The sequence below is a fragment of the Enterobacter sp. SENG-6 genome, from assembly GCF_001605945.1.
Classification (GTDB): Bacteria; Pseudomonadota; Gammaproteobacteria; order Enterobacterales; family Enterobacteriaceae; genus Enterobacter; species Enterobacter cloacae.
In genome coordinates this window covers 57070-149402 of the sequence record NZ_LOMM01000002.1, presented here as the reverse complement: position 1 = coordinate 149402, position 92333 = coordinate 57070, and the positions used below count along the sequence as shown (strand labels likewise).

The following is a 92333-nucleotide window of genomic DNA, read 5'->3' as shown; positions in this document are numbered from 1 at the left end:
CACTCTCCGAGAGAATACCGGCGGCAGCGGGCATCGTTAACTTAAGATACAAAAGCTGTCCGGAAATGGCGGGTCAAGATCACACCAGCTTATCTTGAGTTGATTGTAAATGATATTTTTCTATCACTAAATAATGAATGTAATGAAACTATCGAGTGTAAGTGTGGATATGATATCTACACATTAATGGGATGTAATAAAATTGGAACAAAAATATTCCCTAAATTCATTATTAAAAACAAACCTGCCGATTTAACGACTTTCGATGAAATAGAAATAAGCATCAACCAATTAAATATAATTCTTCACGATGGTCATTTTAGTAACAAATTTGAAGAAGATACTTTCATTAGTCCAATAAATCAATCTAACTTCGAGGTGGATGTAGCCGATAACGATTCAATAAAATCAGTATCGGATGATTGGGTCTGCTGGTCAAGCATTTCCCACGAGAAAGATGTTATAACAAGACTTACTCAGAGACATATTATAAGCATAAAGGCTAAACACAGTTTAAATTATGAGGAAGTGATAAAAGAGTCTCGCCACATATGCTTGTTATTTACACTTTTAACTTTGATACAGCTTCACATAAATTTCGCGTGGATTGTCCATAAGAACAAACGTTATTGTATCTACTTTCCATCGATAAAACAATGCTCAATCAAAAAAATTGAATGGCATCATTCAATGATTAACTTGAAACAGATCAATTCGGATACTTGGTTTAATATCATTAACAACTCATATAAAAACATAAACTTTGATAAGATATGGGCGAGATTTTATGGGATGTTATCCTATAATAGTTACTGGGAATATGATTTCCTAGGGTTTATAAGTATATTTGATTATTACCTTAGCTTGAAATTTAATAAAAAACATTTAAATAGCTTTAAAAAAAGATATATCGCGCAAATGAATGATGTATCACATAATATTAATAGATTTATATCATTATCTTTAGCCCAGTTTGAACGGTTACTAACTATACGTAATGGTGTTGCGCACAGCGATCCAGATAAGCTAGATGTCCTTGATGATATTTCGGTTTTGATAATACTAAAAAAAAGATTAATAATACTATTAAATTATCTTGCGTTAAAAGATTTAGGCATCAGTGATAACACTTATGCTGATTCAGCATTGCGTTCGTTCAATCCTATTTTATTAAATTCAGTGCCAAGCAAAAAGTGGCTTCATAAAATAATAGGTGATACACAAACACTGATATTATCCGAAGAGAATTTTGAACAACTAAAAAACACTTCAAAAAAATCAAACGATTTAATAATAATTAGTAAAAAAAACAGGTGAGTTTATTTATGATGAAAGATTAACAAACGAACTTAATAAACAAATACATACCTCATACGAGAAATATGATAACACTTGTGATTATATCGATAATGAAATTACAAAATACGTTGATGGGGAATACATGTCAAAATATGCTGGTAGATTACATATACATACTATTGAGCAAGATGATTTTATAGAAGCTACTTCTGTTTATATTTTGCATGAAATTAATTAATATACTAACAAGGCAATAAAATAAATTTATTGCCTTGTAATTATCTATTTTTTTCTAACTCTTTTCGTCCTAATGATTTAAGCCAATTCCCCAAACTCATACCCTCTTCTTTCGCCGCCTCTTCAAACTGTGCTTTCAACTCCGGTGTAATACGAATCTGAAAAGTTGGTGCTTTTCCTGATTTAGATTTGTTAGGGTCGCGTTTAGCTGTTGACATGTACGTACCTATAAGAGCAAGATATCTTCAATGAGGTACGTACCTTAACATACGACAACCTCAAATTAAAACGCCCTCGCCAGGTACTCGCAATACCGGACGAGAGCTAACCTCACCAACTATCAAGAAGTTGATTATGGCTGATTCGCATTCTACCCCAGACACCGACCAATCCGGAACCGAGCGTTCGTTAATTGTGGGATACCGCTCGAATGTTTTCGACAAATCCACGCCCAATATCATTTTGTCTGGCAAATGGCCACGCGCGGCAGGGTTTGAAACCGGACATCAGGTGACCGTCAAAGTGATGAAAGGGTGCATTGTTCTGGTGGCATATAACGAGCAGGAGCAGAGGTTGCAGAATGATTACAAACGTACAAAAGCAAAGTTATCCCAGATCGAGAATACGCTAGCGAGTCTGCAATTATCATAACGTTTCCCCTATAACCCATCTGGCTGCGTCAAGGCAGCCAGCATAACAAAATTTATGTAATGCCAGTTATTGCCCACAATATTTAAAAAGGATCTTACCCAACTTGTAACACGGGCTTACAAGTTCTTTATTAAAGGGATTTATACAAAATATTAATACTTAGGAACAATAAGTTCCTCCTACATTATCAATAGTTTATTCATATCTCTTTTTCCGATGAAAATCACATTTTAAGGAAACAATGCAGAGTATTTTGGCTCAATCTATCGAAGGAGATTGAGATGGCTATACCTGTTTACTTATGGCTTGAGGATGATACAGGCCGAAAAATTAAAGGGTCTGTCGACGTAAAAAATCGCGAAGGTTCAATAGAAGTGATTGAGTTTATGCATTCTGTCGAACAACCTATTGATAAATTTTCCGGAAAAATAACAGCAAAACGTATTTGTAGTACCTATGCATTCATGAAAGAAATTGATTCCTCATCCTCTTATCTATACAAAGCCTTGAGCACAGGACAAACGCTAAAAAAGGCAGAATTTATATTTTACAGGATCAACTATAATGGGCTAGAGGAGGCTTACTTTAAGACTATTTTAGAAAATGCAAGAGTGGTACAAATTGAACCTATTATGTTTGATATTAAACACCCACGTAATGAACGCTATACACACCATGAATATGTAGATTTAACATATGAAAAAATAACATGGCACTACATTGATGGAAACATTATACATACTGACACATGGAAAGAGCGCGCTTAGGGAGAAAGTATGTCCTGGGAATATGATGTAAAAGAGCACAAATTTTGCCTAAATGGTGTATATCAGTTTGATGCGGATTATGCAGGAGCAAGTGGTTACAAAAACGATCCTTCGCAAGAATGTGTCAAAAACAGCGGACCTCTTCCCAGAGGAACCTACACAATTGGTTCACCCCATAATTCAGCGCATACTGGAAAATATACTCTCAGCCTTACGCCATACTCGACAAATGATATGTGCGGTAGGGATGCATTTAAAATTCATGGTAAAAGCAGTTTGCACCCGGATGATTCTTCAGAAGGTTGCATCATTGCTCCTCTGAGTGCCCGGAGGAGTATCTGGAAAAGCAACGATACGGTACTGATTGTCAAATGAAGCGTTTATTTTGTTTATTACCATTACTGGTTGCAGTCAGTCCGCATGTCTTAGCAACTGAAATGACTGGCTTCGCAACCCAGTATGACGACGAAGACGGAACGCTGACGGAAATTTCAACAACAATGCCCCTATCTCCCACTATCACTATCGGTATGAAAATCGTTCAGATGGAGGTAACTCACCTATCAGATATAGCCAAAACTCCTGTTAAGAAAGGCAGTTCCGCACGCTGGGTCTGCCTTCATGACGATGATGGTACGAATTACTGGTTCATTTCAGATAACGAAATGGGTGCAGGATTGCTGACTGCACTAGCTATTGCCCGGGATGGCGTCCATAAAGAGTGTGCAAAAACAACGGAGCATGTCAGCGTATCAGTCGCTAATGTTCCATTGTTAAATGCGACTCATGAGAATTTGGTCAAAGTGTTCGGCAAGAAAGAGATCGCCAAAAACAACGCGATGCTATTTTATCAGGAGACGCCAGTACAGAATGGATTCACCCAGAGCAATACAGTCTCTTATTACTTCAATGGCGAAAAAATGCATGGCGTAATCATCGGGCAAATTACCAGTAACTAGCTTGCAGGCTCCCTCTTCTCAGGAAGAGGGAGTCAAGGCTACTCAGCCAACCGCATATGCAGCAACGGAAACGGATTCCCCTGCCCATCAACCTCTGAGCGGCCGACCTGCACAAACCCCATATGGCGATAAAACGCGACGCCCTGCGGGTTTTGCTCATTCACATCCACTTCGTTTACGCCAAACTCTGCGATGGCATAGTGCAGCAGTAATTTCCCCACGCCCTTTCCCCGGCTCGCATCATCAACAAACAGCATTTCAATGCGGTTTTCATTCACGCCTAAAAAGCCGTGGATAATACCTGCATCATCGCGGGCCATCACGACGGTGAGGTTTGGCAGATACGCGTTGAGCAATAGCGGGCGCAGAGCCGCGATATCGCTTTCCTGTAAAAAGTGATGGGTAGCGCGAACGGAAGATTCCCAGATTGCGACCAGGCGTTCGAAGTGTGGGGGATGTGCGGTTTCTATTTTCATGAGGGGATCATGTTTGGAAAACCGAACTAATTCAAGTCACTCTGTGCGTGCTGCTCCCCCTCACCCTAGCCCTTTCCCACGGGGAGAGAGAACCGATCGCGCTAAACCTTCACCTCCATCACCGCGTACACCCCATCCTTTGGCACCACCACGGTGACATTCTCCACCGGCACGCCCGCCGCGAGGTGGATATCCTGCAATTGCTGCAACGACCTGGGATGGATGTCCTCCCAGCCAATACCGCGCAGCACAAAGTCGATCTGCGGGCTGCTGGTCAGCATATTCGACACAATCACCGCCCCGCCGGGCTTCACCAGCCGCAGCGCGCGCTGCAGGAAAGTCACCGCATCGGTATCGCTGAAGTACTCAAATATGCCCAGCGCGTCGACCAGTTCGGCCTGATGCTCGCCCAGCTCCAGCAGTAAATCGTCGTTACGCACCAGCGTATGCAGCAGGTTGCGCCTGAGCAGCGTCAGCTGTTCGCCCACAACCAGCCCCTCCTGCGCGGCCATGGTCTCGGCCCAGCTCAGCGCGACGGGGTCTTTATCTACCAGCGTCAGGTACACCTGTTGGCCGTCGAGCTTTGCGTTGCGCAGCGCCTCAAGCACGGGAATGGCCGCCCCGCTGGCCAGGCTCACCCAGTTGTTCTCGCTCTCGTTATGGATGTACTTCTCTACCAGCGCAGCCAGCACTTTTGCGCGGGAGCGCACGCCGATGGCGTCGTTAGCGTGAATAAACCACTGGCGGCTGTCGCTGTCCATTTTCGTGCCTTCGGGGAGGCGGTCCTCCAGCGGATTTTGCACCACAAACAGCGCCAGCGCAGTGGGAACCAGCCGGGCGCGCCACGCGAGAAGCGCAGGCCGGTTGCGAAAAGCCTGTTCGGAGTAACGGTTCTGCGGGACAAGCACCGCCTGCCCGCCCTCTTCGTATTCAATCAGCGGAGGGCGAAGCGCCGGGTCGGCTTTCAGCGCCTGGTTAAGCGCGTTGATCTCCCGGGCAGTCTCGTCTTTCATCGGCCACTGGTCGCTGACATCAGGAAATGAGGCGCTGAAAATGGTCATATTTCCCGGTGCGCTGCCGCGAAAAGGCTGCCAGTTCATGTCATCGTCCCCCCGTTGGGCTTTTAACGGAAGTGTATCCAGGCAAACCAGTAATACCCTACGAAGAAAGCACGAAATCGGGGCATTAGCTCTGCGACGTGCGCCACACCCCAGGCGTACAGCCGTACTCAAGCTGGAAATGACGAATAAAATGGGCGCAGTCGCTAAAGCCCATCCGCCGCGCAATGTCCGTGACGCTTTGCTGCGAGTTCTTCAACAGCCAGCAGGCATAGCGCAGTCTGGCGCTGCGGATAAATTCACGTGCCGTTTTACCAAACTCGGCGTGAAACAGGCGATTAAGCTGACGCTCGCTCAGCTTGACGTCCTGGGCCAGCCCGGCGGCGCTAAGCGGGCGTGTCAGGTACTGTTCGATGATCATGACCGCTCTGCGCAGCCGCGAGTCCGGGATCAGCGCAATATTGGCAGGCCGCGGGGTAGTAACAGCGTGCGGTGAGAGCGATAAACGCCGTGACGTGGTGGCGGCAATATCGTCGCCCGCATGGGCGCGAATCAGCGCCGTGGTTAGCGTCAGCGTCGAGATCCCGCCCGGGCAGGTCAGCACATCGCCTTCATCGATAAAATCCAGCCCCTGCTCGGCATAAACCTGCGGAAACCGTTGCGTGAAGACGTCATGATGATAAGGATGGATCGAGGCGCGCCGTTCATTGAGGATCCCCTCTTCCGCCAGGATAAAGCTCCCGGTGCCAATACCGATCAGCGGAATGGCATTGTGATGCGCCTCTGCAAGAAATGCCCGGTCGTCCGGGAGTCCCTTATCCAGATCCTCCAGGCTTCCGCCAATCACGGCAATATAGTCGTATTCCCCCGGAGTAAGATGCGCGGCTTCAGGCTGCACGCTAATGCCGGCGCTGCTGGTGATGGGCAATTCCGCCCGGGTGCTTATCAGACTGAGTTTGAACGCGATTTTCTGTCTGGATTTTTGTACACAGGACGCCGTACGTAACGCCTCCATTAACCCCGATAGGGCTAATAACGAAAAATGGGGCCACAGAAATAAACCGATATGCAGGGGTTTATTTCGTGCAGAACCACGCCTGCATGAGTCATCAGTTAAAGTTTTCATTACCTTGCCAAAAAATATTAATTACATTATCGCAACATATTGTGTTGCTCTTATATTACTCTAAGATATTTCTTAGCGGTTCAATAAAGTATAAATGATGACCACAAAACAGCAACGCTTTTCCCGTTCAGCCCTCCGTTTTTGAGGGATGGCACACATAGGTCGGTAACGTCCCCAGAATGAATAAATAATTATCATTCTGCTGTTTCTTAATTCGCATATAAATACTCTCGTTGGGGTAGATGAAAAATAACGGTTCGTACTTCTCCAGCCAGCTGTCGCTCACGTCATCATCGGGGAATTTGATATTGCGGACAGATCGCATGTAATAGACATTATCTTTGCGCTCTACCTGAAAGAATATTTTACGATTAAAGGTCTTACCCGGATCGCTCTTCACCCGACCGTTCATGCTGAGCGTGCCGTTGTTACCGTCCACCGTATAATTTAGCCACAGGGTCAGTGTCTCTTCAGGATGGTGCTGAATAAAGTTCACCTGACAGGCAAAAGGGTGAATGTAATAACGCTGCCACAGATAATAGCCAGCGGCTAACGCCCCCACCAGCAGGCACAGACAGAGCGTTAACAGCGTTTGACGGTAACGAGCCATATTAATGATCCTGAATAAAGTAATCTGACATACAACGGTTTGGTTCCGTCATTGCCCGGTCGCAGCGGATCACCGAAGCACGCGGCAACAGGCTATATCCACTGATATAGATCCAGGGATAACTGCTGCATTCATCTTTAAATGGCGCAGCATAGGCCAGCGCTTTTTCCCTGTCCTGCGGCGTCTCGATATCGCGGGCAAAATAGAGCCGACACTCTCCCATCATTGTCGTGAAGCGGTAACCGTCCACAAAATAGTTGTCATGCGGCCGGCTATAGCTGATGACGCTCACGCTAATGATTAACAGCAGCGCCAGCAGTGCGCCCACCAGCCAGAAGCGACGTTTCGCAACCGGAGCAACGGGAGTGACAGGAGCCACGGGCTGCGGTACGCCAGCCTCTTCCTGAACGGTCTGGACCGGCACTTCTGGCTCTGCCGAGGGCAACTGCGCCTCTTTAATCGTAATTTGCGTATCGCTTGCCAGCGTCAGGCCAATACGGGGGATCGTGACGATTGGATCGGTTTCAAACCCGGCTTTTTTCAGCCCCTTACGCAGAATAGAGATATTCTGGTAATAGGTATTCGGCGACACCATCATTCCCCGACGCTGCCAGACAATGTCCATACACTCCTGTTGAGTGACAATACTCCCGGCTCTTTCAATCAATAACAGCAAACAACGTCCGGCAGGCGAGTTTAATACCACCACCTGTTCAGGATTATTGAGGTCGCGTAATGTGCTGGCCGCAGGATGAAACTCGACGATGCCATTAATGATATAATACTTATGCATAAGACTCGTTAAATACCTCCTGTAAACGCCGGTTTAAGGATTAATGTGACCGATAAACCCGCGTCTGTATATCCTGGCGCCTGGCGAAAAATCTTATTTTTATTTTTTCTTAACCGCTTATCTGAAGTTCTCTTAACTGCCTTTTTGGCCATATGAGATCTGGCAAAGCACCTGAAAATGCCTCATGCTACCTTTCCCCACGCGGACTTGACACTGACAAAACTCGACAAAACGGCGAATTGAACGCTTCGGCCATCCGTGTCTGAATTATTCAGAGACCTTTATTCACTTTTTCCGATGAAACCAGACAAGACGCGGCCTGTAGGTAATTTCAGTCATCTCAAACTCGTCTAAAAGACCCGTCATAATTAACAGTTTCACCCTGAAATTGTTATCAGAAGTAAGTAACAAGGCGGAATAACTGACATCACCAGACAATTTCCTTACAAAACATTTAGTAAAGCCAACTTTTCATTAAAAAGTGTCGGTATGATTAATTACAGGCAAATATGAGGCAGCCGGTACGGCAGGGAGATAATGAAGAAATCCGTTTAGCTCAACTTAATACAAATTAAGATTAATTCAGATTACCTGTTTCGCACTATCCGTATAGTGACTCCATACCGTGCAATGCTTAATTGCTTCGAAAATACAGGCATCGTTCTGCCAGACGGGCGAGCCTCATTACAATTATAAATCGAGGGAATAACATGGCGAATAAAACCGGAAATAAACGTCATTTAACAACCGCACTGTTGGGAGGCGATCACTTTTCACGTCAGGGGATCGCCGCGGTATTAAAAAACATGGTTCCTGAAATACAGATAATAGCATCAAGCGATGATTATTCATTAATGGAAACCGTGTGTTTAACCACCCCCGTTGATGTCATTTTTTTATCCGGCACGGAAAAGTATCACGCGGGATTTGATTGCCTGAAATATATAAAAAACATCAAATCCCGCCAGCCTGACGTCCTTATTTGTATGTATTCCGCGCCAGCCAATTCCTGGCTGTGGATACGCGGCGATATAGATGCCTATATCTCGCTGCAGGAGCCACTTTATCACTGGCGAGCCAGCTTATTAAAAATGGTCGATAGCCGATATCGCCCAAAAAAGAAACCCACGGCGTTATCGCTGACGCCGGGCGAATGGCGAGTATTGAAGGATCTGCGAAAAGGTCTGGATATGCGTTATATCGCCGAAACAGAGCAGCTTTCTTACCGCCGCGTCAGCGCGTTAAAAAGCTCAGCGATAAGAAAACTTGGGCTCAGAAATAAGACAGATTTGCTGGTCTTTTTAACCAGTTAGATCTGTCGACCAAGAGCACAACCCGACATAACGACAACATGGAATCAGGACAATGAAAGCTCAATTTAAAACGAAAACACTGCTTGCCGTCGCCGTTGCGGCAGTACTGCCAGCAGGGTCGGCGTTCGCTGCAACCACCAGCGGCGGCACGGTGAACTTCAGCGGCAAGGTGGTGACCTCGGCCTGCGCCATCAGTGCTGGCAGCGCCAACATTGATGTCGACATGGGCGAAGTGCGTACCGCCACGCTGGCCGCAGCAGGCAGCGAAGCCAGCACCGCGAAAGCCTTCTCCATCACCCTGGAAGATTGCGAAATCGCCGATACCTCCGCCTCAACGGAAGACAACCCGATTGCCGCCACCACCGTGGCCGTGACCTTTACCGGTACGCCGGATGCGGCCGATGCCAACAGCCTGGCCGTTGGCGCAAACGGCGGCGCTAACTCGGCGCAGCATGTTGCGATTCGCCTGTACGACGAGCAGGGCAAAGTGGTGAAGCTGGGTGAACCTGCCGCCGCCATTCCTCTGCGTGCGGGAGCCAACACCCTGAACTTCAGCGCGAAATATTACTCACCGCAGGGCAACGCCACGGCGGGTGATGCCAGCGCGGTTGCAACCTACACCGTTACCTACTCGTAATTTTCAGGCCCGGTTCGCTGGCCGGGCCTGACTCAGCTTTAAGGAGACGCACCATGCGCGCAAAAGCAGGGATCTGTCTGGCTATTTCATTATGTTCATCCGCCGCATATGCAGGCGGCGTAGGGCTGGGCGCCACGCGAATGGTTTACTCCAGCACTACCAACCAGTCCATGCTGCAGGTCAGGAACACGCATCCCGACGCCACGTTCCTGATCCAGTCATGGATGGAAAACGAAAAAGGGCAAAAAACCAACGACTTCGTTATTACGCCGCCACTGTTCGTCATGAAACCGGCCAGCGAAAGCGCGGTGAAAATCATGTTTAACGGTAAAGCCCTGCCAGAGGATCGCGAAACGCTCTACTGGATGACGGTGAAAGCCATCCCGCAGCAGACCAAAAGCGGTTCCGGCAATTCGCTGCAGTTTGCTTCGGCAAACCGCATCAAGGTGTTTTATCGCCCGGAGAGCCTTGGGCAAGGCGCAGGGGACGCCTGGAAAAGCCTGACCGGAGCCTATCGCGGCGGAAAGGTCACGCTCAGCAACCCAACGCCGTACTACCTCACCACCATCAACCTGAAAATCGATGGCATGCCGGTACAGCCGGTGATGGTGCCGCCGAAATCCAGCGTAACGCTGGGCGAAACCTTCAGCCACGCCAGCAGCGTGAGCTACCAGACCATTAACGATTACGGCGCATGGACGCCCGCGACACGCGCGGCATTGTCCCAATAATCCCGACTGTGAGGCGTGACCACGTGAAAAGAAAAATCCTGTGTGCCACGGTGATCTCCCTGGTAATTCGGCAGGCCATGGCGGCTGAAAGCGCGTTGCAATTTAACCCTGCGTTCCTCAACGGTGAGAGCGCCAACAGCGCCGATCTCGCCTGGGTCAACGCCGGGAGCGCATTGCCGCCGGGCGATCACAACCTCAACGTGTATATCAATAACAACTATGCGTTCACCGGCAATGTCATGTTCCGCACCGCTGAAAATACAGGGGAAGCCCTGCCATGCCTCACGCCTGAACAGATCGCGGCGCTGGGCATCGACAGCCAGCAGGCGAAAGGCGGCGCACTGCCGCTCGCGCAGCGCTGCATTTTTCTGACGGAGGCGTTTGCCGATACCCGGTTTGATTTTGACCAGCAGACGCTCTCCCTCAGCTTCACCGTACCGCAGAGCGCAATGCGCAATTTGCCGCGCGGGTATGTCAGCCCGGAAAGCTGGGAAGCGGGCATTCCTGCCGCGTGGCTGAACTATGTGGTAAACGGCTCGAACAATGACTATCAGGGCGAGACGCGCACGCGCGACCAGCAGCTGTTTGCGAGCCTGAACAGCGGCATCAATCTCGGCGCGTGGCGGCTGCGTGATTTCACCACGTGGACCAAAGATACTAACGAACTCACCCACGTGCAGACCTGGCTGCAGCGGGATATTCCCGCCCTGAACGCGCAGGTTTACGCCGGGGAAACGTATACCTCCGCCCAGGTGTTCGACGCCGTGGGCCTGCGCGGCATTGCCCTGAAAACCGATGACAATATGCTGCCTGCCAGCCTGAGCGGCTATGCGCCGGAAGTGCGCGGCATCGCCCGCAGCAACGCCACGGTGACGGTTCGCCAGAACGGCAACATCATTTATCAAACCTCAGTGCCGCCGGGGGCGTTTGTGCTGAAAGATCTCTACCCGACCTCTTCCGGGGGCGATCTCGCGGTCACAATCCAGGAGAACGACGGCAGCCAGGCGCAGTACACGCTTCCGTATGCCAGCGTGCCAAACCTGGTGCGTAACGGACAGCTGAAATATGCCCTGGGAGCAGGGAAATATCGTCCGATGGGCCATCAGGATGCGCCCTCTTTCGCGCAGGGCGAGCTGTTCTACGGCTGGCGTTATGGCCTGACGTTTTTCGGTGGGGCGCAGTTTGCCGATCGCTATAACGGTCTGGCCTTCGGGATTGGGCAGAACCTGGGGCGCTTTGGCGCGTATTCCATCGACCTGACCCACGCCCGCAGCCAGCTGGCGGACGACCAGCACTACACCGGCGATTCCGTGCGCCTGCGTTACAGCAAGCTGCTGAATGATATCGGCACGCGGGTTAATTTTTTCTCGCTGCGCTACTCAACGAAAGGGTTTTATACCCTGAGCGATACCACGTACAAGGGCATGGCGGGCGGATCCCCAAAGCAGATTGTGGAAGACGATGGCACCGTCACCACCCACTACGACACGGTATATAACCTGCGCATGTCGCGTAAGGCCAAAAACCAGCTGCTGCTGTCACAGCCGATGGGGCAATACGGTTCGCTGTCGCTGTCGTGGGATCAGCAAACCTACTGGAACACGTCGAAAACCACGCAAAGTTTGCAGTTCGCGTGGAATGCCACGTTTCGTAACGTGTCGCTTGGCGTCAGCGTTCAGCGCAGCTCTAGCCTGTATGACGACAAAAAAGATAACGTGCTGGCGATGTCACTTTCGGTGCCGCTGGGCAACCCGGCGCTGTCGACCCGCGCCCGCTTTACCACCACCCATGCGGATTCAACCGGCACTACGGCCAGTACCGGCGTGAGCGGTTATCTGCCGGGCCAGGAGAACCTGTTTTACAGCGTCAACCAGCGCTATAGCGCGCAGCAGCACTACGGCGGCGACGCCACGCTGCAATACGAAGGCGCAAAAGGAGACTACAACCTGGGCTACAGCTATACCCGCGATTCCCGCAACCTCAGCTACGGGATGAGCGGCGGCGCGGTGCTGCATGAAGATGGTCTGACGCTGAGCCAGCCGCTCGGCAACACCAACATTCTGGTGAAAGCCCCGGGCGCCAGTGACGTTGCCGTGCTTAACCACAAGGGTATCAAAACCGACAGCCGGGGCTACGCGGTGATCCCCTACGCCACGCCGTACCGCGTGAACCAGGTCGCGCTGGATGTCACAACCGCAGGTAATGACGTGGAGCTGGAGAATGCCATCGTCAACAAAACGCCGACCGACGGCGCGCTGGTTCGCGCCACCCTTGTCACACGCCAGGGGAAAAAAGCGATGTTTGTCGTGCGCCGCGGCAACGACGTGCTGCCCTTCGGCACGCTGGTCTCACTGAACGATGACAAAACCAGCGGCATCGTCGGCGACGGCGGCAGCCTGTATTTGTCGGGGTTAACCGAGCAGGGCACGTTGAGTGCCGTATGGGGGCGCAACAGCGACCAGCGCTGCACCATCAACTACGCGTTGAACAAGCAGAGCTATAACGCCCGCACCGGGCTCTATTCACAGGAGGTGGTATGTCAGTAACGCTTCGGACGTTCAGCATCGCTTTGCTGATCTTCACGTTCCCGGTTCGCGGCTATGACGTGCTGGTTTCCGTCACCGGGAATTTGATCGGCAACACCTGCGTTGTGGCGGCGGACTCTAAAGAGCAGGACGTTCCGCTGGGCACCATCGGGATTAAACAATTCCCCCGTGCAGGCGCGGTCAGCAATATCAAAACGCCCTTCACGATCAGGCTTGAAGCGTGCGGGCCAACCTTTGCCGGGGTCAAAATCCGCTTCAGCGGCACGCCGGATAACGACAACCCGCAGCTGGTGAAAATTGCCGACGGCGGCGCCACCGGCGTGGCGGTGCAGATACTCGATAAAGACGGCGGGCTGATCCCCCTCGACACGCAAACCACCGCCCGGGGCACGCCGGGCGATGACAGCGTAGAGATGACCTTCTACGCTCGGCTGGCCGCCACGGGCGCGCCGGTGAATGCCGGAGACGTCTCCGCTTTTGCCACCTGGACCACGGAGTATCAATGATGCGTTTATTCTTGTTTATTAGCGGATTACTGCTCTGCGCCAGCGCACAGGCGATGGAATGGAAATCAGATATCACCCTCTCCCCGCAGCCGATGACCTACAGCGGCCCGGCAGATTCGGTGGTGCCGGGGAGCATTATCGGCTCCACCTGGAGCGCCTCCGTCAGCGTACAGGAAGTGTTCTGGTGCGGCTGGGTCTTTACCTGCTCCAAAGGCACGCTGGAGCCGAGCAGCAGCGCGATCTCCAGCGGCACAACGGTCACCGTCGACGGGGTGAACTACACCATTTTTGAAACCGGCGTGCCGGGGGTGGGGTATATCATCGGACTAAAAGATTTTAACGGCTCGGCCTGGATACCCCTGCAAAGCGGTATTACCCAAAGCTATCCTGCAGAGGGCACCAATGGTTATGCGACCAGTTTAGGCTGGTCTGCCAAGGTGACCTTTATTAAGACCGCGACAGCACTGAAGTCAGGGGTTTACCAGATCCCTACCCTCGACGCTGCGGTGGTGACCGCCTATAACAACGAGGTCAAAACGGCAAAGGTCATCATTAACCCCACCACCATCACCGTGACGGCGAGCGGCTGTACGGTGGGCACCAAAAGCGCGAACGTCGATCTGGGTACGATCGATATCCGCACGCTGGCCACCGTGGGCAGTACATCGCCTTCGGGTGCGTTTAACGTCAGCCTGACCTGTGACGCGAACGTCGCGGTGAGCGCGGTGATGACCGATCAGACCACGCCGTCAAACACCTCGTCGGTGGTGACGCTGACCGGCGACTCCACCGCGTCCGGCGTAGGGGTGCAGTTTTTCTATAACGGCATCGGCCCGCTGATGATGGGGCCGGACAGCTCGGCGGCGGGCACAACTAATCAGTTCTTTATCCAGAGCACCACTGCGGCACAAACCCTGTCGCTGCCGTTCCAGGCGCAATACATCCGAACCGGCGAACTGGTCCCCGGCTCGGCGAACGCGCTGGCAAGCATTACGTTCTCGTACCAGTAGGGATTAATGTTTTACCCACACCAGCTGATCGACCCGGAAGCCCAGACTGCGCGCGGTGTTCAGGTAATCCTGCTTCACCGCGTCCGGCACGGTTGGCGTGCGCGACAAAATCCACAGGTAGTCGCGGTTCGGGCCGCTGACCAGCGCGTACTGGTACTTATCGTCCAGCTTGATGACGTTATAGCCGCCGTAGAACGGGCCGAAGAACGAAACCTTCAGCGCGGCGGTGGTTGGCGCGCCGGTAAAGTACGCTTTGCCTTCACTCTCGTTCCATTTGTTCTTCACCGGGTCGTAACCCCGGTTAAGCACGCTGATTCCGCCATCGCTCCGTTGGCCGTAGGTGGCCGTCACCTGCTCCAGCCCGCGTTCAAAGCGGTTCTCCAGGCGGGCGACTTCATACCACTTGCCGAGATAGCGGCTGGCATCAAAACCGGAAACAGGCTGCACGCCTTTCGGCGGCGTGGGGGATTTACAGGCTACAAGGGTCAGCGCAATGGCAACCCCGGTGACAACAGGCCATAGCTTCATGAGAATTCCTTTCATTTGCACGGTTGGATGTTAAGTGTAGTGCACCCTTTCGGCGCTTCATCCCGTTCTGAAAAATTCGTAGTATATTGAGAGTATTCCTCCACTCTGGACATGGACATGGCTTACTCCATCGGCGAATTCGCCAGACTTAGCGGCATCACCGCCACCACGCTGCGGGCGTGGCAGCGTCGTTATGGTTTACTCAAGCCACAGCGCACGGAGGGCGGCCACCGCCAGTACAGCGATGAAGACGTTCAGCAGGCGCTGAAAATCCTCGACTGGGTGAAAAAAGGCGTGCCCATTGGCCAGGTAAAACCCCTGCTTGAGCGCCCTGTACCCCGCCGGACCAACAACTGGCAAACGCTACAGCAGAACATGCTGGAACGCCTGCAGGGGGGCAAAATCGAGTCCCTGCGCCAGATGATTTACGACGCGGGCCGCGAATACCCCAGACCTGAGCTGGTGACCAACGTGCTACGTCCGCTGCGCAGCCAGGTGTCCGCCAACGTCGCCGCCGCCATGACCCTGCGCGCGATCCTTGACGGCATCCTCATCGCCTACACCTCGTTTTGCCTCGAAGGCGATAAAAAAGCGCCGGGCGATAACATTCTGCTCAGCGGCTGGTACCTGAACGACCCGTGTGAAATCTGGCTCGAAGCCTTGTCGCGGACCGGTCAGGGTCACCGCATCGACGTGTTACCCACGCCCCCTGCCACGCTGGCACCGGAGATATTTCCCGATCGCAAATGGCTGCTGGTCACCAGCGGTAAACTGACCGCCGCGCGGAAAAAACAGGTGGCGCAGTGGCAGCAGCAGCTTTCCCTTGAGGTCATTATCCTCTAATGATTTTCTCCTGCGGGAATCTTCACGAAAAGTTGAATATTTTTCCGCGCCGCAGATGCTAACGTTTTCCTGTGACTGACTACTTCACAGGAAAACAACATGAAAAAAACTGCCCCTCTGCTGATCCTGGCCTCCATGGCTTTTGCCCCTGCCGCCTTCAGTGCCCCTGCCGGCACGCTGAGCGTACACGTTCTCGACCAGCAAACCGGCATGCCGCCATCGGATGTCACCGTTACCCTGGAAAAGCAGCAGCAGGACAAATGGATCCCGGTTGCCAGCGGCAAAACCGACCATGACGGACGTATCAAATCGCTCTATCCCCAGGAACAGGACATGCAGCCTGGCGTGTATAAAGTGACCTTCAAAACCGCAGACTATTTCCACGCTAAAAAGCTGGAGACATTCTTCCCGGAAGTGCCGGTGCTGTTTACCGTCACCCGGACCAACGAGAAACTGCACATTCCACTTCTGCTGAGCCAGTACGGTTATTCAACCTACAAGGGTAGTTAAAACCTGTTGATTTTAAACGGCAATAAAAAATACCTCCGCCAATACTTGGACAAATAAGCAAGATTGTGTAAGTTTTAAGTATTGGCTCTGGAGGAACATACCATGACAACGAAACCTGTGCTGGGTATTAGCGGCTGCTTGACCGGGTCCGCCGTTCGCTTTGACGGCGGGCATAAGCGTATGGATTTCGTCATGGATGAGCTGGCCCAGTGGGTGAATTTCCGACCCGTTTGCCCCGAAATGGCCATCGGCTTGCCCACGCCACGCCCTGCGCTGCGTTTGATCATGACGACCGGCGGCGACACGCAGATGCGTTTTAGCCATCTGCCGCATGATGACGTCACGCAGAAAATGGCCGACTTTACGGCCAGCTATCTGCCTAAGATCGGCGATCTCGCCGGGTTTATCGTCTGTGCAAAATCCCCCAGCTGTGGCATGGAACGTGTGCGCGTGTACGATGAAAACGGCAACCGGGGCCGCAAGGAGGGCGTCGGGCTGTTCACCGCCGCGCTCCTTGAAACCTGGCCGTGGCTGCCCGTAGAAGAGGATGGCCGTCTGCACGACCCGGTGCTGCGAGAAAACTTCGTCGAGCGCGTTTTTGCGCTGCACGAATTGAACACGCTGCGTAAAAACGGCCTGACGCGCCGCGCGCTGCTGGATTTTCACAGCCGCTACAAACTGCAGCTGCTGGCACACCATCAGGCGGGTTACCGTGAGATTGGCCCATTTGTCGCCTCGCTGCATGAATGGGACGATCTGGACGCGTTCTTCGAGGCGTACCGCGAAAAACTGATGACCATCCTGAAAAAGCCCGCCTCGCGGAAAAATCACACCAACGTGCTGATGCATATTCAGGGCTATTTCCGTAACCAGCTTAACAGCCGCCAGCGGGGTGAGCTTCGTGACGTGATCCTGCATTACCGAGAAGGGCTTCTGCCCATTCTTGCGCCGATCACGCTGCTAAAACATTACCTGGCCGAATACCCGGATCAGTATCTGATGACGCAAAACTACTTTGATCCCTATCCTGATGATTTGGGTCTGCGTCTGGCCGTTAAATAATCAATAAGGCGAAGGCCCCCATTGACCCTCAGGGGCCCGAAGCAGTAGCCCGTTTAGACGACATCCTCACTGTCGTCTCTTTTTTGCATTTCGCCTGAAAGGCTGTAAATATATACAGTTTATAACGCAAAAAAGGGATCGGCCTGTGATTAACACCCTGCACATTCAAAACTACCGCTCAATTCGCGATATGTCGCTGGAGCTGGAACAGCTCAACATTGTCTTCGGCCCGAATGGCACCGGAAAATCAAATATTTACAAGGCGATCCACCTGATGCACAGCGCCGCGCAGGGGCAGTTTTCTCAGGCTCTGGCGAATGAAGGCGGGATTTTGAAAGTGTTCTGGGCGGGTAAAACCCGCAGCGACCAGCTGCGACGGATGAACCTGGCGGTAGAAACCGAAACCTACGAATACGAGCTGCAGGTAGGCTTTGTTGAGAAGCTGCCCTATCCCTCGCAGTTTCAGCTCGATCCGGTGATCAAGGAAGAGTCGCTCTGGCTGAGCGGCCAGCACCGCCGCCCGTCGGCACAGCTGATGAAGCGCAGAAATCAGGCGGTTTTCCTGAATAACGTCCACCACGAGAAAGTGACCCACAGCGGCACGCTGTACGAGAACGAATCGGTATTCGGACAGCTCGGCGAACCGCACCTTTACCCGGAAGTGTCGCAGATGCGCGAGTCCCTGCGTAACTGGCGATTTTATCATGAGTTTTCCGTTGCAAGCGGCTCCATGATGCGTGCCCCGCAGGTGGGTTTCCGCTCTCCGGTGCTGGCGAGCGACGGCGCCAACCTCGCGGCGGCATTCCAGACCATTGTCGAGATTGGCGATGAACTGCTGCTGATGCGCATTCTTGACCAGGCTTTCCCCGGCTGCGTGTTTTACAGCGACAACACCGGCGGACGTTTTCGCATGATGATGCAGCGCGAGGGCTTAAGCCGCCCGCTGGAACCGGCGGAGTTTTCTGACGGCACGCTGCGCTTTTTATGCCTGGCGGTGGCACTGTTAAGCCCGCGCCCACCGGCGTTTATCGCCCTCAACGAACCGGAAAACAGCCTGCATCCGCAGATGCTGCCCGCGCTGGCAAGCCTGATTGCCGAGGCCAGCCGCTACTCGCAGATCTGGCTCACCAGCCACTCGCCGGAGCTGGCGACGTTGATTGAGAAGCACCGATCGTTTTCGCTGTATCAGCTGTCAATGACGGAAGGAGAGACGAAGATGGAGAAGCTGGGGTAAGAAGGGGCTTTCATTTTCTTTAACGCAAATAACCACAATATAAGACGGGTCTTTTGGAAAAGAGTACAATGCCATCAGTATATTAACGCGCATTTCTTATTCTGAGAGACACAACATGAAACACATTCTGGCTGCATCCTTATTCGCCTTATCTGCCTCTGTCTTTGCGGGGTCTGCCCCACACTGGACGTATGAAGGCAAGAGTGGTCCGGAAAACTGGGGCGAGCTCAGCGACGAGTTTGCCACCTGCAAGACCGGGAAATTCCAGTCGCCCATCGATATCCGTAACGCCTATAACGCCACGCTGCCGCCGCTGGAGATGAATTTCCATACCGCCGCCGAAAAGCTGGTGAACAACGGCCACACCCTGCAGGTGACCGCCAGCGACGAAGATGAATTCCGTCTGGACGATCAGATCTTTACCCTGCGCCAGTACCATTTCCATACCCCGAGCGAAAACCGGATCAACGGCAAATCCTTCCCGCTGGAAGCGCACTTTGTTCATGCCAGCAAAGAGGGCGACGTCGCGGTGCTTGCCGTTATGTTTGAGGTCGGCCCGGAAAACAGCGCACTCAACCCGCTGCTGGCGCGCCTTCCGAAGGAAAAGGACCACGAAATCTCGATTGATAAACACCTCGATCTTCGTCCGCTGTTCCCGGCTGACCTGCACTATTATCGCTTCAGCGGCTCGCTGACCACCCCACCGTGCACCGAAGGGCTGCGCTGGCTGGTGATGAAAAACACCGTCACCCTGTCAGAAAAGCAGCTGGAGATGTTTAAGCAAGCGCTTGAGCACAGCAATAACCGTCCGCTTCAGCCGCTGAACGGCCGCGTGATTGTTCAGTAAGGTGTTGTGAGTTAAAAGCATCCGCAGGCCGGGTCTCCCGGCCTAAAAGACGGTGTTACTTCATGTCGCATCATGCCTGGCTACAGACGGCTGAATACGAAACGTCTTGCGCCACTCCGTCGGGCTGACGCCAAAACGCGCCTTAAACTGTTGTCGCCAGGTCACCGCAGAGTTAAACCCCACCAGCTCGGCCACGCGTTCAACCGGCATATTGCCGGCTTCCAGTAAGATCTGGCTGCGCCGCAGGCGCTCGGCGGTGAGCCAGTCGGCCACGGTCATGCCGGTGGCGTTGACAAAATGGCGGGTCAGCGTGCGGCGGCTCATCGAGACCACCTTCGCCAGCGAGTCGAGATTATGCGGCTCGGTAATGTGTTGCTGCAGGTAGTCGATCAGGCAGTTAATCCGCGCGTCGCGGGTGTCCTTCGGCACCGGCTGGGCAATGAACTGCGCCTGACCGCCTTCGCGGTGCGGCGGCACAATCATCCGACGGGCGATCTGGTTGGCAACCACGCTGCCAAAGCGCTGACGGATGATATACAGGCAGCAGTCCAGCGCGGCGGCGGTCCCGGCGGAGGTAATAATATTGTCGTCATCCACATAGAGGGCGTTGATATCAAGCTGGACGCGCGGAAAAAGCGACTGGAAGTGATGTTCAAACTCCCAGTGGGTGGCCGCGCGCTTGCCGTCGAGAATGCCCGCATACGCCAGCACAAACGACCCCAGACACAGCCCGACGATTTCCGCGCCGTTGTTTCTTGCCTGCACCAGGCTGTCGAGCAGCACCTGAGGCGGGCGATCCAGCACGTGCTGCCAGTAGGGCACCACCACAATATCCGCCTGCGCGATGGCTGAAAAATCCTGCGTCGCGTTAAGGACAAAACCCTCTTTTGAGGTGAGAACGCCGGGTTTTTCGGCGCAGATCGTCACGTTAAAGCGCTTTTCGCCGGAAACCGCGTCGCCAAACAGAATACAGGGAACGGAGTAGTGGAACGGGCTAAACCCGTCCACCGCGACAATCGCGACGTTGATAAGTGGCATCTGTCTCTCCTTCCCTTTTTGGTGCTCAGAATATAACGGTTTCGCCGTCCTGGGGAATGCTCACCGCATCACCGATCTGGTTCGCTTCCACGTATTCCCGCAGCGCGCGGCGGCTCAGCAGGCAGTGGTTAATGGCTTCCATATGGACCGCCACAATTTTTGCCTGCGGCAGCAGGAAGTGAACGTTGAGCAGATCCTGTTCCCCCATAATGATGGGCCCGAAACCGATCACATGCGCGTATCCGGCATTAAGCACCACCACATCCGGCTGGTGTTTTTGCAGATCGGCCGCCACCGCATCACGCCAGACGGTATCGCCCGCGATGTAGAGCGTTTTCTCGTCCGGGTGGCGCAGAACCACACCGCAGGCTTCGCCCAGACGCTCTGCCAGCTCCGGCACCGCGTACGCGCGATCGGTACCGTGCTGGCCGCCGTGGGTTTTCGCGATGCGGATATCACCGAAGGTGGACTCGTCGGTCATGACCGTCAGGTTATGAAAACCCTGGCTTCGCAGCAGCGCGGCATCACGATCGTTTTGCACATAGATCGGTTTGTCTTTGGCGATCAGTTCCACCGCCGCGCGATCCCAGTGATCGTCATGGGTGTGGGTGACGATCACCGCATCAGCGTCCAGCAGCGTGCTGACGTCAACGGGCAGTTCAACCATTGGGTTACGGATCTCGGCCCGCACCGTGCCGGGGAAACCGGGGTAAGCGTCTTTTGCGGCCAGCATCGGGTCGATCAAAAAGCGTTTACCGGCATACGTGATCAGTTGGGTGGCATTGCGAATATGAGTGATGTTCATGGGCTATTCTCCTGTGCGTGTGATAAGGAGAATAGCCCGCGACCCGGCGTTAGCCTGTGGGCTAACGGGCGATGAACGATGAAATCGGGTCAATCGATAAACCGTTTACGCACCCGCTCCAGCGGCGCAATCAGCAGATTGATAAGCGGTTTGCGATCGATAACGATATCGGCGTTAACCGTCATCCCGCCCATCAGCAGACGCTTTTTGTTGTCCGGATCGGTAAACCAGGAAGGCACCCGCACCTTGGCAAGATAGTAGTTCTGCCCCTCCTGCAGCGGGATAAGCGCCGAATGCGCATCAATATTCACCTCGTAAAAATCAGACAGGGTGGCCTCCACCGAGCCATATTTATCCACCGGCCAGGAGTCAAAGCGCAGCTTCACCTTATCCCCTTTCGCCACCCGGCCCACGCCCGTAGCTGGCACATAGAGGTACCCCTCCATCGACGCGGCGGTGTTTTTACGGATCACCACCACCACCTCGCTGTTTTGCGTAATGGCCCGGCCCGGCGGGAAGTTGATCGCCACCACGTAGCCATCGGCAGGCGCCAGCATGGCCATCGTAGAGCTACCCCGGCTGGAAAGGTTGCGGTCAATTTCGCTGATCCGGTTTTTCACGTACAGCAGCTCTTGGCTCAGGGAGTCGATTTGCGACTGAGTGCTGTCGGTCAGGCTGGTTTTGCGCGCCTCCAGATCGAGGATACTGCTCTCCTCCAGCGTCAGGTTAAGCTGCGCGTTGAGCACGTCGTTGTGGCTTTTATCCAGATCGACCTTCGACACATAGCCTTTCCCGGATATCGCTTTCCACGCCTCATAGGTATCGGTGCTGTTTTTGAGCAACGCACGCAGCTTTTTCACTTTGTCGCGGGATACCACAATCTGCCGGTCGGCAATATCCAGCTGCTGCGCCAGGTTTTTCCGGTACGTAGCGATAGAATCTTCAATGGTCTGCACGCGCTGCTCGCTGCGCTTTTTCTCCGCCTCCATCTGCTGGCGATCGAACTGCACCACCGAGCCCTGCTTGCCGCCGTAGTCCTGCGACACGGTAAAAAGCGGGTCATTCTCTTTCACGTACTGGCCTGGACGTACGGCAAAATCCACGATGGTGCCGGACTCTCTGGCACGCACTTCCACATCCCCCTGGGCCGGGATCAGCACCCCGCGCGCCAGCGTGGTTTCCGAAAAGTTAAAGACGATCGAAAAGACCAGCAGACAGAGAAAAAAGGAGATAAACAGCGTTAACACGCCTTTCAGCCGCGGGGCGTTGATCTCGTAGCTCTTTGAAAAATGGTGCGGGATCAGCGCCCGACGTTGTCGGTTTCGGTTTCTTAATTTCACGACATGTCATCCATGATAAATCACTGAAAGATCGTCCCATGCACTCCAGAGCGTGGGGGTTTTACGCAACGCGTTCAGCGTGGCGGTGGCGGCCTGACGGTACTCCGCAGGGGCATAGGTCTGGCTCTCCAGCGCAAATTCCGCCGAGTGCAGCGAACAGCCGGGCAGCAGCGTACGAATCACGTATCCGTAGCGCGTTAAAAAGCGCGTCGACACGTCCGTTAACCACGCTTTCTGGTCGCCCGCCTGGGTCATGAACAGCGGCGCATCCGGGAGGCGCTCATCCACCAGCAGCACGGTCACCAGCCGGTGCGGGGAGAAAAACGCCCCTGCCCGCCGCTCCTCGTGTGCCGCCATCAGCTTGTGCAGCGCGGGAAGGCGGGTAACAAACTGAAAGCGCACGTCGTCTGGCGCGGTGGCGAGCAGCGCATCCGCGATCAGGCCAAATCCGGCCCAGCGCATGCCCAGCAGCAGGGTGCGGGGCTGAGAATAGAAATCCTGCTCGCGGGTAAATGCCGCCACCCGGGCGTGGAGATCGAAACGCACGTTGCGCCGCCACAGCGCGGGCGGGAAGATCTGCTCGACAAAATGAAAGCCGCTCATCTCCAGGGCGTTCTGGCGCAGAAAATCGGGCGGGACGTCAGTCTCCGGGCAGCGCATAAACTGGCTGTAGTTTTGCGTGATCCGGCTTGCGAGCAGCGTGCGTCCGGCCTGCCGGGCGCAAAGTCGGGCGTAGAGACGGGGCAGAAACATCATTGCTCACTCTCCCGCAGCGTGCCGTTTTCCATGGTGTAGAGCCGTCCGTGACAGCCCACCACCTCCGGCGAGTGGGTGACAAACACCAGACCAATCCCCAGACCACGCAGGTTCGCCAGCACCTTCTGCGCCGTGGTTTTATCGAGGTTTGCCGTCACTTCATCGCACAGCAGCAGCTTCGGCTGGCTGTACAGGGCGCGCGCCAGCACCAGACGCTGCATCTCGCCGGCGGAGAAAAAGGTATTTCCCGGCAGCAGCTCCGTTTCGTATCCGTGCGGCAGACGCGCGACCACATGGTCAATCTCCGCCAGGCGGCAGGCAGCAATCACCCGCTCTTTGTCCGGCGCGCTATCAAAGCAGGAGAGGTTATCCAGAATGGAGCCGGTAAAGAGAATATCGTCCGCATGCACAATGCGAATATGCTGGCGCAAAGAGGAGAGATCGCACTCGGTGATCGGGATCGCATTGATCCGCAAACTGCCCGATGTGGAGAGCAACATCCCGGAGATCAGACGCAGCAGCGTGGTTTTCCCGGAGCCGCTCTGGCCGACAATCACCGCCTCTTCGCCCTGCTTCAGCGTCATGTTGATGTGCTGCAGGGTCGCCTCACGTCCTGGATAAGCAAAAGAGACATCCTCAAAGGCCAGACTGACGGGTGAGGTCACAATCTTCCGGCCAAACTGGCTGGCTTCAGAGGGGGCAAACAGCAGGTCGCCCACGCGATCCAGCGGCCCTTTCAGCGCATTTTTGTCCAGCAGCTTTTGCGCCACCTGTACCATCGCGTCGGAGAAATAGCGTTTGTAGCTGATGTAGGCGTAGAGCATCCCGATACTCATCTGCCCTTCCAGGATAAGCCACGCGCCGAAGCAGACCACCAGCAGCTGCTCGGCGTTGATCACCAGCAGCGAGGCAACATCAAAGCGGGCCAGCAGGCGCTCTTTGCGCATCAGCCCGGCGATGTGCTCACGCTGGGATTTATCCATCACCGCGTCCCGGGCCTGCTCCATGTTGTTAGCCTTCAGGGTGATGATCCCCTTCTGCGTCTCCACCAGCAGCGATTCATACTTTGCGGTGCGCTCGATGGAGTCGTCCACCGCGCGCTGGTAAGGGCCGATCAGCGAAAAGCGGATCAGGAAGAACACCCCCATCAGCAGCATCGTCAGCACGGCGATTTTCACGTTATACAGCAGCATAAACAGCAGGCTGGTGAAGGCGATCAGGCTGGAAAAGAGGATCTGCACATAGCCATTGCTGATGAACTCCGCACAGGCATGCAGCGATTTTTCAATCGCCAGCACAATGCCCGGCGGACGGCTGCGGAACCAGCCGGTCTGGGTACGCAGCATATAGCGGCGAACCGACTGGCTGAGGTCGTCATAGGCGATGTTACGCATCAGGATCTCAAGCAGTTGCTTGAGGAACTTACCTATGACTTCAAAAATAAAGACGATAGCGAAAATGGCGGTGAGTAAGATCACCAGATCGTTGTCGTTGCGCGAGATGGCCTCATCCATGATCAGCTGCACGTAAGTGGGGCTGGCCAGCATGGTGATGAGGGTAAAAATCGAGAGCACAAACAGCAGCACCTGCCGCTGAAATAAGCTCGGGGATTTATTGGCCAGCCGCCCCAGCGTGAGCGTCTCGTCAGGGGATTTTTTGTCGAAGCGCGGCGTCGGCTTCAGCTCCAGCACGTAGCCGGAAAAGAGTTTTTGCGCCTCCTTGAGGCTGTAGCGACGCACGCCGCTGGCCGGGTCGTGGACCGTTACGCTGCGCCCGTCAACCTTCACGATCACCACGAAATGATTGCCGCGCCAGAAGGCGATGAGCGGCAGTTCGGCACTTTCAATTTCAGTGATTTCGCCCTTGAGCACCCGGCCCGTCATATTTTTATCGCTGGCGAGGGTCATGAGTTCCGCCATCGAAGTGCCCGCGTCGGCAGAGACGGTAAGCTCCCTGCGCAGCTGGCTGACGGAGACGTGGTGTTCATAGTGCCCCAGCACCATCGCCAGGCAGGCCAGCCCACATTCGGTATATTCATGCTGGCGAATAACGGGTGTCTTACCCTTTTTTTTATACTGAAAAAGCGAAAACATAATTATCCGTGGCTGAAATAAAAAAATGGCCCGGCAAAGCGGGCCATAAGCATAGGTCGATAACTTATGCGCTGAAGAAGCCGCCGATGAAGCCGCCCACCAGGCCAAACACACCACCGATGGTGCCGCCCAGCGCGCCTAACATCTGGCTGCCTGCGTTATAGCCTGCGCTCGCGCCCTGAAGGGCAGCAGCAAACGGATCCCAGCCACCGATGATGGCCTGTGCTTTTTTGAAATCGATAACTTGCATGATTGTCTTCCTGTTCGTTGAATTAGTTGTAGCTGCCAACCAGCGCACCCAGGAAGCCCATTGCGCCACCCAGAATTCCGCCAACCACGCCGCCTACCATGCCCATGATGCTTGCACCGGTGTCATAACCCAGCTGTGCACCTTTAACGAGGCCAGCGAATGGGTTTAATGCACCACCGATAATATCTTTCGCTTCTACGAATGAAATCGCTTTCATTTTATTCTCCTGTAGTTGTAAATCTTCAGCTTGCGCCAAAGGATAATTTCCTTTTATGAAGGAAAGCGGTTGTTACGGGCAGCGCGTAAGCGGGATGATTTTATTTCCATAAATAATCATCCGCCTTGCGGGCTGCGCGTAATTATCTATTTCCAGCCGTTGACCCGGTGGAAGATATTTTGAGTCATTATATTGTGAGCTACATCCCTGAGAAGAGACATATTTAAACCAGGTATTCCCGGTATTACTCACCACCCCGTTACTAAACGTATAATCAAAATGCCTTGTCCATGGTCGGACAATTAAAATAGCCTCAAGCGAAACCACCACATCCGACTGAATGCGTTGGCCTTTGCTCATCACAACCCGCGCCTGAAGCGGCGTCTCGGTGAATTTAACGCGATAATAGCGTTCTTTGCTGTCGTGCGGGCCGGTATAATAAAACTTAAACCCGGCCCGCTCGCCGCTCTCCAGAGTTAACTGTTTTGGCGAGAACATCACCTCGCCATCTTTTATTTCAGTCTCTTTCCCGTGTTCTTTTGGGACATCAACCTGAATAAGCGAAACAGTATAATTCTGTCGTACGCCGGTATCGTTTTTTATTGGCTGAAAAACAACTTCTTTTTCAGGTAGAAAATCAATATTTAGATTTTCAATAATTAAAGCATTTGCGCTTGCGGAAATGAAGCAATTTATTGCGAAAATAGCCAGGAATTTTCCAGTCATACACGTTTAATTCCAGGATGCACTGACATCAATTCGACCCTGAGCCGTCACTTCACCAAACCACGTATTACCGTCATAGGTGGTTTTCGATACCGGGTTATTCATCACAAACTGCAATACCAGCGGGGTTTTCCACAGCCACATGTCCGTCACGCCTGAGCTTATCTTGTCCCACTCTTCCGCATGGGTGGCGGGTGCGGGAATGGACAGCGCCTCGCCTTTGCAGTTATGCGCCTTCAGCGTTTGGCTTTTGCCCAGCAGCACGTTACCGGGAACAGGCACCGTGAAGCCGTTACCGCTAAAGGCACAGTAGTCCACGCCGTTCAGACTCTGCGTCGGCCCGGTGACCTTCACCGTGACCGCAATCGCGGCATCTTTTTGCGCGCCGCTGTAGGTAATGGTGTAGGGGATCTCTATCGGCCCCTCGCCAATCGTGCCTTTCCCGGAACCGCCCAGGCCGTTAGGGTCGAGCGTGTAATCCGGGTTATCCGGCACGATCGCAAGGCCTGGCTGGATAGGGTCAATCACCAGCCCGCCCCCCGGCTGGAAGCAGAAATCTGCCGCCAGCGAGCTGTTACCCGGCGTCAGGCACAGGCTGACGATATTGCCTATATTGTTGCCATCCCCCGCCTGCGCCACGCTCAAAATCAGCGCCTTCGGGAGGAAGATTTTCAGGTACGCCTTGCCGCCGTTTTTTTGCGGCGCCGCGAGGAAGGTATTCGCCAGCACGCGCGTGTCGCTCAGGATGCCGCCGGAGATGCTGTACCAGTTGCTCTCATCGAAGGTGATTTCCGCCGCCAGCCCCGTCCCCCCGTTCATGTGCGATTGCAGCACGCCGTTCACGCGGGACGAGGTCAGCGCCAGCCCCGGGTTGTAGCCGGTGATATCTTCCCCGACAAAGGTGTATTCCAGCAGTTCGCAAAGCACACCCGACACCGTATTGCGGGTGTATTTAGTACACGTCGCCCCGGTTGAACCATCCACAATGGTCACCTCGCCGCTGATCGGGTCAATGCCCAGATCCAGCGCCCGCGAGTTGGTCATGGTCAATGTGCCGACCTTATGCAGCGTGTTGGTGGTGGTGACCTTGCCGATAGAGGAGATCTGCGGCGTGGAAGTAATCGTCACCTCGTTGCCAGGTGCAGCATTAAGCAGATAATCAAAGAACGGATCCCCCAGCACCCAGCGGCCATAAGCGGTGCCCGGCTCAATGACCGGCGGTTTCACCACCATGGACGTGTCGGTATAGCTGGTCGTCGCGGTATAGCCCGTGGTACCACAGCTTGACGAACACGCGGTGCCCTTAAAGAACGGCGAGGCGCTGGAGCCAGTGACGCTGAAGTTGATGGTCAGCGGGCTGCCTGCCGGGCCGTTAAAACTGTTGTCCGGAATATAGGTGGCAATCCCGTTGTTGGTTTTGGCACTCAGGGTGGGCCACTCCCGCGAGCCGTGTAAAAACGCGGTGGAGGTGCTGTTCAGACTGAACAGCGCCGCCGTGTTGCCCGTCCCGTTGTTGTCCGGGTTGTTGATCGCGAAATAGGGCATCTGCTGCGCCTGCGCCGCCGCGCTTATCAGCAGCAGATTAAGAGCGAATATCTTTTTCATCGTCACGTTCCCGTGTTCCTTTTGCTTCCTGCCAGACGAAATCGCCTTTATCGCAGGAGATGTCCCCAAGCCACAGCGCGCCACGGTTGGACGCAATATCCAGACGCACCTCGCAGACGCTGTCGTCCGGCGTGGCAATGCTGAGCACCGGATTGTTCTTGTCCACGTCAATCACGAAGCGACCGTCGTTTTCGGTGCGGGTCAGACCCACGTGGTTTTTGATTTGCGTGGCGCTCACCGGATTACCGTTGGCATCAACAAGGCGGCCAAACAGGGTGACGATTTTTTTCACCTGCGGCTTCATCACCACCGTGTTCCCCGGGTAAACCGTGATATGACGACGAGCGTTTGCGCCAATGTCATAGCTTTCGGTGCCGGTTTCACTGTTCATGACCTCCAGGTCATAGGCCTGATAGGCCGGTAACGACAGCCAGGTTTTATCGCCCTTGATGCGCTCCGTGCGGCCGTTGAGCTTCAGCGTGAGCGACTCGTCGGACTTAAGCCCGGTACTGACGATCACCCCTGCGCTGTGGGTGCCTTTACCGGCTGCAACCGCCTCTTTCGACCAGCCCACGCTGCCGTCGCTGGTCAGCGTGGAGTTCCAGCCTTTGCTGGTGCCGCTCTGCACGCTCAGAATGTTGCTGTTCCACGGCGTGTCGAAGCTCACGCTGCCCCCGCCGCTCACGGTGCGATCCTGGTTGCTGCTGAAGGCACGTGAAACGTTGGCGGTAACCGACTTCAGGTAATCCCCTTCGAACTGGCGGCTGGCGCTGACGTTAAGCGCCGTGCCGGTATCGCGGTTATGGGAAACGCCCACCGAGACGGTGTTACCCAGCGGGATCGAGAAATCGAGCATCACGTAGCGGTCTTTCTCTTCGTAATAGCCTTCGTATTTATTGCGCGACATCCCCACCCGCAGGCGCGCCGTACCATAACGACCGGCATACAGCCCCTGGGAGTAGTCAACCTGATAGCGTTTATAGCGGTATACGTCGTCTTCCTGTCGCATCAGGCTCAGGTTGCCGGCGGACGGCAGGCCAAACGACGGCAGGCTGAACGATGCCCCCCACGTGTTGCCTTTGTTTTCATAGATATCAAGGAACTTGCCGCTGGAGAGCTGCTCATGCGAGTACCAGACCGAACCGATATTCCACGGCAGGCTGACGTTAGCCCCGTAGTTGGCGCGGTACGTTCCGTCAGAGGCGGCCATCGTCTGGGTATTCACCGAGAAGTACCCGGTCAGGTTCAGGGAGGCCCACAGTTCACTGACCACGTGTTCGCGCATCATATAGCCGGAGGCGTTCCAGTCGACCATCCCGCTGCGCTTGCTGAAGGAGGCGCCGACCAGCGACATGGTGTCTTTATGTTTGGTGTCGTAATCGTAGTAGTAGCTGTTGTCCTGCTCGTTTTTCCGTTTGGCGTACTTCTTATAGTTAACGACGGATTTGTCGCGGCTATAAATCCCGCCCCACGTCTGCCAGCGCAGCGATTCCGACACGTTGTTAGTGAAAGGTTTGTTCACCGTGTACATGCTCCGTGACACGGTGCGGCTGCCGCTGACCACCTCGACTTCCACGCTGTAAATCCCGTAGGGCAGCGCGCTGGTGTCGATTTCGTGGTTACCCACGTCAAAGCGCTGAATACCAATAAGCTGGCCGTCAAGACGAATGCGGGCTTCTCCGGCGGTCGGGAAATAGACCACGATCGGCGTCAGGGAGAGGGTATTGTCCCGCTTACGCGAGTTGGCCTGGTTCCCTACGGAGACGCCGTACACCTCTCCGCCGGAGATCCCGCTGACGCTGGCGAGAGACTGCATCGCCCAGCCGTTCAACATCCCAGCGGCGTAGCGCATGCCCTGATAGTCACGTTCCCACATCACCGCGTTCATCTGGGTGTCGCTGCTGTTCTCGTTAACGTAGCCCGAGCCATCGACCAGCAGGTGATCGACCCCCATCGAGACCCAGCTTTTGGCGTTGAGATAGCCGGATGACCAGCTGTCGCCGTAGCCGCTCTCGGTGTGATACGCCCCCAGGTTATAGGAGAGCGTGCCGCTCAGATCGTCTGATTCAGGGGCATCGATATCCACCTCACGCGGACGAATATTGACCCCGTAGTCACGTTGGGAGAGGTTCAGCAGCAGGCGCATTTTTTTCTGATCCAACTCGAACGCCGACCCGGCGCTCACCGGAATACGCATATGGTCGTCAAACTGCTTGCCGTTGATGCTTTGCAGCAGCGTCCGCATCTCTTTTGACAGGCGAATACCGTTGTCTGACTCCTGGACCTGGACATCGCGCAGCCCGAGCTGTCGGTCTTCTGCGTAGATCGTTACGTCGCCAATACGGACATACTCGCTCACGTCACCGGTGCTGCCCGCCTGTTGCGCTGCACCCGGGCGGGTATTGACCAGATAAACGGGGATTTTGATCCCCTGCTCCAGCAGGGCATAGAGCGAGTCGGGAAAACGGTAATTAGCGATAACCACGGAGCTGGAGGCCGCATGCGCATACGCGGGCAAGAGGCCGGATGTGCACGCCATCATCACCGGCAACACTAATTTATTTTTCACCATGCATCCTTACTTAACAGGAATGAACTGTTTCAGGTCCCAAATTCCGAGATGAAAATGGCTGTCCGTTACGTTGATATCGTCGATCGCGCGGGAGGTGCCCGGCATCAGGTAAAAGTTTTTGACGCACGGCGTGGTCGGCGATTCCGGGTTGGGTTTCAGGCAAGTTCCGCTCGCGTTCACACGAAACGCGGTATTGCCCTTATTGGTGATCTTCCCGGCCACGTAGACGAAATCGACGTTCTTCTTCCGGGGCTGGACCACCAGAATGGTACTCACCACGGCACGGGTCATCCCTTTGCCATTCTTTTGCGTGCCGTTGTCGAGATCCTCGCTGACCCCTTCATCAATGAAGGTAATGCGGTAATAGCGCTCCCGATCGTCGGCCTTACCGTGATAGTAAAATTTGACGATATTGCTGGTTCCGGCGGGCATGACCATGCGCGTGGGCGTCAGCAGCAACTCGTCGGTTTGCTCTGGATTAATCACCACGCCTTCATCCATCGGGCTGCTGATACGCTGGGCGCTGATGGAAATAATGCGCACGCTGTCCGCTTCGTTTTTTAATTCCTTGGCGGTGGAATCCGCATCGGCAGGAATAATGGTGGTGACTTTGCCAACATTAATCGCCAGCGCGGAGGAGGAAATAAATAATAAAGAGAAGAAGATGGGTTTGAGGCTAAACATGATATTTCCCTAAACAGGGGCTTACGCCCCTGTAACTGTCAGCTCTTAGCCCCAGGTTGCGCGGAACGCAACGGAGACAGTACCTTCCCACAGGCTGTTGGTCAGGTCTTTGAACTCTTTCGCCGCACCGGTGCTGTCCTGTGCAGAATCGACGTAGAACACAAACTTGTCCTGGCCGGTCACTTCGGTGTTTGCCGTCGCGCCTGCGCTGGTGGTCAGGTTCCACAGGCCAGAAGAGACGCCGGTGTTGTTTGAAGAGTCAACCAGGGTAGTCCATGCCGTTGACTTCGTACCCACTGTGCCACCGATGGAGCCCAGATCGGTCCCGCCAAAGCGCGCGCCCACTTTCAGTTTGGTTGCTTCGCCGCCAACGCTGAACAGGGTGTTGTCAGAGTCATCAACGATAGCTTCCAGTTTGAAGCTGGTTGCAGAAGAGTGATCGCCACGAATAGCCACATCAAACAGACCGGTGTCGGTGTTAAAGGCTTTCGTGTTTGCGCTATAAACGAAGTTCAGTGCGCGTGTTGGGGTGACAACCAGATCGGAATCGCTGTCTTTCGTTGCAGAAGCTTGCCAGGTTGCAGAAGCGGTAGTTTCCGCTGCATGAGCAACGCTCAGGGCAGAAAGAGACAGAAGTGAGCCCAGAACGATAGCGTTCAGTTTATTCATTTATTTAGTCCTTCAAAAAAGAATCCAGATGTTTAAAAAAGGGGAGCCCCTTTTTCGGGGCGAAGTATAGTCACCCGAAAAATAACGAGGCAATACAGAAAATTTCATTCCCTTTAAAGCAAAAGATGAAAAATATCCGCCTGCTTTTGCATCTTGTTGTTACATAATGAATAAAATTGAGACTTTTTGATGAATAGATAAACATCTATTCTGGTCATTCTGCAGAATATCAGGATGTGGGTACAGCCACGCACATCATTATTGGTAATACCAGCCCTTTAATTAGCCAGGCATGACCTTTAACCCGGGTAACATAAAAGAAGTCGATACTGTCCATTAGCAGCTCATTGACAATTCCATCAGGGGCAATGTCATCATCAGATTTCTGCAGTTTTTTTCCTTTAATATAGTAAATATCACTGCCAGCAACTTTCTCAACGTTAAGGACATAGTTTCGGTCAATCAAATAACGTTTGTCGCCGCGGGTGAATACCCCTTTATGGATCACCGTGACAATATCGCTGCCATTAAAAAGAAACAGCGTGGTTAACGACAGGGCGGTCGACTCTCCCGTGGAATAGTTTTTCCTGGAAACCGTATCAGACTGACAGCCAAATCCCACTTCCTGAGTTCTTTTCGGGTAAAGCACGGCAATGACGATAACGGAAAGCAGCAGTACCACGCCCAATAATATACCCATCTGTCTCTTCGACATGATCTTAACTCCCTGTCAGGCTTCTGTAAGAGATGCAATTTTTATAGCTATCGGCGCCATCCTGCAGATAACAGACGGCCAAAAAATCATTTTCCAGCTGTGATTTTTTAAATTTTGAATAATAGGCATCAGCAGCCTGATGTTCGCAGTCGATATGTTGACGGACGATCGCCTCTTTAGCGCGGTTAAGATAGACCTGCTGAGGCTGATACATGTTCTTATCGATAAGATAAACCGTACAGCGGTCAATTTTGCCCAGCCGATAGATATCGGACTCCTTCGGACGATCGGCGACGCGCATATTTTGGTAGAACAGCAGCGCGGCAATACCCATTATTGCCACCAGCGCCATCACGAACAGGGTGGTAAAGCCGCTGTCCCGACGACGCAAACCTTCAGGCGGGTCTCGCTGCTGCGTCACAATATCGACGGTTTCCGCCACCATTTTTTCCGGAGCGGCCACGGGCGGCCTGACAGTGTGATGTTCAATATGCGCGGCCAGACTAAAACCTTTTCCACGAATGGTCTTAATCAGTAGCGGGTCACGTCCTAAACTCCGAAAAGCTTTTCTAATTTCACTTATGGCAACATTAAGACTGACCGAGGAGCCGGAAAAACCCCGGTCTTCCCAGACTTTCTTAATCAGGTCGTCCCTGTCGAGGGTTTTACCATTATTAATGATGAGTTCATATAACAAACGTGCCGCCTGATTTGATAACTTAATGGAAGATTCCTCTTCTCCATTTATCATGATCACACCGGAGTCCACTTCATAAAGCATTGCGAGATCAATAAGATACTTCATATGATTGTTACACCACTGTTATAAACGACTGTATTTCCCTCGCAATAATAGGTCTAAAGAGGGTGTGGTCAAGTCATCAAATATTATTTGAGCACGCCACATAGAAAACTTCATAAATTAACAATTATTAATTCATTAATTAAGACCTTCGAATGAAGGCATTTAGGTTATGATCCTTAAAAGAACGTTATAGCAAGATTATAATCTCATTATCTTAATCTTAACGGAATAATGTTTTGTTATGTATCTTTTTGATGCAACATAATATCGTCAAGGCTCGTACTCAGGTCGCGATGCGCGTAAGCCTGTCACAGTGTGTTGCGCAGCCGGGAAACATTCTTTCTTAGATAAAACAAAATATTATGGAGTTTATCATGTTCAAAACGATCATGACCGTATCTGTGCTTGGCGCAGCCATTGCCTCTACTCACGCCATTGCCGCAGATAACTCAGCGGGTGGCGTAATTAACTTTACCGGTGCTATTACCGATACCACCTGTACGATTAATGGCGGGAAAAGCGCGGATATGACCGTCGCCCTCTCCCCCATTTCGGTTAAGGATGCCGGAACAACGGTTGGCCTGATTACAAAAAATAAAAAATCCATTTCGTTAACCTTCTCTGGCTGTACGCCAGCAGCAGGTACGACCGGTACGCCGCTGAAAGTGTATTTCTCCAGCGCCGATAATATTTCTACCGACGGCAAATACCTGCTGAATAACAGCGTTAATGAAAACGACGCCAGCGTGGCGCGTAATGTCGGTTTCGCCTTAGTTGAACCAGGTAAATCTACACCGGTTACGCTGAACCAGGCTTACACCACCAGCATTATGGGTACCTCAGCGGCGCCAGATTCAGAAACGCTGACGCTGGACGTTTATTACTATAAAACCAACGCCGCTGCTGCAACGGTCGGTGCGTTGAGCTCTAACGTGACCTACACCATTTCCTACCTGTAATTTCAGTTAATCAGGCTTCGTCCCGGCGAAGCCTGTATTTAAGGTTACCAATATGCGTAAGATTATTATGCTGGCATCTCTGCTGCTCAGCGCGGGCAACGCATGGGCCAATATTGTGATTAATGGCACGCGTGTTCTTTATCCTGAGAATAACAAAGAGGTCATTGTTCAGTTAATCAATACGGGTGATGCCCCTGCGCTGGTGCAATCCTGGATTGATGACGGCGATATTAACTCCACCCCGGAAACGGCAAACGTTCCTTTTCTGTTATCGCCACCGGTGGTGAAGGTCAGCGAACATAATGGTCAGCAATTGCGGATAAAAAAGTTGCCTGCGAATTTACCGGGCGATCGCGAATCGGTCTTTTTCCTGAACGTGCTCGACATTCCGCCAAAGCCGGAAAATATACAAAACCAGAATACCGTTCAGCTGGCGATTAAATCACGCATCAAAATGTTTTATCGCCCGGCCTCGTTAACCGGCACGCTGGATAACGCAACGGGGAAACTGACGCTGATTGCCAGCGGTAAACAGTTCCGCATCGTTAATGACAGCCCTTTCCATATTACGGTTGCCAATATTTCCCAGGGCAAAACCAAATTACTGCAGGAATCACCGATGGTCGCGCCATTTGGTCAACTCACCGTCGCAACAAAAAACGCGGTGAAACACGGCCAAACCTACCAGCTGATGTATGTGGATGATTTGGGTGCGTATAAAACCCGCACGCTCACCAGCCAGTGATCGGAAAGACTCACCATGAAAATGAAACAAAACAGGCTCTGCATGCTGGCTGTCTGCTCGCTTCTGCTTTCGCATAAATCAGGTGCGGTAACGTTTGATACCTCCCTGCTTGCTGGCGCATCCGGTGAGTCCGATCTGTCACGCTTTTACGAAAACAACGCCATGCCAGCCGGTCCCCAGGAGATGGATATTTACGTCAACGGAGACTGGAAGGGGCGCTATACGGTGACCTACGGCGAGCAACAGGATGACGTTCGCCTTGCCTGGAAAGACGCGCTTATGCTGGGGATCAACACCAAAGCGATTCCGGCCCCCGCCATTATTGACGGCCAGGTGCAGCTGCACGATCTGGTTCAGGGCGGCGAGGTAAAAACGGACACCAGCACGCTGAGTCTGGCACTCACCGTGCCACAGGCGGCCGTCTTACGTACCGAAGAGGGCTATGTTGCCCCTCAGTTCTGGGACGAAGGGATCCCGGCGCTGATGCTCTCCTGGAACACCACCTGGTACAACACGCGAACAAAAGGCTCCGCCAAAGAGACCAACGATGATTTTTACGCCGGGCTGGATTCCGGTGCCAACCTGCTCGGCTGGCAGTTTCGCGACAGCAGTACCTGGCGCAAATCCGCCAGCGGTGACAGCAGCTGGCAGAATAACACCCGCTACCTGCGCCGCCCGCTGGCAGCGCTGAAATCCAACCTGACGCTGGGCGACTTTTATATTCCCGGCGATCTGTTTGATTCCCTTCGTGTGCGCGGCGTGTCGCTGGCCTCCGATATGAAAATGCGCCCTAACTCGCAGCAGGGCTTTTCACCGGTGGTACATGGCGTGGCGCGCACTAACGCCCTGGTGAAGGTAATGCAGAACGGTAACGTCATCTATCAGGAGAACGTTCCGCCGGGCCAGTTCACCCTCGACAGCATTCAGCCGACCGGTTCAGCGGGCGACCTGCTGGTGGTCGTGCGCGAAGCGGACGGTTCCCAGCAATCATTCACGGTGCCTTTCTCTGCCGTGCCCGGCATGCTCAAAGAGGGTGTGAGCGAGTACAGCGTGGTGGCGGGAAAGGTTCATCAAAACACCCTTGAGGCGGACCCGGCGTTCCTGCAGGCCACGCTGCGCTATGGCTTTAATAACCTGATGACCGGCTATACGGGCACGATCGTGAGCGATAATTATCAGGCGGGGCTTATCGGCACCGGCTGGAATTTGCCCTTTGGCGCGGTATCCGTGGATGTCACCCACGCCAAAACCACGCTGCAGGACAGAACCGACAGCGGCCAAAGCTTTCGCGTGTCGTACAGTAAATTTATCGATACCACAGCCACCAACTTCACGCTGGCGGCCTACCGCTACTCCACGAAAGGGTATTACAGCTTTAGCGACGCGCTTTACTCCCGGGAAGGGTATCAACGCCTGAAAGCGCAGTATGACGAGTATGAAGATCGCTTCGGGGTCGCCCCGGAGATGACGATGAGCACCTGGGATGCCCTGCGCGCCGCACAGCCTAAAAACACCTTCACGCTTAACCTGAACCAGCGTCTGCCCGACAACTGGGGCACGGTGTTTATCTCGGGTACACAGCGCGACTACTGGAATTCCCGCCAAACCTCGCGCGAATATCAGGCCGGCTACTCCAACGCCATCGGCCGGGCCAGCTATACCGTCTCCGCCAGCCGGGTGCGCAACAGCGAGCGTGAAGAAGAGACGCGTTTTTACCTCTCCCTCAGCCTGCCCTTCTCGCTGTTTGAAAACAACGCGTGGGTCACCTCCAGCCTGACGGCCAGCGACTCGCATTATGAACAGAGCAATATCAGCATGAGCGGCAACGCGCTGGCGTCGAACCGCCTGAGCTATACGTTCTCCGGCAGCAATGCGCGGGGCGGGAACAACACCGCCAGCGTGAACACCGCATACCGGGCAAACTTCGCAACGCTTGGCGGCTCCTACAGTGAATCCTCCGACTACCGCCAGATGGGGCTGAACGGGCGCGGCAGCCTGGTGGCCGTGCCGTGGCATCTGCTTGCCTCCAACGAAACCGGCTCCACCATGACCATTGTCGATGCGCCGCAGGCGGAAGGGCTGATGGTTAACGGCGACGAAAGTATCGTGACCAACCGTGATGGCGTGGCGCTGGTGCCTTACGCCACGCCGTACCGTAAAAATGCCATCACCCTGTCCGAAACGGCGAACAGCCGCGGGGCAGAAGTGCTGGGCAACATCGCTAACGTCGCCCCTTACGATGGCGCGGTGAACTATATCCGCTTCGATACCGACCAGCGCCAGTCCTGGATGCTGCGCGCCACCCGCCCGGACGGGGCACCGTTGCCGTTTGGTACCGAAGTGCTGAACGAGCGCGGCGAGTCGGTGGGTTATGTCGGCCAGGCCAGCGTGCTCTACATTCGCGCGGAACAACCACCACGTGAGCTTAGCGTTCATTTGCGTGGCGGAAATTGCACTATCGCCGCACCGGCGTGGGGACTGGAAAGCCCGTCCTCTGTTTGCCATTACTAACGGAACATCAACATGATACGGTTACTGACCTTTCTGTTTCTCGCCTGCGTCAGCGGGGCAAGCTATGCCACCTGTTCCGGGGGCAGTATTTCCTATGGCCCGCCGATCAGCGTCGATCTGTCGGATAAGCTGACGCCCGCCACGCCGACCTGGACCGGGAGCTTCAGCACCCAGTACAGCGGCTCGTTTAACTGCTCAACCGGCAACAGCGAGTTTTCTTACACGCCGATCCTCTCGACCGACAGTAAGTACGCCACCATTCTGGGCTTCAGCAATGACAAATACAGGGTGCGGGCGGAGATCACCAGCACGCATCCCAACATGACGCTGAGCGCGAGCGGTAACCATACGGCTTCTGAACTGAACACGCCGTTTACCGTGCGCTTTACGCTGGTTGATCAGAGTGGTACGACCCTCTCGGGGGACACGGCGACCATGAGCGATGTCTTGTTCGTCAGCGATATGAGCGGCATGTCGTTCTGGGAGATCATTACCTGGCCGATCAATCAGTTGGTGAAAATCGTGCAGTGGCTGTTTAACGGCTTTAAGTGGCCATACGATAACCGGGATATGTTTGGCCAGCCGATGACCATCAAATATGCACCGAAGCTGACCACCTGCTCTTTCGACAACGCGGGGCTGACGGTTCATTTACCTACGCTGGGTATCCCACAGTTGAGTGCCTCTGCCCAGCCAGGGCTGACGCCCTTTACGCTCAATATGAGCTGTCAGAATCTGGGGACAAACGGGACGTCTGACCGGGCGATTGAGATGTTCCTCTCCAGCACGCAACTGCTGTCGACCGACAGTTCCGTACTGGTTGATACAAGCAGCGGTGCCGCACAGGGCGTGGGGCTGCGGCTGATTCAGCGGAATAACCCGCAACAGCCGGTCATCTTCTCGACCTCTACCACCAGCCGCGGAAATGCCACGCTGCTGTTCAACGTGGCGGCGGGCGGGGCACTGAGCAAGACGTTCACCCTGCCCATGGCGGCGTCCTATTATGTCTGGGCACCGGCGAAGGTCAGTCAGGGCAAACTCAATACGACGGCGACGCTGAATATTATCTACCCCTAATGCGCATCTGCCGGGACGCTGTCGTTCCGGCGAATCGACGCTTAACTCCCGATCCGGCCCGCCATCTGCAGGTATTTGATGAGTTCGCTGTGGTTGGTGAGGTTGAGTTTTTTCATCGCATTGTGCTTTTGGGTGGCGATGGTACTGGCCGAGCGGCTTCGCAGCTGGGCAATTTCGGTCACGGTGTAGCCTTCCACCAGAAGATGCAGCACCTCCCACTCCCGGGCGGAAAGCACCGAACGCGAGCGCGCGCCAGCGCGCATCATTCCCTTCAGATACGATGAGACACGCGGCCTGGCCTCTTCTGCTCTGAGCAGCGCCTGTAATTCTCTTTTCAGCTCGCCGGGCTCGTCCTGCAGGGAAAGGGTCAGCTCGTATTTCATCTCCAGCACCCTTTTTAATAATCCGTACTGTAATTCAGGCACAAAAAGTACACGCTTAACGTGGTGCGTATGACATAACATATTAAGCCGGTTACTGGTCTGTACGCTCCACGATTTATGGTTAAACAGATAACTGAACTCGGCCATAACAATATCGACCTGACCGTCGCTAATGGCATCAAAGAGCTGTTCTGTTGATTCCACTATTGATATTTGCAGAGAATATTCAGGCAGTAATTTACGCAGTGCATCGCTTATCATCTCCTGCAGAATATTGACCCGATAAAACACAATAATCCTGAGAGTGAATTCAGAAAAAATCATATTATTTCATTATTAACACGATAAAAGGAGACTGATAGTAGTGTAATAAGCCCATGCTCACAACTTATTCCCACCAGGATTTTAACGCCCGGGTGGCTAAAATTCCTGGCGACGCAATACAAGTGGCGAATCAACACCCAAAACGTGCTAAAACCCCGCCTAAAAACCCCATAAAAATAGCGTGTTATCCATATCAAACCTTAACAAACGCCATTTCTCAGGATAAAAATCTATCTCTAATATTATAAGAAGATTAAAAATATTAGATCTCACCTTAAAATATTTTTTGAATTTTATCTTTCGATAATAAAAGGGATTGGCTTTACGCAATACATTCTCCTGGCATACATTTTATGCCATGTCTCGCGACAAAGGCATGGGTACTGTTTCTCTTACACGGACCGGGTGCCCAACTAAAGGAGAATGACCATGAAAGAAACAATACATGTGGCCGTTATTGATAGTTGTGAGTTCACAATGATTGGCCTGCAATATCTTGGCAACCGTGAACCTGACGCGCATCGGGATGTTATTTTCCATGGGTTCAGCAATATTGAAGATTTTCTCCTCAGCGAACGAACCTGGGACATCGTCATTTATGATCCACTGAATATCGGCAGTTTTATGATTACGCCCAATGAAGATATTCTGCGCATTAAAGAAAAACAGCCAGCGGCGAGGATCTATATCTATTCGTTATCCGTCGGTTTTCTGAAATTTAAGCATGTGGATGGGGTCATCAATAAGCGCGTGTCGCTGGGGGATATCAAGGCGATGTGGCAAATCCTGATGAGCCAGACGCCAAAAGCGTTAAACCATTACAACGTGAGCATTACGACGCGGCAGCGCCCTGCAAGGCTCTCCAACGAGGAAGCGAGCGTGCTGCGAGGTTACTCATGTAACCTGAAAACCAAGCAAATTGCCCGTCAGCTCGGCTGCAACGTCAGGCTGGTTTATTTCTACAAAAACAATGCCATGAATAAGCTGAAGGCCGTGCGGGGCCCCTCGTTCTATCAGAGCATTCGCTGGATCCTGAATTAACTTCCCGACCGTGTGTCGTTTGCCTTTGTTCCCGTGTCCGCGGGAACCTTTTTTTCTGCAGGTCTTGTCATGTACACCGTGCTTCCCTCTCCCCTGCTGCATGCCATCACCGGATTGCGGTTTCAGCCTTTAGTCGATTTGCATTCCGGCCAGGCGGTGGCGCATGAGGTTCTGGTGGAGATCCACAACGTGAATCTTGACGCACTCTTCGCTTCACTGCCCACCCGTAGCGCGCTGCAAATTTTTTTCTGGCAGGCCAATACGCTGCTGCAGATGCCGGACAAAGGCCAGTACTGGCTTAATCTCCCGGCAGACCAGCTGCTTGATGCCAAAGCCATCGACCTGTTGCTTGCGCTACGTCACCAGCAGCGCTTAACGATAGAAATTCAGGATCCGTTAACCGTGACCCGCATGAGTGCCGCAGAGCAACGCGGCATCCATCACGCCCTGCTTCAGCTTAAGGCGGCGGGCTGGAAAATCTGGCTGGATGATCTGACTCAGGAACTGGCAGACGACTATGCGCGTCTTGCTCTGCCGGTAGATGGCATCAAACTGGACCGCTCAGAGCTGAGCTCTCCCGCCCGCTTTGACGCACTGGTTCACTTCGTCAGAGAGAAGATTGCCCGGGCTGTTGTCGTCGAAGGCATTGAAACCGCGCAGGACTTACAGCGAGCCTGCGCCTCAGGAGCACGGTTTGGCCAGGGTTTCCTCTGGCCGGAAAGCCGGATAGACGCCAGCGTGACGGTGTAAATTCCGTGGGCATTACCAGCCCGGCACCGCTCCGCCGTTAAAAATGGTCTCCGCCGCCTTCGCTACCTCCGGTGACTGATAGGACTGGATAAATTCCTTTACGTTCTCTGCGTCTTTATTGTCTTCGCGCGTCACCACGATGTTCACGTACGGCGAGTTTTTATCTTCGATAAAGACGCTGTCATGCACCGGGGAAAGCCCGGTTTGCTGGATATAGGTGGTGCTGATGATGGCAACATCCACTTTCGGGTCATCCAGCACGCGCGGCAGTTGCGCCCCTTCCAGCTCCATAATGTTCAGTTTTTTCGGGTTAGCGGTGATATCCAGCGCGGTTGGCAGCAGGCCCACGTCCGGTTTCAGGGTAATCAGTTTCTCTTTTTGCAGCAGGAGCAGCGCGCGACCGAGGTTGGTGGGGTCATTAGGGATGGCAACGGTCGCCCCGTCTTTCAGGTCAGACACGGATTTGATTTTGCGGGAATAACCGGCCATCGGGAAGACGAAGGTATTCGCTACGGCAACCAGTTTGTAGTTATGCGCCTTGTTATCTTCTGCAAGGAACGGACGATGCTGGAAGACGTTAGCATCCAGTTCTCCCTGGTTGGTGGCATCGTTGGGCAGCAGCGAACCGCTAAACCCGACCAGCTCCACATCCAGACCGTATTTCTCTTTTGCCACTTTTTTAGCGACTTCAGCCACATCCTGCTCCGCGCCGTTGATTACGCCGACTTTAATGTGTTTGGCATCGCTGCCACTTTGATCGCATCCTGCCAGCAGCAGACCCGCGAGAACCAGAGCACCCAATCGAAGTTTCACAAGACCTATCCTTTTGATGAACGTTTCAGTGACTATATCGGCAACGAGGCGGTGAAATAAAAACCGAAAAGGAATCAATAAGAAGGATAGGTTATATGCGGTCTATTGCCGGGTGACGCTGCGCCACCAAGCATCGGCGATCACGACGCTGTTGTCCAGTCCTCAACGGCAAGCGCCTGCACCATTCTGAATGCATGATCGTTGGTCACTATTGTTGTACCCCGACTAAGAGCATGCGCAGCGATCAGTTGATCGAGATCGCCCATCACTCTCCCTCTCTTCTCCATTTCTGCGCGGAGTTCACCGTACGTTGCTGCGGCTTCACTGTCCCAGTCGCAAATAGTGATGGTTTTAAGGAACTCAAGTATTGTTTTTTGTAATCTGTCACTTTGCTTTTTGGCTATTCCATAAAGCAGTTCAGCCTCCGTCACGCTTGAAATACACATTTTTTCTATTGGGGTGCGAGAATAGTGCTTTATCACCCCGGGATGTTGCCTGACGAGGTGGCTTACTATGTTTGTATCCAACATATGCAGCATTTTCTAGAACCCTTCAAATGGATCTCTTGTTGTATAGCTCTGATTGCGTTCCTCTTTACTCAGGAAAGAATCAGGAACATCAGTCTGCTTCAGTAAACGTAAAAAATTATCTCTGTGACGCTCCTTTTCCGATCTCGCAGTCAAGATGACGTTCCCTTCCTCATCTCGTCGGATGTAAACACTCTCCGTATCAAACATGAAGTCAGCAGGCAACATCACTGCCTGACGTCGCCCCTTTTTGAAGAGTTTTGCTGTACGTTTCATTGCTATCTCCCTGGTTGAATGACCAGGCCGAAGCATGTGCCATCGCCCTCAAGGGAGGCAAGCGAGACGCGTCAATTTCAGAAAGCGACTCGCAATAAATAGCGGAATGACTAATGCAGAACCGGGCCTAAAGCGCTTTCGTCAGATAATGACGCTGCATGCCTGGGTACGGGTAATCCTGCAAAGACATCTGCAGCTGGTACCCCTGTTTTTCATAAAACGGACGCGCCTGGAAGCTGACCGTGTCGACCAGGGCATGTGTACAGCCTTTACGTCTGGCTTCTTCTTCCGCCGTTTTGATAAGCTGGCTGCCCACGCCGGTTCCCCGCACGGTATCGCTCACCCAGAGATAATCAATATTCAGCCATTCACCTTTTCGCACGCCGATTAATCCACCCAGCATGACGCCCTTTTCGTCTCGCATGTAAACGCCAATATCACCACTAAAGTTCGTCATATCTAAAAACTGGGCGTTGTAAGCTCTTAATCCCACAAATAACTCTTCTTTTTCTTCGGGTGTGACTTTTTCTGTTATGCTCAGGTGCATATTTTTCTCCTTATTTTCCACGCAATCTGAATATCTCACAGGTTAACCTTCATAAAAACTCCTTATTTCCTCCATTTTTTAAATCCTGAAATATTCATTCAATATGTAAATAAAAAAAGCCTTTCCAATACGCACCCAAAACGTATAATGAGAACGATCATTCTCACTTTTTACCCGGTAATCGACGATGAGCACAAAACTGGAAGAACGGCAGAAACAACGTCAGGACGAGATCATCACCGCCGCGCGCCGCTGCTTTCGCGCCAGTGGATTTCATGCGGCCAGTATGTCGCAAATCGCCAGCGAGGCGAAACTCAGCGTCGGGCAAATTTACCGTTATTTCAGTAACAAAGATGCGATTATTGAAGAGATGATCCGCCGTATTATCGATTCCCGTATCGAGGGAATGCAGGACAAAACGGTGGTGGAAGGCATGCCGCAGGCGCTCGCCTGGCGTCAGACGATTAACGAAGACGACGATGCGCTGATGCTCGAAATGTCCGCCGAGGCGACGCGTAATCCGCAGGTGGCCGCCATGTTAACCGCAGCCGAGGCCCGTATGTTTAGCAACGCCTGTGCGCACCTGAAAAAGCAGTTTCCTCATTTAAGTGATGAACATATTCGCTGCTGCGTGGAGATTACCGCCGTGATGATCGAAGGCACAATTTACCGTCGGCTTACGCCTTTAAACGTGCCGTCAGAACAATTAGAGCCGATTTATCAGAATATTTTAAATATGCTTTTCACTGCGAAGTAATCGCATGTGAATAATTAACGGGAACAGGTAATTTCCCGGTTTACCATTTCTGGTTCTGCCAGAGATACGGTATCGCTGTGCCTTTAAAACGCCCTCCTCCTTGTTAAGCCATTAACAGGGCGGGCATCGTTCACCCTGGAAAAAGATGATGAAAAAGATAACAACCTCCATCGCCGCATTACTCCTCCTGACAGGGTGTGATAATGCGCAAACATCTGCTCCCCAACGTCCTCTTCCGGAAGTGGGGATTGTCACACTCATGAGCCAGCCGGTGTCCGTCGTCAGTGAACTGACCGGGCGTACCACCGCCGCAATGAGCGCCGAAGTTCGCCCACAGGTGGGCGGCATTATTCAGAAGCGGCTGTTCACCGAAGGCGATACCGTGAAAGCCGGACAAGCGCTGTATCAGATCGATCCCTCCAGCTACCGCGCCGCGTTTGATGAAGCCGCCGCGGCGCTGAAACAGGCGCAAGCGCTGGTGCAGGCCGACTGCCAGAAAGCCCGGCGCTATGCGCAGCTGGTGAAAGACGACGGCGTGTCGCGCCAGGATGCGGAAGACGCGAAATCCACCTGCGCGCAGGACAAGGCCAGCGTCGAGTCAAAGAAAGCCGCGCAGGAGAGCGCGCGCATTAACCTCAACTGGACTACCGTCACCGCGCCGATTGCCGGACGCATCGGCATCTCCTCCGTCACGCCCGGCGCGCTGGTGACCGCTCAGCAGGACACCGCGCTGGCCACCATTCGCGGGCTGGACACCATGTATGTCGATTTAACGCGTTCGAGTGCCGATCTGCTGCGATTACGCAAACAAACCCTCGCCTCGAACAGCGATACGCTCAGCGTCACGTTGCAGCTAGAAGACGGCAGCACCTACAGCGAAAAGGGTCGTCTGGCGCTGACCGAAGTGGCGGTGGATGAATCGACCGGATCGGTCACCCTGCGCGCCGTCTTCCCGAACCCACAGCATCAGCTTTTGCCGGGGATGTTTGTCCGCGCCAGAGTGGACGAGGGCATCATGAATGACGCGATCCTGGCCCCTCAGCAGGGCATTACCCGCGATGCCAAAGGCAAAGCCACCGCGCTGGTGGTGAACGCCAGCAACAAGGTGGAGCAACGTCAGCTGGAAACGGGTGACACCTACGGCGATAAATGGCTGGTGCTGAGCGGTCTGAAGGCGGGCGACAGGCTGATTGTGGAAGGCACCGACAAAGTCACCGCCGGCCAACAGGTGAAGGCCGAAGAGATGAAATCCAACGGAGGAAATGCCTGATGTTTTCCCGTTTCTTCGTGCGTCGCCCGGTCTTTGCCTGGGTGATCGCCATCCTCATCATGCTCGCCGGGATACTGGCGATCCGCACGCTGCCGGTTGCGCAGTACCCGGACGTCGCCCCGCCGTCGATCAAGATCTCCGCCACCTACACCGGTGCCTCCGCGCAGACGCTGGAAAACAGCGTGACGCAGGTGATCGAGCAGCAGCTCACCGGGCTGGATAACCTGCTCTACTTCACCTCCACCAGCAGTTCGGACGGCTCGGTGAGCATTACCGTCACCTTTGAACAGGGGACCGACCCGGACACCGCGCAGGTCCAGGTGCAGAACAAAGTCCAGCAGGCGGAATCACGCCTGCCGACTGAAGTACAGCAGTCCGGGATCACCGTCGAGAAATCGCAGAGCAACTTCCTGCTGATCATGGGGGTGTACGACAAAACCGACACCGCCAGCAGCTCGGATATCGCCGACTGGCTGGTCAGTAATATGCAGGATCCGCTGGCGCGTGTGGATGGCGTCGGGAGTCTGCAGGTGTTTGGTGCGGAATACGCGATGCGTATCTGGCTCGACCCGGCGAAGCTGGCGTCCTACTCGCTGATGCCTTCAGATGTGCAAAGTGCGATTGAAGCGCAGAACGTGCAGGTTTCCGCCGGTAAAATCGGCGCGCTGCCCTCGTCGAACGCCCAGCAGCTGACCGCGACCGTGCGCGCCCAGTCGCGTCTGCAGACGGTGGATCAGTTTAAAAATATCATCGTCAAGAGCCAGTCTAACGGCGCGGTGGTACACATCAGCGACGTTGCGCGCGTGGAGATGGGTAGCGAAGATTACACCTCCACCGCGAAGCTGAACGGCCACCCGGCCGCGGGGATGGCGGTGATGCTTTCACCGGGCGCTAACGCGCTCAATACCGCCACGGCGGTGAAAGAGAAAATCGCCGAGTTCAAAAAGTCGATGCCGGAAGGCTACGACGTGGCCTACCCGAAAGACAGCACCGAGTTCATCAAAATCTCCGTTGAGGATGTCATTCAGACTCTGTTCGAAGCCATTATCCTCGTGGTTGTGGTGATGTACCTGTTCCTGCAAAACATCCGCGCCACGCTGATCCCGGCGCTGGCCGTTCCGGTGGTTCTGCTGGGCACCTTTGGCGTACTGGCGCTGTTCGGCTACTCCATCAACACCCTGACCCTGTTTGCGATGGTACTGGCGATAGGGCTGCTGGTGGATGATGCCATCGTGGTGGTGGAAAACGTCGAACGTATTATGCGCGACGAAGGGCTGCCCGCCCGGGAAGCCACGGAAAAATCGATGGGCGAAATTTCCGGTGCGCTGGTAGCGATTGCGCTGGTGCTCTCTGCGGTGTTCCTGCCGATGGCCTTCTTTGGCGGCTCCACCGGGGTGATTTACCGTCAGTTCTCGGTCACCATTATCTCGGCGATGCTCCTTTCCGTGGTGGTGGCATTAACCCTGACGCCTGCGCTGTGCGGCTCGATTCTGAGCCACACCGCCCCACATAAGAAGGGCTTTTTCGGCGCGTTTAACCGCTTCTACAGCAAGACCGAGCATGGCTATCAGAACAAGGTGCTGCGCGCCCTGCGCCGTTCCGGCGGCATGCTGGTCATCTACGCCCTGCTCTGCGGCGCGATGGGGTTCGCGATGCTGAAACTGCCGGGCAGCTTCCTGCCGACGGAAGACCAGGGCGAAATCATGGTGCAGTACACCCTGCCAGCCGGCGCAACATCGACACGCACCGCCGAAGTCAGCCGCCAGGTGCGCGAGTGGTTCCTCACCAAAGAGAAAGCCAACACCAACGTTATCTTCACCATTGAGGGCTTCAGCTTTAGCGGCAGCGGCCAGAACGCCGGGATGGCGTTTGTCTCCCTGAAAAACTGGTCCGAACGTAAGGGGGATGAAAACACCGCTCAGGCCATTGCCCTGCGCGCCACGCAGGAGCTGAGCACCATCCGCGATGCGACCATCTTTGCCATGACGCCACCGGCGGTGGACGGCCTGGGCCAGAGCAACGGCTTTACCTTTGAGCTGATGGCGAGCGGCGGCACCGACCGCGACACGCTGCTCAAGCTGCGTAACCAGCTGATTGGCGAGGCGAATCAGGATGCCTCCCTGCACGCGGTGCGCGCCAACGATCTGCCGCAGATGCCGCAGCTTCAGGTGGATATCGACAACAATAAAGCCGTGTCGCTGGGGCTCTCCCTGAGCGACGTCACCGACACCCTCTCCAGCGCATGGGGCGGCACCTACGTGAATGATTTTATCGATCGCGGCCGCGTGAAGAAGGTCTATATCCAGGGCGACAGCGACTATCGCGCCGTGCCGTCCGATCTCAACAAATGGTATGTACGCGGTAGCGACAGCACCATGACCCCGTTCTCCGCCTTTGCCACCACCCGCTGGGAGTATGGCCCGGAAAGCCTGGTGCGCTACAACGGATCGGCGGCGTATGAAATTCAGGGCGAGAACGCCAGTGGCGCCAGTTCCGGTACGGCGATGAGCAAAATGGAGCAGCTGGCGAATAATTTGCCGTCCGGCAGCACCTGGGCGTGGAGCGGGTTGTCCTTACAGGAAAAACTGGCGAGCGGCCAGGCCATGAGCCTGTATGCCCTCTCGATCCTGGTGGTGTTCCTGTGTCTGGCGGCGCTGTATGAGAGCTGGTCGGTACCGATTTCCGTCATCCTGGTGATCCCGCTTGGGGTGCTGGGCGCGGCGATTGCCGCCTCCCTGCGCGGCCTGAACAATGATGTCTACTTCCAGGTGGCACTGCTGACCACCATCGGCCTGTCGTCGAAGAACGCCATTCTGATTGTTGAATTTGCCGAGGCGAAAGTCGCCGAAGGCTACTCCCTGACACGTGCGGCGCTGCGTGCTGCCCAGACGCGTCTGCGCCCCATCATCATGACCTCGCTGGCGTTTATTGCAGGCGTGACGCCGCTGGCGATTGCTACCGGTGCAGGGGCCAACAGCCGGGTGGCGATCGGTACCGGCATTATTGGTGGGACGCTGGCCGCCACGCTGCTGGCGATCTTCTTCGTTCCGTTATTCTTTGTACTGGTGAAACGTCTGTTCTCCGGTAAACACAGCAACCGGAGGTCATAATGTTTCGTTTATCTGTTTTCGTGTTAGCGCTGATGAGCGCGGGCTGCGTCTCTTTAGATCCCACGTATCAGCGCCCGGCTGCGCCCGTCCCGGCGACGTTGCCGGGTGCGCACGGCGAAGCCACCGCCGTGGTGAGTCAGTGGCAACAGGTGATGAACGATGCGCGCCTGAAAGGCGTAGTGACGATGGCGCTCAACAGCAACCGCGACCTGCAAAAAGCGATTGCCGATATTGACGCCGCGCGCGCCCAGTACGGCGAAACGCGATCGTCCCTGTTCCCGACGGTGGACGCGGAGCTGAGCCACACCCGCAGCCGCACGCTGGCAAGCGGTGTCGCGACCAGCGATGAGGCCAACGGCACGGTCTCCAGCTTCGAGCTGGATCTGTTTGGCCGCAACCAGAGCCTGTCGCGTGCAGCACGTGAAACCTGGCTTGCCAGTGAATTTACCGCGCAGAACACGCGCCTGACGATGGTCAGCGAACTGACCACCGCCTGGGTGACCCTGGCGGCCGATAACAGCAACCTGGCGCTGGCAAAATCGACGATGGAGAGCGCCGCCAGCTCGCTCAGGATAGTGAAGCGTCAGCAGCAGGTCGGCGTGGCGGCGGCTACGGACGTCAGCGAGGCGATGGCGGTTTACCAGCAGGCGCGAGCCAGCGTGGCGAGCTATCAAACGCAGGTAATGCAGGACAAAAACGCCCTTAATCTGCTGGCGGGTGACACGGTGCCGGACACTCTGCTGCCGGGTACGCTGGAGAGCCTGAGCGATAACGCCATCACGCTGATCCCGGCGGGTGTCAGTTCCAGCGCGCTGTTGCGTCGCCCGGATATTAAGGAGGCGGAGCACAACCTGCTGAGTGCCAACGCCAATATCGGTGCCGCGCGCGCCAACTTCTTCCCCACTATTTCACTGACCGCCAGTGCGGGCGTCGGCAGCGATTCGCTTTCGTCCCTCTTCAGCCACGGGATGAAGGTGTGGTCATTCGCACCGTCCATCACCCTGCCGCTGTTCAGCGGCGGCAACAATCTGGCCCAGCTGCGCTACGCGGAAGCGGAGAAGAAGGGATTGATCGCCACCTACGAGAAAACCATCCAGAGCGCGTTTAAAGACGTGGCCGATGCGCTGGCACGCCGTGAAACGCTCAGCGAGCAGCTTGATGCCCAGCGTGAATACGTTGCGGCCGAGCAAAAAACGCTGGATGTGGCGACCCGCAGCTATCAGGCAGGTGCCGGGGATTATCTGACGGTACTGACCGCGCAGCGGTCGCTGTGGTCGGCGCAGGAATCACTGATATCGCTGCAGCAAACCGACCTGGAAAACCGCATCACCCTGTGGCAGTCGCTGGGGGGTGGGATTGAATAAAGCGGATATGCGGCGAGTGGATTGTATGGAGGATTATTGAGGGCTGGAAACGTGCTTCTCGCCGGGTGGCGGCTGCGCCTTACCCGGCCTGCACAACATTTTTAACGCTTACGCACATCCGGAATGATCAAATCCCCGCGCAGCACGTACGACCCGAGCATCTGTGTTTTTTCCGTCAACCAGCTCACGATGCGTGCCGCCATGGCATCCATGGAATACTCAATGGCCGGGATCACCGGAATGCCTGGCAGATGCAGCGATCCGGCAAGGCTGAAGACCATGATGTCCTCCGGCACCGATTTATTAAACGCCTGCAACTGCGGGATCACCCGCTGCGCTTCCTGCTCGTCCGCAACCAGTAATGCGTTGAAATTCAGCGTGCTGGCGTTATTCAGCAGCTCCTGCAGCGCCACGGACGAGGAGGTCGCATCCATAAACACGAGGTTGCGGTTGAAGGGCAGGAAATTTTTTTCCAGCGCATGTTTGTAGCCCAGCAGCACCTGATCGGCAAAGCCGCTACCGTGCGGATGGATCAGGGCAATCTGGCGGCGTCCCTGGCTGGTAAGGTAGTTACAGGCGGTTTCGGCGGCGAAGGCGTGATCGAACTGGATGCTGTTGGGATTTTCTGAGCCCATACAGTCAACCAGGATGACGTTATCCATGTCGATATCCAGTGGAAAACGCGCGCCAATCACCAGAATGTCATCGCAAAGCCCACAGGAGAGCTCTTCCAGGGCGTGCAGCACGTCCGCTTTACTATGGGCGAAGCGCAGCAGCAGGTGTTTTTGATGCTGGCTGAGCTGTTTTTCCAGCGCGTACAGATAACCGGTCGTCTGGTTAATATTCTCCTGCGCGCAAATCACCCCGATACACCCCGTCGACTGGCTCAGCAGCGACTGCGCAATCACATTGGGCCGGTAGTTCAGTTCATCTACCGCTTTCAGAACGGCCTGACGGCTGGCTTCCTTTACGCCACGCGACCCACTCAACACTCGCGATACCGTGGCTTTCGACACCCCGGCAAGACGTGATACATCATTGATTGTCGACATCTTTTTCCCCTGACAGGCTTACCTCGCGCCTGCAAATTCCATTACCGCTACGGCTCACATTATAGCCAGTAAGGAGTATATCCGTTTCCGTTTTCCATGGAAACCGATTTTCCGTTTCCACTCAAAATGATGTCAAAACAGCCAAATTCTGTGACGCACATCGGGTTAATTAGCCTCATATATAAGGGATCTTGATGGTTGTCACACTTCTGTCTTTTATAAATGGAAACCGGTTTCCATCTGATATCCAATCATTACCGCAATATCTATTTACATTTTGAGGATGGTTGTCGATGTTCAAGATTATGCTCTGCTGCTCTGCCGGGATGTCCACCAGCCTGCTGGTCAGCAAAATGGTCGATGTGGCGAAAGAACGCGGTTTGGCGGTAAAAATTGATGCGTACGGCGTTTCCGAATTTGATACGCAGTTTCCGCAATATCAGGTGGTGCTTCTCGGACCGCAAGTGAAATACATGTTACAGACACTCTCAGACAAGGCGGCCACAAAAGGCATTCCGGTCCAGCCCATCGATATGATGGACTACGGCATGCAGCGTGGCGATAAAGTACTGGACTATGCTCTGTCGCTCATCGAAGCGGCACACTAAAAGGTGTTCACATGAGTTCGTTATATCAATCCATGGTCGCGGTGATTGAGCAGTCAATTACCCCGCTGGCCGCGAAGCTCGGCCAGCAAAAGTATGTGATTGCCATCCGCGACGGCTTTACTGCCGCGCTGCCGTTTATGATCATCGGCTCGTTTATGCTGGTGTTCATCTTCCCGCCGTTCTCGGCGGATACCACCAACAGCTTTGCCCGCGGCTGGCTGGATTTCTCCCAGACTTATCGCGAACAGCTGATGCTGCCATTTAACCTCAGCATGGGCGTGATGACCTTCTTCATCTCGGTGGGGATCGGGGCGAGCCTGGGGCGTCAGTTTAATCTCGACCCGGTGATGTCCGGCCTGCTGGCCTTTATGGCCTTCCTGCTGGTCGCCGCGCCGTATGCGGACGGTAAGATCTCCACCCAGTACCTGTCTGGTCAGGGGATTTTCACTGCGCTGATCACCGCCATCTACGCCACCCGCGTCTATGCGTGGCTGAAGCAGAACAACGTGACCATTCGTCTGCCGAAGGAAGTCCCGACCGGCGTGGCGCGTTCGTTTGAGATCCTGATCCCGGTGATGGTGGTGATTGGCACCCTGCATCCGCTGAACCTGTTTATCGAGGCGCAGACCGGCATGATCATCCCGCAGGCGATTATGCACCTGCTGGAACCGCTGGTCTCTGCGTCTGACTCGCTGCCTGCCATTCTGCTTTCCGTGCTGCTGTGCCAGATCTTCTGGTTCGCCGGTATCCACGGCTCGCTGATTGTCACCGGCATCATGAACCCGTTCTGGATGGCGAACCTGTCGGCAAACCAGGCGGCTCTGGCGGCCGGTGCGGCGCTGCCGCACGTCTACCTGCAGGGCTTCTGGGATCACTACCTGCTGATTGGCGGCGTAGGCTCCACACTGCCGCTGGCCTTCCTGCTGCTGCGAAGCCGGGTAACGCACTTACGCACCATCGGCAAAATGGGCGTTGTGCCAAGCTTCTTTAACATCAACGAACCGATCCTGTTCGGCGCCCCCATTATCATGAACCCGATGCTGTTTATCCCGTTCGTGTGTGTTCCGCTGGTGAATGCGTGCCTGGCGTACGCGGCAACCAAACTGGGCTGGCTGGCACAGGTGGTATCGTTAACGCCGTGGACCACGCCCGCACCAATTGGCGCCTCATGGGCCGCCAACTGGGCGCTGAGCCCGGTGGTGATGTGTCTCATCTGTATGGTGATGTCAGCGCTGATGTACCTGCCGTTCCTGCGTGCTTACGAGCGTACGTTGATGAAAAACGAAGAGCAGAAAGCTCAGGCAACCGTCGGTACCGCTGAGACCGCAAGCAATTAAGTCAAAGAGGAAGCGTCATGAAATATACATTTCCCGATAATTTCTGGTGGGGCAGCGCAAGCTCTGCTCTCCAGACCGAAGGGACACGAGAGGGTGAAACCACATGGGATTACTGGTTTGCCCGCGAGCCGAACCGTTTTCATAACGGCGTGGGGCCGCAGCATACCTCCACGTTTTATCAGCACTGGAAAACGGACATTCAGCTGTTAAAGCAGCTGAACCACAACAGCTTTCGCACTTCTATAAGCTGGGCGCGCCTGATCCCCGACGGTATCGGTGAAGTGAATCCAAAGGCGGTCGAATTTTATAACCAGGTCATTGATGAGCTGATCGCGCAGGGCATTACGCCGTTTATCACCCTGTTCCATTTCGACATGCCGATGGCGATGCAGGAGATTGGCGGCTGGGAAAACCGGGAGGTGGTGGACGCTTACGCCCGCTATGCGCAGATTTGCTTCGACCTGTTTGGCGACCGCGTGCTGCACTGGTTTACCTTCAACGAGCCGATTGTCCCGGTTGAAGGCGGTTATCTGTACGATTTCCACTACCCCAACGTGGTGGATTTCCGTCGGGCGGCCACCGTGGCGTATCACACCGTGCTGGCCCACGCGAAGGCTGTCCAGGCCTACCGCGCCGGACATTACGCAGGTGAGATCGGCATCGTGCTCAACCTGACGCCGTCCTACCCGCGCTCGCAAAACCCGGCGGACGTGAAGGCGGCGCACATTGCGGATCTGATGTTCAACCGCAGCTTTCTGGACCCGGTTCTGCGCGGCGAATACCCGGCCGATCTGGTGGCGCTGCTGAAATCTTACGACCAGCTGCCTGCCTGTAAACCGGAGGACAGTTTCCTGATCGCAGAAGGGAAAATCGACCTGCTCGGCATTAACTATTACCAGCCGCGTCGCGTGAAGTGTCGCGACAGCGCGGTGAACCCGCAGGCGCCGTTTATGCCGGAGTGGTTCTTTGATAACTACGAGATGCCGGGCCGCAAGATGAACCCGTACCGTGGCTGGGAAATTTACGAGCCGGGTATTTACGATATTCTGGTTAATCTGCGCGACAATTACGGCAACCCACGCTGTTTTATTTCTGAAAACGGAATGGGTGTCGAAAATGAACAGCGTTTTATTGAAAATGGCCAAATCAACGATCAATACCGCATCGATTTTATTTCCGGACATTTAGCCTGGCTGCATAAAGGTATTAGCGAAGGGTGTCACTGTCTTGGTTACCATATGTGGACGTTTATTGATAACTGGTCGTGGTGTAATGCGTATAAAAACCGCTATGGCTTTATTCAGCTCGATTTAACTACGCAACAGCGCACCATTAAAAAGAGCGGAGAGTGGTTTGCTGCCACCTCTTTACATAATAGTTTCGAGAAATAGAGAGAAAGACGATGATTGCCTTGGAAGAAGCCGTGATGGAAATCATCGTCAATGCGGGTCAGTCGCGCAGCCTGTGCTTTGAAGCACTGCACGCTGCGCGGCAGGGCAACATTGACGAAGCCAAAAGCCTGCTGCGCGAAGCCGATGGCTACGCGCGCCAGGCGCACAAGATGCAGACCAAACTCATTGAGCAGGATGCGGGTGAAGCCCGTCAGCCGATGACGTTAATTATGGTGCACGCGCAGGATCATTTAATGAATTCATTACTGGCGCGTGAATTATCCGAAGAAATTATTCATTTATATCAGAGATAATCTATGGCGAAATAACGAGTAATACCTCTGTACCTTAAATAGAAATCCACTTGTTCTGATGATAGCGACATACTCTGTCAGATCGGAGCGGGATGGTTATTGTCTGAATAAAATTAAACTATATTGAGATAACCATGACTACCCTAAAAAAACTTCCATTAACCATGGCGGTTATCGCCGCGCTTTGCCCAATTTCTGTACTCGCACAGGAATTTACCCAGGAACAAATCGACGCCATTGTGGCAAAAGCGGTGGATAAAGCCCTCGCGGAGCGTCAGGCCAAAATGGATGCCGCGGTCGCGAAAAAAGCCGACGTGGTGACGGAGCCGCAAAGCGCGGCGCAATCCCCGGATATGGCTATTCCGTTCGGCATTAAATTTACCGGTTATGCCCGTTACGGCGCGCACTTCCAGGCCGCTGACCAGAAATACGTGGCGGTGGACGGTTCCTATAACGGGGCATCAGCCATCGGTCGTCTGGGTAACGAAGGCAACGGCGGTGAATTCCAGCTCTCCAAGGCTTTCAAGGGTGACAACGGCGCCATCTGGGACATCAACGTGATGATCGACCACTGGGGCGATGAAGTTAACCTGAAAAAAGCCTACGCGGGGGTGACCAACATTATGGCCTCCAACCCGAACGCCTACTTCTGGGCTGGTCGTGACTTCCACCAGCGTCCGCAGCAGGGCATCAACGATTACTTCTGGATGAACCACGACGGCCAGGGCGCCGGGGTGAAGAACTTCGACATCGGCGGCGTGCAGTTTGACGTGGCCGCCGTGGCGGCGGTGGAATCCTGTAGCCCGGAAGTCATGGAAGATGAAGCCAACCCGTCACGCATCACCTGTACCGGCGGGTCCGGCACGGGCGACAAAGGTAACTACGCGGCCACCTCGAAAATCCACGGCATGAAAGTCGGTCCGCTGGATCTGGAGCTGTACGCCAACTACGGCTTTGATTCAAAAGCGGTGGAGAGCGATGAGCGTCTGAATGCCTGGCAGGGCGGCGTGGTGCTGAGCCACACCAACGACAGCGGCGTGAACAAGGTGATTGCCCGTTACTCTGATAACGCGGACAACAGCGTGTTCAATAAAACCGAGGATCTGACCACGGTCTATGCCAGCTTCGAAGGGCTGTACAAATTCACCCAGGCCACGCAGGTGGAGTACATCCTCGCCTTCCACGACTACGACAACAGCCGTGATAAGACCGATAACCGTAAGAACTACAACGTCATTGTACGTCCGATGCACTGGTGGAACGACGTTCACTCCACCTGGCTGGAAGCAGGCTGGCAGCATGTGGATTACGACAACGGCGGCGACAACAAGGGCTGGAAGCTGACCCTGTCGCAGAACATGTCTATCGCCATGGGGCCGGAGTTCCGTCCGATGCTGCGCTTCTACGTCACCGGCGGCAAAGTGGATAACGAACGTACCGCCCGCGTGAACAATACCAAAGACGAAACGCTGGACGACTTCAACGTCGGCGCAATGTGGGAGGCGTGGTTCTAAGGTAAAAGCAAAACGGTGTATCCCCCTCTCCCCGTGGGAGAGGGTCGGGGTGAGGGCGTCAGGCCGCACACAACCATGCTATGCTGTTGACCGAATTAACGACAACATCGCAGGGGAGAACATGGGTTCCACACGTAAAGGGATGCTGAACGTCCTGATCGCCGCCGTTTTATGGGGCAGCTCAGGGGTTTGCGCGCAGTACATCATGGAGAAAAGCCAGATCTCGTCACCGTATCTGACCATGGTTCGCCTGCTGTTTACCGGCCTGATCCTGCTGACGCTTTCCTTCGTTCACGGCGACAAAATTTTCTCGGTCATCAAACATCGCAAAGACGCCCTCAGCCTGCTGTTTTTCTCCCTGGCTGGCGCGCTCACGGTGCAGCTCACCTTCCTGGTGACAATCGAGAAATCCAACGCGGCTACGGCCACCGTGCTGCAGTTTCTGTCACCGACGATTATCGTGGCGTGGTTTGCGCTGGCGCGGAAAAAGCGGCCGGGTCTGTTTGTGCTTTCCGCGATCCTGACCTCACTGGTGGGGACATTTTTGCTGGTCACCCACGGCGACCCCACTTCACTCTCCATCTCGCCTGCGGCTTTGTTCTTCGGCATTGCCTCGGCCTTTGCCGCGGCGTTTTACACGACGTATCCGTCAACCCTGATCGCCCGTTACGGCACCTTGCCGATTGTCGGCTGGAGTATGTTGATCGCCGGCTTAACGCTGACGCCGTTCTACGCTGGGCGCGGCACCGCGTTTGTCATTGACGGCAGCCTGCTGCTGGCGTTTTTCTACCTGGTGGTGATCGGCACGGCGCTGACGTTCAGCCTGTACCTGAAAGGCGCGCAGATGATCGGCGGGCCGAAGGCGAGCATTCTGAGCTGCGCCGAGCCGCTGAGCAGCGCGTTACTGTCGGTGATTTTACTGGGCGTGGCGTTTACGCTGCCGGACTGGCTGGGCACGCTGCTGATCGTGTCGTCGGTGGTGTTGATTTCGATGGATTCGAGAAAACGGGTGAAAGCCCCGGCGTGATTTATGAATAATAGTGATAGCGACACATCAGAATGGTGAGAGCGCTATCCGTCACCCCGTAAACCAGACGGTCAGTGTCGTTAATCCGGCGGGACCAGTACCCGGAAAGGTTGCCCTTAAGCGGTTCCGGCTTACCCAGGCCGTCAAAGGGTTGGCGCTTCGCATCTTCAATTAGCTTGTTGATTCTGCGAAGCGTCTTCTTGTCCTGCTCCTGCCACCACAGGTAATCGTCCCAGCCGTTATCAGTCCAAATCAGTAGCCTGGTCATCTATCAGATCCCTCTGCGTGGTTTTTCCCGTGTTTGCCTGTGCGATTGACTCCATCAGTCGGCTGGCGTTGGCAGGCGAACTCATCAGATGGATGGTTTCCATCATTGAGTTGTAGTGCTGCAGAGACATCACTACCGCATCACCACCATTGCGACGGCTGATAATGGTTGTCTCCACGTTGTCATTCACGTCGTCCAACACATCTTTGAGTCGGCTTCGCGCTTCGGTAAACGTCACAACCTGCATACTTCCTCCTGTACAAGTTACGGTACAAGTATAAAGAGTTGGTGGTCACTTATCAACCAGCACACAGTCTTTACGCCGCTTACTGCGCCTTTACTTTCCCCGCCGTCAGCAGCATCAGGGGGCCGGAAATCACGACGGGCTACAGTGCTTCTCAGATTTGCCGTATTCAGGCTCTCTACAGGAATGTAGCTTCTGATTAAATAGCAGCCCTGAGATAGAGTAATCAGTCAGTACTACTCCATTAGACATTTTCTACTCCATACATTCTCATCTTTCGCCACAGCGTGGTCGGACTGATCCCCAGAATCAACGCTGCTCTGGCGCGATCGTTGTCGGTCTGTTTCATCACGGAAGCAATCAGTTTCTGTTCCTGTTTTTTTAGTAAATCAACCTCATCCGTCAGTGGGATTACAGTTTCTTCGCTAGCTGAGGAAGAAGTCGAAAGGTGACACAGGGACTTCAATACATCCACATCCACCACGCTCTTATTATGCAGAACTATCAGGCGGAAAAGAGCAGCCTGAAGCTCCCGGATATTCCCAGGCCACGGATAGCTATTAAGGTAATTCACAGCCTCATCGGTGAAAGTTAATAACTTCCCTTGCCTTGCCAGCAGAGAGGCAATAATCAACATTACATCCCCTGTACGTTCTCTGAGTGTGGGCAACCGTAGCTCAAGAATATTGACACGGTACCACAGGTCCTGACGGAACTTACCCGCCGCCACCTGCACGCTAAGATCTTTGTTGCTGGCGGTAATCAGGCGAAAATTAGCGCTAATCAGCGTTTCGCCTCCCACCCGGCAGAACTGCTTCTCTTGTAAAATACGCAGCAATTTAATCTGCACCGCAGGCGGTGCTTCACTGATTTCATCGATAAACACGGTGCCGTTCATCGCCATCTCAAAAATGCCAGGTTTGCCGCCCCGACGCGCGTTAGTGAAGGCACCATCGGCATAGCCGAAAAGCTCACTCTCTAGTAGGGTTTCTGGAATAGCGGCACAGTTGATGGCGATAAAGGGCCCGGCGCTGCGTGGGCTGGCGTGATGGATGCTCTGGGCAAACAGCTCTTTGCCGGTGCCGGTATCGCCCAAAATATGTACTGGCAGGTCATGAGCAGCATAGATTTTGGCCTGTGAAATTACCGACGCCATAACCGGAGAATCGCCAATGATATCGGCGAAGGAATAAGTGGTGATAAAACCTTTGTTATCGCTCTTCCTGACACTACGAGAAGCAGACCAGCCTGTTTGCTCTGGTCTGATGCCGGTAATGATGGTGTAAAAACTGTTCTTATTGGAAAAGTGCTTCACCGACAGATACACCGTCTCACCGTTAATCTCAAGCGCATGCTCTTTGACGTCCTGTTCATTGATGATGCTGCCGAAAATCTCCTTATAGGCCTCTTTTTTGAAGATCTTCTCGCCAATACTGCACTGGAACAGTGAGAAGCCTCGGGCGTTAATGTTGATGATTTCTCCGGACTGGTCGAGGCACATCACCCCCTCGCGCGATTGGTTGAGTGCTGACCAGGACATAGCCAGCTTCACGCTCTCGCTGTTGATGTATTTCAACATGCTTGTAGCGACATCAAGCGCCTGTTCGATGGAGATGTTGTCCGTATCGCCCATGATAACGTTCAGATCGTACTTTTTCGCCATCTCGGCCACCGTCAGGCCGCCGATAACCAATTGATAGTCATTGTCCGCAAGATTTTTCACCACATTTTCGATGTCGTTATGGTTATAGACCTGGCAGATTTTAAACGCATCGTCGGTCATGTTCTGATAGTGGCGTAGTACGTTGCAGAACTGGGGAAACCCTACCGCCGCAATTTTCTGTGACTTCTTACGGGCTTCCTGCAGGATGCGATAGATCCCGTGCAGGTCATGGGCAATTTCAACGACCGGAATGTTCAGGTTGTTACGCAGCAGTGCCGCTGTCCCACCCCGGCTAATAAAAATTTTTGTGCCGCCCTGAATGAGCTGTTGGGCTTTTTCCACCACGTCAGAGAAGTGATATTCGTAAACGGGGATGTCGATTTTTCTTTCGATAAGCACATTGGATATGCGTTGCGTGATGGTTTTTGACACCGAGAAAATAGCTATTCCATTGTTTTTCATAGTCAATCCAGGATTATCGGTTTATGCAGCACATCATATAGTCAGGCCTTTCACGCCAAAATGCGTCATCCGGCAAAACGAAAAAAAAGCCTGCGCATTGAGGGCGCAGGCAAAGGCTCTTAAACAGACTTCTCACTTAAAAACGTTGGCGACGATAGACAATTTGCCCGTTGATGATGGTGGCGCAGTTATCGATATAACGGTCCCCCTCAAGCACCGCTCCTTTGGTGTCTTCAAACACTATCTTGTCTTTACGCAATTTCACGATGGCAATATCCGCAAGTGCACCGGGCGCCAGAGTGCCAATCTGCCCCTGCATTTTCATCAGTCGTGCTGGCGTGCGGGTGACAGCACGAACCACCTCGAAGAAGGACATGCCCATGTTGAGGTACTTCGACATGATAAACAGCAGGCTGAACACTTTGTCGGTGCGCAGACTGTTACGCAGCGTCAGGTCGGTGCTGATGATATCCGGGTTAAAGCCCTGTTCCATGGCGTTGCGGGCTACATTGAAATCAAAGTGCGCCACACCGTTAGAACAGTCGAATATTACCCCGCGACCTTTCGCATCGCGGATTGCCGGAAACAGTTCGCCACTCTCCCTCAGAATGGCGTTGCCAGTACCGTGGAAACAGTGGGCGTAGATGTCATCCGCCTGAAAGTGACCAATCAGTTCATCAGCAGGCAGACGTGAATCGGTTACATGTACGCACAGTGTGGTTTTCAGCGCTCGGGCCAGTTCCACGGTGGCGTAGAACGGATCACCACTGAAGTTGCGCCCGGTGGCAATATCCTGGCTATAGCGCAGCTTCAGCCCAAGGATGTTGTCGCGGTTTTCGTCCAGCGTCTGGCTGATTTTCTCCACGTTAAAGTTAGCCGGGTTGGTGTTTTCCAGATACCCCGTCGGCCCGCCACCCAGCGTGGATAACCCCACGTTGACCACATTAAGATAACTTTTAATGCGCGTCTGGGCTGTATTCATCACGCTATTACGGAACAGTTTGTAGTTCACCCAACCGCTGCTCCCGGCATCCACTACGCTTGTGACCCCGTTAGGCAGACAGAGCACATCGGGGTTTACGCTGATGGCGGTGCCGCCGTGAAAAACGTGAGCATGAAAATCAATTAGCCCCGGCAGGACAATGCAGCCTGCCGCGTCGATAATGGTTTCCGCTTGCGCGTTTTCAACGTCCTGCAAATCCACAATGCGGTTGCCGACAATACCGATGTTCTGGTTTACATAGTCTGCGTTGTCGAGATCGGCCACCAGACCATTTTTAATGAGTATGTCGAGTTTCATTTCGCCCTCTTTATCAAATACCGATCATTTTCCAGTAGGGAATGCCGATCAGGAAGTAGACCAGCACGTTGACCAGCACCATGATGGTGCCAAGCAGCCAGAAGGTTTTTTGCGGCACATAACCGCTGGAGAAGGTGAATACCCCGGCGCCATTCCCGTAGTGGGTGAGCAATGCGCCGTAACCGGCTGAGAAGGCCAGCGACAGGGCGATGTACATCGGGTGCGCCTGCGTGGTCATCCCAAGGGTAAAGAGCACCGGGTAGAACGAAACCACAAACGCACTGTTCGATACGAAGAAATAACGCACCGCGAGGCTGATAAACACCAACACGCCGAGGGCACTGATTTCACTCAGTTGTGACAGGTCGAGGTAGTTTTTGATCACATCCACCAGGTAGACATAGAAGCCTCCTTTGGAGAGCGCGACCGCACATCCGTAAAATGCACCATACCAGACGAAGGTCTGCCAGGCTGATTTTTCGCTGACCACATCGTTCCAGCTCAATACGCCGAACAGCAACAAGCAGGCAAGGAACGCGAGGCCGACCGGAATAAACTCAATACCGGTGATAGAACCCGTCATCCAGCCGATAATTCCCAACACAAAGAAGACAATCAGCAGCTTCTCTTCACGCTTCACTGGGCCCAGTTCCTGCAACCCTTTAGTGGCGATTTCGTTAACGTTGGTAATGGTTTTCAGCTCAGGCGCGTAGAGCTTGTAGAGGATCCACGGCGCAGCCAGCAGCACAATGCCAGCGGGCACAACGGCGGCTTTTAACCACACCATCCATTCGAGATTTACGTTCATGATCTCGTTGGCGAGCGAGACGGTAATAGAGTTGGTCGCCATCCCTGTCAGGAACAGGCTGGAAGTGCCCATCGACACCACGTACATCAGGATCGTGAGATACGCGCCGATTTTGCGGCTGCCTTCATCCGGCTTTGAACCCAACGCTTCGGCAATATTACGGAAAATCGGGTAAGTAATGCCGCCAGAGCGTGACATGTTTGAGCCAGTTGCCGGTGCCAGAACAGTATCCGTGATCATCATCAAATAGCCCAACGTCAGGGTATTTTTGCCGTAACGTTGCAGCAGCAGATAGGCGATACGTTTGCCCAGACCGGTGATAACAAAAGCTTTGCAGATAATAAAGGCGCTGATGATAAACCACACCATCGGGCTACCGAATCCAGCAAACAGCGGACCCGGTTCAACTACCAGCGAGGCGAAACCGAGGATGATGAGCATAATTATGGCGTCGGTAAACGGGCGCAGGACTAACCCGCACAGCATCGCCAGATAGATACCGACCATTTCCCAGGTCTGGGCAGAAACGCCTTCAGGGTGAGGGATGACCCAAAAAAGAACGGGGAAAAAGATAATGGGTAAGAGTTTTAGATAAAGCATATTTACATTACCTGTACCTGGAAGCCACACGCCGTGATGCTGGCGTGCAGCCTTTCATTATTGGTATGAATTAGCGATAGATATCGTCGATGAACTCAACGCCTTTTTCGTCTAATGATTTTCTTACCCATGCACGGTTGGCCGTACCGTTCTTTGCGGCTTCCACTTTGCCCGCATCAAATTTGGCGTAGTCTGTGGCTTTGTCGAGCAGGGCGGCGGCATCGTTCAGCGGTACCACGATCACGCCATCTGCATCACCCACAATCAGGTCGCCCGGACACACCGCTACGCCGCCAACGGCAATCGGCGTGTTCACTTCACCCGGGCCTTCTTTAAACGGGCCTGCCGGGTTTGAACCCGTGGCGAAGAGAGGGAAATCCAGCACCGACAGTGCATCAATGTCGCGGATCGGGCCATCCAGCACGATACCGGCGATTTTTTTGGTGCTGTGGGCGTAAGCCACCATGATTTCACCCATCAGCGCCCGGGAACGGTCGCCTTCGTTAGAGACCACGATGACATCATTTTCCGTTGCCATATCCAGTGCGGCATGCAGCATCAGGTTGTCACCTGCGCGTGCTTTCACCGTAATGGCGTAACCCGCCATAATCGGTTTCTTCGGTGAAGAGATGCGCTTGATGCCGTTACCCAGCACAGCAATGCGGTTCATGGTGTCGGCGATGTTTGCTGCGGGAAGCTGTTCATAATGTTTTAACAACTCAACGTCGAATGCCGGGCGTTTCGTGTAGATACGGTTTCCAATAGACATAATTTTCTCCTTAAAAACCCGGCACCGGCCAGGACGGTTTTTTACCTGATAACACTTCATCGATACCGATAGCGGAGTGCAGCGAGGCGCGGTCAGTAGCTTCTTTGGTGGCAGCACCAATGTGCGGGGCAATCACAACATTGCTCAGAGCAAAAATCGGATCTGCCGGATCGAAAGGCTCTTTTTTCAGCACGTCGACACCGGCACCGGCAATGGCGTGAGTAGAAAGCGCATGGTAGAGGGCTTTTTCATCGACCAGCTTGCCGCGTGCGGTATTGATGAAGTAGGCGCTGGGTTTCATCAGGGCGAACTGTTTTTCGCCGACGAAATCGGTAGTTTCCGCAGTGGTTGGGCAGTGCAGGGAGACGAAATCGCTCTCTTTGAAGATGCGATCGAAGTCGTTGGTTAACTCCACACCTTCCGGTATCTGGTCCTGAGTTTTGTACGGGTCGTAGGCGATGACTTTCATGTTGAAGCCATGCAGCGCTTTGATGGCAACACGCGATCCGATGTTCCCCACGCCCACAAGACCTAAGGTTTTTCCATCCAGCTCGACTTTTGGGGTGCGCAGTTTTGCCCAGTAATAATCCTCAAGCATTTTCTGCTCAACCAGCTTGAAGTTACGTGAGCAGTGCAGCATGTAAAAAATGGTCAGTTCGGCAACAGACATGCTATTAGCAATCGGCGCATTTAATACGGTTACACCGTGGCGTTTCGCGGAATCTAAATCAACGGTGTCATAACCTGCGCCATGGCGGGCCACTACTTTTAATTTTTTCGCCGCTTCGAATACACGATCGGACATTTTTGAGAGGCGAACAATAATACCGTCGCAATCCGGGATATCACGGATGATATCTTCTTCCATTCCTGAACCGGTAATCAGTTCATAACCACGGCTCTCAAGATACTCTCTCCCTTCCTTCATGATTTCTTGTGGAAGTAAAATTTTGTAGGCCATTAACGTTCTCCAGTGTTGTTTTCTACAACACGTGATAAGCATACAATGTGCCAAAATTTATCCCGGAAAACAATTAACTATAACTTATTGAAATTTAATTATTTTATTATTTATCGAGAGATTTTAAATTGTGATGTGGTTAACAATAATATTTCTTCATTTCAAAATAAAAACAAGTTTATTTCATATTGAAACAAGCAATGATGACCGTGTCACATTATTTCATTGTGAGGCTTAAAGGTTATTCCCGCTGACATTAATTGATTGTTGTTTTTTTAAAATAAGATATTTTCATTAGCAAGAAAAATGACTTAACCAGTATTTATATCTGGAAAAAATCGAACGTCATCTCCTGATAAATTGCGCCAGCTCAGACCTGGTAAAATAGAAAGGTCAAAAAAACTTAACGTACAATAATTTTCGATATCCAAACTGACCCCACAGAAAAAACCGCCAACCAGTTGGGGTGTGCAATCTCTCCGGCATGGAGCGAAGGGGCAGAGTGGATCTGTTCTGTCACGGCATCTTATGAGGAGAAAAAGGGTGAAAGCCCCGGCGTAGCCTGTTGCCCTCACCCCAGCCCTCTCCCACGGGAGAGGGAGAAAAGCATTACTTCGCCTTCACTTTCCCTGCCACCAGCAGCGCGGTCAGCAACATCAGCGTGCCGGAGATGACCAGCGGCGACGTCAGCCCCAGGTGGTCGAGCGCCACGCCGCCCACCGCCGCGCCGCAGGTGTTCGCCAGCTGGATCACCGCCACCTGAATCGACCCGGCTTTTTCAGCCTGATCGGCAAGCGAGCGGGTGATCCACGTCGACCAGCCCACTGGCACCAGCGCAAAGGCAAAGCCCCAGATAATCGCAATCGCCGAGGCAACCCATTTGTCGCTGCCCCACAGGATCAGCACGACGGCACTGACAGCCAGTACCAGCGGGGCACCAGCAAGCGCCACTTTCAGGGAACGCTTCAGGAACTGAGACGACAGCGAGGTGCCGACAAAGCTGGCGATACCGAAGCTGAGCAGCACCAGCGTCAGGCCATCCACGTCAAAGCCCGCCATGGTCATAAAGACCGGGCGGATATAGGTAAAGAAGGCAAACTGCCCGGCAAAGGCCATGAAGATGGCGGTCATCCCCGCCAGCACGCCGGGGCGCTTAAGCAGACTGAACATGTTCTGTTTGTGGTGCGCCGCTTCTCCCGGCAGGGACGGCAGCGCTTTCCACACCCACAGAATGCAGAGAAAACCCATCACCGCTGCGGCGTTAAAGACGTTACGCCAGCCGATGATTCCGCCAAGGAAACTCCCCAGCGGCGCGGCAATCACCAACGCGATGGAGACCGCGCCAAAGATAACGGAGAGGGCTTTCGGCACGGTGCGTGCCGGCACCAGACGCATGGTGAGCGAGGCGGACATTGCCCAGAAACCGCCCAACCCCAGACCCAGACAGGCGCGGCCGAGCAGCAGCAGGGTGAAGCTCTCCGCGAAAGAGACCAGCAGACAGGAGAGCGTCAGGAGCACGCTGAAGAGAATGACCACTTTGCGGCGATCAATCGCGCCAATAACCTGCGTGATAAACAGGCTGGCAAACATCGCCACAAACGCGGTCACGGTAACGGACTGCCCTGCTACGCCCTCGGAAATGCCCAGATCCTGCGCCATCGGCGTCAGCAGGCTGACCGGTAAAAACTCGACGGTAATCAGACAGGCGACGCAGAACACCACGGAAAAAACCGCCGACCAGTTGGGGCGAGAAACCTCTTTGGTCTGCGGTCTGGTCGTGGGCTGGATATGTTCTGTCATGGTGTCACCTGAGATAAAAACGTGCGGGAAAGTCGCGCAGTTTATCATCAAAAGTGTGACGAATTTAACGTTTCGACAACTTTTCTTGCATCGCCGCCTTCGCCAGCCCGACGATCCACTCCTGATGCCCGTTGATCATCGGGTTCGGTAGGGTACGTGCTAATTCCTGTGCCGGAACGCCTTTCTGCGACTCCTGAGTCAAAATACGGACGCGGTTACCCGGTAAGTCTTCAAACAGCCAGGCGTGGATCACATCCAGACGCGCGCTCTCCTCCCCTTCCACCCAGCCGTGCCAGGCGATACGCGCCGCCTCGCCATCGACCGGCGGAACATACTCCGTCACCTGCGCCTCAACCGGAAAGCCAAAGGTCGTGAAGCGGAAGCGGGCGTTGGCGCTCAGTTCCGGACCGCTGCCGTCGTGAAAACGAATATCTTCGGCGTTGCTGTAGTAGTTCGGCCACAGGGTAGTGTCGTTAAGCTGCGCCCAAATCTCTTTTGCGCTCAGCCCGGCGACAATGATTTCGTTGGACGCAAAGTTATCGGTGGTGCCTGGCAGGTAATCGTCTGGCCAGATAATGGTGGATTGTTTCATGGTTCACCTCATCGTTAGTGGATGAGGTGATGGTGCGCCCGTGAGTGGTATAAAACTAATGATGATGCCTTATACTCATCATCACGGTTCGTGATATCAGTGCAGGTAAAACACACCCTCTTCCGGCAGAAAGAGCTGGTTGTAACGCAGCTGGAAAGCGTTCAGCTCCTGCGGATCCGGCTCCATCTCGCGCATAAAGCCAAGGGCGAGGCGGATTTGCGCATCGGTGATCGGCGCGGCCAGACGGGCTTTACGCAACATGCGGTGCCAGGTGTGAAGATTCTCTTCGCTACCGTCGACGATACAGACCTGCCAGATGAGCAGCACCTGGGCAGCGTTTTGCAGATGCGCCTCGTCCGGGCGTTCAAGATAGCGGATAAACTCATTGCCGGGCGTTTTACCGAACTGGTCGATCATCGACTCGACCGGCATCGGGGTGATACCCAGCCGTTCGCTTAAACGTTTGATGGCGCGGCGGGAATCCGAGGTCAGGACACGAAACCCAACCACAAACACCACGGCAAGCGTTGCCAGCATTATCCAGACCATGCGTTCTCCTTTGAATAGCCGCTCATCATAGCGGGAAACGCAGGGTATCGACAGCGGGCACGGCCATAATAGTGAACTGAAAAAAGGTAGAACATCGTCATGAAAACGGATCTGCGCATGCTGGATCTTAACCTGCTGAAAACGCTCGACGCCCTGCTGGATGAACGCAGCGTCACCCGCGCGGCGGCGCGTCTGGCCCTGACCCAGCCGGCGGTCAGCGGCATGCTGAACCGCCTGCGGGATTACTTCGACGACCCGCTGTTTATCCGAGCGCCCCACGGCATCGTACCCACGACGCGTGCGGAAGAGCTGGCCGCGCCGGTGAAGCGCATCCTGGCAGATATCGACCTCCTGCTGCAGCCGGTGGCGTTTGACCCACGACAGGCCACTCTCACCTTCACGCTTGCTGCCACCGATTACGCGCTCCGCGCGATCGCGGTGCCGTTTATCGCGGCACTGAAGGTGCGGGCACCGGCAATACGCGTGCGGGTTATACCTGTCGATTCCGAGCGCATGATGAACCAGCTTGAACGCGGGAACGTTGACGTGGCGCTGATCACGCCCCACACCACGCCAGACGACCTGCACAGCCGGGCGCTTTATGATGAACGGTACGTTTGCATGATGCGTGCCGACCACCCGGACGCGGGCAAACCGCTCTCTCTGGCGCGCTTTTGCGCCCTTGAGCACGTGCTGGTCTCTTATGAGGGTGACAGTTTTCGCGGCGTGACGGATGGCGCGCTGGAAAAAATGGGCCGGACGCGGCACGTGGGGTTATCGGTGAGCAACTTCCTGGTACTGCCAGATGTACTGGCGATAAGCGATATGATCGCCGTGGTACCGTCACGGATAGCGGAAAACCAGACGGGAATGTTTGTCTGCGACACACCGGTTCCGGTGCCGGGTTTCACCAAGTGCATGGCCTGGCACGCCAGAACACACCGTAATCCCGCGCAGATGTGGCTGCGCGGGTTGTTGCTGGAAACCTGTCAGCGCGCCTGAAGCCCTTTCAGCAGTGCCTCGTGGAAGCGTGCAGGATCCTGCATCTGCGGCGCGTGCCCCATGTCGTTGAACTCGACCAGCGTCGCGTGCGGGATGCGTTTCGCCGTCTCCTTCCCCAGCACCGCATAGTTGCCGAGCGTTTTGCGGATCTCAGGCGGGGCGAGATCTTTCCCGATGGCGGTGTTGTCCTTCGTGCCGATCATCAATAATACCGGCATCTTTAGTTCACTAAATTCGTAGATCACCGGCTGGGTGTAAATCATGTCGTAAAGCAGCGCCGAGTTCCAGGCCACACGTTCTTTTCCCGGCCCGTTGTTCAGCCCGGCAAGCATGGTGACCCAACGCTCGTACTCCGGCTTCCACTCTCCGGCGTAGTAGGTATTTTTCTCGTACTGACGAATGCCGTCGGCGCTGACCTTCAGCTCGCGCTGGTACCACTGGTCGACCGTAATATGCGGCACGCCGCGCGCTTTCCAGTCTTCCAGACCAATTGGGTTGACCATCACCAGCTGCTCCACCTGCTGCGGCCACATCAGCGCGTAGCGGGTCGCCAGCATGCCGCCAGTCGAGTGGCCGATAACAGTCACGCGATCGACGCCGAGCGTTTTCAGCAAGGCGTGGGTGTTATCAGCCAGCTGCTGAAAGGTGTACTGATAGTGCTCCGGTTTGGTGGATTTACAAAAGCCAATCTGGTCGGGAGCGATCACCCGATAACCGCTGGCTGAGAGCGCACGGATAGTGCCGTCCCAGGTACCGGCGCAGAAGTTTTTGCCGTGCATCAGCACCACGGTGCGGCCGTTGGGTTTTTCCGGCTTCACGTCCAGATAAGCCATATCCAGAGACTGTTCCTGGGAGGTAAACGTAAAGTGTTTTACCGGCCAGCCGTAGTCGAAACCTTCCAGCTTCTCGCCGTAGGTGGGCGCATCCGTAGCCATTGCGGGGGTTGCCAGCGCCATCAACAGCGCCAGGCAGGATAATCGTCGGGTCAACATGCAAGCTCTCCCATAGCAAAAGGAATAAGGCTGCGCGAAAAGCGGCAGCAAAAAAAACTGTAGAGCAAGGAGAGGGGCGAGTGTGTAAAGCGGGGTAAAAACTGGAATTTAAAACAAAAAAGCCCGGCATCACACACCGGGCAAAGAAGTCACCTGCACACTCAGGCTGCTTTTAATTTCTGCACACGATTTTCACGGCGAATTTTACGTTCTTCGAGCACCGCAACCATTGCCATCAGGACGATACAGCCGATGGCGGCGGCATCCAGCGCCGCAAAGGTGCCTGCCCAGCCGGTGAGGCCGAAAATCGGCGTGCCGTCGGCAATCATCCCCAGACCCAGCTTGGCGAAGCTGTCGCCGATCAGGTAGGCGAAGGTGCCTTTAATCCCGTCGGCGGCGCCGATCGCTTTTTTCGGTACAAAACCTACCGCCGCTACGCCGATCAACAGCTGCGGACCAAACACCAGGAAGCCGAGCGCAAACAGGGACGCCAGGTAAACGTACTGGTTGCTGGCGTGCTGGTAGACGCCCAGGGTAGCGATAATCAGCGCCAGCGCGACGCAGGCCACCAGCGCACGACGACCGTTGGCGAGGTCAGAGAGCCAGCCCCACAGCAGCGTACCGACCAGCGCACCCACTTCAAACAGGGTAAAGCCCTGAATCGCGACTTCTTTAGAGAGCTTCAGCTCCTGGAAGGCATACACGGTCGACCACTGGTCAATACCGATGCGCACCACGTACAGGAAAATGTTGGAGAAGCAGAGCAGCCAGATCACTTTGTTTTTCAGCACGTACTCAACAAAGATCTGCCATTTTGTCATCTCGTTCTCTTCGGTCTCTTTGTCCTCTTCGCTGATCGCCTCGCCGAACAGCTCTTCGGCTTTGCCGAGGCCGTAAGATTCCGGAGAGTCGCTGCCAAAACGCAGACCGATAAAGCCGACAATCAGGGCGATAATCGACGGGAAGATAAACATGCCGATGACGTGACCGTCAAACAGGTAGTTCGCGCCGAACAGCGCCACGCCTGCTGCACCCGCCCCGCCGAGGTTGTGGGAGATGTTCCACATACCAAGGTATGAACCACGCTTACGGCGCGGGGTCCATTTGGTGATGGTGGAGTAGCTGCACGACCCACCGGTACTCTGGAAGAAACCGCTCAGGGCGTAGAAGGCGATCATCAGGAACAGGCTGACGGAGCCCGCGCCCATGCTGGCGCTGAAGCCGAGCATACAGATGGCGGAGAGGATCAGCATAAACGGCAGGAATTGCTTGGTGTTTTTGCCGTCTGCATAGTACGAGACAACGGTTTTGCCCACGCCGTAGGTGATGGAGAAGCCCAGGCCAATCATCCCCAGCTGCGTCATGCTCAGCCCGTAGGTGGAGATCATGTCGTTCTGCGCGATGTTAAAGTTTTTGCGGATCAGGTACATGGTCAGGTAGCCGATAAAGACCACCAGATAGGACTGCATAAACGGTTTGAACCACATTTTGCGCCGCACGTCGAGCGGCAGATCCAGGGTCGGCTTGCGCACCTGATTAAGGAAGGCCAGCATGGTTTGCTCCTGAGCTGATTTTTACCTGCGAATGGCAGGCATTGTAAAAATCAGCCAGGAGAGATGCCTGAGACAGCGTCCAGGTAAAACCGGGAAAATTTCTTAGTTTTGCGCCACTCGGGGTGAAAAGGTGAGGCGCATCACATCACACTGGCTTCACGCGGCGCCTGCGCATGCAAAAACGGCAGCAGCAGCAGGGCCGATATCCCCGCCGCGATGGCGATCACGGCAAAGAAACCGCTCCAGTGCCAGATGTCGATCACCCGCGCCAGCGGCCAGCCGGAGAGGGACGCGCCCAGGTAGGCGAACAACCCGACGAAGCCCGTCGCCGCACCCGCCGCCTCTTTATGCGAGCATTCTGCCGCCGCCATGCCGATCAGCATCTGCGGGCCAAACACGAAGAAGCCGATGGTAAAGAAGCACGCCGCCTGCATCACGTAGCTGGCGAACGGCATCAGCCACAGCGAACCGACGGAGAGTAAAATTCCTGCCGCAAAGATGAGGTTCATTGGGCCACGGTTGCCGTTGAAGAGCTTATCCGAGCCCCAGCCCGCCACCAGCGCGCCGATAAACCCGCCCAGCTCGAACATCGTCACCGCCGAGTTGGCGGTCACCAGGTCCACCCCCAGCGTCTCGGACATGTACAGGTTACCCCAGTCGTTGATGGCCGCGCGCACCACGTAGACCAGCACGTAGCAAAGCGACAGCAGCCAGATATACGGGTTTAACAGCACGTATTTGGTGAGGATCTCTTTGCGCGTCAGCCCCGCCCCCTCAAGCTGTTGCGCCACTTCCATTTCATCGTGCCGCCAGTCGCCCACCGCGGGCAGCCCCACGGTTTGTGGCCTGTCGCGCAGCCGCCAGCAGAGGAACAACCCGGCCAGGATCGCCAGACCACCGGCAATCATCATCCCCGCGCGCCAGCCGTAGTGCAGCGCCGCGGCACCGACCACCATTGGGATCAGCGCGCCACCGACGTTATGCGCGGTGTTCCAGATAGCCCACCAGCCGCCGCGCTCGTTGCGCGAATACCACGCCGTGAGCAGGCGGGCGCAGACCGGCGCGCCCCAGCCCTGGAAAAAGGCGTTCAGCGCCCACAGCAGGGCAAAGGCCCAGAGCGAGGTGGAGAAGCCAAACAGAATGTTCACCACGCCGGTGGCGATTAGTCCAAAACCCATAAAATAGCGGGCGTTGGAGCGGTCGCTGACGATGCCGGAGAAGAACTTCGACAGGCCGTAGGTGATGTAGAACAGCGTCGCCAGCAGGCCGATATCGGTGCGCGTCATCACGCCGCTGGCAAGGATTTCTGGCGCGGCGGCGTTGAAACTTTTGCGGGTAAAGTAGAACAACGCGTAGCCGAGCCAGATAGTGATCAGGATATGACGACGCCAGTAGCGGTAGCGGGCGTCGATCTCCGCTTTGTTGCCTATCGGCGCGGCGTTTGCGGGGGTTTTAAACATGATGGCTCCTTAGCGGCAGGCTGACGCTGACGCGCGTCCCGTGGGTGCAGGAGATATTCAGCGTGCCGCCCAGCGCCTTCACGCGCTCGCGCATGCCCGCCAGGCCAAACCCCTGCTGCCCCGAGCCCGGCGGCAGGCCGCAGCCGTCGTCCTCAATCACCAGCCTGAGGCTTTCATCCTGCTGCCAGCCCTGCAGCGTCACCGCGCTGGCGTTGGCGTGTTTGACGATATTGTTCAGCCCTTCCTGACAGACGCGGAACAGCGTGACGCGCTGGCCTTCACTCAGCAATGATTCATCAATGCGCCAGTCGAGATGGCTGACAATTCCGCGGCTTTCCAGCTCCATCTCGCGCATCAGGGAGCGCACCGCCTGTTCCAGAGAGAGATCGTCCAGCTGGCGCGGACGCAGCCTGCCCAGCAGGCGACGCACCGAATCGTACACGCCAAGAGAGAGCTGTTCGATATGCGCCCCGCCCTGCTTCACCCCGGCGTTATCCGCCGCCAGGCGCTGGACGATACCCGCCTGGGTGCGAATGGCGGTAATGGTCTGGCCGATGTCGTCGTGCAGTTCGCGCGCTACCTCCTGGCGCACGCTCTCTTCGGTCTCCAGCAGGCGTTCTGCCAGGCGGCGATTGCGCGACAGTTCGGTTTGCAGGGACTGGTTCAGCTCACGCAGGCGCTGAATACCTGCCCCGAGCAGCAGCCCGGTCAGGCTCTGCGCCAGCAGAGAGAGCAGTAAATCGACCGGGTGATCGTGCCAGGTCTGGCTGGCAATCAGCGCGATGGCGTTCATCAGTGTGGCGATCAGCGCCCCCTGCCAGCCGTAATGCCAGGCGAGAGCAATGATCGGCAGCGCCAGACAAAACGGGGTAAAACGGGAAAGCTCAGCAGGCAGGCCAAGCTGCAGCCACAGGCTCACCACAAACAGCAGCAGATACCAGATGAGATGCCGGGCGCGCCAGTTAACCGGCTGGGAGACCAGCGATGGCCCGAGCGGCTGCCAGACAGTGCTGGTGAGATAGTGCCAGAAAACCAGACAGGTGGGTGCCAGCGTCAGGCCGCCGGTCAGGGTCAGCAGCAGGGCGTTAAGCATCTCCTTTTCGCCTACCCACGGCAGGGATTGCAGCAGCGCTGCTGCAATCAGCGCCGCCCCCTGGCGCAGCAGCGTGCGCCAGTCGCGCTGGTGACGATAGCGGGAAATCAGCGCAACCGGGAGGAGCGTGAGCAGGCTTCCGGTCATCAATAAGGGTAGATGCGCGAGGGCGACCTCCTGCGACAACCAGATCAGCATCAGCCACTCTGCGCCCAACAAAACCGGCCAGTAGCCGCGCGGGCATTGCAACATCAGCCCCAGACGCAGGCCAAAGGGAAACAGCAGCACCGCCAGCTCCGGGCGTTCCACCAGATGCAGGCTGATGCTCCACAGGCAGAACCAGGCGGCAGAGAAGATAAAAAAGCTGGCAACAACGGCGATCAGCCGCGAAATCAACGGGTTCATTGCCAGCTATCGAACATACGGCGCGCCAGCTCGACGTCGTTGCTGACGCCGAGTTTTTCCATCAGGTTAGCGCGGTGAACGTGCACGGTTTTGGGCGACAAACCCAGTTCGGCGGCAATCTCTTTCACCGCCATCCCCTGCGCGAGTTTTTCTGCCACCTGACGCTCACGCCGGGTAAGCGGATCCTGACGTCCGGCCGCCAGCTTGAGGGCGATATCCGGCGTCAGGTAGCAGCCGCCCGTCGAGACGGTGCGCACGGCGGCAATCAGCTCGTCCGGGCTACAGCGTTTTGACAGAAACCCACGCGCACCGGCATTGAGCGCCTGCTCCACCAGCGCCGGGCTGTCATGAACCGAGAGCATGATAATCGCCATCCCTTTCGGTAACTGACTTAGCAGCTCCAGCCCGGAGAGATCTGGCATTGAGATGTCACAGATACAGACCTGTACGCCACGCCCCGGCAGGCCCGCCAGCGCCTCGCGCCCCGAGCCGAACTCTGCCACCACCTGAAAATCCGGTTCGAGGTTTAAAAGCTGGGCAAAGCCGGAGCGAACGATAAGGTGGTCGTCGATGAGAGCGATGGTGGTCATGTCTGTTCCTGCGGTCTGAAAACGCCGGATGGCGCTGCGCTTATCCGGCCTACAAGAGCGAAAGACGCTTACCTTAAGCGATCTATTCGAAGAACACCGCAATTTTGTTAAACATGGTGGGATCGGACTGGTTGCGCGCCACTCTGGTGACGTCTTCCAGCTTGTCGATCTGGGCCATCATCTGCTCCAGACGCTGATCGTCATTGACCAGTAGCCAGATGCGGCTGTGCTCGCTGCCCTGAATCGGCAGACAGAGAATGCCTTCGACGTTAAACGCGCGACGGGCAAACAGCCCGCAGACGTGGGTCATGACGCCAGGGTGGTTGCGGACGGTGAGTTCCAGAATGACGTTTTCATGTTGTTTCTGCATGGCTTATTCCCCCACCATCTCAGTATTTGCCGCACCCGGCGGCACCATCGGATACACTTTTTGTTCAGGGTCAATACGGACGTGGATCAGCGCCGGGCCCGGACGAGAGATCGCCGCCTGCAGCGCTGCGTGGGCGTCCTCTTCTGCGTTCAGATCGCAGGTATGCAGGCCAAAACCGGCGGCAATTTGCATAAAGTTAATCATCCCCGGATAGGTTGCCGCAAACACCCCCTGCTTGTAGAACAGGCTCTGCTGCTGATGTACCAGCCCCAGCGCCTCGTTGTTCATCAGGATGATTTTAACGTCTAATTGATTTTCGGCCGCGGTGGCCATCTCCTGAATGTTCATCATCAGGCTGCCGTCACCGGAGAAGCAGATCACCTTGCGGTCCGGGTTCGCCAGCGCCGCACCAACTGCCGCAGGCAGACCAAAGCCCATGGTTCCCAGGCCACCGGAGGTCAGCCACTGACGCGGACGGTTCAGCGGATAGGCCTGGGCGGTCCACATCTGGTGCTGCCCAACGTCGGTGGTAATAATCGCGCTGTCGTCCACGCAGGCGGCCACGGCGTTAATCAGCCCGTAGTGGCTCAGCGGGTCGCCTTCGGTTGGGATCGCGCCCGGGAACTCGCGTTGCAGATCCGCCACCATCTGACGCCAGTCGGCGCGGTCAGTTGCGTCCGTTTGCGGGATCAGCTGTGCCAGCACGTCGGCCACGTCTCCCTGAATCGCCACGTGCGGTTGTTTGATTTTACCCAGCTCGGCGCGGTCGATATCCGCGTGAATGATTTTTGCGTTCGGGCAGAACTGCTCGGTTTTACCAATCGCCCGGTCATCAAAACGCGCGCCCATCACAATCAGCAAATCCGCCTCTTGCAGGATGTAGTTAGTGCTGCGCGCGCCGTGCATGCCCAGCATTCCTAATGACAGCTGGTGTGCTTTGGGCAGCATGCCGAGCGCCATCAGGGTCATGGTGGTAGGCAGGTTGGCTTTTTCAGCGAACTGACGGATTTCATCTGCGGCATTGATTGCCCCGCCGCCCAGATAGAGCACCGGACGTTTAGCGGCGTTGATCATGGCCGCGGCATCGCGCACGCTCTCAGCGCTGAATTCTGGCGCGGGTGCTCGCTCGCCCGGCTCCGGCAGGACGTCGATCTCAATTTCTGCGGTCTGGACATCCTTAGGAATGTCTATCCACACCGGGCCTGGACGTCCGGACTGTGCAATGCGGAACGCATCGCTGATAACCTGAGGAAGCTCGGTAATATCGCGAACTAAATAGTTATGTTTGGTGATGGGGATAGAGATGCCGTAGGTATCCACTTCCTGGAACGCATCGGTACCGATCATTGAGGACGGCACCTGGCCGGTAATGCAAATCAGCGGAATGGAGTCGAGACGCGCGTCGGCGATGGCGGTTACCAGGTTGGTCGCCCCCGGACCGCTACAGGCCATACAGACTGCCGGTTTACCCTGCGTACGTGCCATGCCCTGAGCGATAAAACCCGCTCCCTGCTCGTGACGCGCCAGCACGTGGCGGATCTGCGTGCTTTGGCTTAACGCGTCATACAGCGGCAGCACCGTACCGCCCGGAATACCCGCAACCGTGGTAATGCCCTGTCGTTCCAGTAAATGAACAATCAGCTGCGCGCCTGTAAAACGCGTCTTGGTGGATGTTGTGCCCGAACTTGCCATGCTCCAGTCCTTTTATGGGCCGACTTTCCGGGGAGGAGTCCTAAACGAAAAACCCCGCCCGGTTTGCGCCGGCGGGGTTTTGGATTCGTGTGTTGATCCAGTCCCTACGGCGCATTGCCGACGACCACCACCACACGCACGACGACCACTGCGGCTGGTTGCGCAGTTTTTAGTAGGGTCGCGGTGTTCATGGATGCAGTCATGGGGGACCTGTGTTTGGAATCATTGATTGAATTTATACAAACACAGGTTTTCGGGCGTGACAATGGAAATATTTTCATCTGCGCAAAAATGCGTCAGGGATCACATTTCGTTTGTTGGGTGATGAAAGCAAAAAAGCCGTTTTGCCTTATTCAATAAATAGTGCTGGTGAAACACCAAATCTGGACGCCAGCTTTTTAATGTGGTTCAGAGTAAGCTGTCGCTGACCATTCAGAACCCTTGAAACCATTGATTTACTACCAATTTCATCCTGAAAATCAGATGTTGTCAGTTTATACTGATCCATCAAGGTTCTTAAAACCGCGATACCGACAGGCACGAGTTCCATCTCCTTGCGTAACGCGACGATCTCTGGCCGATTGGCTTCGTAACGGCTGATTCTGGCGCACACGATATCCAGCAATGGGCTATTAGGTTCGTTAATAAGCAGATACTCAACCAGTTCCAGTGCATCGTTATAATCTTTCTCGCTCGGCTGCTCTCCCAATAGAGGAACGGCCTCAACAAGGGCATGCGTAGCTTTCATTGCATCAGCGACGATCATCATTTCTTCCCCTTAGTGCGATGTTTTTCCGTAAAACGGTCATATTCCTTATGAGTAAAAACATGGCGCACATAAAACTTTTGGCTTTCAAAGAATATGAGAGCCACTACCCTAAGATTGTTGTTCGCAATATCAATAACATAATGCTTATCCAGATACTTGAAGTTATCCAGCGTCGGAAATAGTTTTTTTAACGCAGCAGGTGTTGGGCAATGACTCTTTTCAAGAGTGCGTCCCAAAACGAGGAGTTCTTCCCTGTGCTGCGGAAACTGGATAACCGCATCCAAAATTGCCTTCATCGAGATTAAATGCATACTGCATGCCTGCCGCGTCCGTTGCCATTATGGCAACAATAGCAGTCGTTGCCAATAAGTCAACCAGCATCCCGTTCGGTACAGAAAGCAGAAAACAAAAAACCCCGCCGGAGCGAGGTTTTTTCAGGGTTTTGCGGTTGGTTGCCGCAGAACACACTGTGTTACGTCAACGCACGAAGTATATGCGATCGAAGACGAACGCGCAATTCCGGCACGGATTTTGACGTTTTTGAGTATGGAATGGGTTTCGAATTTTGTCCACAAAATACTGTTCATGCATACAGTATTTATCTATACTGAGGATGTTCGCAGTGAGCGAGGGGGCCGCAGTTCTACCGGCGCAACGAAGTCCTGGCTGAAACGGGTGGTGCCGTCAGTGCCTTAACCCTCTGAAGTGAGCACACTGTGTTACGTCAATCGAGGTGCTGGCAACAGGCGGCGGAAAGGTACGCCAGCATCGTGCTCCTTTTTACCAAAAGGAGACGCGTATGAGCGTAGTGGATATGGTGATACTTATCCTCAAACTCATTGTTGCTGTTCTGCAACTGCTTGATGCTGTCCTGAAATACCTTCGGTGATTCAGGTTCAAGTCGCACCTGAGAGGGGCGGGCAACCGCCCCTCTTTAATAACGAGGGAATGCTATGTCGCGTCTGTTAATTGAACCCATCACGCCGGAAGAGCCCGGGTATATCGCGCTGAAAGCCGAAAGCATCGCGGCGAATTTCAATATGCTGCGCAGGCTGGAAGAGAACTGGCAGCGTGGTGAAAACCGCTTTAACGCGCCGGGTGAAAAGCTGCTGGGTGCCTTTTTAAACGGCAAGCTGGTGGGCGTCTGCGGCCTTAACCGCGATCCGTTCAGCCAGCAGCCGCGTGCCGGACGTATTCGCCATCTTTATGTCAGCGAGAAGTGCCGCGGTCTGGGCATTGGTAAACAGCTGTTAACGGTGGTGATGGCCGATGCCAGCATCTGGTTTGATTTCCTCAATACCCATGCACCCGATACGGCCTGCGGCTTCTACCGTCGGGCAGGCTTCAGGCTGGTGTCAGACGAGCCACGGGTTACCCATCGTCTCTTTTGCGCGGTGTAGCTGGCTGGCGACATCAGGTCGTGAATGTTACAGTTGAGTGACAATTCACCGCCAAAGACGCCATGACCCTCTCCGTTTTCTGTATTTTGCTGTTCGCCGCACTGCTGCATGCCAGCTGGAACGCCATCGTCAAAGCCGGAACGGATAAGCTTTACTCGGCGATCAGCGTTAGCGGCTCCGCCACGCTCATTGCACTGGTTTTATTGCCATTTTCTCCTCAACCCTCCGTAGCCAGCTGGCCATTTTTAGTGGTCTCCTGCGCGCTGCAGGTGGTGTACACGGTACTGGTGGCGAAGACGTATCAGGTCTCAGACATGAGCCAGACCTATCCGCTGATGCGCGGAACAGCCCCACTGCTGGTGGCGCTGATCAGCGTGCTGGTGCTCGGGGATAGCCTCTCCTGGCTCGCCTGGGCGGGCATCGGGGTGATCTGCCTGTCGATCCTAGCGATGGCGATAAATGGCCGACTGCAGTCCCGCAAAGGGATCTGGCTGGCACTGCTGAACGCCTGCTTTATCGCCGGCTATACGCTGGTGGACGGAACGGGCGTACGTTTATCGGATACCGCGCTGGGCTATACGCTGTGGACCTTCTTTATGAACGGCTTCTGCCTGCTGTGCTGGGCAATGGTGGCGCGACGCCGCGAAGCTTCCAGCTACCTGCGTTTGCACTGGAAAAAGGGGTTGCTCGGCGGGGTGGGAACCATGGGCTCGTATGGCCTGGCCTTATGGGCGATGACGCAGGCTCCGCTGGCGGTTGTCGCTGCGCTGCGTGAAACCTCTATACTCTTCGGTGCGCTGATCGCATTTGTGCTTTTAAAAGAAAAGGTTGCCGGTCTGCGCATCGCTGCCGCGTTGGGTATTGCAGCCGGTGCGATCCTGCTGCGTCTGGCGTAATTCACTGGCAACATTAGTTGCCGTTCTTGTTTACAAAACCTGCCTTAATCCTTTTTTTCATTCATCATGACAATGCTTAATTTGTCATCTCATTGTGGTAGATTCCTCGCGCATTTATGGGAATGCGTAGTCACTTATTCTTCATTTTTCTCTTTTGGCAAAAGTATTCAGCGACATGAAAAAACAAAGGAACGTTAACTTATTGTTGATGCTGGTGTTACTGGTGGCCGTCGGTCAGATGGCGCAAACCATCTACATTCCGGCGATTGCCGACATGGCAAAGGAACTTAACGTCCGCGAGGGCGCGGTACAAAGCGTGATGGCCGCCTACCTGCTGACCTATGGCGTTTCGCAGCTGTTCTACGGGCCATTGTCCGACCGCATTGGCCGCCGTCCGGTCATTCTGACCGGCATGTGCATTTTCATGGTCGCGACGGTGATTGCTATTACCACCCATAGCCTGACCGTACTGATTGCCGCCAGCGCGCTGCAGGGGGTAGGCACGGGCGTCGGTGGGGTGATGGCGCGTACCTTACCGCGCGATATGTATCAGGGCACGCAACTCCGCCATGCCAACAGCCTGTTGAATATGGGTATTCTGGTCAGCCCGCTGCTGGCACCGCTGATTGGCGGCCTGCTGGACACAATGTGGTCCTGGCGCGCCTGCTATGCCTTCCTGCTGGTGCTGTGCGTGATTGTCACCTTCAGCATGGCGCGCTGGATGCCGGAAACCCGTCCCCAGGACGCACCGCGCACGAAGCTTCTCGCCAGCTACAAAACGCTGTTCGGCAACGGGGCTTTTACCTGTTACCTGCTGATGCTGATCGGCGGTCTGGCGGGCATTGCGGTGTTCGAAGCCTGCTCCGGCGTGCTGCTGGGAGCGGGGCTTGGCCTGAGCAGTATGGTGGTGAGTATTCTGTTTATCCTGCCGATCCCGGCGGCGTTCTTTGGGGCCTGGTTCGCCGGACGTCAGAACAAACGCTTCTCAACGCTGATGTGGCAGTCTGTAATCAGCTGCCTGCTGGCTGGCCTGATGATGTGGATCCCGGGTCTGTTTGGCGTAATGACCGTCTGGACGCTGCTGATCCCGGCGGCGCTGTTCTTCTTCGGCGCGGGGATGCTGTTCCCGCTTGCCACCAGCGGCGCCATGGAGCCGTTCCCGTTCCTCGCGGGTACGGCGGGTGCGCTGGTGGGCGGTTTGCAAAACATCGGTTCCGGCGCGCTGGCCTGGCTCTCGGCCATGATGCCGCAAACCGGGCAGGCTAGTTTGGGTTTACTGATGACGCTGATGGGGCTACTGATTTTGCTGTGCTGGCTGCCGCTGGCGTCGCGTGTTCCCCACCACGAGCAGCCTGTTTAACCGCATGATGGCCCGGCTTCTCGCCGGGCTTTTCACACGCCGGGGCAATCATCGCCTCCAGCAGCGGCTCTGGCGCTGGCCGCCAGGCCCCCTCCTCTCCGTCATAAAACTGGAAATCGGCGTTAATCGCGTAGGGTATTTTCGCCTTTTGCAGCTCGCAGGCCATAAACGTGGCAAAGGCCATTTGCGACGCGGTGGGTGTAAAGCGGTTTGACTCCCCCACGCCCCAGCCCCCGACCCAGCTGACGTGTCCGGTTTTTTGTTGCCAGCGCAGCGCCGTCGCGATGCGATTGTGAATCGCCGCTTTCTCCGCCGCCGTACCGGAGGTCCACGGGTATTTGCCGTTATTTTTCAGCGGCCCCCACGGAAAGATATGCCACTCCGCCAGCAGGAAGTTTTGGCTGTGCGCAGGCAGCTTGAGGCTGGGGAGATCTTCGGGGGCCGCACGCAGGCGAGGAGCGATGAAGATCATCCGGTCCGCATCAATGCTGTGGATGACCTTAATGGTTTTCTCATACACCCGGTTGAGCGAGGCTGCGTTGTGGTTGAGCTTGTCCGCAGGCTCATAAATCAGGTCAAAGCCCAGCAGCGGCGAACGTTTGCCGAAATAGTGCGCCACGGCAATCCACCAGTCGGTAACCTCTTTTTCGTTATCGGCTTTCGGATCGTTTTTATAGCTGTCCGCCTGATACGCGATAATCGGGATCACGCCGTACTGCTCGCAGGCTTCCACCAGCTTACGCAGGTGGATCAGCCGTGCTTCGGTCGGCTCATCGGCCACACGAATACGCACATGGCTGATGCCTTTCGCGCGAAAGTCGCGTACCACCAGCGGGTCGAATTCCCGTATCCCGCGCTCGGTGCGCGCCCAGTCCACGTCCATACCCACACCCAGCTTTTGTGCATAAAGCGCAGCCGTCAGCGGCGGCTCGGCGGCTATCGCCCAGCCGGAAGAGAGAAGTAACGCGGTCGCAATAAGAGGCTTTAACACGGCTTACCCTGGATAAATCAAAAGCATTACCTGTATTTAGCACGCTTTCTCGCATTTGGTGTAGCGTCAAAGCGTAATAATTCTTCAGCCTGCCAGTTCTCTTAGCCAGCCAATAAAAGCGTCAATTTTCGGCCACTGACGGCCGGTAAGCGTTGAGATGTAATAGTGCTGATGGCATTTGAGGGTCTTGTTGCCAAACGGGGCGATAAGCTCGCCCCGCTCAAGGCGCTTTTGCACCAGCCGCTTTCTCCCCATCGCCACGCCCACATGATTCATGGCTGCCACTATCGCTAAATCGGAACGATCGAAGCCAATACCCGATGATGACGGCATATTCATCGCAAAATGCTGCGCCCAGCTGAGCCACTCATCCGTACCGGAATCATTACTCCAGGCCTGACGGTCGTGCAGTAACGTGCAGTGGCTGAGGTTATCGGGGTTTTTCAACAGCGCATGCTCGCGAGCATATGCGGGCGAGCAGACGGGCAAAATCTCCTCGTCCATCAAGAAATGATGAGAAAGGTAGTTTGGCGGCGTATCGTCGAAATAGATGGCCAGATCGATGCCGGTTCGCTGCATATTGACGTACTCATTGCCGGTGAGAATGGTGAGAGATATCGACGGATAGCGGCGGGTAAAATCCCCCAGCATGGGGACGAGCCAGCACTGGGCGATTGACGGCCGGGAATACACCGTCAGCGTACCGGACAGCGCCTGGTTTTTAATATCCAGGATCTCCTGATTCAGGGTGTCGAGGGATGATTTTAGGGTCCAGTAAACGCGCTTTCCCTCCTGCGTCAGCTCAACTTTACGGTGCGAGCGGACAAACAGCTGAATGCCCAGCTCCTCTTCCAGCAGGTTGATGCGGTGGCTCACCGCGCTGGGGCTGAGCGACAGTTCCGCCGCCGCCAGCGCGAAGGATTCATGCCGGGCAGCCACTTCAAAAGTGTACATTTTTGACAGTTGCCAGCCATTTAGCAGCCGGTTTCTGACTTCATTCGCATCGGTCATCACAATTCTCACACGTTATTTCTGCGCCCAGCATACCGCCCAGGCATGAATTTATGTGAACCAACAGCGAAATAAGTGCGCTTTTTTGAGTTCAGTCACTCAGTTGATCCAATCTGGCTCACCTGAACGGCAATTTTTATCGTTTGTCAGCTCACGCCGTTTTTTCGTCCAATACCCACAGATGACATAAGGGTGAGGTGAGATATGGGATCGCCGGTCTGGGTTGTGGTAACGCTGCTTGTCAGCATTGTGTTGATTGTTTTAACCATCGTAAAACTGAAGTTTCACCCGTTCCTCGCGCTGCTGCTGGCGAGCTTTTTCGTCGGCGCGATGATGGGGATGAGCCCACTGGATATGGTGAACGCCATTGAAAGCGGGATTGGCGGTACGCTGGGCTTCCTGGCAGCAGTCATCGGCCTGGGTACCATTCTGGGTAAGATGATGGAAGTCTCCGGTGCGGCGGAGCGCATCGGGATCACGCTACAGCGCTGCCGCTGGCTGTCAGCGGACGTCATTATGGTGCTGGTGGGTCTTATCTGCGGTATTACGCTGTTCGTGGAAGTGGGCGTGGTACTGCTGATCCCGCTGGCGTTTTCTATCGCCAAAAAGACGAATACGTCGCTGCTTAAGCTTGCCATTCCGCTCTGTACCGCACTGATGGCGGTGCACTGCGTGGTACCGCCGCATCCGGCTGCGTTGTTTGTCACCAACAAATTAGGTGCGGACGTCGGAACGGTGATTGTTTACGGCCTGCTGGTGGGTCTGGTGGCATCTCTGGTTGGTGGCCCGCTGTTCCTGAAACTGCTCGGCAACCGTCTGCCGTATAAACCGGTTCCGGCAGAATTTTCCGACCTGAAGGTGCGGGAGGAGCATACCCTGCCGTCGCTGGGGGCAACGCTGTTTACGGTGCTGCTGCCGATTGTTCTGATGCTGGTGAAGACCCTCGCTGAGCTCAATATGGCGAAGGAAGGCACGCTGTATACCCTGCTGGAGTTTATCGGCAACCCGATCACGGCAATGTTTATCGCTGTATTTGTCGCCTACTATCTGCTGGGGATCCGCCAGCATATGGGCATGGGCGCAATGCTGACCCATACGGAGCACGGCTTTGGCTCTATCGCGAACATATTGTTAATTATTGGTGCCGGTGGCGCGTTCAACGCTATTCTCAAAACCAGCGGGCTGGCAGATTCGCTGGCGCATATTCTCTCGAACCTGCACATGCATCCGATCCTGCTCGCCTGGCTGGTGGCGCTGGTGCTGCATGCCGCTGTAGGCTCCGCTACGGTCGCGATGATGGGTGCGACCGCAATAGTGGCGCCGGTGCTACCGCTCTACCCGAACGTAAGCCCGGAGATCATCACCATTGCCATCGGTTCCGGCGCTATTGGCTGCACGATCGTGACCGATTCCCTCTTCTGGCTGGTCAAGCAATACTGCGGCGCGAGCCTGAATGAGACCTTCAAATACTATACGACGGCGACGTTTATCGCCTCGGTGCTTGCACTTGGCGGCACATTCCTGCTTTCTTTCATTATCTGAGCGCGACGAGACGTATTATGGAAAACGCAACTATCACTGCTTTAACCGCACAGTTTCCTCTGGTTGAGGATCTGATGGCTCTGAAAGAGACCACGTGGCTTAACCCGCGAACCACTTCGCTTGCAGAAGGGCTGCCCTATGTCGGGCTGACCAAAGCCGACGTGGACGACGCGCATGCGCGCCTCAACCGCTTCGCGCCGTATCTGGCGAAAGCCTTCCCGGAAACCGCGGCAACGGGCGGGATTATCGAATCTGAGCTGGTTGCTATTCCGGCCATGAAAAAACGGCTGGAGAGAGAATCTGGCAAGGTTCTTCCCGGAACGCTGCTGCTTAAAAAAGACAGTCATCTGCCCATCTCCGGCTCGATTAAAGCGCGCGGCGGCATCTACGAGGTGCTGACCCACGCGGAAAAACTGGCGCTGGAAGCGGGATTGCTGAGCACTGAAGATGACTACAGCATCCTGCTGGAACCGCGCTTTAAAGACTTCTTTAGCCAGTACAGCATTGCGGTGGGTTCAACCGGCAACCTGGGAATGTCCATCGGCATCATGAGCGCACGCATCGGCTTTAAGGTGACGGTACATATGTCCGCCGACGCCCGCGAGTGGAAGAAAGCCAAACTGCGCAGCCATGGCGTTACCGTCGTGGAATATGAGCAGGATTATGGCGTGGCGGTGGAACAAGGGCGAAAAGCGGCGGAAAACGACCCGAACTGCTTCTTTATCGACGATGAAAACTCCCGCACCCTGTTCCTGGGCTATGCCGTTGCCGGCGAGCGCCTGAAGGCGCAGTTTGCCGAACAGGGCCGTGTGGTGGATGCAGAGCACCCGCTGTATGTCTATCTGCCGTGCGGCGTTGGCGGGGGTCCTGGCGGTGTGGCGTTTGGTCTGAAGCTGGCGTTTGGCGACAACGTTCACTGCTTCTTTGCCGAGCCCACGCACTCCCCGTGCATGCTGCTGGGGGTTTATACCGGCCTGCACGATGAGATTGCCGTGCAGGATCTGGGTATCGACAACGTGACGGCAGCGGACGGGCTGGCGGTCGGACGCGCGTCGGGCTTCGTCGGCCGCGCGATGGAACGTCTGCTCGACGGGTTCTATACCCTTTCCGATCAAAGCATGTATGACATGCTCGGCTGGCTGGCGCAGGAGGAAGGGATTCGTCTGGAGCCATCGGCGCTGGCGGGCATGGCCGGGCCGCTGCGTGTTCAGGCTGATGCCAACGTCACCCATCTGGTGTGGGCGACCGGCGGCGGCATGGTGCCGGAAGACGAGATGGCGAAGTATCTGGCGAAAGGGAAGTAATTATGCCGGGTGGCGGCTGCGCCTTACCCGGCCTACAGGTGCACAATTTGTTGAATGTGGGTTACCGCAAACAGCAGTGATAGCGACAGCACGGCCAGGGCGATGAGGAACTTATCCCGCACCGCCTTCGGCTGCACAAAATCGTCCTGCGCCACGTCCATCACGTTACGGCTGCGGGTATAGCGCCATAAAATGATGGCCACCAGCGCCAGCACAACCAGTGAGATCCAGAAGGGTAGCCCCGTGCGGTGCCAGTTGTGCTGAATCGCCAGGGCAATCAGCGCGCCATACCCCAGCAGCGTGCGCAGCCACGCCAGCGACGTCCGCTCCGGCTGCAGGCCGGGGTCCGCTTCGCGCCGCGCTTTGCGACTATCCGCCATACACCACCAGCACCATCACCACGCCCGCCACTGTCAGCAAAATCGCACTGATGATCAGTAACCCACGCGTATAGGGCAGATCCTGCTTCAGGCGCATCGCCTTTTCGTTACGCAGCCAGCGCAGATAGCCGTAAATCGCCAGTACGCCCGCAAACAGGCACAGCAGCAGCGCCAGCACTTCACGAATCAACGGCGTGGCGAAATCGGGCGCGAGCTGATCAAGACCGACGCCGGCGGCCAGAAAGCCCAGCGCGGTACGGATCCACGCCAGATATGTACGTTCATTGGCCAGCGAGAAGCGGTAGTCCGGGGCTTCACCGAGGCGGGAAATTTTCATGAAGGCTCCTTGTCATGCGGCAGGCAGGCTTCAGCATAGCGTAAATCGGCCAGGACAAGGAGACCGGCATCAGGCGATGCCGGTCAGGAGAGTTAATGCAGCTCTGGCCAGTAATCCTTATTGGCCTCGATCAGGTCATCCAGAATCGCTTTCGCGACCGACGCGCTCGGTACGGTTTTTGACAAGGTGATTGCCTGCCAGAGTTTCTGGTACGAGCGTTGCTCCCAGGCATCCACCACCAGTTTTTCCACCGCCACCTGCTGGCTCATCAGCCCTTTCTGGAAGTGCGGGATATCGCCCACGGTGAGCGGCTCTGGCCCGTTATGACCCACCAGACACGGAATTTCCACCATCGCGTCGGCATCGAAGTTATGAATGGCCCCGTTGTTTGGCACAATCAGCAGCATCCGCTCCTGGGTATTAAAGGCAATCGCCGTCGCCAGATCGACGATGTACGAGGCATGTTCGTCGATCTCCAGCTCCCCGGCAGAGGATTTTCCGGCTTCTATAATCGCCCGGCACGAACTGAATACATGCTTCTCACGGTGATCCATAACTTCATTGGCGCGGGTCCGCTCCGGGTTGGCGTGCGCGACCACGTAGTCCGGGAACAGGTAATACTTCAGATAGGTGTTTGGCATGGTATCTGGATCGAGCGCCTGCACGTCTTTGGCTTTGGCGAAGGTATCGTTCCAGCTCGCTTCGGTATGCGCATCTTCCGAAGGCGGAACATAGCCGTGTTTCGCCACGTATTCGCGCAGTTTCGGCATCAGATCGTTACCGTTCAGATCTTCAATCGATGTCCACCAGCCGAAGTGGTTCAGGCCGTAGTAACGCACGCGCATCTGTTTGCGGTCTTTCAGGCCGACAATCTGCGCCATGCGCCCTTCAATACCGATTGGCATATCGCAGATGTTGAGAATTTTGGCATGCGGACGCAGGCGGCGCGTCGCTTCCGCCACAATCGCCGCCGGGTTGGAGTAGTTCAGCATCCACGCGTTCGGGGAGTACTGCTCCATATAATCCACCAGTTCCAGTACGCCGCCGATGGAGCGCATGCCGTAAGAGATCCCACCCGGGCCGCAGGTTTCCTGACCCAGCACACCGTGACGCAGCGGAATTTTCTCGTCTTTTTCGCGCATCGGGTATTTGCCCACGCGGATGTGCGCCATCACGAAATCCACATCGGTAAACGCCGCTTTTGGATCGGTGGTGTAGCTAAACTCAATTTCCGGTGCCTGTTCCTTAAGGATAATTTTGCACGCCTCGGCGATGGTTTCCTGACGTGCGCCATCGTTGTCATAAAACTTCAGGGCACGCAGCGGGAAACGGTCACGGTTGGCTAACAGCATCAGGACGATACCAGGCGTAAAGGTGCTGCCGCCGCCTGCAATGACAACTGAGAATTTTTTCATGATATAGCCTCTGTCAGGGTGGTTTGTTCATTCGTTAAAGGGGTTTTCATCAGCGATTCCAGCTGGTCGCGCACCTGCGGAACGTGCAGGCCAACGATCACCTGTATGCCGTTGCCGCGTCGCACTACGCCGTGTGCGCCGAGGGCTTTGAACACCTCATCGCTTTGGGTTTGCGCCATGTCGACCAGCGCGATACGCAAGCGGGTGGCGCAGTTGTTGATGCTTTCGATGTTGGCCGCGCCGCCCAGCGCCTGCAGGAATCCGGCGGCTTGGCCGACCTGCTGGCTGGCGGCAGCCGGGGCGGTGGTTTGCCCGCGCGCCGCCTTATAGTCGGCCTTGCTGTAGAGTTTGATTTCACTCTCTTCACGACCCGGGGTTTTGAGGTTCAGACGCTCAATCAGCGTTTTGAAGACCACGAAGTAAAGGCCGGTAAAGCAGACGCCGATGCCGATCTGGGTGAATACCATTGAAGCGTGGTTATGGAACATGGGGATCCAGTTTTGCGGCAGGAACTGGTCCAGCAGGCCACCGCCCATGTTGCCCACCACGCCAAAGGTGTACATCACCGTCGCCATGGTGGCCGCCAGCACGGCGTGAATGGCAAACAGCAACGGCGAGATAAACAGGAAAGTAAACTCCAGCGGTTCGGTAATCCCCACCAGCACGGCGGTAAGCGTGGCCGGGATCAGCAGGCCCGCGACCTTGACGCGGTTTTCTGGTGAGGCGGTGTACCAGATCGCCAGCGCAATCCCGACCGATCCAAACACCTTAGCGTTACCGTGCAGCGCGAAACCACCTTCCGGGAACAGGGTTTTCAGCGGCAGCGTGCTCTGGCTGAACGCCTGAAGATGCTGCGCCCAGTAGACCTGGATCCCACCCTCAACGGCGGCCGGGCCAAAGATAAACGGACCGTAGACGAAGTGGTGCAGCCCGGTTGGGATCAGAATGCGTTCCAGGAAGGTATACACCCAGACACCGAGCGCACCGGCGGAGCGTAAGAACGCCTGCAGGGACTCAATGCCCATCTGCACTTTCGGCCAGCCCAGCAGCGTCAGCCAGGCGCAGGGGATCATGACGAAAAACGCGATAATCACCACAAACGAGGTGCCCTGGAAAATGCCCAGGAAAACCGGCAGTGGTTTCTCGAAAAAGCGGTTATGGATCGCAGTGACAATACCGGAAATCGCAATCGCCCCAATAATGCTGGTATCAAGGGTTTTGATCCCGGCAATCATCGCCAGCCCGCTTCCCGCCGTCGGTTCGGCGGAAAAGTCGACGCCAAAGAAGTGGCCCCAGGTCATCCCCATCGCGTTGATGAAGTAGTTCCAGGTCAGGAAGCTGATCAGCACCGCCAGACAGGCGCGGCCCTGCGCCTGTTTCGCCAGACCAATCGGTAAGCCAACGGCAAAAATCAGCGGCATATTGCGGAACACCGCCCAGCCGCCCTCTTCAATGATGTGCACGATCTGCGCGAACAGATTATCAGGAGCCGTTAAGGCTTCGCCCACGAAAAGCGGATTGCGAAGCATGATGGCGATTCCCACCACGATCCCGGCAAAGGGAAACAGCAACACCGGGGTAAACATGGCACCACCAAAACGTTGTATTTGACTGAGCATCTTTAAATCCTCACGTAACAACCTGTAGGGGAGAGAGGCCTTTATGGTTTTGTGCTGGCCTGAGGTGAGCATAAGAAGTTACTGATGCGCGAACATGGCGTGCCGCTGCGATTCGTGATCGCATTCATGGTTTTATTTTGACCAATCAGGTCTACTTTTCGCTGTAAATATGGACATGTCAGGATGCAATCCACGCCCTGATACAGGCAGAGAGGTCTACTGGTGATCTACAAATCCATTGCCGACCGATTACGGCTACGGCTGAATTCATCGGACTACAACATCGGCAGCCCCATTCCGGGTGAGAAAGCGCTGGCGCAGGAGTTTGGCGTGGCGCGCATGACCATTCGCAAGGCGCTGGATCTGCTGGTGAGCTGGGGGCTGGTTGAGCGGCGACACGGCAGCGGGACGTTTGTAGCACGCAAAGATGTGCACCATGAAACCACCAACCTCACCGGGCTGGTGGAGGTACTGCGTCAGCAGGGCAAAGAGGTACAGAGCAAGGTGTTGCAGTTTGAAGTGATGCCCGCCCCGCCCGCCATCGCCAGCCAGCTGCGGATCCAGGTGGATGAGCGGATCTACTTTTCCCGCCGGGTGCGCTACGTGGACGGAAAACCGCTGATGCTGGAGGACAGCTTTATGCCCGTGAAGCTGTTTCGCAACCTCTCGCTGGCGCATCTGGAAGGGTCAAAGTTTGATTACATCGAGAAGGAGTGCGGAATTACAATCAGCGGCAATTACGAGAGCCTGACGCCGGTACTGGCCGATAAACAACTCGCTGGTTACATGAATCTGCCGGAGCAAACGCCACTGCTGCGCATTACCTCTCTCTCCTACAGCGACAGCGGCGAGTTCCTTAACTATTCCGTGATGTTCCGAAATACCAGTGATTACCAGGTGGACTACCATCTGCGGCGCATCCACCCGGACGACCTGCTAACTCATCCCCCAGAACAGCACCGCCAGTAGCTGCGGGGTGATGATGCGCAGGAACATGACCAGCGGATAGACCGTAGCGTACGACAGCGCCGCCGCGCCGCTGGTGGCGTGCAGGCTATTGGCAAAGGCCAGCGCCGGTGGATCCGTCATCGACCCCGCCAGCATGCCGCACAGCGTCAGATAGTTCATTTTAGCGAACATTCGCGCCAGTATGGCGACCGTCAGCAGCGGGATCGCGGTGATGAAGATGCCGTAGCCGACCCAACTCATCCCTTCCCCCCTGACCAGCGTATCGACAAAATCGCCACCGGATTTTAGCCCGACGACCGCCAGAAACAGCACAATGCCCAGCTCGCGCAGCGCCAGGTTGGCGCTCGGCGGCATAAACCAGTAGAGCTTACCGACACAGCCGATTCGACCGAGGATCAGCGCCATAATCAGCGGCCCGCCCGCCAGACCCAGCTTGAGGGCAACCGGGAACCCCGGTATATACAGCGGAATGGAGCCAAGCAGCACGCCCAGCCCGATACCGATAAACACCGGCAGCATTTGTACCTGCTGCAGTTTTTGCTGAGCGTTACCGACCATATCCGCCACGGCGTCAATGGACGACGGACGCCCGACCAGGTTAAGAATATCGCCGAACTGCAGGCTGGCTTCCGGGCTGGCGACCAGTTCAACACCGGCGCGATTGAGACGAGAGATAACCACGTCGTAACGTTCTTTTACCTGCAGATCGCGTATTTTCTTGCCCAGAACGTGCTCGTTAGTTACCACCACACGCTCCACGCGCATGTCGGTGCCGCGGGTAGAGAGCGAGGTATCCACTTCCTGACCAATCACCAGCCGCGCGTTGTTTAAATCCCCGGGCTGCCCGACAAGATGCAGCAGATCGCCTTGCCGGATAATGGTGCCAGGCGCGGGCACCATCAGCATCTCGTCACGTTTAAGGCGCGAGCAGATAATATTGGCGCTGTTCAGGATCGGCACGTCCTGAATCGCCATGTTGTTCAGATTGGGGTTATCGACGCGGATGTTGATGGTTTTGATCGGCATATGGCCGTTGGTGAGCGTGGTTTCGTGGTCCTTCGCCTCTTTGTCGACGTTAATGCGAAAGAGCACCCGAACCAGCCACATGGAGAGCAGAATGCCGCAAATCCCGAACGGATAAGCCATGGCGTAGCTCATCCCCATCTGGTCGACAATGCCGGGTTCGATACCTAAATCGCGCAGGATTTGCTGGCCCGCACCCAACGCGGGCGTGTTAGTCACGGCCCCGGAGAAAATGCCCAGCACCACGGGCAGCGGAATGGCGAAGAGTTTATGCAGGATAGCGGTGACCAGTCCACCCATTACGACGATGCCGAGGGCAAACAGATTGAGGCGTAATCCGGAAACCCGCAGGGAAGCAAAAAAGCCCGGCCCGACCTGAATGCCGATGGTATAGACGAAGAGGATCAGGCCGAACTCCTGCGTAAAGTG

The 92333-nt window shown here is 55.0% G+C and carries 94 protein-coding genes (1 of these 94 running past the window's edge); 40 read left to right on the top strand and 54 right to left on the bottom strand.

Annotated features, from left to right (window positions below; all coding sequences use genetic code 11):
* Positions 1 to 186: 186 nt before the first annotated feature.
* Complete coding sequence (locus AX755_RS01600) at positions 187 to 1317, top strand: HEPN domain-containing protein (protein WP_062856181.1); 1131 nt, start codon at positions 187 to 189, stop codon at positions 1315 to 1317.
* Between the two features lie 260 nt (positions 1318 to 1577).
* On the opposite strand, the gene AX755_RS24185 is transcribed toward AX755_RS01600, so the two are convergent.
* The gene (locus AX755_RS24185) at positions 1578 to 1754 is read right to left on the bottom strand and encodes a toxin-antitoxin system HicB family antitoxin (protein ID WP_073971389.1); all 177 of its coding nucleotides are present in this window, start codon (positions 1752 to 1754) and stop codon (positions 1578 to 1580) included.
* A gap of 136 nt (positions 1755 to 1890) precedes the next feature.
* Between AX755_RS24185 and AX755_RS01595 the strand changes: the two genes are divergently transcribed.
* From AX755_RS01595 to AX755_RS01580, 4 genes are all read left to right on the top strand, one after another.
* On the top strand, positions 1891 to 2187 hold the full coding sequence (locus AX755_RS01595; RefSeq protein WP_029881889.1) for a SymE family type I addiction module toxin: 297 nt from the start codon (positions 1891 to 1893) through the stop codon (positions 2185 to 2187).
* Positions 2188 to 2468: 281 nt separating this feature from the next.
* On the top strand, positions 2469 to 2954 hold the full coding sequence (locus tag AX755_RS01590; protein ID WP_029881888.1) for an Hcp family type VI secretion system effector: 486 nt from the start codon (positions 2469 to 2471) through the stop codon (positions 2952 to 2954).
* 9 nt (positions 2955 to 2963) lie between these two features.
* Positions 2964 to 3329, top strand: coding sequence for a tlde1 domain-containing protein (locus AX755_RS01585; protein WP_073971388.1), 366 nt, complete (start codon positions 2964 to 2966; stop codon positions 3327 to 3329).
* Entirely contained in the window at positions 3326 to 3913 is a 588-nt protein-coding gene (locus AX755_RS01580) for a hypothetical protein (protein ID WP_224085143.1), read from the top strand. Before AX755_RS01585 ends, AX755_RS01580 begins: the two co-directional genes overlap by 4 nt.
* A gap of 38 nt (positions 3914 to 3951) precedes the next feature.
* Here AX755_RS01580 and AX755_RS01575 read toward each other — a convergent pair whose 3' ends face one another.
* The 5 genes from AX755_RS01575 to AX755_RS01555 all read right to left on the bottom strand — a co-directional run bounded on the left by AX755_RS01575 (position 3952) and on the right by AX755_RS01555 (position 7976).
* Complete coding sequence (locus AX755_RS01575; protein ID WP_062856180.1) at positions 3952 to 4389, bottom strand: GNAT family N-acetyltransferase; 438 nt, start codon at positions 4387 to 4389, stop codon at positions 3952 to 3954.
* Between the two features lie 101 nt (positions 4390 to 4490).
* Positions 4491 to 5489 (bottom strand): class I SAM-dependent methyltransferase, encoded by a 999-nt coding sequence (locus AX755_RS01570; protein WP_062856179.1) that lies wholly within the window; start codon positions 5487 to 5489, stop codon positions 4491 to 4493.
* Between the two features lie 85 nt (positions 5490 to 5574).
* Positions 5575 to 6462 carry a GlxA family transcriptional regulator gene (locus AX755_RS01565; RefSeq protein WP_038982500.1) on the bottom strand — a complete coding sequence of 296 codons (888 nt, stop codon included), beginning with the start codon at positions 6460 to 6462 and terminating at the stop codon, positions 5575 to 5577.
* 238 nt (positions 6463 to 6700) lie between these two features.
* Positions 6701 to 7183 (bottom strand): hypothetical protein, encoded by a 483-nt coding sequence (locus AX755_RS01560; protein WP_013094867.1) that lies wholly within the window; start codon positions 7181 to 7183, stop codon positions 6701 to 6703.
* Position 7184: 1 nt separating this feature from the next.
* Positions 7185 to 7976 carry a winged helix-turn-helix domain-containing protein gene (locus AX755_RS01555; protein ID WP_062856178.1) on the bottom strand — a complete coding sequence of 264 codons (792 nt, stop codon included), beginning with the start codon at positions 7974 to 7976 and terminating at the stop codon, positions 7185 to 7187.
* A 710-nt stretch (positions 7977 to 8686) separates the two neighbouring features.
* Between AX755_RS01555 and AX755_RS01550 the strand changes: the two genes are divergently transcribed.
* From AX755_RS01550 to AX755_RS01525, 6 genes are read left to right on the top strand one after another with little or no spacing between them, the layout of a single operon-like run.
* Positions 8687 to 9289 carry a LuxR C-terminal-related transcriptional regulator gene (locus AX755_RS01550; protein ID WP_048972229.1) on the top strand — a complete coding sequence of 201 codons (603 nt, stop codon included), beginning with the start codon at positions 8687 to 8689 and terminating at the stop codon, positions 9287 to 9289.
* 52 nt (positions 9290 to 9341) lie between these two features.
* Positions 9342 to 9926 carry a fimbrial protein gene (locus AX755_RS01545; protein ID WP_013094864.1) on the top strand — a complete coding sequence of 195 codons (585 nt, stop codon included), beginning with the start codon at positions 9342 to 9344 and terminating at the stop codon, positions 9924 to 9926.
* A gap of 53 nt (positions 9927 to 9979) precedes the next feature.
* Positions 9980 to 10657 carry a fimbrial biogenesis chaperone gene (locus tag AX755_RS01540; RefSeq protein ID WP_023621016.1) on the top strand — a complete coding sequence of 226 codons (678 nt, stop codon included), beginning with the start codon at positions 9980 to 9982 and terminating at the stop codon, positions 10655 to 10657.
* A 23-nt stretch (positions 10658 to 10680) separates the two neighbouring features.
* The gene (locus tag AX755_RS01535) at positions 10681 to 13203 is read left to right on the top strand and encodes a fimbria/pilus outer membrane usher protein (RefSeq protein ID WP_062856177.1); all 2523 of its coding nucleotides are present in this window, start codon (positions 10681 to 10683) and stop codon (positions 13201 to 13203) included.
* The gene (locus AX755_RS01530; RefSeq protein ID WP_023621018.1) at positions 13194 to 13709 is read left to right on the top strand and encodes a fimbrial protein; all 516 of its coding nucleotides are present in this window, start codon (positions 13194 to 13196) and stop codon (positions 13707 to 13709) included. Before AX755_RS01535 ends, AX755_RS01530 begins: the two co-directional genes overlap by 10 nt.
* Positions 13709 to 14719 carry a fimbrial protein gene (locus AX755_RS01525; RefSeq protein ID WP_062856182.1) on the top strand — a complete coding sequence of 337 codons (1011 nt, stop codon included), beginning with the start codon at positions 13709 to 13711 and terminating at the stop codon, positions 14717 to 14719. Before AX755_RS01530 ends, AX755_RS01525 begins: the two co-directional genes overlap by 1 nt.
* Positions 14720 to 14722: 3 nt before the next feature.
* Here AX755_RS01525 and AX755_RS01520 read toward each other — a convergent pair whose 3' ends face one another.
* Positions 14723 to 15247, bottom strand: a complete 525-nt coding sequence (locus tag AX755_RS01520) for a lipocalin family protein (RefSeq protein ID WP_020686467.1) — start codon at positions 15245 to 15247, stop codon at positions 14723 to 14725.
* Positions 15248 to 15364: 117 nt separating this feature from the next.
* Between AX755_RS01520 and AX755_RS01515 the strand changes: the two genes are divergently transcribed.
* From AX755_RS01515 to AX755_RS01495, 5 genes are all read left to right on the top strand, one after another.
* Complete coding sequence (locus tag AX755_RS01515; protein ID WP_020686466.1) at positions 15365 to 16090, top strand: MerR family transcriptional regulator; 726 nt, start codon at positions 15365 to 15367, stop codon at positions 16088 to 16090.
* 99 nt (positions 16091 to 16189) lie between these two features.
* On the top strand, positions 16190 to 16600 hold the full coding sequence (uraH, locus tag AX755_RS01510; RefSeq protein ID WP_013094857.1) for a hydroxyisourate hydrolase: 411 nt from the start codon (positions 16190 to 16192) through the stop codon (positions 16598 to 16600).
* Between the two features lie 102 nt (positions 16601 to 16702).
* A complete protein-coding gene (locus AX755_RS01505; protein ID WP_062856176.1) occupies positions 16703 to 17662 on the top strand; it encodes a YbgA family protein in 960 nt (319 codons plus the stop codon).
* 145 nt (positions 17663 to 17807) lie between these two features.
* Entirely contained in the window at positions 17808 to 18896 is a 1089-nt protein-coding gene (locus AX755_RS01500) for an AAA family ATPase (RefSeq protein WP_013094854.1), read from the top strand.
* A 115-nt stretch (positions 18897 to 19011) separates the two neighbouring features.
* Positions 19012 to 19743: a carbonic anhydrase gene (locus AX755_RS01495; protein ID WP_048972226.1), complete on the top strand. Its 732-nt coding sequence runs from the start codon at positions 19012 to 19014 to the stop codon at positions 19741 to 19743.
* A gap of 60 nt (positions 19744 to 19803) precedes the next feature.
* Here the strand turns inward: AX755_RS01495 and AX755_RS01490 are convergent, their stop codons facing one another.
* The 14 genes from AX755_RS01490 to AX755_RS01425 form a co-directional block, all read right to left on the bottom strand.
* On the bottom strand, positions 19804 to 20781 hold the full coding sequence (locus AX755_RS01490) for a GlxA family transcriptional regulator (protein ID WP_062856175.1): 978 nt from the start codon (positions 20779 to 20781) through the stop codon (positions 19804 to 19806).
* Between the two features lie 25 nt (positions 20782 to 20806).
* Positions 20807 to 21586, bottom strand: a complete 780-nt coding sequence (locus AX755_RS01485; protein WP_062856174.1) for an MBL fold metallo-hydrolase — start codon at positions 21584 to 21586, stop codon at positions 20807 to 20809.
* Between the two features lie 89 nt (positions 21587 to 21675).
* On the bottom strand, positions 21676 to 22926 hold the full coding sequence (locus AX755_RS01480) for an HlyD family secretion protein (RefSeq protein ID WP_013094850.1): 1251 nt from the start codon (positions 22924 to 22926) through the stop codon (positions 21676 to 21678).
* Between the two features lie 6 nt (positions 22927 to 22932).
* Positions 22933 to 23682 carry a hypothetical protein gene (locus tag AX755_RS01475; RefSeq protein ID WP_047023310.1) on the bottom strand — a complete coding sequence of 250 codons (750 nt, stop codon included), beginning with the start codon at positions 23680 to 23682 and terminating at the stop codon, positions 22933 to 22935.
* Positions 23679 to 25775: a peptidase domain-containing ABC transporter gene (locus AX755_RS01470; RefSeq protein ID WP_020686461.1), complete on the bottom strand. Its 2097-nt coding sequence runs from the start codon at positions 25773 to 25775 to the stop codon at positions 23679 to 23681. The genes AX755_RS01475 and AX755_RS01470 overlap by 4 nt, the downstream gene beginning before the upstream one ends.
* Before the next feature lie 64 nt (positions 25776 to 25839).
* Positions 25840 to 26025, bottom strand: a complete 186-nt coding sequence (locus tag AX755_RS01465; RefSeq protein ID WP_013094847.1) for a hypothetical protein — start codon at positions 26023 to 26025, stop codon at positions 25840 to 25842.
* A gap of 22 nt (positions 26026 to 26047) precedes the next feature.
* Entirely contained in the window at positions 26048 to 26242 is a 195-nt protein-coding gene (locus tag AX755_RS01460) for a hypothetical protein (protein WP_013094846.1), read from the bottom strand.
* Positions 26243 to 26314: 72 nt separating this feature from the next.
* Positions 26315 to 26968 (bottom strand): hypothetical protein, encoded by a 654-nt coding sequence (locus AX755_RS01455; RefSeq protein WP_062856173.1) that lies wholly within the window; start codon positions 26966 to 26968, stop codon positions 26315 to 26317.
* A 6-nt stretch (positions 26969 to 26974) separates the two neighbouring features.
* Complete coding sequence (locus tag AX755_RS01450; protein WP_038982468.1) at positions 26975 to 28573, bottom strand: hypothetical protein; 1599 nt, start codon at positions 28571 to 28573, stop codon at positions 26975 to 26977.
* Positions 28551 to 31145 carry a CS1-pili formation C-terminal domain-containing protein gene (locus tag AX755_RS01445; RefSeq protein ID WP_062856172.1) on the bottom strand — a complete coding sequence of 865 codons (2595 nt, stop codon included), beginning with the start codon at positions 31143 to 31145 and terminating at the stop codon, positions 28551 to 28553. The genes AX755_RS01450 and AX755_RS01445 overlap by 23 nt, the downstream gene beginning before the upstream one ends.
* 6 nt (positions 31146 to 31151) lie before the next feature.
* Positions 31152 to 31829, bottom strand: coding sequence for a fimbria/pilus periplasmic chaperone (locus AX755_RS01440; protein ID WP_020686458.1), 678 nt, complete (start codon positions 31827 to 31829; stop codon positions 31152 to 31154).
* Between the two features lie 45 nt (positions 31830 to 31874).
* On the bottom strand, positions 31875 to 32498 hold the full coding sequence (locus AX755_RS01435; RefSeq protein WP_013094841.1) for a common pilus major fimbrillin subunit EcpA: 624 nt from the start codon (positions 32496 to 32498) through the stop codon (positions 31875 to 31877).
* Positions 32499 to 32727: 229 nt separating this feature from the next.
* Positions 32728 to 33213, bottom strand: coding sequence for a hypothetical protein (locus AX755_RS01430; protein WP_013094840.1), 486 nt, complete (start codon positions 33211 to 33213; stop codon positions 32728 to 32730).
* A 4-nt stretch (positions 33214 to 33217) separates the two neighbouring features.
* Positions 33218 to 34018, bottom strand: a complete 801-nt coding sequence (locus AX755_RS01425) for a winged helix-turn-helix domain-containing protein (RefSeq protein ID WP_038982464.1) — start codon at positions 34016 to 34018, stop codon at positions 33218 to 33220.
* Between the two features lie 374 nt (positions 34019 to 34392).
* Here AX755_RS01425 and AX755_RS01420 point away from each other — a divergent pair, with 374 nt between their 5' ends.
* From AX755_RS01420 to AX755_RS01405, 4 genes are read left to right on the top strand one after another with little or no spacing between them, the layout of a single operon-like run.
* Entirely contained in the window at positions 34393 to 34977 is a 585-nt protein-coding gene (locus AX755_RS01420; protein WP_013094838.1) for a fimbrial protein, read from the top strand.
* A 52-nt stretch (positions 34978 to 35029) separates the two neighbouring features.
* On the top strand, positions 35030 to 35722 hold the full coding sequence (locus AX755_RS01415) for a fimbrial biogenesis chaperone (RefSeq protein ID WP_062856171.1): 693 nt from the start codon (positions 35030 to 35032) through the stop codon (positions 35720 to 35722).
* A gap of 15 nt (positions 35723 to 35737) precedes the next feature.
* The gene (locus AX755_RS01410) at positions 35738 to 38233 is read left to right on the top strand and encodes a fimbria/pilus outer membrane usher protein (RefSeq protein ID WP_062856170.1); all 2496 of its coding nucleotides are present in this window, start codon (positions 35738 to 35740) and stop codon (positions 38231 to 38233) included.
* A 12-nt stretch (positions 38234 to 38245) separates the two neighbouring features.
* Complete coding sequence (locus AX755_RS01405) at positions 38246 to 39310, top strand: fimbrial protein (protein WP_062856169.1); 1065 nt, start codon at positions 38246 to 38248, stop codon at positions 39308 to 39310.
* A 41-nt stretch (positions 39311 to 39351) separates the two neighbouring features.
* Here the strand turns inward: AX755_RS01405 and AX755_RS01400 are convergent, their stop codons facing one another.
* Complete coding sequence (locus tag AX755_RS01400; RefSeq protein ID WP_020686451.1) at positions 39352 to 40017, bottom strand: LuxR C-terminal-related transcriptional regulator; 666 nt, start codon at positions 40015 to 40017, stop codon at positions 39352 to 39354.
* A 429-nt stretch (positions 40018 to 40446) separates the two neighbouring features.
* Between AX755_RS01400 and AX755_RS01395 the strand changes: the two genes are divergently transcribed.
* Together AX755_RS01395 and AX755_RS01390 are read left to right on the top strand one after the other, a co-directional pair.
* Entirely contained in the window at positions 40447 to 41058 is a 612-nt protein-coding gene (locus AX755_RS01395; protein WP_013094832.1) for a helix-turn-helix transcriptional regulator, read from the top strand.
* 69 nt (positions 41059 to 41127) lie between these two features.
* Positions 41128 to 41808 (top strand): EAL domain-containing protein, encoded by a 681-nt coding sequence (locus AX755_RS01390; RefSeq protein WP_045901862.1) that lies wholly within the window; start codon positions 41128 to 41130, stop codon positions 41806 to 41808.
* Between the two features lie 12 nt (positions 41809 to 41820).
* Here the strand turns inward: AX755_RS01390 and nlpA are convergent, their stop codons facing one another.
* The 4 genes from nlpA to AX755_RS01370 form a co-directional block, all read right to left on the bottom strand.
* The gene (nlpA, locus tag AX755_RS01385) at positions 41821 to 42621 is read right to left on the bottom strand and encodes a lipoprotein NlpA (protein ID WP_062856168.1); all 801 of its coding nucleotides are present in this window, start codon (positions 42619 to 42621) and stop codon (positions 41821 to 41823) included.
* Between the two features lie 140 nt (positions 42622 to 42761).
* On the bottom strand, positions 42762 to 43160 hold the full coding sequence (locus tag AX755_RS01380) for a type II toxin-antitoxin system VapC family toxin (protein WP_020686448.1): 399 nt from the start codon (positions 43158 to 43160) through the stop codon (positions 42762 to 42764).
* Positions 43161 to 43163: 3 nt separating this feature from the next.
* Positions 43164 to 43424: an antitoxin gene (locus tag AX755_RS01375; RefSeq protein WP_020686447.1), complete on the bottom strand. Its 261-nt coding sequence runs from the start codon at positions 43422 to 43424 to the stop codon at positions 43164 to 43166.
* A gap of 127 nt (positions 43425 to 43551) precedes the next feature.
* Positions 43552 to 43971, bottom strand: a complete 420-nt coding sequence (locus AX755_RS01370) for a GNAT family N-acetyltransferase (RefSeq protein WP_038418282.1) — start codon at positions 43969 to 43971, stop codon at positions 43552 to 43554.
* A 187-nt stretch (positions 43972 to 44158) separates the two neighbouring features.
* Between AX755_RS01370 and AX755_RS01365 the strand changes: the two genes are divergently transcribed.
* The 4 genes from AX755_RS01365 to AX755_RS01350 all read left to right on the top strand — a co-directional run bounded on the left by AX755_RS01365 (position 44159) and on the right by AX755_RS01350 (position 50472).
* Positions 44159 to 44728 (top strand): TetR/AcrR family transcriptional regulator, encoded by a 570-nt coding sequence (locus tag AX755_RS01365; protein ID WP_013094828.1) that lies wholly within the window; start codon positions 44159 to 44161, stop codon positions 44726 to 44728.
* 148 nt (positions 44729 to 44876) lie between these two features.
* Positions 44877 to 45998 (top strand): efflux RND transporter periplasmic adaptor subunit, encoded by a 1122-nt coding sequence (locus AX755_RS01360; RefSeq protein WP_062856167.1) that lies wholly within the window; start codon positions 44877 to 44879, stop codon positions 45996 to 45998.
* Complete coding sequence (locus AX755_RS01355) at positions 45998 to 49108, top strand: efflux RND transporter permease subunit (RefSeq protein ID WP_029881863.1); 3111 nt, start codon at positions 45998 to 46000, stop codon at positions 49106 to 49108. The genes AX755_RS01360 and AX755_RS01355 overlap by 1 nt, the downstream gene beginning before the upstream one ends.
* Complete coding sequence (locus AX755_RS01350) at positions 49108 to 50472, top strand: efflux transporter outer membrane subunit (protein WP_038418274.1); 1365 nt, start codon at positions 49108 to 49110, stop codon at positions 50470 to 50472. The genes AX755_RS01355 and AX755_RS01350 overlap by 1 nt, the downstream gene beginning before the upstream one ends.
* Positions 50473 to 50573: 101 nt before the next feature.
* On the opposite strand, the gene AX755_RS01345 is transcribed toward AX755_RS01350, so the two are convergent.
* The gene (locus tag AX755_RS01345) at positions 50574 to 51524 is read right to left on the bottom strand and encodes a LacI family DNA-binding transcriptional regulator (RefSeq protein ID WP_013094823.1); all 951 of its coding nucleotides are present in this window, start codon (positions 51522 to 51524) and stop codon (positions 50574 to 50576) included.
* A gap of 293 nt (positions 51525 to 51817) precedes the next feature.
* Here AX755_RS01345 and AX755_RS01340 point away from each other — a divergent pair, with 293 nt between their 5' ends.
* The 6 genes from AX755_RS01340 (at position 51818) to AX755_RS01315 (ending at position 57715) form a co-directional block, all read left to right on the top strand.
* Positions 51818 to 52132 carry a PTS sugar transporter subunit IIB gene (locus tag AX755_RS01340; RefSeq protein WP_013094822.1) on the top strand — a complete coding sequence of 105 codons (315 nt, stop codon included), beginning with the start codon at positions 51818 to 51820 and terminating at the stop codon, positions 52130 to 52132.
* An 11-nt stretch (positions 52133 to 52143) separates the two neighbouring features.
* Positions 52144 to 53469: a PTS cellobiose transporter subunit IIC gene (locus AX755_RS01335; RefSeq protein ID WP_013094821.1), complete on the top strand. Its 1326-nt coding sequence runs from the start codon at positions 52144 to 52146 to the stop codon at positions 53467 to 53469.
* Between the two features lie 17 nt (positions 53470 to 53486).
* The gene (locus AX755_RS01330) at positions 53487 to 54860 is read left to right on the top strand and encodes a glycoside hydrolase family 1 protein (protein ID WP_040021094.1); all 1374 of its coding nucleotides are present in this window, start codon (positions 53487 to 53489) and stop codon (positions 54858 to 54860) included.
* An 11-nt stretch (positions 54861 to 54871) separates the two neighbouring features.
* Positions 54872 to 55174: a PTS lactose/cellobiose transporter subunit IIA gene (locus AX755_RS01325; protein WP_008500136.1), complete on the top strand. Its 303-nt coding sequence runs from the start codon at positions 54872 to 54874 to the stop codon at positions 55172 to 55174.
* A 134-nt stretch (positions 55175 to 55308) separates the two neighbouring features.
* Positions 55309 to 56688 carry a carbohydrate porin gene (locus AX755_RS01320; RefSeq protein WP_062856166.1) on the top strand — a complete coding sequence of 460 codons (1380 nt, stop codon included), beginning with the start codon at positions 55309 to 55311 and terminating at the stop codon, positions 56686 to 56688.
* Between the two features lie 121 nt (positions 56689 to 56809).
* The gene (locus tag AX755_RS01315; protein WP_023620617.1) at positions 56810 to 57715 is read left to right on the top strand and encodes an EamA family transporter; all 906 of its coding nucleotides are present in this window, start codon (positions 56810 to 56812) and stop codon (positions 57713 to 57715) included.
* 1 nt (position 57716) lies between these two features.
* Here the strand turns inward: AX755_RS01315 and AX755_RS01310 are convergent, their stop codons facing one another.
* The 10 genes from AX755_RS01310 to AX755_RS01265 all read right to left on the bottom strand — a co-directional run bounded on the left by AX755_RS01310 (position 57717) and on the right by AX755_RS01265 (position 67731).
* Positions 57717 to 57983 (bottom strand): Txe/YoeB family addiction module toxin, encoded by a 267-nt coding sequence (locus AX755_RS01310; protein ID WP_020686436.1) that lies wholly within the window; start codon positions 57981 to 57983, stop codon positions 57717 to 57719.
* On the bottom strand, positions 57958 to 58230 hold the full coding sequence (locus AX755_RS01305; protein ID WP_041911702.1) for a type II toxin-antitoxin system Phd/YefM family antitoxin: 273 nt from the start codon (positions 58228 to 58230) through the stop codon (positions 57958 to 57960). The genes AX755_RS01310 and AX755_RS01305 overlap by 26 nt, the downstream gene beginning before the upstream one ends.
* Before the next feature lie 241 nt (positions 58231 to 58471).
* On the bottom strand, positions 58472 to 60352 hold the full coding sequence (locus tag AX755_RS01300; protein ID WP_062856165.1) for a sigma 54-interacting transcriptional regulator: 1881 nt from the start codon (positions 60350 to 60352) through the stop codon (positions 58472 to 58474).
* 136 nt (positions 60353 to 60488) lie between these two features.
* Complete coding sequence (locus AX755_RS01295; protein ID WP_062856164.1) at positions 60489 to 61652, bottom strand: metallo-dependent hydrolase; 1164 nt, start codon at positions 61650 to 61652, stop codon at positions 60489 to 60491.
* A gap of 13 nt (positions 61653 to 61665) precedes the next feature.
* The gene (locus AX755_RS01290) at positions 61666 to 63060 is read right to left on the bottom strand and encodes a DASS family sodium-coupled anion symporter (RefSeq protein WP_062856163.1); all 1395 of its coding nucleotides are present in this window, start codon (positions 63058 to 63060) and stop codon (positions 61666 to 61668) included.
* Positions 63061 to 63130: 70 nt separating this feature from the next.
* The gene (locus AX755_RS01285) at positions 63131 to 63829 is read right to left on the bottom strand and encodes an RraA family protein (RefSeq protein WP_062856162.1); all 699 of its coding nucleotides are present in this window, start codon (positions 63827 to 63829) and stop codon (positions 63131 to 63133) included.
* A 10-nt stretch (positions 63830 to 63839) separates the two neighbouring features.
* Positions 63840 to 64790 (bottom strand): hydroxyacid dehydrogenase, encoded by a 951-nt coding sequence (locus tag AX755_RS01280; RefSeq protein ID WP_062856161.1) that lies wholly within the window; start codon positions 64788 to 64790, stop codon positions 63840 to 63842.
* A gap of 609 nt (positions 64791 to 65399) precedes the next feature.
* Entirely contained in the window at positions 65400 to 66590 is a 1191-nt protein-coding gene (nepI, locus tag AX755_RS01275) for a purine ribonucleoside efflux pump NepI (RefSeq protein WP_062856160.1), read from the bottom strand.
* A 64-nt stretch (positions 66591 to 66654) separates the two neighbouring features.
* Positions 66655 to 67182 (bottom strand): SRPBCC domain-containing protein, encoded by a 528-nt coding sequence (locus tag AX755_RS01270; protein WP_062856159.1) that lies wholly within the window; start codon positions 67180 to 67182, stop codon positions 66655 to 66657.
* A gap of 96 nt (positions 67183 to 67278) precedes the next feature.
* Positions 67279 to 67731: a DUF1198 domain-containing protein gene (locus AX755_RS01265; RefSeq protein WP_014830062.1), complete on the bottom strand. Its 453-nt coding sequence runs from the start codon at positions 67729 to 67731 to the stop codon at positions 67279 to 67281.
* Between the two features lie 99 nt (positions 67732 to 67830).
* Here AX755_RS01265 and AX755_RS01260 point away from each other — a divergent pair, with 99 nt between their 5' ends.
* Positions 67831 to 68733, top strand: a complete 903-nt coding sequence (locus AX755_RS01260; RefSeq protein WP_062856158.1) for a LysR family transcriptional regulator — start codon at positions 67831 to 67833, stop codon at positions 68731 to 68733.
* On the opposite strand, the gene AX755_RS01255 is transcribed toward AX755_RS01260, so the two are convergent.
* The 10 genes from AX755_RS01255 to AX755_RS01215 all read right to left on the bottom strand — a co-directional run bounded on the left by AX755_RS01255 (position 68721) and on the right by AX755_RS01215 (position 77968).
* Positions 68721 to 69725, bottom strand: coding sequence for an alpha/beta fold hydrolase (locus tag AX755_RS01255; RefSeq protein ID WP_038418263.1), 1005 nt, complete (start codon positions 69723 to 69725; stop codon positions 68721 to 68723). The genes AX755_RS01260 and AX755_RS01255 overlap by 13 nt on opposite strands.
* A 161-nt stretch (positions 69726 to 69886) precedes the next feature.
* Positions 69887 to 71278 (bottom strand): hexose-6-phosphate:phosphate antiporter, encoded by a 1392-nt coding sequence (gene uhpT / locus AX755_RS01250; protein ID WP_013094812.1) that lies wholly within the window; start codon positions 71276 to 71278, stop codon positions 69887 to 69889.
* 140 nt (positions 71279 to 71418) lie between these two features.
* Entirely contained in the window at positions 71419 to 72738 is a 1320-nt protein-coding gene (locus AX755_RS01245; RefSeq protein ID WP_013094811.1) for an MFS transporter, read from the bottom strand.
* On the bottom strand, positions 72731 to 74236 hold the full coding sequence (gene uhpB, locus AX755_RS01240) for a signal transduction histidine-protein kinase/phosphatase UhpB (protein ID WP_013094810.1): 1506 nt from the start codon (positions 74234 to 74236) through the stop codon (positions 72731 to 72733). Before uhpB ends, AX755_RS01245 begins: the two co-directional genes overlap by 8 nt.
* Entirely contained in the window at positions 74233 to 74826 is a 594-nt protein-coding gene (uhpA, locus tag AX755_RS01235) for a transcriptional regulator UhpA (RefSeq protein ID WP_013094809.1), read from the bottom strand. The genes uhpB and uhpA overlap by 4 nt, the downstream gene beginning before the upstream one ends.
* 82 nt (positions 74827 to 74908) lie before the next feature.
* On the bottom strand, positions 74909 to 75196 hold the full coding sequence (ilvN, locus tag AX755_RS01230) for an acetolactate synthase small subunit (RefSeq protein ID WP_001171659.1): 288 nt from the start codon (positions 75194 to 75196) through the stop codon (positions 74909 to 74911).
* 3 nt (positions 75197 to 75199) lie between these two features.
* Entirely contained in the window at positions 75200 to 76888 is a 1689-nt protein-coding gene (ilvB, locus tag AX755_RS01225; protein ID WP_062856157.1) for an acetolactate synthase large subunit, read from the bottom strand.
* Between the two features lie 104 nt (positions 76889 to 76992).
* Positions 76993 to 77091, bottom strand: coding sequence for an ilvB operon leader peptide IvbL (ivbL, locus tag AX755_RS25055; protein WP_071830013.1), 99 nt, complete (start codon positions 77089 to 77091; stop codon positions 76993 to 76995).
* Positions 77092 to 77237: 146 nt separating this feature from the next.
* Positions 77238 to 77654: a helix-turn-helix domain-containing protein gene (locus AX755_RS01220; protein WP_028027984.1), complete on the bottom strand. Its 417-nt coding sequence runs from the start codon at positions 77652 to 77654 to the stop codon at positions 77238 to 77240.
* Positions 77654 to 77968, bottom strand: a complete 315-nt coding sequence (locus tag AX755_RS01215) for a type II toxin-antitoxin system HigB family toxin (protein ID WP_020684666.1) — start codon at positions 77966 to 77968, stop codon at positions 77654 to 77656. Before AX755_RS01215 ends, AX755_RS01220 begins: the two co-directional genes overlap by 1 nt.
* A 488-nt stretch (positions 77969 to 78456) precedes the next feature.
* Here AX755_RS01215 and tisB point away from each other — a divergent pair, with 488 nt between their 5' ends.
* The 4 genes from tisB to emrD all read left to right on the top strand — a co-directional run bounded on the left by tisB (position 78457) and on the right by emrD (position 81313).
* Positions 78457 to 78546, top strand: a complete 90-nt coding sequence (tisB, locus tag AX755_RS24175; protein WP_020684667.1) for a type I toxin-antitoxin system toxin TisB — start codon at positions 78457 to 78459, stop codon at positions 78544 to 78546.
* Positions 78547 to 78610: 64 nt separating this feature from the next.
* Positions 78611 to 79057 (top strand): GNAT family N-acetyltransferase, encoded by a 447-nt coding sequence (locus AX755_RS01205; RefSeq protein ID WP_013094803.1) that lies wholly within the window; start codon positions 78611 to 78613, stop codon positions 79055 to 79057.
* Between the two features lie 62 nt (positions 79058 to 79119).
* Entirely contained in the window at positions 79120 to 79953 is an 834-nt protein-coding gene (locus tag AX755_RS01200) for an EamA family transporter (RefSeq protein ID WP_029881854.1), read from the top strand.
* 175 nt (positions 79954 to 80128) lie between these two features.
* Complete coding sequence (gene emrD / locus AX755_RS01195) at positions 80129 to 81313, top strand: multidrug efflux MFS transporter EmrD (RefSeq protein ID WP_023620624.1); 1185 nt, start codon at positions 80129 to 80131, stop codon at positions 81311 to 81313.
* Here emrD and AX755_RS01190 read toward each other — a convergent pair.
* Both AX755_RS01190 and dsdC read right to left on the bottom strand, forming a co-directional pair.
* Positions 81216 to 82304, bottom strand: coding sequence for a glycoside hydrolase family 5 protein (locus AX755_RS01190; protein ID WP_032618344.1), 1089 nt, complete (start codon positions 82302 to 82304; stop codon positions 81216 to 81218). The genes emrD and AX755_RS01190 overlap by 98 nt on opposite strands.
* 84 nt (positions 82305 to 82388) lie before the next feature.
* Entirely contained in the window at positions 82389 to 83315 is a 927-nt protein-coding gene (dsdC, locus tag AX755_RS01185; protein WP_062856156.1) for a DNA-binding transcriptional regulator DsdC, read from the bottom strand.
* Between the two features lie 204 nt (positions 83316 to 83519).
* Here dsdC and dsdX point away from each other — a divergent pair, with 204 nt between their 5' ends.
* Together dsdX and dsdA are read left to right on the top strand one after the other, a co-directional pair.
* Positions 83520 to 84857: a D-serine transporter DsdX gene (gene dsdX / locus AX755_RS01180; RefSeq protein WP_062856155.1), complete on the top strand. Its 1338-nt coding sequence runs from the start codon at positions 83520 to 83522 to the stop codon at positions 84855 to 84857.
* A gap of 17 nt (positions 84858 to 84874) precedes the next feature.
* The gene (dsdA, locus tag AX755_RS01175) at positions 84875 to 86161 is read left to right on the top strand and encodes a D-serine ammonia-lyase (RefSeq protein ID WP_062856154.1); all 1287 of its coding nucleotides are present in this window, start codon (positions 84875 to 84877) and stop codon (positions 86159 to 86161) included.
* Between the two features lie 32 nt (positions 86162 to 86193).
* Here the strand turns inward: dsdA and AX755_RS01170 are convergent, their stop codons facing one another.
* The 4 genes from AX755_RS01170 to AX755_RS01155 all read right to left on the bottom strand — a co-directional run bounded on the left by AX755_RS01170 (position 86194) and on the right by AX755_RS01155 (position 89912).
* Positions 86194 to 86541 (bottom strand): DUF202 domain-containing protein, encoded by a 348-nt coding sequence (locus AX755_RS01170; protein WP_062856153.1) that lies wholly within the window; start codon positions 86539 to 86541, stop codon positions 86194 to 86196.
* Positions 86531 to 86878, bottom strand: a complete 348-nt coding sequence (locus tag AX755_RS01165) for a YidH family protein (RefSeq protein ID WP_013094795.1) — start codon at positions 86876 to 86878, stop codon at positions 86531 to 86533. Before AX755_RS01165 ends, AX755_RS01170 begins: the two co-directional genes overlap by 11 nt.
* 92 nt (positions 86879 to 86970) lie before the next feature.
* A complete protein-coding gene (locus AX755_RS01160; protein WP_013094794.1) occupies positions 86971 to 88293 on the bottom strand; it encodes a 6-phospho-alpha-glucosidase in 1323 nt (440 codons plus the stop codon).
* A complete protein-coding gene (locus AX755_RS01155) occupies positions 88290 to 89912 on the bottom strand; it encodes an alpha-glucoside-specific PTS transporter subunit IIBC (RefSeq protein WP_058678972.1) in 1623 nt (540 codons plus the stop codon). The genes AX755_RS01160 and AX755_RS01155 overlap by 4 nt, the downstream gene beginning before the upstream one ends.
* Before the next feature lie 222 nt (positions 89913 to 90134).
* Between AX755_RS01155 and AX755_RS01150 the strand changes: the two genes are divergently transcribed.
* On the top strand, positions 90135 to 90881 hold the full coding sequence (locus AX755_RS01150) for a GntR family transcriptional regulator (protein ID WP_013094792.1): 747 nt from the start codon (positions 90135 to 90137) through the stop codon (positions 90879 to 90881).
* On the opposite strand, the gene AX755_RS01145 is transcribed toward AX755_RS01150, so the two are convergent.
* Positions 90849 to 92333: the 3' portion of a putative transporter gene (locus tag AX755_RS01145; RefSeq protein WP_058661640.1), read on the bottom strand. Its footprint extends 177 nt past the window's final position; only the last 1485 of its 1662 coding nucleotides appear in the window; its start codon lies off the right edge, out of view — the gene reads right to left on this strand; its stop codon occupies positions 90849 to 90851. The genes AX755_RS01150 and AX755_RS01145 overlap by 33 nt on opposite strands.

Coding starts and splice junctions, on each gene's coding strand:
- AX755_RS01600 (WP_062856181.1), top strand. CDS start 187: ATGGGATGTAATAAAATTGGAACAAAAATATTCCCTAAATTCATTATT.
- AX755_RS24185 (WP_073971389.1), bottom strand. CDS start 1,754: ATGTCAACAGCTAAACGCGACCCTAACAAATCTAAATCAGGAAAAGCA.
- AX755_RS01595 (WP_029881889.1), top strand. CDS start 1,891: ATGGCTGATTCGCATTCTACCCCAGACACCGACCAATCCGGAACCGAG.
- AX755_RS01590 (WP_029881888.1), top strand. CDS start 2,469: ATGGCTATACCTGTTTACTTATGGCTTGAGGATGATACAGGCCGAAAA.
- AX755_RS01585 (WP_073971388.1), top strand. CDS start 2,964: ATGTCCTGGGAATATGATGTAAAAGAGCACAAATTTTGCCTAAATGGT.
- AX755_RS01580 (WP_224085143.1), top strand. CDS start 3,326: ATGAAGCGTTTATTTTGTTTATTACCATTACTGGTTGCAGTCAGTCCG.
- AX755_RS01575 (WP_062856180.1), bottom strand. CDS start 4,389: ATGAAAATAGAAACCGCACATCCCCCACACTTCGAACGCCTGGTCGCA.
- AX755_RS01570 (WP_062856179.1), bottom strand. CDS start 5,489: ATGAACTGGCAGCCTTTTCGCGGCAGCGCACCGGGAAATATGACCATT.
- AX755_RS01565 (WP_038982500.1), bottom strand. CDS start 6,462: ATGGAGGCGTTACGTACGGCGTCCTGTGTACAAAAATCCAGACAGAAA.
- AX755_RS01560 (WP_013094867.1), bottom strand. CDS start 7,183: ATGGCTCGTTACCGTCAAACGCTGTTAACGCTCTGTCTGTGCCTGCTG.
- AX755_RS01555 (WP_062856178.1), bottom strand. CDS start 7,976: ATGCATAAGTATTATATCATTAATGGCATCGTCGAGTTTCATCCTGCG.
- AX755_RS01550 (WP_048972229.1), top strand. CDS start 8,687: ATGGCGAATAAAACCGGAAATAAACGTCATTTAACAACCGCACTGTTG.
- AX755_RS01545 (WP_013094864.1), top strand. CDS start 9,342: ATGAAAGCTCAATTTAAAACGAAAACACTGCTTGCCGTCGCCGTTGCG.
- AX755_RS01540 (WP_023621016.1), top strand. CDS start 9,980: ATGCGCGCAAAAGCAGGGATCTGTCTGGCTATTTCATTATGTTCATCC.
- AX755_RS01530 (WP_023621018.1), top strand. CDS start 13,194: ATGTCAGTAACGCTTCGGACGTTCAGCATCGCTTTGCTGATCTTCACG.
- AX755_RS01525 (WP_062856182.1), top strand. CDS start 13,709: ATGCGTTTATTCTTGTTTATTAGCGGATTACTGCTCTGCGCCAGCGCA.
- AX755_RS01520 (WP_020686467.1), bottom strand. CDS start 15,247: ATGAAGCTATGGCCTGTTGTCACCGGGGTTGCCATTGCGCTGACCCTT.
- AX755_RS01515 (WP_020686466.1), top strand. CDS start 15,365: ATGGCTTACTCCATCGGCGAATTCGCCAGACTTAGCGGCATCACCGCC.
- uraH (WP_013094857.1), top strand. CDS start 16,190: ATGAAAAAAACTGCCCCTCTGCTGATCCTGGCCTCCATGGCTTTTGCC.
- AX755_RS01505 (WP_062856176.1), top strand. CDS start 16,703: ATGACAACGAAACCTGTGCTGGGTATTAGCGGCTGCTTGACCGGGTCC.
- AX755_RS01495 (WP_048972226.1), top strand. CDS start 19,012: ATGAAACACATTCTGGCTGCATCCTTATTCGCCTTATCTGCCTCTGTC.
- AX755_RS01490 (WP_062856175.1), bottom strand. CDS start 20,781: ATGCCACTTATCAACGTCGCGATTGTCGCGGTGGACGGGTTTAGCCCG.
- AX755_RS01485 (WP_062856174.1), bottom strand. CDS start 21,586: ATGAACATCACTCATATTCGCAATGCCACCCAACTGATCACGTATGCC.
- AX755_RS01475 (WP_047023310.1), bottom strand. CDS start 23,682: ATGATGTTTCTGCCCCGTCTCTACGCCCGACTTTGCGCCCGGCAGGCC.
- AX755_RS01470 (WP_020686461.1), bottom strand. CDS start 25,775: ATGTTTTCGCTTTTTCAGTATAAAAAAAAGGGTAAGACACCCGTTATT.
- AX755_RS01465 (WP_013094847.1), bottom strand. CDS start 26,025: ATGCAAGTTATCGATTTCAAAAAAGCACAGGCCATCATCGGTGGCTGG.
- AX755_RS01460 (WP_013094846.1), bottom strand. CDS start 26,242: ATGAAAGCGATTTCATTCGTAGAAGCGAAAGATATTATCGGTGGTGCA.
- AX755_RS01455 (WP_062856173.1), bottom strand. CDS start 26,968: ATGACTGGAAAATTCCTGGCTATTTTCGCAATAAATTGCTTCATTTCC.
- AX755_RS01450 (WP_038982468.1), bottom strand. CDS start 28,573: ATGAAAAAGATATTCGCTCTTAATCTGCTGCTGATAAGCGCGGCGGCG.
- AX755_RS01445 (WP_062856172.1), bottom strand. CDS start 31,145: ATGGTGAAAAATAAATTAGTGTTGCCGGTGATGATGGCGTGCACATCC.
- AX755_RS01440 (WP_020686458.1), bottom strand. CDS start 31,829: ATGTTTAGCCTCAAACCCATCTTCTTCTCTTTATTATTTATTTCCTCC.
- AX755_RS01435 (WP_013094841.1), bottom strand. CDS start 32,498: ATGAATAAACTGAACGCTATCGTTCTGGGCTCACTTCTGTCTCTTTCT.
- AX755_RS01430 (WP_013094840.1), bottom strand. CDS start 33,213: ATGTCGAAGAGACAGATGGGTATATTATTGGGCGTGGTACTGCTGCTT.
- AX755_RS01425 (WP_038982464.1), bottom strand. CDS start 34,018: ATGAAGTATCTTATTGATCTCGCAATGCTTTATGAAGTGGACTCCGGT.
- AX755_RS01420 (WP_013094838.1), top strand. CDS start 34,393: ATGTTCAAAACGATCATGACCGTATCTGTGCTTGGCGCAGCCATTGCC.
- AX755_RS01415 (WP_062856171.1), top strand. CDS start 35,030: ATGCGTAAGATTATTATGCTGGCATCTCTGCTGCTCAGCGCGGGCAAC.
- AX755_RS01410 (WP_062856170.1), top strand. CDS start 35,738: ATGAAAATGAAACAAAACAGGCTCTGCATGCTGGCTGTCTGCTCGCTT.
- AX755_RS01405 (WP_062856169.1), top strand. CDS start 38,246: ATGATACGGTTACTGACCTTTCTGTTTCTCGCCTGCGTCAGCGGGGCA.
- AX755_RS01400 (WP_020686451.1), bottom strand. CDS start 40,017: ATGATTTTTTCTGAATTCACTCTCAGGATTATTGTGTTTTATCGGGTC.
- AX755_RS01395 (WP_013094832.1), top strand. CDS start 40,447: ATGAAAGAAACAATACATGTGGCCGTTATTGATAGTTGTGAGTTCACA.
- AX755_RS01390 (WP_045901862.1), top strand. CDS start 41,128: ATGTACACCGTGCTTCCCTCTCCCCTGCTGCATGCCATCACCGGATTG.
- AX755_RS01380 (WP_020686448.1), bottom strand. CDS start 43,160: ATGCTGCATATGTTGGATACAAACATAGTAAGCCACCTCGTCAGGCAA.
- AX755_RS01375 (WP_020686447.1), bottom strand. CDS start 43,424: ATGAAACGTACAGCAAAACTCTTCAAAAAGGGGCGACGTCAGGCAGTG.
- AX755_RS01370 (WP_038418282.1), bottom strand. CDS start 43,971: ATGCACCTGAGCATAACAGAAAAAGTCACACCCGAAGAAAAAGAAGAG.
- AX755_RS01365 (WP_013094828.1), top strand. CDS start 44,159: ATGAGCACAAAACTGGAAGAACGGCAGAAACAACGTCAGGACGAGATC.
- AX755_RS01360 (WP_062856167.1), top strand. CDS start 44,877: ATGAAAAAGATAACAACCTCCATCGCCGCATTACTCCTCCTGACAGGG.
- AX755_RS01355 (WP_029881863.1), top strand. CDS start 45,998: ATGTTTTCCCGTTTCTTCGTGCGTCGCCCGGTCTTTGCCTGGGTGATC.
- AX755_RS01350 (WP_038418274.1), top strand. CDS start 49,108: ATGTTTCGTTTATCTGTTTTCGTGTTAGCGCTGATGAGCGCGGGCTGC.
- AX755_RS01345 (WP_013094823.1), bottom strand. CDS start 51,524: ATGTCGACAATCAATGATGTATCACGTCTTGCCGGGGTGTCGAAAGCC.
- AX755_RS01340 (WP_013094822.1), top strand. CDS start 51,818: ATGTTCAAGATTATGCTCTGCTGCTCTGCCGGGATGTCCACCAGCCTG.
- AX755_RS01335 (WP_013094821.1), top strand. CDS start 52,144: ATGAGTTCGTTATATCAATCCATGGTCGCGGTGATTGAGCAGTCAATT.
- AX755_RS01330 (WP_040021094.1), top strand. CDS start 53,487: ATGAAATATACATTTCCCGATAATTTCTGGTGGGGCAGCGCAAGCTCT.
- AX755_RS01325 (WP_008500136.1), top strand. CDS start 54,872: ATGATTGCCTTGGAAGAAGCCGTGATGGAAATCATCGTCAATGCGGGT.
- AX755_RS01320 (WP_062856166.1), top strand. CDS start 55,309: ATGACTACCCTAAAAAAACTTCCATTAACCATGGCGGTTATCGCCGCG.
- AX755_RS01315 (WP_023620617.1), top strand. CDS start 56,810: ATGGGTTCCACACGTAAAGGGATGCTGAACGTCCTGATCGCCGCCGTT.
- AX755_RS01310 (WP_020686436.1), bottom strand. CDS start 57,983: ATGACCAGGCTACTGATTTGGACTGATAACGGCTGGGACGATTACCTG.
- AX755_RS01305 (WP_041911702.1), bottom strand. CDS start 58,230: ATGCAGGTTGTGACGTTTACCGAAGCGCGAAGCCGACTCAAAGATGTG.
- AX755_RS01300 (WP_062856165.1), bottom strand. CDS start 60,352: ATGAAAAACAATGGAATAGCTATTTTCTCGGTGTCAAAAACCATCACG.
- AX755_RS01295 (WP_062856164.1), bottom strand. CDS start 61,652: ATGAAACTCGACATACTCATTAAAAATGGTCTGGTGGCCGATCTCGAC.
- AX755_RS01290 (WP_062856163.1), bottom strand. CDS start 63,060: ATGCTTTATCTAAAACTCTTACCCATTATCTTTTTCCCCGTTCTTTTT.
- AX755_RS01285 (WP_062856162.1), bottom strand. CDS start 63,829: ATGTCTATTGGAAACCGTATCTACACGAAACGCCCGGCATTCGACGTT.
- AX755_RS01280 (WP_062856161.1), bottom strand. CDS start 64,790: ATGGCCTACAAAATTTTACTTCCACAAGAAATCATGAAGGAAGGGAGA.
- nepI (WP_062856160.1), bottom strand. CDS start 66,590: ATGACAGAACATATCCAGCCCACGACCAGACCGCAGACCAAAGAGGTT.
- AX755_RS01270 (WP_062856159.1), bottom strand. CDS start 67,182: ATGAAACAATCCACCATTATCTGGCCAGACGATTACCTGCCAGGCACC.
- AX755_RS01265 (WP_014830062.1), bottom strand. CDS start 67,731: ATGGTCTGGATAATGCTGGCAACGCTTGCCGTGGTGTTTGTGGTTGGG.
- AX755_RS01260 (WP_062856158.1), top strand. CDS start 67,831: ATGAAAACGGATCTGCGCATGCTGGATCTTAACCTGCTGAAAACGCTC.
- AX755_RS01255 (WP_038418263.1), bottom strand. CDS start 69,725: ATGTTGACCCGACGATTATCCTGCCTGGCGCTGTTGATGGCGCTGGCA.
- uhpT (WP_013094812.1), bottom strand. CDS start 71,278: ATGCTGGCCTTCCTTAATCAGGTGCGCAAGCCGACCCTGGATCTGCCG.
- AX755_RS01245 (WP_013094811.1), bottom strand. CDS start 72,738: ATGTTTAAAACCCCCGCAAACGCCGCGCCGATAGGCAACAAAGCGGAG.
- uhpB (WP_013094810.1), bottom strand. CDS start 74,236: ATGAACCCGTTGATTTCGCGGCTGATCGCCGTTGTTGCCAGCTTTTTT.
- uhpA (WP_013094809.1), bottom strand. CDS start 74,826: ATGACCACCATCGCTCTCATCGACGACCACCTTATCGTTCGCTCCGGC.
- ilvN (WP_001171659.1), bottom strand. CDS start 75,196: ATGCAGAAACAACATGAAAACGTCATTCTGGAACTCACCGTCCGCAAC.
- ilvB (WP_062856157.1), bottom strand. CDS start 76,888: ATGGCAAGTTCGGGCACAACATCCACCAAGACGCGTTTTACAGGCGCG.
- ivbL (WP_071830013.1), bottom strand. CDS start 77,091: ATGACTGCATCCATGAACACCGCGACCCTACTAAAAACTGCGCAACCA.
- AX755_RS01220 (WP_028027984.1), bottom strand. CDS start 77,654: ATGATCGTCGCTGATGCAATGAAAGCTACGCATGCCCTTGTTGAGGCC.
- AX755_RS01215 (WP_020684666.1), bottom strand. CDS start 77,968: ATGCATTTAATCTCGATGAAGGCAATTTTGGATGCGGTTATCCAGTTT.
- tisB (WP_020684667.1), top strand. CDS start 78,457: ATGAGCGTAGTGGATATGGTGATACTTATCCTCAAACTCATTGTTGCT.
- AX755_RS01205 (WP_013094803.1), top strand. CDS start 78,611: ATGTCGCGTCTGTTAATTGAACCCATCACGCCGGAAGAGCCCGGGTAT.
- AX755_RS01200 (WP_029881854.1), top strand. CDS start 79,120: ATGACCCTCTCCGTTTTCTGTATTTTGCTGTTCGCCGCACTGCTGCAT.
- emrD (WP_023620624.1), top strand. CDS start 80,129: ATGAAAAAACAAAGGAACGTTAACTTATTGTTGATGCTGGTGTTACTG.
- dsdC (WP_062856156.1), bottom strand. CDS start 83,315: ATGACCGATGCGAATGAAGTCAGAAACCGGCTGCTAAATGGCTGGCAA.
- dsdX (WP_062856155.1), top strand. CDS start 83,520: ATGGGATCGCCGGTCTGGGTTGTGGTAACGCTGCTTGTCAGCATTGTG.
- dsdA (WP_062856154.1), top strand. CDS start 84,875: ATGGAAAACGCAACTATCACTGCTTTAACCGCACAGTTTCCTCTGGTT.
- AX755_RS01170 (WP_062856153.1), bottom strand. CDS start 86,541: ATGGCGGATAGTCGCAAAGCGCGGCGCGAAGCGGACCCCGGCCTGCAG.
- AX755_RS01165 (WP_013094795.1), bottom strand. CDS start 86,878: ATGAAAATTTCCCGCCTCGGTGAAGCCCCGGACTACCGCTTCTCGCTG.
- AX755_RS01160 (WP_013094794.1), bottom strand. CDS start 88,293: ATGAAAAAATTCTCAGTTGTCATTGCAGGCGGCGGCAGCACCTTTACG.
- AX755_RS01155 (WP_058678972.1), bottom strand. CDS start 89,912: ATGCTCAGTCAAATACAACGTTTTGGTGGTGCCATGTTTACCCCGGTG.